We start from the raw sequence: 115343 nt of genomic DNA on the forward strand, positions 1-115343 counted from the left end.
TGCATCGGTGGTACCTGACAGGGTCGGCGTAGTGTCATTGTCGGTAGCTATGGTGTCGATAGTGATCGACGGCGCAGTGGTATCAATTTCACCTGTGGTATCAGCGGTGGCGGTATTGCCTGCTTCATCCGTAACGCTGGTGTTAACCGCAAACTCACCTTCAGATAATTCGGCAGGTACATTAACGCTATATGTGCCGTCTGCTTGCACGATAGCGGTCACGGTTTGCGTGTTGCCCGCGCTGTCAGTAATGATTAGCGTAACTGTGCTGCCGGGGGCGGCATCGGTGGTACCTGAAAGGGTCGGCGTGGTGTCGTTGTCAGTAGCTATCGCGTCAATAGTAATTGACGGTGCTGTGGTATCAATCTCGCCAGTGGTATCGGCGGTGGCGGTATTGCCTGCTTCATCCGTAACGCTTGCGTTAACAGTGAATTCGCCTTCTGCTAATTCAGCCGGTACGTCTGCGCTGTAGGTACCGTCTGCCTGCACAATAGCCGTAACAGTTTGTGTGTTGCCCGCGCTGTCAGTAATGGTTAGCGTAACCGTGCTGCCAGGGGCGGCATCGGTGGTACCTGAAAGGGTCGGCGTAGTGTCATTGTCGGTAGCTATTGCGTTGATGGTGATTGTGGGCGCGGTGGTATCAATTTCGCCTGTGGTATCGGCGGTGGCGGTATTCCCGGCGTCGTCAGTCACACTAGCATTAACCGTAAATTCGCCCTCGGCTAATTCAGCCGGCACGTCTGCGCTGTAGGTACCGTCCGCTTGCACAATGACCGTAACCGTTTGCGTAATGCCCGCGCTGTCAGTAATGGTTAGCGTAACTGTGCTGCCAGGGGCGGCATCGGTGGTACCTGACAGGGTCGGCGTGGTGTCATTGTCGGTAGCTATTGCGTTGATGGTGATTGTGGGCGCGGTGGTATCAATTTCGCCTGTGGTATCGGCGGTTGCCGTATTACCAGTTGGCTCGAGTACCGTTGCATCAACGATGAAGTCGCCGTCCGCTAAAGCGTCGGTCACTTCAACGCTAAAAGTACCGTCACGTTGCACAACTGCGGTAACTGTTTGAACGTTTCCAGCGCTATCAGTAACAATCATTGTCACCGTGCTGCCAGGAATGGCAGAAGTAATTCCGGAAATAGTGGGTGTGGTGTCGCTGGTTAATCCAATTGGATTTAATGAAACGGATATATCCTGAGCCTGTTCGCCTACTCCTGAGAACTCAGTTGGAATGGCTTCATCATTAGGGTTCGTATTCTGATCAAATTGAAAGCTTACAGGATCGACGTCTTCATTAATGCGCTCTACGCGCACAAAGTTGCTACCTCCACCAGTCCCGCCTTCAAGCCCTGCGGCTGTAGCTTCTAACGACTCTAAAATGTCGCCTTCACCGGCAAGTAATTCCAAAAAGTCGGTGTCACCTTGCGAGCTATTATCAACGCCTGTGACACCGTCAAGCAACGCAGACAGCGTATCTATATTCTCTTCATAGACCGCAAATTCGTCGTCTGAGTTGGCGTCGCTGAAGTCGAGTTGCAAAGGGAAGGTAATACTTTGGCCCGCAGGAAGCGGATGTAGCTCATTATCAATACTTACAGTCACTAGCGTATCAGGCGATATGGTTAACATATCGCCTTCAGCTATTGTTAACCCCGATGTTGCTGTTATTTTTTCACCAGTTTCACTGCGAACTAACGTCGCTTTTCCGTCTACCTTTGCAATGCTCACTTCTGCCATACATCTCTCCAGACACTAGTTTTTTGCTTTGTCATAAAGGTAGCAGGGCTTTTTCATTTCGTTACTGGACTGTAGTACGGGTAACGTCTATACATTGGTATAAGGAATTGTTGCGAACCGCTTAAAACAGCTTTGATTTATTAGCAATTAGGCTAATTTGCACCAAACTGACTTGCTTCAACGTCATTTCGCGCTATCTTTTGACCAATCAACTGGCACTAAAGTCGCTAATGTCGTAAAAGGTGAGCTATCGTGAAATTACAAAACTACATTTTATTCGCAACGATATTCGGGACTCTAAGCGCTTGCTTACCTCACGTGGCCATTGCTCAAAATAGCAGCGCTAAAAACGTAGACGCTAGTTTAGAGCATTACGTACACAAAGTAGTTAATGAAAACCCCGAGGTGCAAGCGACTTGGCGACAACTTCAAGTTGCAATGTCAGACGTAGACATTGCTCGTGGAGGGTTTCGACCTAGAGTCGACGTTTTAGCAACAAGTGCCTATAACGACAGAAACTACGGCTTAGACCGTGAGTTTATGGGGCATTCTGCTGAAATAGCACTTACTCAAATGCTCTATGACGGATTCCTAACGAGCAGTGAAGTAAAACGCTTCAAACAAGCACAAGTCGTTCGCTTTTTTGAATTATTAAGCGAAATTGAGCAAAAATCTTTAGATACTTCGCTTGCTTACATGGACGTACAGTTGTTCAGGAAGCTTCTTTCATTATCTGAAGAAAATCTAATTACTCACGTAACGGTATTTAAACAAATTGAAGAAAGCGTAGAGGCTGGCGTAGGACGTCGCGCTGATTTAGAACAGATAAGCGGTCGACTTTCACTCGCTGAGTCCAACGTTTTGACAGAGCTATCTAATTTACATGATGTCACCGCTCGTTTTCTCAGACTTGTTGGAGAAAAACCAGCAGATAACTTAAAAGTTGTCACTTTAAATTCTGCTTATGTCGATGCAAAAACAACCAACATAGATACACTTCTCACCAGCGCGTATGACACCAACCCTCAGTTTAATGCTGCAATTTACAATATAGACGCTCAGCGCTACGCGGTAGACAGTGCAAAAAGCCTTTATCATCCGCAGATTGATTTATCCGCGAGTTATGGCGCGCAAACTCGCGACTTAGCGGCATTGAACAATACAATCACTGAAGCAAGAGTGGGCATAAACTTTTCTTATAATTTGTACAACGGTGGTTCCGATAGAGCCGCTATCCGTCAAGCACTATCTCAAGTCGACTTAGCTAAGGATTTGCGCGACAAAGCCTGCATCGACATGAGACAAACTGTACAAATAGCCTACAATGATATAATCAATATCACTGAGCAACTACCGTCGCTAAATGCGCATCGTATTTCCTCAGACAGAGTAAGGACGGCTTATATGGACCAATTCACTATAGGCGAGCGCTCTCTGCTAGACCTCCTTGACTCTGAAAACGAATATTACGAATCTAGCAGAGCATATATTGAGGCGCGATACTCTCTCGATAAAGCACGGGTAAGATTGCTTGCGGCTTCAGGTAGTTTGGCAAAAACGCTTGGTATAACGAAAGAACAGGTTCCTGATATGTTAAGTAAAGCCGAAGAGAAAATTAGCTACGACCCTAAATTTGCCTGCCCTGTGGTACGTACTGACTTTACGGACGAGCTAAATATTCTAAAACGCGACGCCGACGGTGATGGCATTGTTGATTTATGGGATGACTGTGTTGACTCTTCGCACACTGGGAAAGTTAATGCGGTTGGCTGTAAAGAAATAGAACCTAAGCCTAGCGCCGCAGACTTTACACTGGACAATGCTAAGGTCATCGACTCCTTTAAAATAAATATAGAGTTTTCATCTAACTCCACAGACGTATTACCAGAATATAAAAACGCACTTAAAGAGGTCATTAACGCACTAAATGCGAACCCAGATTCAGGGGTAATCATTCATGGTCATGCCTCTTTAGATGGCGATTCAACATATAACCAGCGTTTATCCGAACGAAGAGCCAAGGCTGTTGCATCGCTTTTGATGTCAAACGGTCACATTCCCCCCCGCAGAATTACCGCAGTTGGCTATGGTGAAGAGCGCCCGCTTATAGATGAAGAATCGGTAACAGCCAATGCGCGTAATCGCAGAATCGAGGCGGCGATCATCCAGCTTCCTCCTATCGAATAGTTAGGCGACAGACCTGTATGGCAGATAAAAAGGACGTAGATGATGTAACTTATTTAGAGCACCAAGGCGGTGCCTTGATGAATTGTTTAATGACAATCTGCCGTGCCCACCATTTGGATGTATCCCGTGTCAGCCTGCTTAGTGGACTTCCGCTAGACCATGGAGAACTCTCTCCTACCGGCTTTGAACGTGCCGCAAAACGAGCAGGGCTTGCTAGTAGAACAGTTAAACGAAACCTAAACCAAATTAATACAGCGATTCTTCCTGCCGTCTTAGTGCTCGATGAAAAACAAGCCTGCGTTTTACATGGGTTAAGCCAAACTCATGCAAAGGTCTCTTATCCTGAACTCGATAGCGCTGTTGTTGAAGTGCCTAGAGAAGAATTGAACGAAAGGTACACTGGCTACATTATCTTCGCTCGGCCCGAGATGCAGTCGCGAGACACAAATGCCCAAATAGACAAGTCATCGGTAGGGCACTGGTTATGGTCTTCTATAAAAACAGCAAAAGGCCTATATCGAGATGTGCTTCTAGCCTCTGTTTTTATCAGCCTGCTTTCTATTGCTTTACCTTTATTCGTTATGAATGTGTACGACAGAGTTGTCCCAAACGCTGCCCTTGAAACACTGTGGGCTCTGGCAGTTGGCGTGTTAATTGTTTTAGCTGCCGATTTCCTATTGCGCGTACTTCGTCAGTATTTTGTAGAGCTAGCAGCAAGTCGATTAGATGTGACGCTCTCGGCAAAAATCATGGAAAAAGTCCTGTCGATAAACCTCGCTAACAAACCCGCTAAAAGCGGCTCTTTCATTAACAGCCTTCAGTCTTTTGAGAGTATTAGGCAGTTCTTTGGTTCTGTCACTTTAGTGGCACTGGTTGATTTACCTTTCGGATTACTGTTTGTGGTCATTATCGCCATGATCGATTTCTATCTGATTATTCCAATACTTATTGGCGCCACCGTGCTTTTTCTTTATGCGATGAAGGCGCAGAAGGTAATGCGTTCTCTTTCCGAAGAATCGATGGAAATTAGCTCTCGTAAAAGCTCGCTTGTGACTGAAAGCGTAACCTCGTTAGAGGACGTTAAAGCGTTTGGGTACCAGAGTCGCTACCAAAGTGCCTGGGAGAAGCAAACCATCTTTCTTGCCAAAGTGAACGCAAAACTTCGCCTAGTTTCTATGTCGGTAAATAACGCAGCGCTTTGGATCCAGCAATCGGTGGGTGTAACCATTATTTTAACTGGCGTTTATCTCATTATTGAAGGAGTTATCACCCAAGGTGGATTAATTGCAGCTTATCTTCTATCAAGTCGCGCCATGGGCCCAGTGTCGCAAGCTGCTGCTCTATTAGCTCAGTTTTACCACGCTGAAACTGCCAAAAATGCGTTAGACGAAATAATGGCAATGCCTAGCGAACTCGGTAGCAATAATCAAATAAATAGCAATGTGATTCTGAAAGGAAATATAGAAGCAAACCAACTATGTTTTAAATACCCAGACGAAAGTGTACTTGCACTCAAAGATATCAACTTTTCGCTTAAGCAAGGAGAGCACGTTGCTATTTTGGGAAAAAATGGCTGCGGAAAATCCACGCTTAATAAGCTTATTATGGGATTTTATCGACCCGAATCTGGTCAGCTTTTAATGGATGGTATTGATTTACAACAGTACCATCCAACGCTGCTTCGCAAACAAATTGGTTATGTTCCTCAAGAGGTGAGTCTTTTTTATGGAACATTAAAAGACAACATAATGCCAGACAATTTACACATAGAAGATTGTGACTTTTGGGACATATTAACCCGGTGTGGCTTAACAAGTTTAGTCAACAGCAGTGCTAGTGGGGTTGAGCAAATCGTTGGCGAACGTGGCTGCTTACTTTCAGGCGGCCAACGCCAAGCCGTTGCGTTGGCTAGAGCCCTTGTGCGTAATCCATCTATATACATTATGGATGAACCTACATCGGCCATGGATTCTACCAACGAAGCGCAAATGAAGGAAACCATCAAAGCTGCGACCGCAGGTAAAACACTGATCATCAATACTCATCGTACAACCTTACTCGATTTGGTAGAGCGTGTAATTGTTGTTGAGAATGGAAGAATCATTGCCGATGGCAAAAAAGAAGACGTACTTGTGCAGTTTAAAAAGCCATCCCAACCGCTTAAAAGGGGGCAATGATCTTGAAAAGTGTTGGTGAGAAAAAAGATTGGCTTCAAAGGCTAATGCGCGGCTGGCTCGCGCCACCTCCCGGACAAGACTGGGTATTGGAAGCAGAGTGGTCTCGCATCATGCAAACGCCAGTAAAGGCGCGAGGGCTTCTTTACCTTGTTTCTATCGTTCTCTTTTTGCTTATTGTTTGGGCTTACTTTGCTGAAATTGATGAAGTCGCTAAAGGGGATGGCAAAGTGATACCGTCTCAACAACTGCAAGTATTACAGTCGTACGATGGCGGAATTGTCCAAAACATATTAGTAACTGAAGGGGAAACTGTAGAAGCAGGGCAAGTTCTGTTGAGAGTTGACCCTACGCGATTTCTATCAAGTCTTGAAGAGAATACCACGCAATTTGCAGCGCTAGCTGCAAAAGTACAGCGATTATCGGCTCTCACGCAAGGGAGCACTCTGCGCTTCAATAGTGAGCTGCTTGGAAAAGCCCCTGAAATTGCGAAAAACGAGCGAAGACTATATAACTCAAACCTCGCTGAGCTTGATGAAGTCGCTGCAGGTTCAGATTCGCGAATAACACAGCGGCGACAAGACGTTGAGGAAGAACGTGCCAGTCTATCTCAGTATAAAAGCATGCTGTTATTATCTAAAAAAGAGCTTACCGTTACAAAACCATTGCTTGCATCAGGCGCGGTGTCAGAAATTGAAATCCTTCGTTTAGAGCGTCAGATTGTAGAGCTAGAAGGTAATATCACCAAATCTAAAGTAGCCATTGAACGCGGCCTCAACGCTATAGAGGAGGTCATAATTGCTAAAGAAGAAAGCCGCTTAAAACTTATTAACCGCTGGAATCAAGAATTAACCGATGCAACGGCTGAAATGGCTACGTTGCAACAGTCTCAAACCGGGTTGGAAGACGTAGTATCCCAGGCTGATATTAAATCACCAATAAACGGAACGGTGCAACGACTGCTTATTAATACTGTGGGTGGTGTTATCACCCCGGGTAGTGAGGTCGTTGAGCTTATACCGCAAGATGATAAGTTAATTGTTGAGGCAAAAGTATCACCCAAAGACATTGCATTTATTAGAGAGGGCCTACCGGCAATCTTGAAGTTCAGCGCATACGACTTTTCTATTTATGGTGGGATGTCAGCTGAAGTTCAGCACATTAGCGCAGATGCAATTACTAATGACAAAGACGAAACCTACTACCTTATCAGACTAGAAACAAAAAAGAGCGTCGCTGATGAATCATGGACAATCCTACCAGGAATGGTCGTTCAGGTAGACATACTGACCGGAAAGAAAACCGTTCTAAATTTTATTTTGTCACCGCTGTTCAATGTTACCTCATCGGCACTGCGAGAACGTTAGATGAGACACTATATAGCTGAAGAAAATATGCAAAGTGCGGCCACTCAATTTTCGTGGCAGAGTTATCGCGACATTTCGCAGCTTGAATGTACTGAAAGCGACTTTATTTGGCTTTTAACGACAGATGAAAACTGGTCTAAAAAGCTGGCGGAAGCAAAGCAAAAAGTAGGTTCAGTAGTACTGCTCACTTATAAGTACGATCGTATAGAAATGCAAACTGCGTTGCGTTTAGGGGCCAAAGCCTATTGCCATGCTCTTGCAACGCAATCGCTTCTTTCATCAGTGGCGCGTGTAGTCAACGCTGGTGGGATTTGGCTGCCGAACGAATTGTTAGCAGCGCTTACGTCTGACGTTGCCGTTAGAATGAACCCAAAGCCCGCTTTAAACGGAATTACCAACAGAGAAAAAGATGTTTTGAGCGGTATTTTAAATGGGCTTAGTAATAAAGAAATAGCTAGAGAATTTGGAATTACCGAAAGAACTGTGAAAGAGCACGTAGGCTCAATCCTCAACAAATTCGATTCTAAAGACAGGATTAATTTATTGCTTCATTTAGGGGAGTTTAGTCATCTAAAAGGTGCTCTATAACTTCTATATGAGACACTATTCCATCGATCCCGAGTTCTGTAAACAGCTGTTGCTGATCCGAGCGTTTCACGCCATCTGCATAAACCTTGATACCAAATGTATGAGCCAGTGAACAGAAGCCGCGTAAGAAAGCATGATTGGCTAGGTTGTTCTCTATATCAGCCATGAAACCAGAATCAATTTTTACGTAGTCTAAACCCAACTCTTGAACGTTAATGAGCTGAGAAAAAGACTCGCCGACGCGCTTCAACCCTACGCCACATTCCTTCACTTTTAGCGTATTGCAAAAAAGTTTGAACGCGTCGGGGAAGCGCGTAGCAGTAGACTCCCTAACCTCGAAACACAGTTGCTTAGCTGCGTTTGGATTAGCATTTAATTGATAGTACAGCTGCGCTAAAATTTCGTTATCTAATAAAAACTGTTCTGAACACAAAAAGGCGTATTTTGATTGGGAGTTAGTAGAATTTATATACTTAATCAAAAAAGTAATCGTTGTCAGCTCGAGCTGTGGGAGTAATCCAAGGTAGCGCGCCCAATGAGTGTAGTATCCACTTTGGCGAAGCTCTCCATCTATATTGACCCCGGCCCAACTTTGAAAATGAATTACTTTCCTGTCCATATTTAAAACTGGGTAGTTAAACGTCTCAACCTTTGAGTGAGTTATTGCCGAGGTCAGCACCTCTACCCATGCTTTTTCTTCTTCCGACGACTCGTTACGCATTACAGCGCTATCGATGTAAGGAAATGCCAATTCTGTGGATTGCGCTTCGTTCAACATAGTGTCGGCCCGCATAAGCACGCTTGAAAAAGTATCGTCAGCGCGCAGCTTTACCACAGACTGAAATATTTCAGGGTCATTTTGATTACAAAATATTTCTGTGCAGACATTATAAAGGGCATAAGCAATAATACTCGCATCATGAGTTTCAGTGAGTAAAACTACGAACTCATTTTTTTGCAGCCTTGCAACGCGGCTGTCGGAAAAGCTATGGTGATTAACTTGAAGGGTTTTATCAATAGCACTCGCCAGTTGCCTCAGTCGCCTTTTCCTCTCTGTAGCCGGTATACGCAAAAAGCCCTGCTCTTCTGTAAACCGGATTAGAAAAATACAATTTGTGCCTTGAATGTCTCTAAATGCCAATTGTCCTTTAAGAGTTGAGATAAAATAGTCTCTATTCGCAAGACCACTTTCATCGTCAAACTGAGTTTTATAACGCATTAGGTCTAGTCGATTATTTTCCTCTTCCATTACCTTTTTTGACTTTTCTGCTAAAAAGTTCATAGCGTTCACAACCCGTTTAAGCTCAAGGGTTCTCGGCACCTTTAGTTTAATGAATCGCAAATCTTGAAATGCTTCTGCTTGATACACAACATTATCAAGGGGTCGCAATATCATGCGTAAAAGCCAGCCTCCTGTAGAGCCTGCCAGCAGTGCTATAAGTAAAATACCAATGGCCAATCGGTATGTCGCTCTCCACATTGACGCAAGGGTGAAGCTAATATCAGATTCAACAAAAACAGTGCCATATTGCCCCCAACCTTCACTTATTTGCGCGACACCAGGGCTAACATTGGGTGAGAAAAATGTCGCAAACCAGCGCGGTGTATCTGTAGTATTCTGAATAGGTTGGCGGTAGTCGGATATTGTGTCGCCATTGGCATCTTTAAGTGTAATTCTTGCGTAATGCCCAAGGTCGAACTGCGACATGACAAATAAATCGAGAGATGTGGGATCCTTATCTAATCGACTCAATGTAAGCGCAAGCATAGTCGCGTTATCGATGTTTTTCGCGTAAAGCTGCTCTTCAACATACTGCTTTGTTGTTGCACCGTAAATACTTACGCTGGCGACAATTGTTATGAAAAAAATTGCGACGATTGCGAGCCATAACTCTTTAATAATCGACATAGGCTTTATGACCTTCTGCTAATACCTTCTTGCTTCATTCGCTCAATAACATCGCGCCATTTTGATAGACGACTGGTTGAACTTGACACCTGACTTACCTGACCCGGTTGCCATATGCCTGAGTCATTAAAACTAAAAACAGGGACAAGATCTGTTCGTTGAGATCCAGGTAATACACTTGAGATAAGGCTATCTAAAACCAATGGGTCTGAAGATGGCATATCGTAATAGCCCAGTACCATGTGCGCCTGAGTAATCCGACTCCTGCCAATTTTGGCTTTGACGTATATGAGCCTAAGCTTGTCTCTATCTATGCCCAAGTGTAGCAGAGCAACGTACTTTGCAATTGCGAAATCTTCACAGTCACCCTTTGAATGACCGATAAGCTCGGCAGGGGTAGCCCAGTAGTCTTGTTCGTTGAATATGTCAGCATCGAGCGCATATTCAATATGTTTATCAAAAAATGTATTTACGCCGATTAGTTTTTCTTCGTCGCTTTTATTTTTTAGCAATAAAAGTGTTTCTGCTAACGCATCGACAACAAACGCTCTTTCATCACCAAACTTATTTTTGACTTCCTGCTCGAACGTCGAAAATTCTATATGCAAAGGATTTGATAGGTGCTGAGCAACGACTAGCAACGCGACAATGAGCGAGCAAAATAGCGTAAATCTAGTGATTGTCATATGCAGTGTGCTTTTCAAAATGCAGCATTTATAGACAGTAAGCGGAGTCGCCTAGTACTACTTATAGGAATATCATAGGTATAGCACGAGTACACTGAGAAACCAATGCATATACTGAGAAGTGCTTAACCCATAAAAAAGGCAGAGTTTTACACTCTGCCTTCAACTATATTCACTGCGTTAAGCGCCGGTGAAGTGGATTCTACATATTCAACGAGGCCTAGTTACTCGCTACCATAATCGTTTTGATATTCACAAATTCACGAATACCATAACCGCCGTGCTCTCGACCATAACCACTGTCTTTTACACCACCGAAGGGTAAGTTAGGCTGGGCGAGTGAATAGCCGTTGATATTTACCATACCGGTATCAAACTCATTTTTAGCAAGTGCAATGGCGTTATCTGTATCGGTACTAAAAATACCGCCGCCAAGTCCATAGCGCGAATCGTTCGCAATTTCCATGGCTTGCTTATCGTCACGGGCACGAATTAGTGAGGCTACTGGGCCAAACAATTCGTCATCATAGGCTGGCATACCAGGCGATACGTTTTCTAATACCGTCACTGGGTAAAAGTAGCCAGCTGCATCAGGCACTTCGCCACCTAAAGATAGGGTTGCACCCGCATCTAAAGACTCTTTAACTTGGTCATGCAATTCGTCACGTAAATCTTCACGAGCCATGGGCCCTAAGTCTGTCCCTTCTTTTGAAGGGTCACCTACCGTTAGCTTTTTACACTGCGCAACAAATTTATCTCTAAATTCATCGTATACACTATCTGAAATGACAAAACGTTTTGCTGCCACACAGGTTTCACCGTTATTAATCACTCGGCCTTTAATGCACATTTCCACTGCATTATCGATATCGGCATCAGCCAATACGATGAAGGCGTCATTACTGCCTAATTCCATTACCGTCTTTTTCGATTCGCCTGCAGCTTCTTTCGCCACCTGCTTACCAACGCTGTCACTTCCGGTAAAGGTCACACCACGAACATGCTTATGTTTTATCAGTCCACTTGCTGTGCTGCCGTCGATCATCAGCGATTGGTACACATTTTTTGGAAAGCCTGCATCTTCGTAAAGTTGCTGAATAGCTTGTGCCATACCAAACACGTTTTGCGCATGTTTAAGCACGGTTGTGTTACCGGCCATAATGTTCGATGCGCTATAACGTATCACTTGATATAGCGGGAAGTTCCAAGGCTGAATACCTAAGATAACGCCCGTGGGCTGATACGTAATAATAGCTTTACCGCCTTCATATACACGCGCTTCATCTTCTAAAAATGATGCGCCATGTTCGGCGGTATATCGACAAATCTCGGCACAAAGCTGTACTTCTTGCTTGCCCTGTTCCGCTACTTTACCCATTTCAAGCGTCATTAACATAGCAAGGTCGTCGATGCGTTCTTCCATCAAATCCGCTAAGTTATTAAAAATTTCGGCTCGCGCACCAAAGGAAGTTTTCTTCCAATTTAGATAAGCTTCATGAGAGCGTGTTACCGCTTGTTCGGCATCTTCCACTGATATCAATTGATAATGATCAAGTTGCTCACCAGTAGTCGGGTTATACGTCTTAATTGTCTCGCTCATTGTCAAACTCCTTGTTCTGTTGATGAACTAGGTAGTGCAACTACAACGCCAACAAGTATAAAATAAAAATAAACTTTTAAATTCAATAACTTAAATTCATAAATTACGCTCCAGCCTATAAAGCAATAAGAATAAATATTGGGAAAAGATTACGAGTAAAGGTAAAGATTTCAGAAAATTGATGTAAATACGCTTACGATTAAGCATACATAGAAGGGGAAACTGCCTTTTAGTTATCTTAGCGTTCAGACCTTTGCGCTGTATTTTCGCAAAGGCCTTTTACAGCAAAGTGAAAATTAGGGGTGCACACGTTTTTTTGTACGTAGAGGAAAAAGAAACGACTAAGGCTAATCGGTGTAGAGGTCGGGAAAGTGAAATTTTGCCATTGCCAGGGTAAGCGCCACTTCATAAACACTTTGGCGGGTAGCGTGATTCAGCGTAAGCAGACCAATGGCACCGCCTTTTTGCTTTACATTTACAGTATCAAACAAGGCATCCATTACCGGGCCGAGCTCTTCCCCGCGCTGTAGTGCTTGAAACACCGCTACAGGAAGGGGCAAACTTGCACTTCGCGTAACCGACCAATGCCCCTCGTGGTAAATAGCCACATACGCAAAGGTTGCGGGGCCATCTTCAAACACATCCACACCGCCCTCTATGGCGACATACCATGAATCTGGAAAGCCACCTTCATGCAGGCTCAGCATGGCTTTCACTCTGTTGATAGCACCCTCACGGGTTTCTGCTTCAGACATGGGCTGCTCAGCCACGCCACTTTCTACCGATATACCCTCAGCATCAAAATCATGCTCTAACGTGTCAGATAAGGTATTAAGCGCAGCGTTGATCTTTACCGGGTTTTTAGACCCTACGTAAATGGTGTCAGGAATCATGCCTAGCTCCTTGTAACCGGGTTATTAACAATGTCATCAACCATCAAACGATAGTCACGCACCGCGGGAAACTCGGTTATATTTCTGTCTGGCAAGGTGCGGTCAGGATTGTCCACCGCCAGTAAATGTTTAATACCAAACGTTTTAGCCGCGTTCAGTATAGGCAAAGAATCATCGACAAACAGCGTTCGCTCATTAGTAAACTGAACCCGCTCCTGTAAACGTTGCCATAGCAATTGAGATTCTTTCGTTACCCCAAATTCATGAGTGGAGATAAGATTATCTATATGCTCGTCTAACTGGGTATGCTCTAACTTTAAGGCCAAGCTATTCGGGTGGGCATTAGTTACAAGTACCACTTGGCGACCAGAAGTGTGCAGTGCGTTTAAAAATGGGACCGTATCTTCGCGAATAGAGAGCAAGTGAGACAACTCGCGTTTTAGCGGCATAAACTCAGAGTCTAAATCTAGGGATAGAGACTCAGCCCAGTAATCAAGACAATACCATTGAATTTGACCAAAAACGCTGTCGTAGCGCTTTTTCATTTCGGCTTGGCTTTGCGCTTCTGAAATACCGCGAATTTCAGCTAATCGTTTGGGAAGGTGATACAACCAGAACTGATTATCGTAATGTAAATCCAGTAGTGTACCGTCCATATCAAGCAGTACGGTGTCTATTTCATTCCAGGGCAGAAAGGGCAAGCGATTTTCCTTATAATGAAGTAAGCTAGAATATGAGCAATTCAATGAACATGATAACAAAGATGTAGCGAGAGACATGCGAAAAATTGACCCAAATAAAGCATTACCACAAATTCATTCTCGTAAGATTGTGGCACAAAGCAATCTCTTCAGGGTAGAAAGTTTAGATTTAGAATTTTCTAACGGTGAAACCCGTCAATTTGAGCGTATGGCTGGCGGAAATCGCGGTGCCGTAATGATTGTCCCGATGCTAGATGCCGATACCATGGTACTTATCAGAGAGTATGCAGCCGGCACACATTCCTACCAACTCGGTTTTCCAAAAGGCCTTATTGACCCTGGTGAAACTGCGCTTGAAGCCGCGAACAGAGAGCTTCAAGAGGAAGCAGGTTTTGCCGCCAAGGAGCTTACCGAGCTACATCAAGTAAGTATGGCGCCTACCTTCTTTAATGCCAGCATGACAATTGTGATGGCACGAGATCTTTATCCGAAAACACTTGAAGGCGACGAGCCTGAACCTTTAGAGGTAATAAACTGGCCGATTGCTGAGTCAGATGCTTTACTTGCACGAGAAGATTTTGTTGAAGCCCGTTGTATTGCTGCTCTATTTTTAGCTCAGAAGTGGTTAAAGGAACAATAAACTATGCCCGACGATGCCCACCCCGACCTACTAGAATTGGCAAAAGAAGTTGCAATAGAAGCCGGCAAAGCAGTCTTAGAAGTATATGAAAATCGCGACTTTGACGCGTATCAGAAAGACGATGACTCACCGGTTACCAGTGCCGACTACCTTGCGAACGACATCATTAATAAACGATTGTCAGAAGCGACCCCAGACATTCCTATTCTTTCTGAAGAAAATAAGCACGCGAGTTTAGACGAGCGAAAACACTGGACTCGCTACTGGCTTATTGACCCCATAGACGGGACGCAAGAATTTATTGCTCGCAGCGGTGACTTTGCCGTGAACATTGCATTAATTGAAAACAACGAACCTACTATTGGCGTTATTTTTTGGCCCCCAGGGCAATCAATTTATTACGCGCAAAAGGGTAAAGGGGCATTTAAGTCTACGCCAGAAGGCGATAAGCCTATTTCGGTACGCAAGTTGAGCGACCCTAAAAGTAGCGTTGTTATGATTGCAATTAGCCGACGTCAGTCCCGTGAGAAAGTGCTCAACCGAATGTGTGCTAAACGTATCTACAACATGCTGCCTCTTGGAAGCTGCTCGCTGAAAGCGTGTTTTATCGCTGAAGGTAAAGCAGATGTATTTATGCGTATTGGCATTACAGGCGAATGGGATACCGGCGCTTCTCAGTGCATTGTATCTGAAGCTGGAGGCAGTATTACTACGGCAAACTTTGAACCGCTGACGTATAACAAGCGACATTCGCTAGAGAACCCAGATTTTGTGGTAATGGGCGATCAACGCGTGCCATGGCAGGACATTGTGAAGTATGATGACTATGAAAACCCATACACAAAATAAGACGTATGAGTTTTTGAATATCGCATAAATATCCTCACGGTTTACCCACAGTAGACCGTGCAATTTAGCCGTATTGCTACCCAATAGATTTCGTTGGCTTTTTCATATAGTCAATGCCAAACGAAATTAATGCATCAACAGGAGTAATCAAACGATGGCAAAGTACGTTCGCACATTATCAACCGCTTTACTGGCATGTGGACTCTCGTTTAACGCGTCTGCAGATTGGACAATTAACAAAGATACTAGCGCATTACATTTCATATCCACTAAAAACGCGCAAGTCACTGAAGTGCATCAATTCGATAGCTTTAAAGGCACTTTATCAGACAAGGGTAAGCTTAACGTTGAGGTAGACCTTTCATCGGTTAATACGGCAATAGACATTCGCAACAAACGCATGCAAGAAATGCTGTTTAACGTGAGTGAGTTCGCAACAGCAAACTTTGAAGCAACCTTAACCAAACCCATGATGCAGCTAAAAGCGGGTGAAGTGATGAACGGCAAAGTAGACGGCATACTAACGCTGCACGGTAAGGCAGTACCTACTGCATTTGCAGTAACTGTTAGCCAAGTTGATACTGATACGCTGACTGTTTCAACCAGCGCACCTACGCTCATTAAAGCTGAGTCGTTTGGACTAGCTCAGGGCGTTGCTGCTCTGCAGAAAATTGCTGGTTTGAAGAGCATAACAACCACAGTGCCGGTTACGTTTTCAGTGACGCTTAACCGCTAGCTCTTACACGCTAGCTCCCATATACTGGAAGCTCACAGCACAAATAAAAAAAAGCCGCTTAGAAAAGCGGCTTTTTTGTTTGTGGCTGTCCTTCTAGGGTTCTTTGTAGATATTCTGTTAAGGGCTAGGGCTCTTTAGAACCCCTTAAAGGAATCAACGTTTAAAACCCTAACCTTGCGCAACAAGCACAGGCTTTCTAGGAGCAGGTTGTTGGTTTAACGCCTGCTCAGGCATGGTTAGCCATAAGCTTTCAGGTAAAGCAGGTGCAGAAACATTATGCTTAGGGGTAGCGAAGTGAGAAATAGTAAAATGCTTCATTGCTACATCAAGACGTTTAAGCGCTTTACACTCGTTCACCTCTTCACCAATAACAAACACACCCCACTTACGCATTGTTTTACCCAGCACGTCACTACTTGTAAGGCGAATAACAGGGGCCGCTAGCACCATGCCTGTTAGTACAGGAAGTAACCACATAAACAGCGATGGTGTGAAATAAAACGTCGTTACACCCCAAGCTATGGCTAGTGAACTCATAATTTGCGTGTGCTTAATGGCGTTAGACCAAGGTACTTTGCGCCCTTCACGCTCCTGAGCTTCCCATTTTACTGAAAACCCGACGAACACACTGATAACAAAGTAACTATGATAGAACATCATAAGTGGTGCAATAAGCACAGCCATAACAAGTTCAAGAGATGCACCTTTAAGCAACGACCACGCGCCGCCAAACTCACTTCTGCGCTTAATTAAGGCAAGTGTAATACCAAGTAACTTAGGTAAAAACAACAGTGCTGCTGTGCCCCACATGGTCACCATCATCATATCTTGTCTAGCCACCTGCCAACTTGGAAATAACTGATATTCAGACATGAAGAAGTCAGGCACTGTTGTTGCGCGAATTAGCGCATCGGCTGTACCTAGTGCCAGCATGCAAAACAGAATAAGCGATGAAATATAGGCAAACGCGCCAAATAGGAAATGCAAACGGTTAGCCGTTTTAAGGCCTTTCACGTTAAGCAAGCCAAGATGCTGAATGTTGCCTTGAACCCAACGACGATCGCGAATGGCATAATCGACGATATTGCTAGGTACTTCTTCATAGCTTCCCGTTGTGTCGGTTAGCAAATACGCCTGCCATCCTGCACGTGACAGTAACGCCGCTTCAACGAAGTCATGACTCAATACTTCACCGCCAAACGGTGCACGTCCTTCAAGGGTAGGAAGACCACAGTGCTGCATAAACGGCGCTATACGGATAATAGCGTTGTGGCCCCAATAGTTGGCGCTGTCGGTTTGCCAAAAAGAGAGACCTGTAGCCAACATAGGGCTATATAAGTGTGCTGCAAATTGCACGAAACGCCCGAAAAACGTATCTTGGCGCACCGGCATAGGAATGGTTTGAATTAACGCGGTATCAGGTGCTTGTTCAATACGCTTTGCTAAATCTTCCATGCGTTCGCCAGTCATTACACTATCGGCATCTAGCACAATCATAGATTCGTAGTTACCGCCCCAGCGCTCACAGAACTCTTTAAGATTACCCACTTTTCTATGGGTGTTATTTTCACGGCGGCGATAGAAAACCTGCCCAGCGTAATCACCTAAACGTTTTTGCAAACGTGCAAATGCATGCAGCTCTGCTTCGGCTTTATCACTATCTCGCGTGTCGCTTAGCATGTAAAAGTCAAAGTTTTCTTTGCTGTCACCGTCCATAAGCTCGCGGATACACGTCTCGAAACCAACCATAATGCGCTTGGTATCTTCGTTATAAACTGGCATAACTACGGCGTGGCGCTGCGTTAAAGCAACGCTTGCTTCGGGTGCCGCCAATTTCTTTTTCAAACTCAGCGGGTCGATATTGAACAGCTGTAAAACGAATCCAATGATTCCTGTCCAAAATGCCATACACAGCCAAGCGAAAAGGGTTAAGCCAAGTCCTAGTTGTGCAATTTCTAAGTTTGTTAATCCATTAGGTAAAAATATCTCATACAAACTCCAACCGGCCAGCGCCGTGCTCGGAATAACGAGCATTGCCATTATAAATAAACGCATATGTGCTCCTTTGATGATCTGGTTACGTGACGATCTGATTTCTGATGACGGCCCTGACTGCTGATTAGCTTCCATCGATTTATTTAGGTTGGTAGACATAATTCCATACCTCGCTCACTCGCTTGCCGTCCTGCTCAATATAAGCACGCATATCAGTGGTTTGATTTTCCGTTGGCTGCATAAAGAAGGTAGCCCGCCACTCTGCGCCATCTGCTACGGGGTATAAACGCTGTTGAGATACCGTGCCGTTTGCGCTTTGCACTACGAGTTTTGTGGTTTTATCATCAAACGCTTTTGCCTTTGGCGCTAAGAAATCAACGGTAAACTGACGTGTGGTTGCCAAAGACTCATCTTTAAACTCATCACCAGGCAATACTGCGCTACCTTGTCTAGTGCGCTCTACAGTGGCTAAGGCACTTACAAAGGGGTGTTGCTCTACCGTTTTAAGTTCGTAAGAGAAATACATTGAATCGCCTTCGTTAAACGGCTCTTCTGGTGTCCAAAACGCAACAATATTGTCGTGAATTTCAGAGGTAGTCGGAATTTCAACAACCTCTAAACGGCCTTTATCAAAACCTTCTCTAGGCGTAACCCAAAGTCCAGGGCGAATATGATAATTTGCTTCTGCGTCTAGGTAGTTATCCCATTGCCCATCGCGCTGTAACATACCGAAACCCTTAGGCTTACTGTCGCTTAGTGAGGTAATTTGCAGGCGAGACGGATTTGTTAACGGTCTGAAAATTTCTTCATCGGCATGAGTTACCATTAATACACCATCGCTATCGTGCACTTCAGGACGGTAGTCGTCGTGACGCTGTTGTGTATTTTCGCCGTACAAAAACATACTAGTAAACGGAGCAACGCCAAGCTTTTCTACGTCTTCGCGGGCAAACAACCAGCTCTCAACCTCAACGGAAGTGTCTTCACCTGGCTCGATAACAAATTTATAAGCGCCAGCGACAGATGGACTTTCCAAACGGGCATAAATGGTAATTGGCTGGTTCGTCTCTGTTCCTTTTTTGCTAGGCTCCACTATCCAAAATTCGGTAAAGTGAGGAAACTCCTCACCCTTGGTTAATGCCGTATCAATGGCGAGGCCTCGTGCAGAAATTCCGTATACTTGGTTTTTCCCCACTAAGCGAAAATAAGAAGCGCCCAGAAAAACGGCAAATTCATCTTTATACTCGTCACTTTTAATAGGGTAATGAACACGGAAGCCCGCAAACCCTGAGTTCTCATCAGTTAACCCTTTAAGTGCTGATGATTGTCCATCGTAGCTGAACATCTCGCTGTCAAAGGCTAAACGCTCGGGGGTATTACTGCTCCCGATGGTATGAATAGTAACGGGATATTCGTAAAGAAAGCCTGGGTGAAAAAATTGAAGCTCGTAGTCGTTTTCTTCATGCCAAAGACTTTGCTCAGGTTGAAAACGAATAGAACGGTATGTTTGGTAGTCAATTTCCTTGAGCTTACTGTCCAAGTTATGATCGTCTTGTTCATAACTTTCACTTGCAGAAACTTTGGCTGCATCAATAACAGATTGTAGAACCGGTGACGCTTTCTGCGGCAGATTATTATCGTTAACAGTTGTCGCCATTGCACTTGGTAAAACAATAAACGCTAAAATGCTTGAAACGTAAACCAATGCACGGGGCATTGCACAGCTTATAGATACGTGTTGCTTAACTATATTTCGCATGATAATTGATAAACGTGGCTCGGCCATTTTCCTCTCCTTTGGGTAATGGGCTATCGCAGCTGCTTAATTATCTAAGCAGTAGAAAGGTGCTCTATTCCTTTCCTTTGGATTAACGCAGTAAAGGGAAAACTAAAACTCTGCGTCTACTCTCAAATGCAATAACTCTCACAGGGGATGAGCAAGACACGTTCCAACGCGTTCAAAAAGACAACTAAATATAATAATACTCAATATTTTCAATTATTTAAAAGGGTAAAAAAGATATCAACACACTCGCCGCGCTAATATTTTCTAATTGAAAGGCCTTAGCCATCTACTATTTCACATGAAAACTGTTGTTTTTTAGAGACAGTTTTTGCATCTACCATTCACAGCATATCGCTGTTCTTTTATCTAAATATCGACTAGCCACATTAAATACTTATATATTTCCTTTGTTTTTCATCACGTTAAATATAAAAAGTATATTAACTTGGATTTAAGAAGCGAGTTGGCAAAGGCCTTGCAATTTCACTAGTAGGACGAGGATGACACGGTAAAACGTAAAATTTTCATATTTTGCATGTCATCGTCATTTTTTATTCAGTTCACTATTAGGCATTCTGTTTAAGCGTCGTATATCGGCGGTTCCCCCCTTATAGCTGATGCAGCCTAAGGATAAACCGAGCTTAAGCACACCTTCATAATCACGCTTGTTTTATGAAATAGGTACTGAACATACTAAGGAGTTATTACATGAACAAAGCAATCTCACTTCTCGCTTCAACGTCTGCGCTTGTCGCATTTACCGCCGCTTTTGCCCCTGCTACTGCTTTAGCCGATAAGCCAGATTGGCGCTATGTAGAAGGAGGCTATACAAAGCTAGATTTTGATAACAACGAATCCTTTGAGCCTGATGGGTTTACCGCTAGTGGCAAATACCTTCTTAATAGCAATTGGTACTTAAACGGTGAATACAGCTTTTTTGAAGAAGGCAATTTCGATTTTGATATGATAACCGTTGGTGCTGGCTATCGACTTCCAGTAAATGCCACTACAGATGCTTACTTCGGCGCGAACCTTGAGCGAGTAGACGGCGACATAGACGATGATAATGGCTACAGCGTGAACGCTGGGCTTCGCTCTATGGTCACAGAGCAAATAGAATTAGCCGGTGAAGTTGGCTATTACGATGTAGACGGTGGTGAAGCAACGATTAAGGTAGGAGCGAATTACTACATTACGCCTCAGTGGGCAGTTGGCGCCAGCTATGAATTAATTGATGAGCTAGATATTATGCAAGTAACGGCTCGTTACGCGTTTTAAGCCTCCCTCTCCTCAGGAAGGTTAGCCGGGTTGCTCGACCCGGCTTTTTTATTCAGCGCTTTCTATTCACCCGCTTTGTCTTCGGGCAATAAATCCTCTTTACGCTTTATATCCACACTTTCGTGTAATTCTGAATACACCAGTACCGCTTCTCCCGACTTTAAGCCATCGAGTACCTGCTGTACCTTAGTTTTAAATTCAGTTTCTTGCTCGCCGTAATCTGTACCTTCCCGCAGCACAAACGATTCGGCCAAGCTATAAACCGTATCAGCCTCTAGTGCTTCGATAGGAATTATCATATTTGCTCCAATTTATAAATTTCACAGCACTCACCCACAAAGACCTCAGTAGCTACGGCTTGAATAGCTGCATGTACTGTCTATTGGCAGCACTTCGCTGACAAACTGCTTCACTCTTTCATGTAGCCATACTCGGGGATTGAATACAGAGCCTTGCATAAAACCTACATGCCCACCCCGTTCGCTTAATTCAACGGTTACGTTTCTAGCTAGCTCTTCTTCTTTCGGCACAATGAGGTGATTCATGAAAGGATCGTCAATGCTATGCAGTACTAGCGTGCGACAGTGTATAGCGCTCAAAAAGTGATACGCACTGCACTTCTCATAATAATCTTGCGCATCTTCAAAACCATGAAGTGGCGCCGTTATTTTTTCGTCAAACTGCGTAAAACTGGTCATATCGTCAACGTCTTCTTTTGTAAGCTGAATAAGCTTTCGATAGTCGATATATTCCATTTTCTGGCGCAGCGTGCTTTTCATACTGTTTAGTAAGTACTTTTGATACACCCGAGAAAAACCGTGGTTAATCGACTTTGCACACTCCGCCAGTTTCAGTGGCGATGAAATGGCAACAGCGGCTTGAAGCCACTTCTGTGCTGGATTTTCGCCTAACAACTTAAGCAGCATATTACCGCCTAAAGAAAAGCCAATAGCCACTTTGGGAATACGCGGAAACTTATCGCTAAGCCACTCTAAGAAAAAGCTAGGATCGCCGGTTTCACCGCTGTGATAGGCTCGGGCATTTAAGTTAGGTACACCACTGCAACCGCGATAGTGCATCATCACCACCTGCCAGCCGTTTACCGACAGCTGTGCCATCATATCGTTGGCATAGTGAGACTTAATGCTTCCCTCTAACCCGTGAAAAAGAACAACGATGCCTGCTGTTTCCTGTGGTTTCGGGCCCCACGCTACATCAACAAAGTCATCATCAGGAAGGGTTAATCGCTCCATTTGATAGGCTAATGGCAACCGTTTTTGAATATACCGTGGCCATATTGTCTGCACGTGACGATTTTTAGCCCACCCAGGAACGGTGAAGCTACTTTTAATTATTTTTCCGTGTGCTCTCGCTAACTTACTCATTATGGCTTCTTATTTTAATGCTTCTTATTTTAGGCTTCTTATTTCAATTTTCGTCTTAATCATTTCTTCACAACAAAAACAGCTTAAGAGAGCTGGCTAACAAGCTGACTCACAAGGCTTCGGGCCTCGCTGTTTTCCCTGAGCGAATAAACATTGATAAACGCTGCAATAGACGCATTTAAAATGCGTGTTCCATCACCTGAAGGCTGCGCAGACATGCGGTGTACGTCTAACTGATTAAAAGCTTCGATAATGACTTCTTGCTGCTGCCTCTCAAGCGCTAGCTCTTGGGTTTTTAGCAGCTCATAAGTCTCAGCTTTTTTTTCACAGCTTGCACTACTTTCATCATTAGCGTTAGTCGAACTTTGCACCGTTGACCGGTGCTTCGGGTTGGCCAGCTTGCGTTTATCTCTGTGTATTTTTAACTCACTTTCACTTTTCGCCGCCGCCTCAATAACCTCTTTTAACTGGGGCAAATTAATAATGATATTGTTTTCTAAACACCAGCACACCAGTAAAAGCACATTCACGTTTACCCCATGCTGATCTTGAAGCAGCAACGCTAAAGGTGCTACATCACCTGTGGCATAGCGGCTAAGGCTATATTGCCAAAACATCTCACCATCAATACTAACCATTTGCGATGTCATAAGCTTCCCGGTGTTGTTCTATTTGCTCTTGGGCATCCAGCCATGCCATTTCCTCTTCTTCAATACGCTGCTTCAGTGAAGTCTGCTTATCGAGTAACGCCATAAGCTCAGATTTTTTGTCCTCACCGTAAAGGCTGGTATCTGCCAATGACTCCTCTACATTGGCGAGGGAGGCTGAATGGGCCTCCATATTCTTTTCATGCTTTTCTACGGCGCGCTTTAAAGGAGCGATCTGTTTTCTAAACTCAGCTTCTTTGCGCTTTTCTTCTTTGCGATCGAGTTTCCGCTCAGGCTTACTGGTTTGCTCCCCTTGCGCTTCGTCTTTTGCATCTTGATTCGCTTTTGCCTTTTCAGCAGCCTGCTGTTTTAAGATCCAATCTCGATAATCATCTAAGTCGCCGGTGAAAGAGGCCACATGACCACTGTCCACAAGATAGAAGTCTTCGCACACCGAGCTCAGTAGAAACCTATCGTGCGATACCAGCACCATAGCGCCTTCAAAGCCTTGCAAGGCAATATTAAGGGCATGACGCATTTCTAAATCAAGGTGGTTCGTCGGTTCATCTAAAAGCAGTAAATTTGGCTTTTGATACACAATTAACGCGAGCACCAAGCGAGCTTTTTCACCACCAGACATGGGGGCAACAGGCGCGAGTGCTTCGTCGCCATTAAATCCAAATCCGCCCAAATAATCTCGCAACTGCTGTTCGGTGGCTTTTGCATCTAGTCGCTGTAAGTGAAGTATAGGGGTGGCATTGGGGTCTAAGGTTTCTAGCTGATGCTGAGCGAAATACCCAATTTTAAGCCCTTTCGCTGTATTGAATATGCCTTGCTTGGGCGAATGCACGCCTGCCAGCAGCTTTATCAGCGTTGACTTACCTTGGCCATTTCGACCAAGAAGGCCAATACGGCTGCCCGGAACCAAATTGAGTTTCACCTGCTCTAGCACGGTATGTTCGCCATAGCCTAGCTGCACTTTTTCCATTTGCACTAGCGGGTTCGGCAACGCTGATGGAGGCGCAAATGAAAAGCTAAAAGGGCTAGCCATGTGCGCAGGAAGCAGAGTCTCCATCTTCTCAAGCTGTTTAATACGGCTTTGTGCTTGCTTTGCTTTACTCGCTTTGGCTTTAAAACGGGTAATAAATGAGTTCAGATGAGCAACTTTTTGCTGCTGCTTATCATACTCAAGATTTTGCAAGCGAATACGTTCGGCACGCTGCGTTTCAAAGGCAGAATAGTTCCCCGTATAAGTCACTAGTTTTTGTTGCTCTACACTGATGATTTGAGCAACCGTATTATCGATAAATGCCTTATCGTGAGAAATAAGTAGCAATGTTCCAGCGAATCGCTGTAGCCATTTTTCAAGCCAAATAACCGCATCTAAATCTAAGTGGTTGGTTGGCTCATCAAGTAATAGTAAGTCTGAGGGACATAACAAGGCCTGCGCCAGGTTTAAACGCATACGCCACCCGCCAGAGAAGTCGGTAACGGGGGCGGTAAGCTGTGAGTTGGTAAAGCCTAAACCTGAGAGAATAGTGGCCGCACGAGACTCAACATCATAAGCACCTGCCTGTTCTAACTGACCGTGAATTTGGCCAATCTGTACGCCGTCTTCTTTCTGTTCGGCTAACGCAAGCTGCGCCTGAAGCGTGCGTAAGTGTTTATCGCCGTCTACCACATAATCAATGGCTCGCCTGTCTGTTGCCGGCGTTTCCTGAGCCACGCTGACTATTCGCCAGTCGCCAGGTACGCTGCAATCACCAGCATCAACCGTTAGCTCGCTGCGCAACAGGGCAAATAAAGTCGATTTTCCACACCCGTTGCTGCCTATCAACGCCACTTTATGACCAGGAAATACCTGGGCAGATGCGTCTTCTAGCAGCATTTTTCTGCCGCGCAATAGCGATACATTTGAGAGCTTTATCATGACTTACCTACGCTGGGACAACTTCGGGCGCGTATAATAGCAAAAACTTAAGGTAAAAGCTGATCAACGCAACGTGTTTGGCGGTATAATAAGGGCATCGCATCAAAAGGTATAGATATGTCAAAATCAGTGAGACGCCGCTTTGTCGCTGGCGCAACGTGCCCTGAGTGCAAAGAGTTAGATACGATTTCTTTATATTATGAAAATAATGTGGAGAAGTTAGAGTGTGTGGCGTGTGGTTACAATGAAGCACAAACCGATGAAAAGGTGAGCGCGGTAACAAGAGAAAGCGAAAACGTTATCGGCATATTCAAGCCTCACTAGGTAAACCTAGCCTATTGCCCTGGCACTAAGAGATCGTTTTCATGCGCCGGCTATATGCCATGCGCCAGTTATATGAATAATGCACGTGTATTGCTAGGGCTCATCTTAGAGCTCGCGCAACGCGCTTATATCGAACATCTAAATCAAGCTCTTCAGTCAAAAACCCACAAATCGTGAATCTAAACTAGCGCTTAATAAAAGCGCTAGTTTAAGAGTTAATTAAAGGGCTAACTTAAGAGCTCATTTAAGGGCTCATTCAAACGCTAGGCCCGTCGGTGTTCACGCAATTCAAAGTAATTATACAATTTTACAAAAGTAAGGCCTGAGCCAATACCTATAAAAAAGTGAATAAATAGCCCAGCAATTGCGCTTATCGACGTAGTTGCGATATCGGTTACCAACAAGATAGCGACACCCACAACTACAGCACCTAAAAATGAATAAAATGTCGTTAGCATTTTAATCAGTCCAAGCAACGCCGAAAAGGTAAGCTACAGCAGCCCCCGCGGCTCCGCCCATGGCACCCAGTGGACCACCAGCAAGCCCAGCAACACCGCCGCCTATAGTCTGCGCTGCAAAGTCGCCCATTTCGAAGTCTCCCCAGCAGTATTCCTCACAACCGCCACTCACTGCCATTAGATCTGTTTTACTTAAAGTTTGCATTTTTCTCTCCATAGAAAATTGAGGTAGCTTTATTGCTACCTCAAAGAGAGTGACATAAAAACGCCATCGTTAAACCTGAACACTAGAACTAAAATAATACAAAACAGATAAAAAACCTGCAGCTTTACAGGCATCGAATTTCAAAAAAATACGTGGTCACTAAGGTGGGGATTTTAAGTCGTGGATGTGAGGTTATAACTAATAAAAACATTCACAGCTACTTAGAACGCCTAGACAATGTGCTTTCTAAGTGGCTGAGTAAATGAACCAGTGAACTGCGTATTTCTTATTACGCAGTTCTTATTACGGTCTTCTCAGATCGTGCAGCTGTCACCGCAATCGTTGGCACCATCTCGCATGCCCTCAATAGCTTGATTGTCTTTTTCATCTTTTTTGGCCTGATTTTCAGCCATCGACTTTTCCACTGAATCAAAGTCAATATTATCAAGTGCATCTATGTCAAATGCATCCATATCAAAATCGCTCATTTTTTAAACCTTCTATTGCTGCACAAGCGCATCACTGCTTGCTACTTATAAATTAAAAGTGAGGAGGCGGTGTTTCCTCAGACTCTTTCGCCATATTTGATGGCTCGATAGACTTTACTCTGTCCACAACATGACGAACCTTAAACAACAAGTCATCCAACTGTTTTTGCTGAGAGGACAGTGCGTCGTTTAATGAATCAATGGTGTACTCTTGAAAAGCTACTTTGGTTTGCAGTTCTTCAATACTTTCATGGGCACTTTCTAACTGCGCCTGTAGCGTTGCCATTCGCTTTTCTTCGTCATTGTGTTTGTGAGTCATCGCGCTCTCTATGGTTTTTTGCTGCTTAGCACACGTTTTATTACGCGTCGCTGCAAATGGTGTTGCTACTACTGGCTATCGCTCTCGCTGCCACACTTCGGCTAAGCCACTGCTGCTTTCTGTGACTATGTTACCATTTGGCAAGAACCCAACGCCATACACAACTGACGTAGGTGGCGATATTGTGTCACGCACCGCTACTTGAATAGACTGAATTTGATCGCCCGTTTCAATATCCCACAGATACGCTTTTCGTGATGGCGAACCAGTAAGTAAATACTTACCGTCTTTTGAAAACTCCACATCGGTGAATATCTTTTGCCGCGCAATGTAATTTAGGCTGCTCACAGGTTGCCCGGTTTGCACATTCCAAATTTGCGACTTGCTTTGACTATCGGCGGTAAAGGCAAATCGCCCTTCATCGTCCAACGCTACCTTGGTGACCCGGGTGGGATGGGTAAAGGTGTGCAAAATTTGTCCAGTTTCTGTGCTCCACAAATACGCAAGGTAGTCATTACCACCGGTGAGCGCATACTTGCCATTTGGCGAAATATCAATAGAGTTCACTTTTTCCTGATGTCCCAAAAACTCAAGACGCCGCTGGGTACTGGGTTCGAAAAACATGACTTTGCCGCTTGAGCGAGCCACGAGTATTCCTCTGCCATTATTAGTAACGGCTACATCTCTTATGTTTGATTCATCTATTCGCCAGAACCCTACAGGCTCGCCAGTTTCCATATCCCACAAAGCAAACGCAACTCTGTCTGCGGTAACAACAAATCGCTTGTCTGCGCTGATATGCACCGACACTACAAGATTATTACCTTCGCTTTGATGCCCCCAACGGTACAGAGGTTCGCTATCACCAATACGCCACACGTTGATGCCGTTATCAACGCCAGAGACAACGGCAATGGTCCCGTCTGCGGAAATGTCTGCCGCATATGCACCTTCTTCAACATGACGCCACTGCTTTAATGGCGTAGTATCAGGAACCGTACACCCTACGGATCCGCAAATAGCTGTGATGAGTAATAATAATCTCAGGAACATTTTGGACCTAAACATAATCAAATGGGTTTCGCTTTGTAAACGCTACGTTTAACATAGCACGGATATCGCATCTTTAACTATCGTGCGCACTGCCTTAGATGCAGCAGTATAGACATTGAAGCATGATGATAAAAATTAATGGAGACGTTTTTATGCAGAAGTCGCTCGTTGCCTTATCAACACTAGCTGCGCTTGGACTATTCGCTTGCCAGCCTAATACTTCAGATGAGGCTACAACTACCAGCGCAGACAATGCCAACGCATCTTCTGTTGCAGCAGAAGAAATGACAGATACGCAAAAGCAGGCATACGCAATGGGTGCAAGCATGGGCTTATTTGTGACTAATCGAGCTGAGCAGCAAGAACAACTTGGTTTAGCACTTGATCAAGACGCACTTAAGCAAGGCTTTACTGACGGTTTAAACGACACGCTTAAATTTACGCCAGAGCAGATCCAACAAATTGCTCAACAAGGCGAAGAAATGTTGCGTACTAAGCAACAAGAAATGGCGGCACAAGCGGCAGAAAAGAATATTGAAGCCGGTGTTGCGTACCTTGCAGAAAATGCAGAGCGCGATGGCGTAACCACTACCGAATCAGGCCTACAATACGAAGTGCTTGAAGAAGGTGAAGGCAACAGCCCTGCTGCTACTGACATGGTTAAAGTACATTACCGTGGCACCTTGCTAGATGGCACTGTTTTCGACTCATCATATGACAGAGGCGAGCCAGCTGAATTTCCACTAAATCGCGTTATTCCTGGCTGGACTGAGGGTGTTCAATTAATGAAGGAAGGCGCTAAATACCGCTTCCATATCCCATCAGAACTTGCCTACGGTGAGCGTGCTACTGGAGCGATTACGCCAAACTCAACACTTATTTTTGATGTTGAGCTACTTGAAGTAAAAGCACCAGCAACAGAAGCACCAACTGAGTAACATCTGCTATTTATGGTGGCGGTTTCTTCGCCTCACAAAATAGCACGAGTGCAGAAAAGAGAAAGCCGACGCTAATTACGTCGGCTTTGTTGTTTTAGTGAGTCAGCTAATTCCATGCCTACCTTTCCCTATGAGCGAGTGGTGTTCAACCACGTCCGTATCCAATTAGTAAAGTGGATATTTCAATGTGCTAGGTGCCTCGAATCACTCTATAACTATAGTACAGTGCGTTGATTTTTCACCTTTGTAACCGACTTTTCTTGTAACATTTTCGACTTAAATTGCCGTGGTTAGACTGTTTTGATTTAAGGCTCAGGGATGTTTTACCGCTCAGGGCTGTTTTACCGCTCAAGGCTGTTTTTATCGCTCAAGGCTGTTTTACCGCTCAGGGCTGCGGCGGCGTTCGGTGTGCAGCTTAAAGCTAGCAAAGTGCTTAAGCAGAGACTGGCCTATTTTATACATTGCAATGCCTGCAAATATAAAGAAAACGGTTTGAATACTCTCTAAACGAACAACCACATCTAAAAAAGCGTAAAATAGCAGTAACCCGCCGGTTAGCAGCACCATAAAGCCAAAAATGGTACCGCTCACATTGAGCGAGTCATTGTGGGTCTTTTGACGATAAAATACGGATAATTTGCTTTGCATAACACCATCCTTAAATTGTTCACTATTTATACTGTGACAAGCGGGTAAAAGTTTATGTTCATTATTTCACCGTAAATCATCCTCTCTATATCCGTTACTCCTTTTTCTAAGCGCTGTTGAAGGCGTGTTGATCTAGAGCGTGCCCGAGTATCCATTGCTGTATTTTTACTGCCAATCTTTGCAATGTCTCTTTTGCTATGACTTTTTGGCTACGGCTTATTTGTTATGGCTCTTTCATAAAAATAAGGGATTGCGTTTTTTGTTATTACCCACATACAGTAGAGAAACACTGACCATTCATTTATAGGGTATTGTGAAGACTCCACTTATCACTCGAAAAGGCTACACAAAACTCAGGAACGAGCTTGAAGTTTTATGGCGTGAGGAAAGGCCTGAAATAACCCGCAAAGTCACGTGGGCGGCTAGCCTTGGCGATCGCAGTGAAAATGCTGATTATCAGTACAACAAGAAGAAGCTGCGCGAGATAGATCGCCGTGTTCGTTACTTACGAAAATGCTTAGAAAACCTAAAAGTGGTGGATTATGACCCACAGCAAGAGGGTAAAGTGTTCTTTGGGGCCTGGGTAGAGATAGAGAACGAAGCCGGCGAAGTACTAGAGCTAAGACTCGCTGGTTACGACGAAATTTTCGGTCGTAAAGACTACATTTCTATTGATTCCCCTATGGCAAGAGCACTTGTAGGAAAAGAAGAGGACGATGAGTTCGTAGTAAAAACCGAAACCGATATAAAGGAATGGTGGATAAACAGAATTTGGTACGACCCCACAGATAAAATATAGTGTTACGTCAAGCACACACCGTTAACTAGCGGATGATCAGACGACTTTTGCCAAATGGCGATGCTATACTCGCCGTTATTATTTCCAGTACAAACACTGCACCACGAACATCAGGTTCGTGCAGGTTTCTCGCTTTTGTCAAAAGCGCATCAATAGTATTTTGGGCCATATATGATTATCAATAAAATTGCTGAAGAACTTTCAGTACAAGCGTCGCAAGTCAACGCAGCAGTAAAACTTCTCGATGGGGGGGCGACTGTTCCTTTTATTTCTCGTTACAGAAAAGAGGCCACAGAAGGGCTCGACGATACGCAATTGAGAAATTTAGAACAGCGACTCACCTATTTGCGCGAACTTGAAGAGCGCCGCGACGTGATCCTTCGCTCGATAGATGAGCAAGGTAAACTTACCGACGAGTTAAAAGCCAATATTGGCAATGCCGATAGCAAAACCACCCTTGAAGACTTATACCTGCCGTTTAAACCTCGCCGTCGCACCAAAGGGCAGATTGCGATTGAAGCAGGCTTATCGCCATTAGCTGATTTGTTATTTAACAAGCCCGACACCAACATCGAAGAAGCAGCAAACCAGTATGTGGATGCAGAAAAAGGCGTTGCCGACACCAAAGCGGCTTTAGAAGGCGCTCGCTTTATCCTGATGGAGCGCTTTGCTGAAGACGCCGCGCTACTTGGCAAAATCCGTCTTTACCTAACCGAAAACGCGCACCTTAAAAGCACTCTTGCGCCGGGTAAAGAAAAAGATGCCGCAAAATATAAAGATTATTTTTCTCATAGCGAAAAATACAAAGGGGTGCCCTCACACCGTGCGCTTGCTATGTTCAGGGGCCGTAACGAAGGCTTACTGCACATTCAGATAGATGCAGACCCACAGCAAGATGAAAAAGGGCCGTCTCATTGCGAGCATATTATTGCTTCACACTACGCCATTACCCATCGCGGACGTTCCGCCGACGATTTTCTTGCGCAAGTGGTGCAGTGGACGTGGAAGATAAAAATTGGTCTTCATATGGAAACCGAACTTTTCAGTGCCCTTAGAGAGCGCGCTGAAAAAGAGGCGATTGATGTATTTGCCAAAAACCTCAACGACCTGTTAATGGCCGCACCAGCGGGTGCTAAAACCACAATGGGGCTGGATCCAGGCTTACGCACTGGGGTAAAGGTAGCTATTGTAGATAGCACTGGAAAAGTATTAGCGTCGAATACGATATTCCCTCATGCGCCGCAAAATCAGTGGGATAAATCAAGCCGCACGCTAACCACCTTGTGCAAACAGTACAAAGTGGACTTGATCAGTATTGGCAACGGAACCGGTTCGCGAGAGACAGACAAGCTGGTTGGTGAGGTGTTGAAAAACAACCCAGACCTTAGCGCACAAAAAATCATGGTTAGCGAAGCCGGTGCATCTGTGTACTCAGCATCAGAACTGGCTTCAAAAGAACTGCCCACCCTCGATGTTTCTATACGCGGTGCGGTCTCTATTGCTCGCCGGTTACAAGACCCGTTAGCCGAGCTGGTAAAAATTGAGCCTAAAGCGATTGGTGTAGGCCAATACCAGCATGATGTCAGTCAAAGTCAGCTTGGAAAGTCACTAGACCGTGTTATAGAAGATTGTGTGAATGCAGTTGGTGTTGATTTAAATACAGCATCACCCGCCTTGCTTAGTTATGTGTCGGGGTTAAATAAGACACTGGCTCACAATATTGTGAAGCTTAGGGACAGCAAGGGCGCATTTTCAAACCGTAAAGCCTTGTTAGACGTTGAACGCCTAGGCCCTAAAGCCTATGAACAAGCCGCTGGTTTTTTGCGCATTGTCAACGGAAGTAACCCGCTAGATGCTTCTTCAGTGCACCCTGAAGCGTATCCTGTGGTAGACAAAATTGTGGATACGGCAGCAGTGGCGGTAAACGATATTATTGGCAATACTGAATTGCTGAAAAGCTTATCGCCCGAGACGTTCACTAATGACGATTTTGGTATTCCTACCGTTAAAGACATATTTAAAGAGCTTGAAAAACCAGGCCGCGACCCTCGTCCAGAATTTAAAACGGCTTCATTTAAAGAAGGCGTAGAAAAAATTACCGACTTAGAGCCGGGAATGATCCTTGAAGGCGTGGTGAGTAATGTAGCCAATTTTGGCGCTTTTGTGGATGTGGGTGTTCACCAAGATGGTCTAGTGCATATTTCGGCGCTGACCAACAAGTTTATCTCAGACCCTCGCGAGGTGGTTAAAGCAGGTGACATTGTAAAAGTGAAGGTGATGGAAGTGGACGTAGCGCGCAAACGCATTTCCTTTACCATGCGTCTTGAAGATACACCCAACCAGTCTCGCGACAATGCTAACGGCGGCGATGCTAATAACGCCAGAGACAGCCGCTCAAAGCAGGATAAAGGGCCACGTTCAAATCAAAATGCGCATAAGGGCAATCAGCGAGGCGGACAAAACCGCAATGCTAAGCCTCAGCAAAATAGTGCAATGGGCAACGCCTTTGCTGATGCACTTGCGAAAGCGAAAAAGTAAGTAAGCACATTCTGTAACGTAAAAAAGGGGCTTAGCGAAAACGCTAAGCCCCTTTTTTTTATGATAACTATTAAGCTTGCAGTGAAAGACCTTCACGGGATGGTGTGTAAGCTTGAGTGTAGAGATTTTGAATGCGACCTATGCGTGCCTGCATGGCGCTGCTCTCTTCTGACTCTAACGACTTAACGTCTGACGCCTGTGCTTGAGACGCCTGTGCTTGAGACGCAAAATTAGCTTCATCTAAACGTCTGGTAGGGGTATCCACCCCTGCGCTATCTGTAATTTCGTCAATACTCGGTGGAGCCACATCTATAGCGGGAATAGTGATTTCGCTAGGGTTTAACGCGCCAATACCTTGAGCGCTAATACCTTGAGAGCTAGGCTCTGATTCACTCACACCGCCATTGGCACTAAAACCTGTGACAGAATTAACACCCTCTGCAGCGCTAACGTCGCCACTAGACTGTAACGTGTCTCGGTTTTCTTTTGCTATGTCGTTGCGGGCATCAAACGCTTTTTGCGCAGCTTCCGCCGCGACTTTCAAGTCTTGAGAAGAAGGCTGTGCTGGCGCTAATGCTGCTGCTCGTACTTGCTGCATTTTACGCAACGTTTGTTCGGCAGATGGCTCTTCTGAGATATCTATTGATACCTCTCCGCCGGTAACATAACGCTTATTGTCTGGGCCGGTCGTATATTCGTACTGAGGTGAACCCGCATATTGTCCGCCAGTAGCAGCGTGCGCTTGCTCGTGGGTACGCACTTCTTGGTCTCTGGCTTTGAGATCCTCAATTTCCTGCTTGTCTTCTTCCGTTAGTACAGGCTGTGCAGATTGTTGCTGGTTTCTTTGTTCTTGCTCAGCGCCTTCTTTGCCCGCACTTTCATCTTGCGCGTTGTCTTTTTCTTGACCAAACACATTTTGAAACGCAGCTTGAAGGTCTGTCTGAATTTGTGGACGGTCGTAGGTGACAGGAGGTTGAGGTAAACCTGGGCTACGTGCCTTATCAGCCTCTGAACCCAAGCCTTTTTGCGACGCACCTTGCTCTGCATCGCCGGTTTTTGGAATGGTTTCGCGCTGAACGTTATCTCGACGGGCAGACTCAGTGTTCGTATTCGCAGTGGGATACGCTATAGCGGTAAGAATAGGCGCTACAAAATTCACTGGTGTGTCCCTACGCTAATGTATCGATAATGGTGCCAAGCGTATCATTTGCCACATCAAGTACTTTTGCCGATGCTTGTGCATTGAGACTGTTGACGTTGAGCGAGATAAGGTCGGAGGTAATATTAGCGGGCGCTTTTTGTGATGAATTCGCTAAAGAGCCGCTCTGTGATGTACCGCCTACTTCTTGCTGGCGACCTGCAGTCTGTTGGGCGATATTGGACGCAGCCTGAGTCATACCATCGCTGGCACGCTGCAAACCGGATTGTCCTGCAAAAAACGCAGAATTGAGTGTGACGCCACTTACATCAGACATATACTTCTCCTAACCTCTCATGCGCAATTATTAACCAATAAGAGGAAAAGATAAAGTACTCACGGGGGCTTTCGCACTAAGTCTCTGTACCTGTAGTAAATTTTTGTACGGCCGCTTTTACCTAAAGCGGCTCAAGCGCGAATTTGATAACGACTACGACGCCCTCTGCTGCTGTAAATTGGCCGCGAAGCTCGTTAATATGTCAGCAGTTTGCTGTGGATGTGAGATAAACGGCGCATGGGAGGCATGGGGCAACACCACAGTATCGGCCTGAGGGTGCAGCTCACAAATCCGGTCTATTCCCGCAGTGGGAACAAGGCTATCTAACCGGCCATATAATCGCAGTGTTGGAACCGATATACGACCAACAATCTGTCGCAAATCCTCTTTTGCAAGAATGCCAAGCCCGCGCTTCAATGCTTCTTCTGCTGGCTCAGGATACTCGGTAACATGCTCTCTTATTGTCTTAATATCGTTTTTAGCCGTCGCACTTCCCATCGCCTGAATAGCAAGAAAACGCTCTAACGTTTTCCTGTAGTTCTTTTCCAATTGGGCTTCAAACATGGTGAGTAAGTCTTCTGCAATGCCTGGCCAACAAGGTCCGGCACTGAAGCGGGGCGTTGACGCTATTGTAATAAGACCAGATAATTTTTGCGGTGCATCAATGGCTATTTTTTGCGCGACCAAGCCACCTAGAGACCAGCCTGCGAGTACGCAATGCTTAGGCAGTTGTGCGCTAATCATATTCGCCAAGGCCTCTACGGTGTAAGGCTCAGGAAGATGATGTGCATTTTCACCAAAGCCAGGTAAGTCGATGGTGGTAACACGAAAGTGATCTTGCAAATAAGGAATAAAGGAAGAAAAAGCACCGCTGTTCATTCCCCAGCCGTGAAGAAGTACTAGGTCCACTCTCGAATCGTTGAGATCAGTACCATGAGTACGGGTGACAAGCGCGTCGTTTGTCTGCAAACTTTCCATTTTACACCTCTTGTTCGTGAGTCGTGTCGTGAGCGAAAAAAGACAATATAGAAAAAGGCCAACCTTTTACGGTGAATAGCACTTTAATAAATAGCGCTTTAGTAAAAAGCACATTGAACAAAATACGTTTAAAAACTGGCGGAGTCTTCGATGAACCTTTCATGCCTACTATGTTATCAGGCAAGTCCTACGCCAGTGTGTCAATGGTGTGAATCTGACCTCTTTTTTTTCAACGAGGAAATACACGGAAACAACCTTTTAGAATTTGGCCCAGTGGGACGCCACGTAACCCATAGACACTACCATTCATTGTCCATTCTCGGTCTTTACACGTGGCCTATGTCATCCTTAATTCACCAGTTTAAGTTTATGCATTCTCTCGTCGCAGGCAAGATGTTAAGTCAGTGGTTTGTCGATAAAAAGCAACACTGCACACTTTCAGTGCCTGATTTGCTCCTTCCAGTACCTATCAGTGCTTGGCGACTGGCTAAGCGTCATTACAATCAAGCCGGCGTTATGGCCGATTTTATAGGTAAGGGCTTAGGTATTCCGTGCCTGCATCAGTGGGCCATAAGAACAGGTTCAAGCACTCAGCACCAGCTATCAAAATTACAAAGGAAAAAGAATGCTGAACACGCTTTTGCATTAACGCAACGTGCTATTAATACGTTTGTACCAAGCAAAAGTAGTGAGTTTGTTGTTGCGATAGTAGATGATGTGGTAACAACCGGCGTAACGGTAGACGTACTTAGCAAATTATTGCTACAGCGCTTCCCTGACGTAAAGATTCAGGTGTGGGCGATGACATTTACCCCTCCGCCCAAAAGCACCTTATACCAGTTCGCATAGGACTGGTATTTGTAAAGACATGACGGCGTTAACAAAAGCTAACCCCGCCACGTCTTAAATTGCTCTTTTAACCGCTTATTTTAACGGCTTATTTAACTGCTCACTTAAGCGCTATTGGCGGATGAAGTGAGACTGATAAATGGCATTTGCTAACATCTTGTTAGTGCCATACCAATAGCCTCTAAACTGAGTGTTATCGGTAAACCCTATGACAACACCGCGTCCTAGCTTCTCTGCAATAACCGCTGGCGTTTCGGCTAATAGCGCAACCATGGCTGTATCACTGAACCCTGCCATTAGCGGGCCTTTGGTGTAACGCGCCGGAGTGGTAAACGGTGAATACTCATTTTTCACTATCATGTTGCTCGTTTTAAATAGCGGCAGCGTGTCGTTGCTGTATCCGTAAAACAGTGGATGAGTGGTATCAATATCGGCCTCGTAAATTGCGCCGGCAATCAGCTTTTTAGCATAAAGCGCCGAACCATCACCGTATGCAAGGCTGCTTTCATCATATGCATTATCCACAACATCGCGGTTTACAACGTCAATATCTAACCAGTTGTTATCAGCAAAGTAACGTAACGCAGACTTTTGACCTATGGCAACACCACCGGCCTCTACCCAACGCTTCAATTCTAGACCTTGTGTTTCAGAAAAGTCGTAGCGACCGTTAGGGAAGATAATGTGCGTATAGGTAACGCTGTTATCGCGCAATGCGTTTAGCAAGTTTTGTTGCTCTACAATACTCGCTGACAGTCCAATTTTGGTGTCGAAATAATGCCAAATTTCACCCACATCGTATTCACGAGTGCCTTCACCGCCCACAATAATAACCCGCGGCTCTTTAATGGGCGCCATACTGCGGCTGCCTAAGTCACTACCTGTAGGTGTTAAACCGCTTTTTAAGCTATGCACCGGCACCTGCATTTGCTGCGATACTCTCTCGATAATCGCTGCGATATTGGCAGGCTGCTCAAGGCCTGTAGGTACAACAATACTGCCCGCCGGAAACTCTACCACGCTGTTGTCAAACTTCACGGCTGCAAAACTCTTCTCCGAGCTTCTCACCTGAACGCCTGCTTCTAGAAGAGATTGTAGTAACGCTGGGGAAAAATACGGCTGCCATGAAAATGCGTAAGCATAGGCGTCGCCGTTTATCTCAGGAAGCGCTAATGCCGCTAAGCTTCCGTCGTATTGTGCAGCAGTTGTGCGCTTTGTCCCGCGCATATCACTCTTTCCTACTGGGGAATAATCAAGGTTAAACGCAAGCGCTAAGTTCCATGTAGACACATCGTAAAACGTATTGTTCTCAAAGGATGTTTGTGTTGAAAAAATCGATTTTACTAAGCGGTATTGAGACTGCGCCGTCGGTACGAAAATAGCGTTGTTGGCTTTATAACTCACATCGTTAATAGTGGCGTTTTTGGTCATCACATCATAGGTGATACCGTGTTGGTCTAATAGGTTAGTAAACGCTAAAAAGCGCGCACTATCGTTTGATGCACTTACAACAAAACCGAAAGTGTCATCATCTTTTGCCAACGCCTTTGTGCTATTTACAAAGCCCGCTTGGTAATCAAGTATGGCCGCTTTATTGGCGATTGCGCCTCTAAACGTACTTAGCGACGTAGTAATTTGATTTTCGATAGTATCGCTGAAGGCCAGATCGCCGTTAATAGAAGACTGCAGGTGACCGCGCGAACTCGCTTGCTCAAAAAGGATCCCAATGCTGCCATGTAAGTCTGGGTACGTAGAGCCTTTCCCCGCATAAAAATCATCGAATGCTTCTTCGGTAAAATAAAGCTGTCCTTTGGCATCAAATGCCGCCGCATGATGTTCTGCAATGGCTTCAGTAAGCGTCACGTTTTCGTCAGGAGTAAGCGGATTTTTGCGCGAGCGTACACCGGGTTGGAAGAAATAGGTACTGTCGGTTCCCATTTCATGGAAGTCGGTTAATACGTGGGGACGCCACTTGTGAAATTGCTTAATTCGCGCTTGAGATTCCGGATGCGCCAAAAGTAGCCAATCGCGGTTTAAGTCGAACCAATAGTGATTTGTCCTGCCTGAAGGCCAGCCCTCGTCGTGCTCTCTATGATTACTGTCGGCAACTAGCTGTTTGCCCTTATGCATATTTGCCCACTGAGCAAAACGAGACAGTCCGTCGGGGTTGAAAGACGGGTCGAGCAGCACAATATTGTTATTTAACAACTCGTCGATTTCTTCACCTTGACCCGCTGCAAGATAATAAGCGAGGGCAAGAGATGCATTCGCACCTGATGGCTCGTTTCCATGAATGCTGTAGCCCATGTAGAAAACAAGGGGGGCATCGCTTGAGGGAGAATTTCCTTTATCTAACACTTTGATGTGTGCATCTCGCATGGCATCAAGGTTGTCGCGATTTGACGGCGCAGTAATGGTGAGAAGCAAAAGAGGGCGGTTTTCGTGGGTACGTCCGGTTTCCTCAATGGTTATACGGTCAGATTTTTGTGCCAGCATGTACATGTAATTGACCAACTGATCATGACGTACATGCCACTCGCCAAGATGAGCCCCTAAAACCGACTCAGGTGTAGGAATGGCGGGGTCGTAAGTTACCGTTTTAGGTAAATAGGCCTGTACAGGCATTCCGCCTTTATCAGGCTCGATGGTAATTGTTGATGCGCTTGCAGACATGCACACAAGCGAGCCTATCAATAGCGCGGTTATCCGTCGAAGGTGTGTTTTTTTGGCGGTGTTATACAGATTCGCTAGCATAGCGCTTCCCCGTCTTGTTGTTTCATAATGGCATGTTGAAAGTAAGGTTTTAAATATCAACATGTTCTAAATTTTTAATTAATACTTGACTGTTTTAGTCAGGTAAATTTGGTACAATGCACCAAATTTTGAACACTTTTTGAATACTATAGGACTTGCCGATGATAACTATATCAGAAGAAGCCCAGTCTCACTTCGCAAAACTGCTGAGTAAACAAGAGTCTGGCACGAATATTCGTGTATTCGTCGTAAACCCAGGCACCTCGTCGGCTGAATGTGGCGTGTCTTATTGCCCGCCAGATGCCGTAGAGGACACTGACACTAAGCTAGAGTTTAATGGTTTTGACGCCGTTGTTGACGAAGACAGTGCGCCGTATCTTGAAGAAGCTGAAATTGATTATGTAACCGATCAAATGGGCTCACAGCTTACGTTGAAGGCACCTAACGCCAAGGCGAGAAAAGTGGCCGATGACGCGCCTCTTGTTGAGCGTATTAATTACATGATTGAGTCAGAAATCAATCCTCAGTTAGCCAATCACGGCGGACAGGTTGTACTGACAGAAATTACTGATGATGGCTTCGCTATTCTTCAATTTGGCGGTGGATGCAACGGTTGCTCAATGGTAGATGTTACGTTGAAAGACGGCATTGAAAAGCAAATGCTTGAACAATTCGCTGGTGAGTTAAATGGCGTACGCGATGCCACAGAGCACGAAGCTGGCGAGCACTCTTACTACTAAATCTGGCGCAGGTGTAACACTTGATACCCACACCAGATATTCACACAAGCTGGCAGCGATTTAAAATAGGTCTCGCTATTTTCGTTGCTGGCGTTGTGCTTCTTTTTTCCATCAGTGATATCCATATTGTCCTTCACTATGTTTCTCTAGTGGTATTGCTATGTGGCTTTGCTTATTCTATGTGGGGTTATATGGGCATTTTTTTGCAGCGCTTTGCTTCTTTAAAAAATGCAAAACGGCCACCTGAGGGTTAGGGCTTTGCAGACTTAAGTATCGAACTTCCCCTCATCTTTCTCATTTCCCTTGTCTACCTCTTCTCTCTTACTTTCCTTATCATAGGGGCTTCGCGCTTGCATTCTTGGCACTTGCATTGCTTTGCAGTACGTTGCAATGTACTTAATAACTACCCGTTCACATTTAAATATTAAACAATGAAAAAGTTAGGCCTTATTGGCGGCATGAGCTGGGAATCGACAGTGAGCTATTATCAGATGATAAACCGCGCTGTAAACGAAAAACTAGGCGGCTTTCACAGTGCTAAAATTCTGCTTAGCAGTGTAGACTTTGCTGAGATAGAGCGTTTGCAACGCGCTCAGGCATGGCCTGAAATGGCGACATTGCTGCACGCTGAAGCTAAGGCGCTAACTACTGCTGGCGCAGACGCCATTGTCATTTGTACCAATACAATGCACAAAGTCGCTGATGAAGTGGCAAGCAACCTATCCATTCCTTTATTACATATTGTAGACGCAACTGGCGAAGTGCTCGTTAACGATAGCGTGAAAAAGGTAGGTTTGCTTGGCACAAAATTCACCATGGAACAGACTTTTTATACCGAACGCTTAAGAACGAATTTTGGTATTGATGTGGTTGTTCCACCGCCACATGAGCGAGACATTATTCACAACGTCATTTATGCACAATTATGCAAGGGCGTGATTTGCACTGAATCTCGTAAAGCGTATATTAACATTATCGACGGACTTGCGTCTGAAGGCGCAGAGGGCGTAATTCTTGGCTGTACTGAAATTGCATTGCTAGTACAACAAAATCACACCGCAATTCGCCTTTACGATACAACTGCAATACACGCTGAGGCAGCCGTCGACTTTGCCGTTGATGTATAGACGTGCTCTAGAATAATACTGTAATAACCCTGTTATTGGGGGCTTTTAGTTTTAACAGCCTTAGCTTTGATAGATTAGTTTCTGATAGCTTAGTTTCGATAAATTTATTTCGATAAACGGCTTTCAGATAGCTTAGCTGCTCATCGCTTAATTTTTGATAATAAAAAAGGATACACCATGTTTAGCCATTTAATGATAGGTGCAAACGACCTAGACGCATCTAAAAAGTTTTACGATGCCACGTTAGCCGTTTTTGGTTATGACGCCGGCGTTTATGATGAGCACGGTCGCTTATTTTATTTCACGCCAAAAGGGATATTAGCACTGACAAAGCCCATTAATGGCGAAGAAGCGACTCACGGCAACGGCTCAACAATAGGCTTAGCAGCGAACTCGCCAGAATTAGTTGATGAATGGTTTAAGGTAGGTAGCGAAAACGGTGGCGTGGTGTGTGAAGACCCACCGGGCATACGTGGTAATGACGACCGCCAGCTATACCTTGCTTACTTGCGTGATCCGACGGGTAACAAACTTTGCGCCACCCATATCATTAAAAAGTAGCGCGCTAATGACTTAGGCGCAGTGAGCATGCGCTTACTGCGCTTATCCTTACGCCGCAAATCCTATTCAATGCTAGACTATGAATCACTTTTACACAGTGCGTCGTTAGCTGCTAATCGATAAAAGCTTGCCCCTAACGTTATGCCTCTTGCAAACAGAAAGGCAATAAGTGCGTACCACAAACTTGTATTGCCCGCTTGCTGAGTAAAAAACCATATTGGAAAATACACGCCAAGTGCACTAATGACCATAGCATTGCGCATGGACGATGCTCTTGTTAGCCCCACAAATACGCCGTCAAATAAAAAGCACCAGTGAGCCAATATGGGCAGTAGCACCATTAGAGGGAGGTAGGGTAGCGCAGCGTCAACGATGTCGCCATGTTCAGTAAGCAAACGGATAATCCCGTCGCCAAAAGCATAGAAAACCACGCTATAGGCAATGGCAAACAATGAAGACCAAAATAGCCCTTGATAGGTTCTTCGCTTAATTTCATCAGCGTCTTTCGCCCCTTTTGCCTCGCCGATAAGAGCTTCAACACCGTAGGCGATGCCATCTAGCCCTAACGCAATCAGTACGAAGAACTGCATTAAAATAGCGTTAACGGCGGCTGATGTTTCGCCATACCGCGCCCCTTGAATAGTTAAAAATGCTAAGCAGCCTTGTAATGCCAAATTGCGAATTAACATATCCCCATTGAGCTTCATTAACACTCTGCGCGCCGCGCGGTTGAACCACGCTCGCGCGATATGCACGCCCTTCACTTGATTAAGGGCAAGATAAAGTGCCATCGCCATCATGCTGTACTCAGCAATGACACTTGCAAGGGCGACACCGTCCACAGAAAAGCCAAGCCCGTAAACAAAAGCGATATCTAATCCAGCATTAAGCAAATTACCGATTATTTGAATAATCATTACCTGCTTGGTTTTTTGCTGCCCCACCAGCCAGCCTATTAACACTAAATTAAGCATGGCTGCAGGAGCGCCCCAAACCCGAGTACTAAAATACGCATTTAGGTAGCTAGCCACGCTGTCATTTGGCTGAGTTAACGCTAAGCCAGCATGCAGTATGGGCTGCTGTAGTAGCAAAATAATAAGACCGAGGATGCAAGAAAAAGCAATGGTCTGCCACAGTACTTTGGCAGACTCCACTTTAGGGGCTTCGCTTCCTTTCGCTTGTGCACTTAAGCCTGTGGAAGACATACGTAAAAAGCCACAAACCCAGTAAATTTGAGTAAGAATAAGCGCACCGATAGATGCCCCTGCTAGCATTGCAGGTATTTGCATATGACCGAGTACCGCGGTATCGACTAAACCAAGAAGCGGTGTGGTAATATTGGCCAAGATCATGGGCAGCGCAAGCGCAAGCAAACGTGTATGATCAAACCATAACGGTTTTGGCTGTTTGGTGGCAATTGACATCAAGGCTCTCAAACATAGACTGAAATTAGGTTCAATAAGGAGAAGTGTACCATGCTAATAACGCTGAACAGAGAGCGTAAATCCTCATTCACAGCACTCGGTGGTCTGCGTGCCTGCATTGCACTTTTCACGCTGCTGTCATTTCACTGCGTCTTTGCATCTGCCCATTTACCCACTGACTCTACAGCATCTGAAACTAAGACAGAGCAAAGCACTAGCGCTATAAAAGACAGTTTCTCAAAGGGCAGCTTCACAAAAGACAAAACGCCTGAGAAAGCAGCCTCGTCAACTCAAATGACCAATGCGGCCATATTGCTCTATCATCATGTTTCCACACAAACGCCCTCGAGCACCAGTGTGACACCGGATACTTTCACGTCGCACATGGAGTACATAGCCAACAATCACACGGTGTTGCCCCTTACCGACATTGTTAATGCCATTGTAGAAGGTAAGCCACTGCCAAAAGATGCTGTGGCTATTACCTTTGACGATGGTTATGCCAATATTTTAGAAAATGCTCACCCAATTCTGAAGAAATTAGGCTTCTCCTACACGGTATTTATTAATCCAAATGAAATTGGCGTAGCACCGCAACAGCTTACTTGGGAAGAAGTTAAGAGGATGCAGGATGAAGGCGTTATTTTTGCAAATCACACCCTAGATCACCTGCACATGCTTAATTATGAGTTTACCGATGAGAACTGGCTTGAGCGTGTGTTTGAGAATGTTGAAGCTGCAGAAAAGAAAATAGACAGTGAGCTGGGGGTCAGCCTTAAATACCTTGCCTATCCATTTGGAGAATATAATTTAGCGCTGGCAGCAAAGCTTGAAGAAAACGGCTATGTGGGCTTTGGCCAACACTCTGGTGCCGTAGGTGAAACCAGTAATCTTCTTGCCTTACCTCGCTTCCCAGCGGCGGGCCCTTACGCAAACCTCAAAACCTTAAAAACCAAGTTAAACAGTCTTGCTATGCCGGTGGTACACACTACCCATGCTGAGCCACGAGTGCGCAGTAATACCCTATCTGACACGATAACACTCACCGTAGATAAAGAAGATGTTAGCCTAAACCAAGTGAACTGCTTCTACTCTGGTAAGAATATAAAAACGCATGTGGATGGAGAAAAGGTAAGCTTTGCCATAGAGAGCACGCTGCCCGTTGGCCGCTCAAGAGTAAACTGTACCGCACCGTCGAAGAGCATGGCAGGTCGTTTCTATTGGTATTCTATGCCGTTTTTCTTGGCAAATGATAATGGCCGCTACCCTGATTAATAAGCACACTGATAAAAAGCGCACTGACTTGCAATTGCTTAAAACAGTGAGAGCCTTTAAAAAGGCTCTCTTTGCATCAACTAGTGTGATTAATATCTCGCTTATAAAAGCGCGTGTTATACGCTTCGATAAAACCGAATGAACCCTTTGTTAATAGCTTCTTCACTAAAGCCTAAAGATTGATAAAACCGGATAGCAGCGATATTCGATACTTCTACGTCTAACACAATGTGACGTTTTTGTAGTTCAGTTGCTTTTGCTTGCATAGCGTTAACTAATGAACGGCCAATACCTTGGCGCTTGCCGCCATCTGACACAGCCAAGTGACCAATCATTAATTCGGTATTGCTAGGAGGGGTTAGATTCACTGCCACTGTTTGATTTCGCATTACAGCGGTAATCGCTTCATCTAGGGTAAAGTACGACGTTATACTGTCTAGGGTAGCTCTATCAAATGCAGTGCCAAGCTTACTATGCCACGCCGTGACTAAGCCTAAAATTTGATTGCCTTTTTCTGCCACCCAATGGTTTTCAAATCCGTACTGCCCGCCACCGAGCTGCCATGCATGGGCTAAATAACCCAACGCCGTTTTGTCTTTAGCATGTCCAAAAATAGCGTTTAACAGTGACTCCGCGGCACTTAAAATTAACGGTGTCGCAAATGGAGCGTCAGATGCAACGCCCGGTCTTATATTGATTTCCATATGACTACTTCGCAATAATAATTGGCATATCAGCCAGAATTTGCTGAGGATCGCTTATCGATAGTTTGCCCGGCTCTCTTGTGGGTTTAAACCGTCCTACAGCACGCCCTTTAGGATCGATAAGTACAATTGAAGCGCTGTGGTCTACGAGGTAATTGGGGTTATCTGTACTTTCAGAAATGGCGTACATCATGCCAAGGTTTCTGACTAACGGAAATAACGACTTATGCTCACCTGTAACCGCAATGAACTCTTTATTAAAATAGCCTACATACTCAGAAAGTCTATCTAAAGAGTCTCTTTTAGGGTCAATTGAGACAAACACCACACGCACAGGATGGGTGCTTTCTATCTGCTGCAGCTGCGGGTAAATTCCGTTTAACTCAGCCATGGTCGTAGGGCAAATATCGGGGCAAAAGGTATAGCCCACAAAAACTAAGCTCCACTGCTCTTTTAATGATTGCTCAGTGAACGCCTCGCCGGTGTGATGTAAAAGCGTAAAGGGTGCAACCGCTCGTGGTTGCGGATATGCCTGGAAATAAGACGGTGTTTCACCATTGTCAGTACTAGGCGGTGCTATATAAAGCGCACCAATAACACCACCTATAAGAGCAACAAATGCAACAACACCAACAATAAACTTTTGATTCATAAACTCACTGGTATGTAATGGTCAAGTAGCAATACCACAAACAATACCATGAGATGAATGATTGAGAACCTAAAAGTTTTCATCGCCGTTTGATCATCAGCGGCAAACTTTAACTTAATCGCGTAAAGCAAAAAGCCTAGATTTAATGCACTAGAACCAACAAGATAAATCATATCGCTCATGCCAGTTAAGTAGGGCAGTAGGCACACCAATCCTAGTAAAACGGTATACAGCAACACTGACGTTTTAGTGAAATCTACACCGTGGGTTACGGGTAGCATAGGCACTTTTGCTTTGGCATAGTCCTTTTCTCGATGAATAGCCAGCGCCCAAAAGTGCGGCGGTGTCCATGTGAATATAATAAGCACTAAGAGCAGTGCGTGTGCATGAATTTCACCCGTTACTGCGGTCCAGCCAAGAAGTGGTGGTGCAGCTCCAGCCAGCCCACCAATAACAATATTTTGCGGCGTTGCCCGCTTTAAGTACATGGTATACACGAAGGCATAACCCACTAAACTGGCGAGGGTTAGCCACGCCGTCAACATGTTGACAAAAACCGCCAATACCACAAAGCCTACCGCCCCTAACGTACCGGCAAACCACAGGGCATTGTTGATACTTACCTTTCCTTTTGCCACCGGCCGATTAAAGGTGCGCGCCATTACGCTATCTATTTTATGGTCGACAACATGGTTAATTACCGCTGCCGAAGCAGACAGCATTCCAATGCCGGCTAAACCACTGACTAGGGTAAGCGCATCTACCCACGTAGGCGTTGCTAAGCACATCCCCACTAGCGCAGTAAGTAGCAGTAACATCACCACATTCGGTTTTGTCATTTCATAATAATCTTTCCACGATACAGCATTGTGTGGGCGGGTGACTCGAGATTGAAGAGAGGCTGATTTAGCCATGAAGACCTCCTGTGGCCTTAGATAGGGCTTGTGGTAAAGCGTGAGACGATAACGTTGTATGACGAGCTGCATTCACTGACGAATCATAAGTAGGTGCAGCTGACGTGTGTTTAATCAGTGAAAAAACTATCCACAGTAGGGACAAAAGCAATATAGCGGCAAACGCGTTGTGTAATACCGCCACGGCTAATGGCAAAGCGAACACCACATTGCTAACCCCTAAAGCAACTTGCGCAAACAGGCAGCCAATCATTATCACGCTAACGCGCTTTAGCTGCAGAGAAGCACCCTGTTTGAAAAAGAGTGTGAGCCCTAGGGCTAGTAGATACGAAAAGGTAATCAGTGCTCCGGCCCGATGAACTATGTGCATCGTTGCTCGCTCACCGTAATCATGTGCGCCAAACTCATAGTTCTCTGCTTCTGGAACACTGAATGCGCCTGCAAAATCAAGTCGACTTTGCCAGCCTTCTTCACAAACAGGCATATCAGTGCACGCCAATGCGGCGTAGTTCGCTGATGTCCAACCTCCAAGTGCAATTTGAATCACAAGCACACCCACACCAAACAATGCGAAAGTTTTCATCCGTGAAAGGCCGGCCACTGAAGGCGATGCGACTGGCTCAGCTGAGTCCTTAGAAACTGGCTCTTGTGAAACTGAGCTTTGTGACACTGAGTTGCTGCTAGTGTCGGCTTCTCGCAGTCGTAAATACAAAAGAAACAAACAGGAAAGAACGCTGAAACCGCCTAATAAGTGGCCCATAACAACCACTGGCAACAAATTAAGAGTGACTGTCCACATACCGAGTGCAGCTTGAAAGGTAACAAGCCCCAACAGCAGTAAAGGCAGTTTAAAAGGGGTGCCTTGCTTGCGCTGCCTAAAAGCGATAAACGCAATGGCGGCAATGCACAAACCTAAGGTGCCGGCAAAATAACGGTGTATCATTTCGTTCCATGCCTTGAAGGCTTCTACCGGCCTTTCTGGGTAAGCGGCATTCGCCGCATTCACTTTATCATCACTCAGGGGCACCGTCAGATTGCCGTAACAGCCGGGCCAATCTGGACAGCCCAAACCAGCGTCGGTAAGGCGAGTGTATGCCCCAAAAATAATGACGACTGCGGCTAAAAAGAGACTGAATAACGTGAGCTTTTTCATAACTATCACCCTATGCGAGACAATTTAAGCAGTTTTTTGATATCGGCTAACATATTGCGACTTTCCATCACCGCTTCTTCTTTGTCGTCGCTAATTTGATAAAAAAGCATGGCGTTATTAAGCGTATCTACCACGTACACACTTTGAGACGCGAGTTGCGCGATATCATCTACCGACAGCGTGGCAACGTTGGGATAATCCACAAGAGAAGCCAGTGCGTTAGCGTCACTCGTTGGTGTAGCCAACACTAATGCTTGGGCGCGGTCAGACTCTTTGCCGAGCGCTAGCCACACTTGATTAATACTGAAAAGTGCATTTTCACAGCGCGAATCGCACTGCGCGGGCATGACGTACAAAAGCCGCCACGTGGGTAAACTGCCTTCTAGCAAGGTCGTTAAATTGATAGTGGGTTCAAGCAGTGCGCCCTTATTCGTTGAGGCTTTGTTAAACCAATCGTTTTCTAGGGCGAGTTTTGCTAACACCACGGGGAGCACAAATACAGCGACCATAATTATTAGTGTTTTTTTGGATGTTGTATTACTCATGAATACGTCCTTTTTTACTGATTGCAAACCCACCTATTGCAGCTGCTGCAATGGCTAAACCGAACCATTGCACCGCATACCCTAAGTGTTTTTCTGGAGGCATAACTACCGGCTTATAATCGCGAACAAAAGCCGAGTCTTGTGAAGTAAGCTCTACAACGTAAGGAAGAAGTTTGATGTTTAAACTCTGACTTAACGACGCAAATGCTACCTGTTGAATAAGTGCGGGAAACTGAGAAAAATTAACATTCGTTTCTGTGATAAGGGGGTTACTGCCGGGTACGGTGATGACCCCCTCAAATTCCTTGTTACCGTTAGGCAAGTTTACTTCAGGAATAGTGCGCTGAAGGTCAGGGGCTGCTACCCAACCATAATTCACCAAAATCCAACCCGCATTCGTTGACACAGGGGCGAATACATCGAAGCCAACCTGCTGTTCGTGAATTTGATTATCAAGCAATAGGGGGCGCGTACTGTCTGGCGTTCCCACAAAGTTAATGGAGATATCTCTAGGGTCTTCTTGTGATAGGGCATCAATTAACGAGAGGCTTTCATTGCTTTGCTTTTGCGCTATGCTAGCTAAACGTTGCTGTTTTTCCACCATGCGTTCCAGTTGCCAAAATCCAAGGCCGCACATCGCCGCAACACTAAGTGCGGTGAGTAACCAGGGAATTAAAAACTGTGAACGTTGTGACATGTTTAACAGCTCCAACCAAAACAAATAATAAAAGAAGAGATGGTTATGTTAATAAAAATAATTCTTGTCGCTCTGGTACTGTTTATGATTGTTAATCTTTTCATGGCCATGCGCGTGATGATGAAAAACGATCCGAAAGACGGGCCAATGAGCAAATATATAGGTCGACGGGTTTTCACCTCTGTCATCATTGTTGTGCTAATACTAATTGCCATTAGTACCGGAGTCATTTCGCCAAACCCCCGGCCTTACTGAGGTTTGGCGCTTTCTTTCGTTTTCATTATCGTTGCCATTTCCATAGGCATACACGTTAAGGCGCTGCAGCGCTCAATCCCTCCTACAGCACGTAAACGAAAATGAACAACATTACCCACACCACATCAACGAAGTGCCAATACCAACTTCCCGCTTGGAAGGCAAAGTGCTCTTTAGGCGTAAAATGACCTTTCAATACTCTAAAAAACATCACAATAAGAATAATGGTGCCAAGGGTAACGTGCATGCCGTGAAACCCGGTGAGCATAAAGAAGGTGTTGCCGTAAATGCCCGATTGCAGGGTTAACCCTAGGTCGCGGTAGGCATGGATATATTCTTCAACCTGTAGAAACAAGAACCCGCAGCCAAGCAAAATGGTAATACCCAGCATAACGGTAAGTTGCTTGCGCTTGTTCTGCTCTAGCCCCACGTGTGCAAAGTGCAGCGTTACCGATGAGATAAGCAGAATAATGGTATTAATGGTAGGCAGGCCACCTGGGCTCATTTCTTGGGTAGATATGCCGCCAGGTGTGCTTACCAATGGCCACATAGCTTCAAACCCAGGCCACAGTACTTCATTGGTCATGGCGTTGTTAGAATCACCGCCAAGCCAAGGTACTGCAATAAATCGGGCGTAATACAACGCACCAAAAAATGCGCCAAAAAACATCACTTCAGAGAAGATGAACCAACTCATTCCCTGTCGATATGAACGACCTAACTGGTCGCTGTACAAGCCCGCCATCGATTCGTCAATTTGGTTCTTAAACCATCCCACCAGCATGACAAGTAAAACGACAATACCGGCAAGCAGTATATAGCTGCCGTAACCGCTTTCGCCCTTCGTTGCTTCAACCACAAAGTTACCGGCCCCGACTGCAATTAAAAACAGTGCAATCGCTCCTACAATGGGCCACGGACTTTGCGCGGGTACATAATATTTTTGATATTCTTGCTGCATCATTATCTCCTTATCCTTAACGGGCTATTCGCCGCTTTGTGCGGACGGTTCCATAAAAGGATTCGGTTTAGTTGTTAGGTCACTTGCTCTCGCGGTGACGTCATAGAGTGTGTACTGCAATGTAAAAAACGTTATTTCTTCTGGAAGCTGTGGATCTACGTAAAACTGCATAGGCATATAGGCTTCTGCTCCAGCCTGCAAAGGCTGTTGGTTAAAGCAAAAGCATTCTGTTTTGTTAAGATAAATAGCGGCAGTGCCAGGCGATACCGACGGTATTGCCTGAGCAATGATATTGCTTGACGCTGGATTGCGAACGTAAAAAGACACTGTGTTCAATTCGCCTGGGTGTACTTTGATTCGCTTAGTTTCTGCTCGAAACTCCCACGGCATTCCGGTGTTCGTGCGAGTGATAAACTCAACGGTAATTTCTCTGCTTTCATCAATCTCTACCGATTGATAAACCGCCGCGGTTCCCTCTGTTTTCCCGTTGATGCCTGCAATATCACAAAACACATCGTAAAGTGGTACTAAAGCAAAGCCGAATCCAAACATACCAATAACAATGGCGATTAATTTCACGACCATTTTATTGTTTGCACTTGCTTGCGTCATACACTTTGCCTCCGTTTGAGACCTGAATCACTTGGTGGGCAAGGGGAGTAAAACATGTCGCCCCCTTGCACCACTAAGCCCAATACTCACTTACTTCACTAGTGGGGGTGTTTCAAATGTGTGGTAAGGGGCTGGAGAAGGTATTTCCCACTCGAGTCCTTCTGCACCGTCCCACACCTGGGCCGATACTGGCTCACCTTGCTTCTTACACGCTTTAATCAATAGTGCTAAGAAAATAAGTTGTGATAAACCGAAGGCAAAACCGCCTAGGCTGATCCACTTATTAAAGTCGGCAAACTGAAGTGCATAGTCTGGGATTCGGCGTGGCATACCTGCCAATCCAACAAAGTGCATGGGGAAAAACAGCACATTTACCGATACTAACGAGCACCAGAAATGCCATTTCGCCAACGTGGTGTTGTACATCTTGCCCGTCCACTTCGGCAGCCAGTAGTACACCGCCGCCATAATGGAAAAGACCGCGCCAGTAACCAAGACATAATGGAAATGCGCAACCACGAAGTAAGTGTCATGGTATTGGAAATCAACAGGTGTTATCGCCAGCATGAGGCCCGATAAGCCGCCAATAGTGAATAGCACAATAAACGCAATGGCGAACATCATTGGCATTTCAAATGTCAGCGAGCCTCGCCACATCGTGGCTACCCAGTTGAATACTTTCACCCCCGTCGGCACAGAGATAAGCATGGTGGCGAACATAAAGAACATTTCCATGTACACCGGCATACCCGTTGTAAACATATGGTGAGCCCACACTACGAAAGACAGCAGTGCAATCGAAGCCGTTGCGTATACCATAGAGGCGTAACCAAACAGCGGTTTTCGAGAAAACGTTGGCACAATTTGAGAAATAATACCAAATGCGGGCAATATCATTATGTACACTTCCGGATGACCGAAGAACCAGAAAATATGCTGGAACATAACCGGGTCTCCGCCACCGGCGGCATCGAAGAAGCTCGTACCAAAAAACTTGTCCGTCAGAACCATTGTCACCGCACCGGCTAGTACAGGCATAACGGCGATAAGCAAGAACGCAGTAATCAACCATGTCCATACGAACAAAGGCATTTTCATCCACGTCATACCTGGGGCACGCATATTAAATATGGTGACGATAACGTTTATCGCTCCCATTATTGAAGAGATACCCATGATATGAACAGAGAACACAAACAGCGCGGTAGAATCACCACTGTACGTTGTTGATAGCGGAGCATAGAAAGTCCAACCAAATGCCGGACCGCCACCTTCCATGAATAACGAGCTAAGTAGAATTAAGAACGCCCCAGGCAGGATCCAAAAACTCCAGTTGTTCATTCTGGGGAGCGCCATGTCTGGCGCGCCTATCATCATTGGTATTAGCCAGTTAGCCAAACCTGTGAACGCCGGCATTACGGCACCAAATACCATGATTAGTCCGTGAACCGTGGTCATCTGGTTAAAGAAGTTTGGTTCGACAATTTGCAGTCCGGGTTGGAAAAGCTCCGCACGGATAACCATTGCCATGGCGCCGCCCACCAAAAACATGATGAAGGCAAACCATAGGTACAATGTACCTATATCTTTGTGATTCGTTGTAAACAGCCACCGCGTAATGCCCTTAGGTATATGGTCGTGGTGCTCATGCTCATCGTGATGCACAGAGGTATCTGGCGAAATTACTTCAGTTGCTTTACTCATAACTCGCTCCTAGTTTCCTGATGCTGCGGCGTTGACATCTTTAGCCTGAACCATGTCGCCGGTGTTATTACCCCATGCATTTCGCTCATAAGTAACAACCGCTGCAATTTCTTTTAGGCTTAGCATTTTGCTGAACGACTGCATCGCCGTTCCGGCCTTACCATGAAGCACTATTTCAATGTGCCCTTGCTGATCTTCCAATGCCATCTTACTGCCTTTAAGCGCAGGGAAAACGCCCGGTAAACCTTCGCCATTTGGCATATGACACGCCGCGCATGTTGCGTTGTATACACGCTCGCCCTCTGTCATCAGTTCATCCATCGACATATTCATTGATAATAGACGTTGTTCTTCTTCTTTTGCTTGGCGGACGCGCTCTTCTTGCCCGCCCATCCATGCGTCAAATTCCGCTGGCTCTTTTGCAATAACCACTATTGGCATATACCCATGATCTTTACCGCACAGCTCTGCACACTGGCCTCGATATACGCCAGGCTCATTCACCTTTGCCCATGCTTCGTTGATGAAGCCAGGGTTAGCATCTTTTTTAACGGCAAAATCAGGTACCCACCACGAGTGAATAACATCATCTGACGTGATCAAAAACCGCACCTTCTGCCCTGTGGGTATAACCAGAGGACGATCGACTTCTAATAAATAATTGTCGGTTTTTGTGAATTTGTTTTGAATTTGTTCGCGCTGAGTAGCAAGTAAGGAGTAATACTCAACGTCGCTGTCCATATACTTGTAGTGCCATTTCCACTGCGACCCTGTGACTAGCACGGTCATGTCAGCTTCAGATGTATCTTCCATGGCAATAAGCGTATTAGCTGCAGGCACGGCCATAAAGATTAGGATGAGGAATGGAACCACTGTCCATGCAATTTCCACTTTCACATTTTCGTGGAAATTCGCAGGCTTTGCGCCACGGGATTTTCTGTGCAGGTACATGGAGGCAAACATAACGCCAAACACAACTACAGCGATGGCTACACAAATAAAGAACATAAGCATGTGCAGGTCGTACACCTGGCCACTTATATCGGTAGCGCCCCGTCTAAGGTTAAGCGAAGACAATTCTTCAGCCGCCTCTTGCGCAAAAAGGAATTGAGAAAAAAACAAAAATGGTACACTTGCACACCATTTTGCAGTTGCGGTCTTTAGTGATTTCACTCAGCACCTCCGTAATGGTAGAACCATTAACGCCAAATGTTGTTATGCGCAGTCTCTACCAAGTGGTTTGTGAACGATTAACTCAATACATCGATTTGTAAATTGAATTCAAAGTCATTGTTATTATTTTGTTAAAGCTTGTATAAGAATTGCGCAATAATGGCGTTCCGTCTAGTCTTTTCTGTTAAAAATTTAATGAGACAGTTAAAATTTAATCTAACGCAGTTTGAGCAGTGGGTTTTGTGATGCAGTGTAAAGCGAGGTAAATCAGGGGATAGTCAGGTTATTTGCAGTGAAAACTACACTAATTCTCTAGTAACGGAAAACAACATTTAGTTTCTAAAAATCAATCATTAACCGTGAAAAATTGAACAAATTTCACACAAAGTCAAGGCAATATAATATGTAATATCTTACTAATATTAGATAGAAAGCGTGCGTGGATTTTTATCAGATATAGAAGTGTATTAATGATATTTATAAGCACTGAAAGTCTTAGCTAATAGTGGTTTTATTAAGCATATCAACAAACTTAAGTGCAAAAAAAAGCGGCTATTGAGCCGCTTTCATAATAACGTCATAAAAGGCTACATCCAGTCGGCGTTTCGAATAACGCCAACGGCAATACCTTCAATGGCAAACGGCTCGTTTGCCAAGTCGACTTTAATAGGCGAAAACTCATCGTTTTCAGCATGAAGTAATACTTCTCTACCGCGTCTTTCTAAGCGCTTCACCGTCACGTCTTCGTCAACCCTTGCTACTACAACTTGGCCGTTATGTACATCGGTAGTGCGATGTACTGCTAGTAAGTCGCCATCGAGTATACCAATGTCTTTCATACTCATACCGTTTACGCGAAGCAAAAAGTCTGCGTGAGGCTGGAATAGAGCAGGATCCACTTTATAGTGCGACTCTACGTGTTCTTGAGCAAGAATAGGTTCACCAGCGGCGACTCTACCAATTAACGGTAATCCTTCCTCTTCAACCACTTCTTCTTCAATAGGAACAGTCAGTTTGATACCGCGAGACGTTCCTGGCAAAATTTCAATAACGCCTTTACGCGCAAGTGCCTTAAGATGTTCTTCAGCAGCATTAGCAGACCTAAAACCTAGGTGACGGGCTATTTCTGCACGCGTAGGCGGCATTCCCGTTTCTTGCATGTTTGATTTTATAAGTTCTAAAACTTCAGTTTGTCGAGCTGTGAGTGGGCGCATAAAAGACCTGTCTGTCTATACAGTTCCTGTAAGTATATACACCTAAACATAAATGACAAGCGCAGACACGCTGTCACAAACAAAAAAAGCGACTATCGCTATCAAATATGAAGTTAAAGTATACCAGGCTGCCAGCAGGTGCGGTTTCTACCACTTGACTTAGCCTCGTACAGAGCCTGATCGGCCACCGACAAGTAGGTACTAAAATCGATATCGAAGCAGTCTGACGTATAGCTAACCCCCGTGCTGATAGTAATATTGATTCGATCGTCTTTGTAAACAAGTTGCGCAGCGTTTATAGCCTCCCGAAGACTCTCAAAGGTGCTGTTTACTTCATTAGGGGATTTGTTCACTAACACAATGGCGAATTCTTCACCGCCTAACCTAGCCACAACACCGTGCTCGCTGCAAAAAGAGCGAGTGAGTGATGCAACCTCCTTTAATGCATAGTCGCCAGCATCGTGCCCGTAGGTATCGTTGACACTCTTGAAGTAATCTATGTCGATAATGGCTATGGCAACTTGCTGGTGAGTTCGGGAGATGAGATTACATTCATCTAAGAAAGCTCGTCTGTTTAACAAGCCGGTAAGGGGGTCGGTCATCGCAAGCATACGCAGTTTTTCTTCAGCTTCTGCCCGTGCGGTTTCCAAATCAACCGCATAAAATAAACCTGCTAATGCATCTAAAAACGGCTGGAAAAACGCTGCATCTGACGCTTTGTAAAATTCAAACTTGTTAGCTAAGCCAATCATACCCACAACTTCATCTTTTATCTTAATAGGAAGCCCAAGGAAGCGGTTAATACGAGGGTGGCCTTTAGGGGTGCCTCTTGAGGCGGGATGAGTTTTGGGGGTGTTGCTAATAATCACATCACCGGTTGTAATAACTTTGCCAAACAAATTATCAAAACTTGTGAAGTACAGGTTTCGCTTTTTATACTCTGCGTATTGCGTAAAGCTAGAACTGTCCCACACAATGTCTGAAATGGCATGAATAAAGAGTTTTGGCTCACTGTCTTTATCCTGCATTTGTGCAATAAAAGCAAACTGACTGTCTGATAGCTCAATTAACTCGGGGAGTACGGTTTGACAGGCCAGTGTAAGATCATTGCTTTCTAGATAAGATGCCCGCGTTTTATTGATAAACTGCAGCAGCTGCGTTTTTTTCTTTTCATGGATTTCGCTCTCCATTCTTCCCGTAATATCACGGTGAATACCGGCGACTCTTAGCGGTTTTCCCATGACGTCATTTTCAACAATTTTACCGTAAGACTCAACCCACACCCAGTTACCATTAGCGTGCTTCATTCTAAACGTAGTGTTAAATACGCTTGTTTCACCTCGCAAATGTTCATCGAGGTGTTGTTCAAATTGCACGAGGTCAGCTGGATGAATAAGCTGTCTGGAATATCGATAGCTTGTATCGTAGTACTCATAATCAATACCTACAATTTCACACCATCGCCTGTTTACCTGGTTCACATCGGCTTTTAAATTCCAATCCCATGTTCCTAGCTCTGAAGCCTCTAAGAGCAGACGCATTCGCTGATTGGTTTCGTTGAGTTTGTCCTCCACATATTTTTGATCGCTGGTATCAAATAAGAACGCCTGCACCGAAAAAAGGCTTCCACTGTCGTTGAAACTAGCAGTAGAAATCATGCTCACCCAAATAGTGCGAGTAGGCACAGACATTTTTAGCCTACAAACATGGATTTCGACCCCTTCCATGTGTGCCTGCATGGCAAAGGTAAAGTCAGCGTCTGACTCATCGCACATCAAATCGGTGAACTCAATTTTGCCATCTAATAAATCTGCCGCATCAGCACCAATGACTGTGTGTGCGTTTTTGGAGATGTACGCTAATTTAAGGGAGGTATCGAAATTCCATGTCGCAAGTACGATAGGCGACTTCTCGATTAGGCCGTGCTCTCGTTTGAGCATTTCATGCTCTCGTGAAAGACCAATATGCTTACTCACTAGTAAGCCTATTCGCTTTAATAATGTGAGGTGCTTTTCGCCAATATTCCTTGGCTGTGAGTCAATAAGGCATACTGCGCCAACAGATTCGCCTTCAATATGAATAGGTGTCCCGGCGTAAAATACGACATGGTTGTCGTCGATTACATTTTGTGAATGTTGAAAGCGCTCATCTTTCGTAGCATCGGGAATAAGTAGGGGCTCGCCGGACTCCACAACATAACTACAAAACGCATTCTCACGAGGAATATACTCGATATCAGTGCCATGACTCGCTTTTATCACTTCGTCTTGCCTACCAACAATACCAATTAACGCAATGGGCACATCATAAGCTTCTGCCAATAATGTCATTAAATCGTCTAAATCGAGCGGAAGTTCGCTATTGAGCATCGATGCGTCGATGGTTGTTGAGAGCCTATTGTCCAAGGTGTTTTGCTCGTAGGTAAAATCTAATATAAAAATAGTAAGTTATGCATGAAACGCCAACTTAAAAATGATTACAAAACAATTTTTTAGCCAAAAGTCTTATTTTTCAAACCTATCTCTTTGACGGTACTGTAAAGGTCCCCGTTTCCTGATGACAAGGCTCTAATCATAAAATGACCTAATGAAAAATTGCCCTAGTGATAAAGATGCTAACAATGCTATTCATTATGGCGTTTTTTATCTAGCATAGCGTTATTCATAATTAAGTTAATTTTTACCGATGGAACAATCTTTACCTCTGGAATTTATACCTTTTAGCGATGAGTTATCGCCTTATTTTGATTCGATAAATAGAGAATGGATAGAGTCTATGTTTGTTCTTGAACCCGTTGATGAAGATGTTATTTCTCGCCCAAGAGAGTTTATTATTAATAAAGGCGGCCACATCTGGTTTGCCAAACACCCAACCCTAGGTGTGGTGGGAGCCTGCGCATTAGCAAAAAAATCGGAAGGCGTTTTTGAGCTCACTAAAATGGGAGTGGTTTCTACTGTTCGAGGCCTTAAAGTAGGCGAGCAGCTATTACAATATGTATTAACCTTAGCGCCCTCTATCGCTCACAACACCCTATTTTTACTCACCAATAAGCGCTGCGAGGCGGCCATTCACCTTTATTTAAAAAATGGATTTGAGCACTGCAAAGAAACAATGGATAAGTACGGAAGTGCCTACGAGCGCTGCAATGTGGCCATGCGTTATACCCGTTAAAACATAACGCGACGTTTAGCGTTATTAACCAGGACGTTTTTTCTGCGTGCAGTGTATAGTTTTGATAGTGAGCAATACCGCACATTATGAAAGTTTAAGCCTTTATATAGGATTGGCTACCATCGCTTATGCTACTAATCAGTCACTTACGTTAATGCGCAGTGTCGCTCTGATTCGCCTGCATAAATTCAGCATAAAAGAAGACATTACCGGTTTTGTGATACACTAACTGCGTTTTTATTTCATAGGATGACAGAATTCATGTCGTGGATGCGAAAAGCCTTTTTATCGGTATTTCATTATCCTGTTAAGTTGCTTGTTAAAGCACACAGTATTCCAGTGAACGTCGACTCCGAGCTAGGGATCGATAAAGAAAAGCCCATTGTTTATTTATTACCGACTAACTCGGTCACCGACCAATTAGCGCTAAGAATGTCAACGCAAGCATTAGGGCTGCCTAGCCCTACAGACACGCTGACTCTTGCGGGCAGAGAATACCCTTCCACCTTATTCTTGAGAAAAACTCAGCCGCTTTTTCGCTCAGGTGGCGACAGTACTGGCATTGAAGATGTCTTTACTGATTTATTTCATTTACATCGCGACCACGAAAATCTAGACCTTCAGGTAGTGCCCGTATTTATCACCTGGGGAAGAACACCGGGTAAAGGCAAGCCAGGCTTAGGAGACTTAATCACTTACAAAGCGGCACCAAGCTGGCTCCAAAAGTTATTCATTGTCTTGTTTTTAGGGCGCGATAACTTTGTCAATTATTCAAAAGCCGTCTCGGCTCGCACAATGGCCAATCAGCACGGTAGTGATCAAAGCATTGCGCAAAAACTTGTAAGAGTAGCGAGCACTCACTTTCACCGCAAACGCCAAAGTATGACTGGCCCCACATTGCTAGAGCGACAAGAGCTCAACAACAGCGTATTGGGCTCTGATGCCGTGCGTCGTGCAATGGCTGAAGAATCTCGAGCGAAAAAGGTCTCACACGAGAAAGCCAAAGAGCGGGCGCAGTCTTACATCACCGAAGTGGCTGCGGATTATCGTGAAGGCTTAATTCGCTTTGGTGACAGAATCCTTACCCGAATTTGGAACAAGATTTATAACGGTATCAGCGTGGGTCACGCAGAGCGCATCCGCGAGCTTGCGGCTAATGGACACGAAATTATCTATGTGCCCTGCCATCGAAGCCATATGGACTACCTTTTGCTTACCTACGTTATTTATCACGAAGGCATGGTGACACCGCATATCGCCGCCGGCATTAACTTAAACTTCTGGCCAGTAGGTAAAATATTTCGCCGCTGCGGTGCGTTTTTCTTAAGACGTAGTTTTGCTGGAAATAAACTTTACACTGCCGTATTCAGAGAATACTTAGAGCTATTGTTTAATAAAGGCTATTCGGTGAAATACTATCCCGAGGGCGGCCGAAGCCGCACGGGAAGGCTTATTCCACCTAAAACGGGCATGCTGGCAATGACCATTCAAGCGATGCTGAAAGGTGTAAATCGCCCGGTTAGCCTTGTCCCCGTTTACATTGGCTACGAAAACGTGATGGAAGTGAAAAGCTATTTGAATGAGCTGAAAGGCTCTAAAAAGAAAAAGGAATCGAACCTTCAAGTTTTCACCGCCATCAAAAAGCTTAAAAATTATGGCCATGGCTACGTAAACTTTGGCGAGCCAATTCAACTTAATCAGTTTTTAGAATCTCACGTTCCAAATTGGCGAGAGTGCCGAGACGCCGAGCCAGAGAAAAAGCCAGCATGGTTAACGCCGGCAGTTAACGAACTGGCTAACGATGTGATGACCCGCATTAACAGAGCAGCGGCGCTTAACGGTATGGCGCTTATCTCGCTGTGCCTGTTGTCTTCAAAAACGCAAACCATGAGCGAAGCAGAACTTAAGCAAGCGATGGGCGACTTTATCGACTTGTTCAAACAGGCCCCGTTTAGTAATGATGCAACAATTCCCGAGGCGTCTGCCGACGAATTGCTGAAAGACACGCTGAAACTTGGCCGGTTTGACATACAAGATGACGATTACGGCAGACTAATAAGCCCGCAACCTAAATCGGCTGTTTACTTAACTTACTACCGCAATAACATTTTGCACTTGTTCGCCATTCCTGGGCTAATAATGGCATCGGTTTTTGCTAAAAAAGGGATCAGCAAGAATAAGGTGTTTGAGCTTATTGCGTCACTTTATCCACTGCTGCAAAAAGAGCTTTTCCTTCACCTTTCTCAAGATGAAGCCCTCGCTCATACCGACGCGCTTATCACAACATTGATTGGCAGCGGGCTGTTGCGCGAGGTTGATAACGAATTACTTCCTCCTGACGCACACTGTAAGCAATTCCATTCTGCATGGCTGTTAAGCCGGTGTATGCAAGAAACTCTGCAGCGCTACGCTGTTGTGCTGACCATTTTGGATAAAGAAAAGTCTATCAGCAGAGGCGCACTCGAGAGAGAAAGTAAAAAAGTAGCAGAACGTCTTTCTGTTCTTTATGGCCTAAGCTCGCCAGAGTTTTATGATAAGAACGTATTATCAAGCTTTATTAGTGCCTTAAAAGAAAACCACTGGTTAGACTCAGAAAAAGACGGCAGCTTGAAGTACTCTGAAGAATGCGAAGCCCTTCGTGAAGACGTAATGGCGCTCATTTGGCCTGAGATGATGCAGCACCTTGAAAATGTTGCGCTTAACTCAGACAAAGACTAGGGCGAGTTGATTTTGCTACACATTCTTGCAGCAATCTGTTTTATAAAAAACAAAAGAGGGCCCTTATACTGCTCCAAGGTAAGCTAAAGCTTACGTAGAAGCAGTATAAGGAAAAACTGGCTGGTATCGCTAATAAATGCTAGCGAGCAGGTTGAGATAAAAAGAACCGGTATGCAGGGTTGTCCGTGACCTCTTCAAATTTATAACCAAGCTCTACCACGTGTTGATTAAAGGCTTCACGGCTTTCTGGCAATATGTCAAAGCCAACTAACACAAGCCCTTCAGCAGCCCCGTGGTTACGATAGTGGAACAAGGTAATGTTCCACTGCTCACCTAGTGTGTTTAGGAAGTTTAACAAGGCCCCGGGACGCTCTGGAAATTCAAAACTAAATACCTGTTCGTTAAGTATGCTAGGCGGTCTTCCCCCTACCATATGACGAACATGCAGCTTCGCTAACTCGTTATCCGTTAGGTTAAAGCAATCGTAACCTCTATTTTCTAAGTCCGATTGAAGCGCAGCAAATTCTTGCTGTCCTCCCTTGAGCTTTACGCCTACAAAAATATGCGCTTCATTTTCACTGGCATAGCGATAGTTGAATTCGGTTATCGCTTTAGCGCCAACGCACTCACAGAACTGCTTAAACGCACCTTTTGTCTCTGGAATTTTTACCGCAAACACGGCTTCTTTCTGCTCGCCTAATTCACAGCGTTCAGACACATAGCGCAACGTGTGGAAATTGATGTTAGCGCCACACAAAATGCCGCCTAAGGATTTTCCTTGTAGCTTGTGCTCTTTGGCATATTTTCGAATAGCAGCAACCGATAACGCTCCAGCTGGTTCAGCAATAACGCGGGTATCGTCAAAAATATCCTTAATAGCGCCGCATATTTCGTCGTTTGATACCGTAATAGTTTCATCGATTAGGCGATTACACAGTCTGAAGGTCTCCTGACCCATGACTTTTACCGCCACACCATCAGCAAAAATGCCTACGCTATCCAGTTCAGTTGGCTCACCCGCCGCTTTAGCTTTAATAAAGCAGGCTGACTCTTCCGATTCTACGGCAACAATTTTAATGCTGGGTTTAAGCTGCTTCAGATACACAGAAATACCCGCGGCCAACCCTCCGCCACCAACGGCTACAAATAGGATATCGAGGTTCGGGTTTTGCTCTAGTAATTCACGAGCTACCGTGCCTTGACCTGCAATTACATCAGGATCGTCAAAAGGAGGAACAAATGTATAGCCAAAGTCCTGGCATAGGGATTTTGCATGACCACTGGCTTGGTCAAAACTCGTGCCGTGCAGCACGACCTCTACATTCTCACCACCAAAGCGACGTACCGCGTCTATTTTAATGTCAGGCGTGGTTTCAGGCATGACGATAGTGGCCTTAATACCTTTCATTTTGGCGCTATACGCAAGGCCTTGCGCATGATTACCCGCCGATGCACCTATTACGCCCGCCTCAAGCTGCGCTTGAGAAAGAGAGTGAATTCGGTTGTACGCCCCGCGAAGCTTGAAGCTTTTTACTGGCTGCTGATCTTCGCGCTTTAAAAAGATGTTGTTGCCCAACTCGGCCGATAGCAAAGACATATAAGACAACTCGCTGGCCACGGCAACATCATATACCGGCGCCAACAAAATTTTCTTTAGATACTCGTGATCGCTTACACTCATAACCCTTCCAATTTCGTCACGTCTCGAACAGCACCTTTATCTGCACTTGTGGCAAGAGCCGCAAATGTTTTAAGCGATGTGGACACTTCGCGAACGCGATCTTTTGGACGCCACGGTTTATCGCTTGCTTCCATTTTCGCGCGACGCTCAGCTAGGGCTTCATCGCTTATCTCAATATTGATGGTGCGATTAGGAATATCAATTTTGATTTTGTCGCCATGCTCAACCAAAGCAATACCACCACCGCTAGCGGCTTCAGGCGAACAGTGACCGATAGACAAGCCGCTAGTACCGCCACTGAATCGACCGTCGGTAACCAGTGCGCACTGCTTGCCAAGCCCTTTAGATTTGAGGTAAGACGTTGGATACAACATTTCTTGCATACCCGGTCCGCCACGAGGACCTTCGTAACGTATGAATACCACGTCGCCCGCTTTGACTTCATCGCCTAAAATGCCCGCAACCGCGTCATCTTGGCTTTCGTAAATACGTGCAGTGCCGTCAAACGTCAGTATAGATTCATCCACGCCAGCGGTTTTTACAATACAGCCGTTTTCAGCCACATTACCGTAAAGCACCGCAAGGCCACCCTCTTGGCTAAACGCATTTTCGATTGAACGAATGCAGCCATTTTCCCTGTCTGCATCAGCTTCGTCCCAGCGGCAGCTTTGACTGAATGCTTTAGTGGTACGAATACCTGCCGGCCCGGCACGGAAAAACTCGATGGCTTTTTTATTCTCAGGGTTAGTAATATCCCAGTCGCTAATAACATCGGTAAGCGGCTTACCCAGAACGTGGTTAGTATCTTTGTTCAGTAAGCCGGCTTTATTTAATTCGTTGAGAATGCCGATAACACCACCAGCGCGGTGCACGTCTTCCATATGATATTGCGGGGTAGCAGGCGCTACCTTGCATAAATGAGGTACTTTGCGAGACAGCCTGTCTATATCATCCATCGTAAATGGCACTTCGCCTTCCATTGCAGCCGCAAGAAGGTGCAATATTGTGTTCGTCGAACCGCCCATGGCGATATCGAGACTCATGGCATTTTCGAAGGCGCTGAAATTAGCAATATTACGCGGCAATACGCTCTCATCGTTATCGCCGTAGTAACGCTTACACAACTCGACTATTTGCTCACCCGCTTTTTTAAACAACCCTTCACGATCGGCATGGGTTGCCAGCATAGAGCCATTACCCGGCAACGACAGCCCTAGCGCTTCCGTTAGGCAGTTCATTGAGTTTGCCGTAAACATACCCGAGCAAGAACCACAGGTAGGGCATGCTGAACGCTCTATTTCATCTGAGTCCGCATCGCTTATTTTGTCGTCAGCGGCGGCCACCATGGCATCGACCAAATCAAGTTTAATAAGTTGATCAGACAGTTTGGTTTTGCCGGCTTCCATAGGCCCGCCCGATACAAACACAACAGGTACATTTAGGCGCATTGACGCCATTAGCATTCCCGGCGTAATTTTGTCGCAGTTTGAGATACAAACAATAGCGTCTGCACAGTGTGCGTTAACCATGTATTCCACACCGTCGGCGATAATTTCTCGCGATGGAAGGCTGTAAAGCATTCCGCTGTGGCCCATGGCAATACCGTCATCTACTGCGATGGTGTTAAATTCTTTGGCTACACCACCTGCGGCCTCAACACTGCGAGCAACCAACTGCCCCATATCTTTAAGGTGTACATGCCCTGGAACAAATTGGGTAAATGAGTTGGCGATAGCAACAATAGGCTTTCCAAAGTCAGAGTCTTTCATACCTGTGGCACGCCAGAGCGCGCGAGCTCCAGCCATATTTCTGCCTTGCGTGGTGGTTGCAGAACGTAACTTGGGCATAAATCCCTCCCGTTGATATAGTCAAACGAATAAATAAAAGTTAGCAGATACCGTTACCTGCTAAATGTGTTTTATTGCTGTTGCTGGTCTCGCATCTAGGCTAAGGCACCCATTTTGAGGGACACCTAGTCGACCATAGTCAACCCATGCGTAAATACCAGCAACATCAGAAATTAGTTAGCGAAAGAATCCAGTGGCGCTAAAACATCATGTGCTGAATCAGCATGAATGTAGCGCAATACTCTTCGCCGTTGCGACAGAAAAGGCTGTTCAAAACTTACCATTGTGGTGTTGTTTTTAATGGTATAATTGACATGCTGTGTGTCTAGCTGCAGGTACTCTTTCTAAGTAAATGCGTCTGCATGACACGCGCACTAAATGAAAAGTTGTTCGGTTAGGGTTATGGCGACCCTTGTCCTACACTATAACGTGCTTTATACATACACTTGCAGTGGCCGCTGCAGGTCGAGATTTTGTCTCGCTGAATTTATGTACGTACAGTGTGCGCAAAGAAATATCATAAAACCCAATATTGAATCAAGTATTTTGCGGTTTAAACGGCTATTAATAGTCATTTTCACAAATAGTAACTTTCAGATACAGGGCGGGTATAGATGTTTGATTGGTTTCATTGGCTAAACCTTGCTGGTGTAGCGGTATGTGCGATTTCTGGTACCTTAATGGCCTATCAAAAGCGCATGGACGGATTTGGCGTCATCGTGTTGGCTAGCGCAACAGCCATTGGTGGCGGCACACTGCGCGATGTGATGCTAGACGTGCCCGTGTTTTGGATTGCTGATACCGATTACCTATATACCACCCTTGTTGCCGCTTTTATTCCCATTTTGTGGCTGCGCATAAGCCCCCGATTTCCTTTTCATTACCTATTAATTGCCGATGCCTTCGGCTTGGCGCTATTTAACGTAGTGGGTATTGAGAAAGCCTTGGCAAATGATACTGGCATTGCGGTTGCCGTTGCCATGGGAACAATAACCGGAGTGTTCGGTGGCCTTCTGCGAGATGTAATCTGCCGAGAAGTACCGCTAGTGTTAAACGGTGAACTGTACGCGATGACATGTATTGCTGGTGGTTTTGCCTATGGCGTTGGCCTGTATTTCGACCTTGCAACACAGTGGTGCGGTATTGCTGCACTGATAACCACAGTGCTATTGCGCCTAGGCAGCTTGCGGTGGCATTGGCAGTTGCCGGTATTTTACAGCGAACAGAGCTAGATCAACACGCCCCTTGTACAGTTACGTAAGGCTGCTCCCTCATTTACATTGTTTACCCACCAAGAGGCAGTAAGACAGTACTGGGGTAAATATATGAGTATGGCCGTTGTTAAAACCTTCGCAGGACAGGGGCTTTCTGCACCCGAGATTTCCGTTGAAGTTCACTTGGCAAACGGCCTTCCTGCCTTTCAGCTGGTAGGCATGGCAGAAACAAGCGTAAAAGAGGCACGGGAGCGAGTAAGAAGCGCGCTCATCAATAGTGGCTTCGATTTTCCTGCTAAACGGATCACCGTTAATTTAGCCCCCGCCGATATTCCCAAGTTTGGAGGGCGGTTCGACCTGCCCATTGCAATGGGTATATTGGTTGCAGCCGGTTACTTACCTGACACGAGCTTACTTAATATTGCCTTTGTAGGCGAACTTGCGCTTAATGGCGACATAAAGCCTGTTGGCGGCCTGATACCCGTGGTTATAGCCGCCGCAAACGAAGATATACCGCTTATTTACCCGGGCGATAATGATATTGAAGCGGCGCTGGTCTCCCACGCTGCTCGACTGCCGGCTTTTGACTTACTCTCTGTTTTTGAGCACCTAAGTGGCCATAAAAAGCTCTCCTCTGGCCAACCATTCACGCCTACTTCTGCGTGTAACAGTGACGTAGGGTGGGACGATATCATTGGGCAAGAACAGGCAAAACGCGCACTGATTATTGCGGCAAGTGGCGCACATAATTTACTGATGGTTGGGCCTCCGGGTACAGGAAAAAGCTTGCTGGCCAGCCGTATGCTTGCCCTGCTGCCTCCGCTCACTGAAGAAGAGGCCTTAGAGGTTGCCTCTGTCTATTCGGTAAAAGGCGAAACGCTTAATGCTGAAAAATTTATGCATCGCCATTTACGCTCACCCCATCACACAAGCTCTGCCATTGCCCTTACTGGGGGCGGTTCAAACCCGGTACCCGGGGAAATATCCTTAGCCCATAACGGCATATTGTTTTTGGATGAATTACCTGAATTTGGCAGAAAAGCATTAGACGTATTGCGAGAACCATTAGAAACAGGCGACGTGCATATTTCTAGGGCGTCTGGCAGTGCTACGTACCCAGCAAACTTTCAGCTGATTGCCGCAATGAATCCCAGTCCCACAGGTGATATCGACGACAATCGCCTTTCTCCTCAACAACAGCTTAATTACTTAAACAGGTTGTCTGGCCCCTTACTCGATAGAATAGATATTCAAGTTGAGGTACCCAGACTGCCCGATTACGATTTGCCTATCGCAAAGCCCAGCGCTGACGATTCAATGCACAGGATTAGACAAGAAGTCGCCGACACGCGCCATATTCAGCTAATGAGGCAGGGAAAGCCAAACGCAGCCTTAAGCGCAGGTGAGTTAGCGGCTATATGTAAGGTAAGCGAGGGCGATCTCCGCTTTTTAAAGGCGGCAGCAAAACAGCTCAACTTATCGATGCGGGTGTTTCATCGCACGTTAAAAGTAGCGAGAACCATTGCTGATTTGCACCGCGAAGAGGCCGTAAGCCGGGCGCATATTAGTGAAGCTTTAGGGTATCGCGCCCTCGATAACTTAATTAAACAACTAAGTAGCTGTTAAAAAGCTAGAAAGTTAGCTTCTGTTTTTGTCACATCAATAGGTAGTAAATAGGTACTAACTAAAGCATTAGTTGCGCACATCTAATTTTAAGAAAGCGTCGACTAATGGCTCATGCTGCTTATTTTGAAGACAGCATAATCCAAGAGCGTAAGGCTCTATATCATCTACCTGAATTTGCGTTACTGCGCTGGCCATACTGGAATGATCTAGCACAACTTTAGGCACAAAGCCTACTCCGCATTCCAATGCCACCATACTCACAATGGCTTCATTACCGCCTACATAGGCGTAAACGTTAGGGCGAATGCCATGCTCTGCAAACCAGTGATACGCGGTTCGTCGGGTAGGCCCGGTTTCGGGCATGATCACCTTATGCTTTGTCCAATCTAACTGGCTCAATTGGGTTAATCGCCATTCACGAGGTGCAATGAGCACCAGGGGAACATCGTCAAGGGCTGAAAAGTGAAGGTCGGTAGGCATGTCAGGCGTATAAATAGCGATAGACAGGTCACACTGCTTGCTTTTTACCTTCTCAATTGCCAATGCAGGGTCGCCCGTAATCAGTCGAATATCAACGCCTGGGTGCTGCTCTCTAAACTGTCGTAACATGCTTGGCAAGTGGCTTTGACTGGCGGTTACCGAGCAAAAAACACTTATCTCACCCTGCAGTGCGTCGCTGTCTGCCTTTAAATCAATCTTCAGCTGCTGCCATTCTTTTAAGGCTTGTTTTGAAAATGACAGCAACTTGTGGCCACTGTGAGTTAGGGCTACTTTTCTGTTATCGCGCTTAAACAAGGTGCAGCCTAAGTCGTCTTCCAGCCTTTGAATAACGCGACTTAGCGTGGAAGGAGAGACATACATGGCCTCGGCTGTATCACCAAAATGTAAGCTGGTGGCCAAATGATTGAAGAGTTGTAAACTGCGAAAATCCATAACGTTTCATTATTTGCAATATTATCTTGCAAATATATCATTTTCCAAAACAAAAGAAATCTTTTAGTCTTCACAGCAAGTCGTCATAGACGAGGTCTGTCAGCACCAAGGTGGTGTTTGATATTGACAAAAATGAATGTTGTTCGGAAATTTTTATGGCTAATTATTTCAATACCCTATCACTTCGCCAGCAGTTAGATCAGCTTGGCCGCTGTCGCTTCATGGCACGCGATGAATTCGCTGACGGTTGTCAGTTCCTTAAAGGCAAGAAAATTGTGATCGTGGGTTGCGGTGCGCAAGGTCTTAACCAAGGCTTAAACATGCGTGATTCAGGCTTAGACGTGTCTTATGCACTGCGTCAAGCAGCCATCGATGAGCAGCGTGACTCTTACAAACGCGCATCGGGTAACGATTTCACTGTTGGTACTTACCAAGACTTAATTCCTGATGCCGACTTAGTTTATAACCTAACACCTGATAAGCAGCATGCTAGCGTTGTAGAAGCGGTCATGCCGTTAATGAAAGAAGGCGCCACACTAAGCTATTCTCACGGTTTTAATATCGTTGAAGAAGGCCAGCAAATTCGTGACGATATTACTGTTGTCATGTGCGCTCCGAAAAGCCCTGGCTCTGAAGTACGCGAAGAATATAAGCGTGGCTTTGGTGTTCCAACACTCATTGCGGTTCACCCTGAAAACGATCCGCAAGGTAAAGGTTGGGATACCGCAAAGGCACTGGCTAGTGCCACCGGCGGCGACAGAGCAGGTGTATTAGAGTCATCGTTTGTTGCTGAAGTTAAGTCTGACCTGATGGGTGAGCAAACTATTTTGTGCGGTATGCAGCAAGTTGCAGCAGTACTCGCTTTTGAGAAAATGGTTGATGACGGTATTGATGCAGGCTACGCCGGTGCACTTATTCAGTATGGGCTAGAAGCCATTACTGAAGCACTGAAGATTGGCGGCGTTACTAACATGATGGACCGTCTGTCGAACCCAGCGAAGTTGAAAGCCGCAGAGCTTTCAGACCAGCTAACCGAATTACTGCGTCCTTTGTTTGAAAAACACCAAGACGATATCATTAGCGGCGAATTCTCTCGCACGATGATGGAAGATTGGGCAAACGGTGATGCAAACCTACTTAAGTGGCGCGAAGAAACCGGTGAAACGGCTTTTGAGAACGCGCCAACTTACGAAGGTAAAATTAGTGAACAAGAGTTTTTCGACCACGGCATTCTACTTGTTGCGATGATCAAATGCGGTGTTGAAGTTGCCTTCGACGTCATGGTTGAAGCAGGCATTTTACCTGAGTCGGCTTATTACGAATCACTGCATGAAACCCCACTTATTTCAAATACCATCGCACGTAAGCGTTTGTACGAAATGAACGTGGTTATCTCAGATACTGCAGAATATGGAAACTACTTGTTTGCAAACGCAGCCATTCCAATTTTGCGTGAAAGCTTTATGCCTACTATCGATACTTCAGTGATAGGTAAAGGTTTGCCTGCTACTTCTAATCAAGTAGAGAACAAACGCCTTGTTGAAGTTAACGATGCCATCCGCTCACACGGTGTGGAATCAGTAGGAACAACCCTGCGTGGCTACATGACTGACATGAAAGCCATAGTGTAAGGCAGTGGTTAGGACAGTTTCTGTCGTTAGGTGCTTTTAATAAGCCCTTTTGCCCGACCATTTTGGTCGGGCTTTTTTATGCCTACGCGCCGCACTCTCTAACGCGTTCAGCAAACCGCACTGCCACATAAGACAACGCAAAAAACACGAAAAAGCCGATGCCAATTGGCATAAGGTTACCGTTTAGAAAGCTATCAACAAACAGGGCGACTGGCACCGAGAAAAGGCTGGAGAACGAGCCAATAATAGCTGCCCCTAACCCTGCCACATCGCCTAATGGCTGCATGGCCATAGCATTTAGATTGCCAAACAAAATACCCACAAAGAAAAAGCCAATAAACATAACCGATACAGTGAGTGCTAAGGGTGGCAGACCATCGTAGGCTATCAACAAAGCTAGATACACGATGGCAAAACCATTCGCACCTTTTAGCGCAAACCGGCACAGCTTTCTCATGCCAAACCGCATCACCATTTTGCCGTTAAAATAGCTTGCTAAACCAATAGAAAAAGCAAGGGTAGCGAAGATATAGGGGAACATATCACCCACGTTGTAATACACTTGAAAAATAGTTTGCGAAGCACTTAAATAGGCGAGAAATGAGCCAAAGATGCAGCCCATCGCAAATGTGTATCCCATTACCGATGGATTAGTGAGAATCAATTTTGAAGATAAAAAGAGCTGCTTCCAAGAAAACGCTTTCCGGCGATGTCTCGGCAAGGTTTCCCCTTGTCGGGAGAAAAACCAAATACCGGCCATCGTAGCGACAACAAGAAATAGCGTAAAAATATGGAACCAAGAAAATAAATCCATCACTGTTTGGCCAATAATAGGCGCTAACATGGGCACAAGAATAAACACCATCATGATGAAAGACATCACCCGCGCCATCGAGTCTCCCACGTATAGGTCGCGGATAATTGCCATTGAAGCAATGCGTGGCCCTGATACCCCAAACGCTTGAATAACTCTTCCCACCAGCATAGTTTCAAGTGTGGTGGCCGACATACACACAAACGTACCAAGCGCGAATATACAAAGGCCCACAAGAATAGTCAGTCTGCGTCCTCGGCTATCCGAAAAAGGGCCAAAAAACATCTGTCCAAAAGCCATGCCCACAAAGAAAACCGTAACAATCAGGTGAGTATGATGGGCTTGCTCTACATTTAAGGACTCTCCAATTTGCAATAAGGCTGGCAGCATTGCGTCGATACTAAGGGCAACTAAGGACGTCATTGTGGCCATTAATGCGACAAACTCAACAATGCCTAGAACAGGCTTTCGAACAACGGCTGCATCGTGCGATGCGCCATGAGCATTTTGGGGCATAATTTCTCTTATATGAAAGTAGTGGGGAGTGAAAAAAGCGCACCGATGCGCGCGTGGGGCAATTATACCGTAAAGCTGATTAAAAAGCCGCCAGCATTGATAGCACCTATCGCAATTACTGGCGGCTTAGTCGGTTAATGCTGTGAACGTGAAGGCGCTGCTAAATAAAAACCGCAACGTGAATCGTTCTATTTGTTTGCCCTGCTCGTATTGAATAGCAAAATAAGAAGGAAATAAATGCACAGCCTACTGCTTCAGTGTAGTTAACGCAGAATTCTTCTCTCTCATCGCGCTTTTCAGTGTGAAAATGTGAATGTGGTATGCTGCTCACTTCTTCCGGTGCGGCAATATATTCCGGTACAGCAACAGAAATACAAGGAAATCACAAGCGCCAAACGTTATAATATTACGACGAGTGTTCGTGACTCGTGCACCGAATCAATGCTTAAAGGATCCTGCATTTACATGCCCTCAATACCCGTAGAAAATAAACTTCTACTGCTTCTTACACACACCTGTACAACGTGGTGCCGCATGAATTTATGCCGCAGCCAGGCTATATTGCGTGGATTTTTTGTGGCTGTCCCATTTTTAGCTCTGATTTTGGTTATCTCACCTTTTTCAGTGAGCGCCGAAAGCGACATATCCTATTCAATATCCGGAGTCGAAAACAGTAAGCTAAAAGAAAATATCCGAATTCACCTGAACAATTTGGATGTTGAAAAGTCTTTATTGAGCGATCCTTATTGGCAAGACGAAGTTTCAGAAACGGTAGCAACAGCTGTCCAACCTTTTGGTTATTACAACAGCGAAACGTCTATAACGGTTAATGGTGAGAGTGCCGTTAAGGTGTCGGTATCGTTGAACGCACCGTTAACTGTAAATAAGGTGACTCGTGAAATTATTGGAGCGGGCCGAATTGACGAAGAATTCCGTAAACGCTTTAACGCCTTCAAGTTAAAGCAGGGCGACGTGTTAAACCAACCGATTTACGAAAGCTTTAAATCTTCAATGTTCAATTATGCGCTCTCTCATGGATACTTTGATTTCTTTTGGCAGGCAACACGTTTAGATTTAGTGAGAGAAGAGAAGCAGGCCAACATACTATTGATAGCGCAAAGCGGTCCTCAGTATCATTTTGGTGAACTAAAAATTATTGGTGACGATAAGGCAGAAGCGATTATTTCTCGCCTCAGACCGTTTAAACCAGGCGACCCGTACTCTTCTTCCGTCCTCAACGATTTTAATCGCAGTTTAAATCAGGCTGGCTATTTTAGCCGCGTTATCGCGCGCCCGGTAGTGAGCGATGCCGAAGGACTGCAAGTTCCCATTGAAGTATCGCTGCTGCATCGCCCCTCAGACTCGTTCAATGTAGCGCTTGGTGCCGCGACCGATACTGGCCCTCGTATAAGCCTGGGCTGGGAACGCCCCTGGGTGAATAGTCGCGGGCATTCAATAAACGCGGATATTTTTGTGTCCAAGCCAGAACAATCTGTTTCTGCTGATTACCGCATCCCCATGAAAAACATTACTCGTGACTACATTAGTTTTGAGACGGGTTATCAATTTATTGAATACAGCAATACTTCCTTTGAAAGTGAGACGCTATCGCTGTCTGCACATCGCTATTGGCAAGAGGACAATTCTCCTTGGCAACAAGACGGCTCTATTACCTACTTGCGGGAAACCTTCGACCAAGGTGCGTTGGATACCAATACCACCTCGCTAGTTCTGCCGGGATACTCTATTACCTATCGCAACAAAGATGGAGAGTTAGACTTTAACAACGGACTGTATTTTCAAGTTCTTGGTCAAGTAGGCCGAGAAGATGCGGGGTCAGATATCGACTTTGCCAAAGCGGTGGTTGAGGGAATGTTTATTACCACTTTTAACGATGTACACAGATTGACCATTCGCGGTGAGTTAGGCGCCATTAAGGCAAGTAGTTTTTCCGACGTTCCTACCTCGCTGCGTTTTTATGCCGGCGGCGATCAAAGCATTAGAGGTTTCGACTTTAGAGACATTTCACCAAAGGCTGAACTCTTTAATCCTAGTAAAGGCGACTTTGACATAGAGTCCATTGGTGGTAAGTACCTACTAACAAGCAGCGTGGAATATGCCTATCGTTTTGCCGATAATTGGCGGGTGGCCGCTTTCGTTGATGTAGGAACCGCGTCAAATTCCACCGATGCCGAGCTAACCTATAGTGTAGGTCCAGGGCTACATTGGCTTTCTCCTATAGGCCCTGTGAGAATTTATATTGCGCGAGGTTTTGCTCCAGATGAAGCCAAATGGAATTTTCACTTATTGATAGGGCCTGAAATATGAAAAAGCGTACTATTTCCGCTCTATTACTATCACCAGTATTCTTTGTTGTTGCAGTATATGCTTTGCTTATCAGCCCTCTTGGCGGACCTACGGTAAAGATACTGGCCAATACCTTTGTTGATAAACTAGAGATTGAGAATATTGAAGGTGGATTTGCTGGCCCCCTAACAATACATAAATTGACATACACCAATCCACAGTGGCGGGTTGACGTAGGCCGAGTTTATGCAGATATAACCTGGCGCTGCGCCTTTGAGCCTCGCGTTTGTATAAACAATCTTGAGGTGGAAAACGCCACGGTTGAACAAGTTTCCGCTGCAGCAGAAAACGATACAGCAAGTGAACAGAGCGACACCTTTGCCCTCCCTCTTCCAGTTGATGTGGCGCAGCTTACGTTGAAGAATGTGACGGTGGCCTTACTCAATGCAAATATCGCAATTGAATCTTTATTGCTAGAGGATTTCTCTGGGTCCAATCGTATTGAGTTTGAAAATTTAGAGGCAAGCGGCTTAGCTATTGCTCTTAATAGTAATAGCACAGACCAAAATAGCAGTAAGAGTACAAACAGCGCAGTTACACCGGCAAGCAAGCCATCAGGCCAAGGCTCTGGCTCCAGCCCAGGCTCTGGCCAAGATACAAAATCCGGTTCATCGCTACCCACTTCATACTCGCTCAATTACGACGTGCCATCATTGCCGGTAATAGCCACTCCCATTCCCATTAAATTTAGCGCGCTTAATATAGAAAATATTAGCTTCACTCAAGGTGAAATTGCTTCTCTGGGTACTGGCTCTTCTCAAAATGAAGGCACCCAGCGATTATCGCTGCTATCAGTAACCGATATGTCATTTCAACGCTCTGCAGTTCGCATAGAGAATGTGAACGTTAAGCATGAACAAGGTCAGGTAGCGGGGTTTATAGAAGCTAACCTTAGAGATACTTATCCCCTTGATATTGAGTTAGATGGCTTTGCAACAATAGACGGACAGCGACAAAACATAACTTTGAATGCATCTGGAGCACTTGACGATATTAATGTGACGATTGCAGCCACTGGAATGATTACTGCCAACACCACTTTGTCTGCCAATTTTCTATCTGAGTCGCTGCCAATAAATTTCGACGCTAGTTGGCAGGCTCAGCCTATTCCTACCGTTGAAAACGCAAGCTTAGATGCGGGCCAGCTAACCATTAGCGGTACCATGGGCGACTACAAACTTAAAGGCAATGGCTCGGCGAATGTACCTGATATGGGTGACGTTCCAGTTGCATTAGATGTAGTACTTAAAAAGAACAATATTTACGTGAATGAGGCTGATATATCGGCTTTAGAAGGCAGTATTAAGAATACGGGTACCTTATACCTCAATGACACCATTGCATGGCAAGGCAAAACAACGCTGACGAATGTGTCGGCTCAACAGTTTAGTGAATTTGCCCCAGCGAAGCTGCAAGGAAATATCGACAGCATATTGCAATACTCCGAGACTGGAGGTTTGCATGTGAGCTTACGTGATATGGATATTACTGGCGATCTACGAGGCTCACCTATACGAGTAGTAGGCGAAGCTGTATACGCCGGCCCTAGCGATTTATTAGTGGCAAACCTCAACGTTGAGCAAAACGAAAACCGCATAAAAGCGGTGGCTCAAGTGCTCAATAAACGCTACATAAACGCCGATATTGATGTGGATATTGCAGAGATTAGCATGCTGTATGGCGATGTGTCGGGCTCATTAAAAGGTGCGATTAAAGCTAATGGTCCTTGGCAGAACCCATCAACAACCAGCAAAATTAACCTATCTAATATTAACGTTTCGCCAAGTTTGAACGCTCAGGCTGCGCAGCAAGGAGCTTTGAATGGTGACGTGTCTATCTCCGGTACCTATGAAAATCATAATGCCGAAATAGCGTTAAGCTTGCCTAACAATGCCGTTGATCTTGCTATGTCTGGCTCGTGGAAAGCGCAGCACTGGAAGGGCACCATATCTGACTCTAAGCTAGAAATTGCTAATATGCGTTGGCTATTATCATCCCCGTTTAACCTCGATATTGGCATGCCCACTCAAACATCACCCATTACTGCAAAAATAAGTAGCCACTGTTGGTCCTCAAGAGGTGAAGGAGAACTGTGCATTGAAAATGTTAACTATCTAGAAAACAAGGCCAGTTGGGATGTAACAGCCTCATCGTTGCCTGTTGGCTTATGGGCTCACGAGCTCGCACCGCTCACTGTTTCAAAGGCGTCAGACGCAGCACTAACAGTGAAATCTCAGGGCAGTTACTCTGCGGCAGACCCCATTGACGCAACCTTTACAGCCTCGTTAAGTCCTGCCAAATGGCAGCTAGGCGAATCTAGGCCCATTGAGCTGACCATAAACTCAATGGAGACCTCAGGTAAAATTAAGCAAGGAAAATTAACGTCTACCTCTTTAATTTCAAGTGAAGATATTGGTAATGCAACACTTACCCTTAATACTCGCCCCTTAGATGATAAAAAGCCTCTTGAAGGCACGCTTTTGATGGAGGGGCTAGATGTGTCGCCACTTAAACCCTTGTCACCGGCAATTCGCACGCTGACAGGTTTACTGAACGGCAAAATCACTTTAGGCGGCTATATTGACGACCCCGCTTTAAACGGCGAACTCACCATTGAAAATGGTGCAATTGATATACAAGACACCCCCGTATCACTGTCTGATTGGAATCAGTCAATTGTACTTGATGGTCAACAGGCTAATCTTGATGGCTCGTTTATACTGGGCGGTGGCAAAGGCTCGCTAAAAGGCGATATAAACTGGTCGTCTACCCCCAGTGCTAATTTTACACTGCAGGGAGATTCTTTTGAAATTAGACAGCCCAATACACGACTTAAGGTATCACCAAACATTGATATTGCTGCTACAAAAGAAAAAATTGATGTCACTGGTGATGTGAATATCCCTTGGGCCAGAATCGAAATTGCATCATTACCTGACAACGCCGTATCACCGTCAAAAGATGTGCATTTGCGCGGAGAGCCTCGCAGCGAAGATCCGCTGGATATTGTGCATGCTAATGTCATGGTGCATATCGACCAAGCTAAAAAAGAAGAAGTGAAAATTGAAGCTTTTGGCCTAACGGCAAGTCTTTATGGCGGAATACGCATCAGTACTCAGCCAGCACTGGTGGGCTTTGGCGACTTGCAAATACTTAACGGGCGCTACAATGCGTACGGTCAAAATCTTATTATCAAAACGGGCGAAATACAGTTTAATGGCCCGATAGGCCAACCGTCATTATTAGTGGAGGCAATTCGAAACCCAGCGAAAACCGATGACGATGTGATTGCTGGCATTAGAATAGATGGGTCTGCAGACTCGCCAAGTATTAATCTATTTTCACAGCCAGCAATGGATCAGCAGGGCGTGTTATCCTATTTACTGACCGGTTCTGGGCCCAATTCAGGTTCATCTGACCCGAACTATGCGGCGCTATTGCTCGGCTTCGGCCTATCTAATACAGAAACGCTGACCGGACAGGTGGGAAGTGCCCTTGGCATAGATGACTTTAGCTTGAGCACCAATGAGGACAAGCTTTCCCTCACAGGGCAGATAAACGATAGGCTATCGGTTGAGTATAATGTCGATGTTGGTCTTGGAAATAACGACGTAAACAGTACGCTTCGACGCAGACAGCTTCCCCCAGATCTTGCGTTAAAATACCAGCTTCTACCCAATCTCTATTTAGAAGCGATTCAAACCACGTTAGAGGATCAGTCTGAATTTGCTCTCGACCTCTACTATGAGTTTTTCTTAGGTGAAAATCGCCAGAAAGATAACAGTTCAGACTCTGATGACTCTGACGGCTCTGAAGAGAAGGCGCCTGTTAGCGATGCCGCTAGCGACGAAAGCACTAGTGACGAAAGCACTAGCGACGAAAGCGCTAGTGATAACTCAGACAATGAATAAACTGACTTTGATGAGCACGGGGGACGCGCAAAATTACGCGTCCCCCGCCATTTTAGTAAGGGCAGTAAACTGCTTTTCAAATCGCTTTTGACGCTTGTTAGCCCAGATATACCATAAGGTCATAACAATACTGGTTGGCCCCAAAATAACGTAAAGCCGAGTTACTTTTTCCGGTGAAAGCTCACCAAATAGTAGCCGCTCAGCGATAAACGCCAGCAGAATAGCGAGAGCCATCCACGCAGAATGCTTGGTTATAAACGCTATACGTATATTGTTTTTCACCTGCTTAGTGAATTTTTTTAGATGATCAGCGGTGTCACTGTCGCGATAAAATGCTGCAATACGCCTTAGCCAAAGTTGATAAAGCAGTAGCGGCACTGCAGTCACAACCATCACCACGTGTATTATCTTTGCCGCCGTCGTCAACTCACCCCAAAAATAATAAAGCATGAAAAGAGCGGGAAAGAGGGCAAGAGAATCGATAATGATAAATAGACGCTGCTTTTTGCGTTCACTTGATAGGTTTTTTTTCATTGCCGACATATCAATTTCGTTTACCGGCTGCGCTTGCCACATAGTCGATAGGTCGCTGATTTCGGTATTTTCATTGCTTTCTTTATCTTGATAGCTATGCACGAGATTCCTCCTGCTTAATACTTTGTTTGGCCCGCTTTAATACAACGCCCACATGGTTTTTAGTCATACCGCACACTTCTGCTATTTCGTCATAGCTCAACCCCTCAAGTGACAATGTAAGCACTTGTCGAGACTGTACCGGCAAAGCTCTTACTGCTTTTAATAGTCGGGTTAGCGATTGGTGCTGGCTGGTTTCTACTTCAGGTGAGCGTGCGTGACTAACATAGCCATCTGAGCCAATATCGTCTTGGTCGTAATGGTGAGTATCAATGCGCTTTACTTGGCTTGCCACGTGGGTTACTGCGCGATTATGGGCAATTTTAAGAATGTACGTTTTCACGCTGCTATCGCCTTTAAAGCGAGCAAGCCCTTGCCACACTGCAATAGCAATGTCTTGCAACAGCTCTTGCTGCAACGCATCATTTGCCTCGTAGCTATTCGCTACACGGCCAAGCAATGCGCCGTATTGCGAAAAGACGTCTTCAAATCCTTGTCCCAACGTGTCTATTCCTCAACCATCAAAAACGTCCAGCCGTTTTATTTGCGCATGCCGCTTTGTCAACAAATACGGTTTTGTTAGCCCATGCTGTTATTCGTATAGTCCACATCACTATTTTTTTATTACACCGCTTTTAAAAATAATGTGTAATTTATTTGTCAACTCGCAGACTACATGGGTAAGTCGCTGGCAAAAGCGTGCGATGCGCTACCTAATTTGCCTCGTAAACTATGACTAATTACTGTGAGGACAACACTATGTCGACATTAAGCCTTTTATTACTACTTAGCGGTATAACTACGATTGCTTTGGGCGCTTGCTATTTAGACGCAAGGTTTCAGTGGCGTTTAAACGATTGGATGAACGGTAAATGCAGTAATCCATTTGTCGCCAACAACGCAGAGCATCACAAAAGAGCTATACAGAAAAAAGATAAGCACATTGAAATGCTCGAGCAGCGTATTGAAACTCTGGAAGCCATTGTTACAGAGCCCGCCTACGAGCTAAATAAAAAAATTAATGCGCTATAGCTGCAGATGCTGTAGCGAAAGGGTGTAAATTATACCAAGAGCTGCGGCAGCTTAGACCAAGAACTGCGGCAGCCAAATTTTTTAAAAAGCGATTACGTTGGCGTGGAAGGCCTGCGCATAAATTGCGGGACCTTTCCCATGGCTATAGCGTTGCCCGTTAACACTATAAACACGCCAAGAACGGATAGGGCACTCCACGTATATCCCTCAAAAAAGGTGGATATAACGAGTGCTACCATAGGGTAAACCAGCACCACGTAAGCGGCTTTATCAGCGCCCATCTGCTGCAGTAATTTCATGTAGGCACCAAATGCGAAAACCGAACCAAAAATTGCCAGATATAACAGCGAGAAATAGAACTCGCTACTCGTGGGGATAACAAGTTTTTCAGGCAATAGTAATGAAGTAGTAAACAGCAATACCATGGCATAACTCATGGCGTAGAAGTTCATTTGAATGACGGGAGTGCCAGAGGTGAGTATACGCTCTGAAATAACATTGCCGATAGACGCGCAAAGAAAGCTAACAAACGCGATACCAAGGCCTGTAGCCAACGCAAGATCCAGTGATACTTTTGAAAATTCGGGCACAAATAAGCACACAATGCCTGTAAGCCCGAACGTAGCACCAATCACAACCTCTTTTCTAATGGGCTCTTTTAACCACCAGCGACGCAGCACCACGTTAATGTAGATAATACACGAGCTCATTAGCGCCAGAAGTGCGCTAATAATATGCGCCTGGGCCATGTAGAGCAGCGTGTAGTTAAGGCTGTACAGGAAGAATCCCACAGCGGCCATTTTCACATGAATATGTAGGGGAAGCTTAAACGGCAAACCTCGATACAAACAATATAAGCCCAAGCATGCAGAGGCGAGTAGATAGCGTAACGCTACGGCGAAGGTTTCTGAGGTGTGCCCCACCTGATAGGTTATAGCAATCCACGTAGAACCCCATATTAAGCAGCAAAGTGAAAATAGGGTGGCGTTATTCATTGTTAATGGTCATAAGGTATTAGTCATTGGATATTGTTCATTTGGTATTCTTAACTGGACGTTCTTCATTAGGCGTTTCATTAGGCATTGAACATTAAAAGCAAGCCGCTAGGTGTTTACGCCGCTATGCGCATGCAGAAAATGAGATAAATGATTAACGGTTAAATCAAGCAGCCGCTGCCGTGAAGCAGTGGCAATCCATGCATTATGTGGCGTTATTAATAAATTGGGATGATTGGCATTAAGCAGTGGATGATCCTCAGGCGGAGGTTCTTTACTTAAAACATCCAGCCCGGCACCACCAATTTGGTTGTTATTGAGCGCTATTAACAAAGCCTCTTCGTCAATTAAACCACCACGGGCGGTATTAATTAACAAGCAGCTGGGTTTCATTAGCGACAGCGTGTGCCGGTTAATTAGTTTCTCATTTTCAGCTGTAAGCGGGCAATGCAAGGTCACCACATCCGCGCTTGGCAAAAGCGATACCAGCGATGGGCGGCTATCATCCTTTTTACCAGGTCTAGCCGCTATAGACACCTTCATTCCTAAGGCCGTAAGCAAAGCCTCCACCCGCTGTCCTAACGCTCCGTGACCGACAATCACCGCATGCTTTCCAGCCAATTCAGTTACCTGATAAGTGGAGAGGCAAAAATGAGGTGACGCCGACCATTCTCCGTTTGCCACATCTCGCTGGTAGCGAGCAAAATTTGTCGCTAAGTTGAGCAATAAGGTTAGGGTGTGTTGCGCCACGCTATCTGTGCCATACCCTTCTACATTTTGAACACGGATGTTGTGAGACTGACAGTAATCCAAGTCGATATTGTTCATACCCGTGGCGGTTACGCCAATGTAGAGTAAATTTTCAGCCTGCTGTAATACTGATGCATCCAGTACCACTTTGTTCACAAGCACCACGTGGGCCGATTTTATTCGCGTGACGATTTCTTCGCCTGTGGAATTGTCATATTGAGTGAGCCTGCACGGTAAGGCATCAAGCGTTGAGGTATCTAAATGGCCTGTGCCCAGCGTTTCAGCATCCAGAAAAACGCCTTGCAAAGATTTTTTTAAACTACCGCTATCAACACTACTCATGACGGGTCGCAAATATCTTCAAGCGCTGCTTTAATATTTACCGGAATGGGAATAGATTTATCCGAGGCTCTATCAACAAAAACGTGAACAAACTGACCGTGAGCAACCCGGCGTTTACTTTCCCCAGCAAACACAGACAAACCATAGGTAACTGAACTTCTGCCCACTTTATTCACGCACACACCCACATAGATATCCTCTGGATAAGCCGCAGGTGCGACATACTGACATTGACTGCTTACCACGTATGCTACGGTTTTACCGTTGTGAATATCTAACCCACCACGTTCAATCAAATAACGATTAACCGCTGTATCAAAAAAGCTGTAGTACATTACATTATTGATGTGCCCATACGCATCATTGTCTTGCCACCGAGTAGCAATGGTGACTGAAAAGGGGTAGTCCGAGAGCGTTGGTGTTATTTCTGTCATGGGCATCCTCTTTGTTGCTGTTTAGTCAGTTATTCTCATTGAGCATTAGCACTGCTGGCTGCGCCGAACAATGCCATTAGCCTTGTAAGCACTTATTGAACAGGGCTAATATAACGGGGCTTTTTAAATGATATTAGTATTACGAAGCTAATATAACGGCATTAGTAAAACGGTGCCGCTACAGCAGCACCATATCGTCTCTGTGTACGGCAACATCTGTTGTTTCATAACCTAGCACACTGGCAATATCTTTCGACTTTTTCCCTTTTATGAGCAATAAGTCTTTTGCGTTATACACACTTAAGCCTTTCGCTATGGCGCGACCATCACAGATAACCTCAACCGCTTCTCCCTGAGCAAATTCTCCGTCAACATCAACAATACCCGACGGTAACAGTGAAGCGCCATTTTCAACGAGCGCTAACTTTGCGCCACTATCAACAACAATGCGTCCAGCGGTTTTAAGTGTATGAGTAAGCCAAAGTCTTCGGGCGTTTGAAGGTGTGCGAGTTGGTTTAAAAAGGGTACCTGGTACCTTACCGGCGAGCAGGGCGTCAAATGTCTCACCCTTACGGCCATTTACAATCAATGTTTGAATACCGCTATTAATACACTTATCTGCCGCTTCTATTTTCGTGCGCATACCTCCGGTTCCTACAGCGGTGCCGGCTCCGCCAGCTAATTCGTAAATACTATTATCAATATTCTCGAGAAAAGGAATTAGCGTGGCAGACTTGTTTTTGCGCGGATCGCCGGTATAAAGCCCATCAATATCAGAACAAATAATAAGGGTGTCTGCTTGCGCAACCAGTGCGGTGTAAGCGCCGAGATTGTCGTTATCACCCACCTTAAGTTCATTTACTGCCACCGTGTCATTTTCATTGATAATGGGCAAAGCATGGTGATTGAGAATTTCTCGCAGCGTATTTTTTATATTTACATAGCGAGTGCGATCGCGAAGGTCGTCAGCGGTAAGCAGCACTTGCGCGCAGGGGAAATCGAAAAAACGTTGCCAGTTTGCCATCATTAAATTCTGCCCAATGGCAGCCAAAGCCTGCTTTTCAGCAATTGATGGTGTGTTGCGTAATACAACTCCATTAGCACCAGAAGAGACCTTATTGCGACCCGCAGCGACGCTGCCTGAAGACACTAAAATGACTTCTTTACCCTGTTCACGGCTAACGGTAATAAATCGAGCTAATGCTAATAAGTATCGGCCGCTGCATTCTCTGCCATCAGGTGCAATTAAGGCACTACCCACTTTAACGACAGCTCGCTGCCAAGAAAAACTATTCATAGAGGAAGGAAATGAAAAAAGGACAAGGAGATAAGAATACGACAGTTAAAGTCGTATCACAAAACGTTCTGTTACATAAACTTTGCGTTAAACCGAGGGTAGTTTACGGTCGGGAACTAGGATTCGCAGAGCCAGACTTATATACTAAAGGCGATAACATATAATAATTCCAACTTAACACGTTGCAAGGAAACACCATGAGCACCGCAAAACGACATTTTTTCTGGCTAGCGCCAGTATTGTCAATGCTGATTTCTCTTCCCAGTGCACACGCCTCAATAAAGCAAACAAAGGGCGACTTTGAAGATAAATTCCGTCAGCTAGACGAAGTTTTACCTACTCCAAATGTATATCGAAATGCTGCTGGCGAACCTGGCCATCAGTATTGGCAGCAACAAGTTGACTACGATATCGACGTGAAATTGCTTGAAGGCGAGCGTCGTATTGAAGCAAAAGAAACCATTACTTATCACAACAATTCACCAGATACGCTGAAGTATCTGTGGATTCAATTAGACCAAAACAAATTCCGCGATGACTCTATGTCAGCGCTTACTACCACATTTGGTGGTATTGGAAACCGTGGTCCGGCTACAGAAGCAGCCAGCGGTAGCAAGCCAGCAAAACTGAGCATGGGCGCACTTCGTCGCCAGCAATTTGTTGAAGACAATGAGCTAGGCTACACCATTTCTCGCGTTGAAGATAAATCAGGTAATGACCTTCGCCATACTACGGTTGGTACATTAATGCGTGTGGATTTGGCAACGCCATTGAAGCCGGGTAAGAAAGTCACTTTCGATATCGACTTTGCATTTAACATTGTAGAAGAAGATGCGGTATCTGCTCGCGCAGGTTACGAGCACTTCCCTGATGATGAACGTGAAGGCGGCAATGACATCTTCTTGCTTGCCCAGTGGTTCCCTCGTTTGGCCGCGTACACAGATTACGAAGCGTGGACTAACAAAGAGTTTATCGGCCGCGGCGAATTCACACTAGAGTTTGGTAACTACGAAGTAGACATTACCGTTCCTGCCGACCACATTGTGTCATCGACAGGTGAGCTTCAAAACCCAAAAGATGTGCTGACCAAAACTCAGCGCGATCGTTTGAAAAAGGCAGAGAAGGCAGATCGTATTGTTTTTGTTGTAACGCCTGAAGAAGCTATCGAGAATGAGAAAGAAGGTACATCAAAGCTAAAAACGTGGACGTTTAAAGCAGAGAATGTACGTGACTTTGCATGGGCTTCATCACGGAAATTTGCCTGGGATGCGCGCGGTTACCAACAAGGCGGCGACACACAGCCTCTTGTAATGGCGATGTCGTTTTATCCTAAAGAAGGTGGTGAGCTATGGCAGAAGTATTCAACTGAATCCATTATCCACACTATGGACGTGTACAGCCGCTTTAGTTTCGACTATCCATACCCAGTAGCCCAGTCGGTTAATGGCCCTGTGGGTGGTATGGAATACCCTATGATTACGTTTAACGGCCCGCGTACCGAGTTACAAGACGACGGTTCTCGCACGTATTCACTTGCTGAAAAACGCTTTCTTATCGGCGTTGTTATTCACGAAGTGGGGCACATTTATTTCCCGATGACGGTAAACTCTGACGAGCGCCAATGGACGTGGATGGATGAAGGGTTAAACAGCTTTCTTGATGGTGTAGCAGGTCGTGAATGGGATCCAACGATTCCATGGGGTGTTGAGCCACGTGATATTACAGGCTACATGAAGTCTCAAACTCAGGTGCCTATTATGACTCAGTCAGACTCGGTACTTCGTTTAGGTCCTAATGCGTATACTAAGCCTGCAGCAGCACTTAACATTTTGCGTGAAACTATTCTTGGTCGCGAGCTTTTCGATTTTGCGTTTAAAGAATATGCACAGCGTTGGATGTTTAAACGCCCGACTCCGTCTGATTTTTTCCGTACAATGGAAGAAGCATCAGGTGTTGACTTAGATTGGTTCTGGCGTGGCTGGTTCTACTCAACAGATCACGTAGACATTAGCTTAGACAGCGTTTATAAGCTTCGCTTGAACACCGAAGATCCAGATATCGATTTTGGCCGCGAACGCCAGACAGAAATGGAAAAACCACAGTCGCTTACCGTTATTCGCAACAAAGAAGAAGGTAAAGAGTTGTGGGTTGATCGCTTCGATGACATCAGCGATTTTTACGACGAAAACGATCGCTATACCGTGACTAACAAAGAGCGTAATAGCTATCAAAAATTCTTGAAAGGTTTAGAGCCTTGGGAACGCACTGCATTTGAACGTGCAGTAAGAGAAGATAAAAACTATTACGTACTTAACTTCAGTAACCATGGTGGCTTGGTTATGCCTATCATTCTAGAACTTGCTTATGAAGATGGTTCGACAGAAGAGATGCGTATACCTGCTGAAATTTGGCGCAGAACGCCAAAAGCGGTTAGCAAGCTAATCGTAACGGAAAAAGACAAAGAGTTAGTGAGTGTTACCGTTGACCCACATTGGGAAACAGCCGATGTGAATGTTGAAAACAACCACTATCCACGTCGCATCATTCCGTCGCGTATCGAAGCGTATAAAGGTAAGTCTCGCAACTCATACGAGTACCGCGACCTTATGCAAGACTCAAAAACTGAGTTAAAAACTGATGACGAAGACGATGAGAATGATGAAGGCAACGATGACGAGTAAATTGTCTTCTATCAAGCAGGGCACGGTTGCCCTGCTTGCACTGTTATTGGTAGCAGGTAGCTTTGCATACAGCACTGCGGTGAAGGCCCATCAAATTAAGGCGGCTATTACCACGGTATTGTTCAATCCAAGAACCGAAAATATCGAAGTAATGCATCGTTTTAATTTGCACGATGCTGAGCATGCGGTAAAGGTTCTGTTTGATAAGAACGCCGACATTATGGATGACGAAAAGACGCAGCAAGCATTTGCTGATTATGTTGGTCACCACTTTGCGTTGTTAAACAGTGAAGATACTTCGCTAGCGCTTGGCCAAGTAGGTTTTGAAGTGGATGGTAAGCACTTTTGGGTTTACCAAGAAACGGCTCAACCACCGGCACTTGAGGGCTTGAAAATACGTCACGATGCACTTCGAGATTTATGGCCTAGCCAAGTGAACACCATTAACGTTGAAGGTAACGGGCCACTAAAAACCCTTACTTTCACCGACAATGTAACGCTGCTTGAGGTGGGCTTTAACAGCGACCATCACTAAACCCAGTGTTTGCAATACTAAGCCCGCGGATGCTTCATTTAGCATTAAATCCGCGGGCTTTTTTTATGTCTTTAAAAAAACTGACCAGAGCACATCTACCACCGAAGTCTTATAGCGTTTCTTTTAACAATACATTAACGTTTGCGTGAGAACGTCATTCTATGAAGGTATTATCATGAGTAACAGCGCTTCTAGTGCATTTGCGCACAACGCTCGAAAAGACAGAAAGAAAAAAGAAGTAGCCGACACTGGCAATCTCGAAGAGCGCGCGGCGCTGGGGCACTCTGAAGACTCGACAGGCCCAAAAGGCTCGGCTGCTAACAGTGCCTTTGCTGATAAAAAGAACATCATGTGGGTGCTCTTAAGTGGGGGAATGGCCATGACGTTTATCATCATGCTGTTTTTGCCCAATACCGGTATGGGTGATGGAATGATTGCCACCTATTCATCCATGTTGTGGTGTGGTTTCTTTGGTGCGGCCCTTTGGCGTTATCGCGGCGCAAACGGCTGGACAGGTTTTGCCTTTGGCAGTGTCGTTGGTTTTGTTTTGCAGGTGGTGTCGCAAATTATCTAATACCATTGGCCCGCATAGATAATTACCCACTCAGCGAGACTTTAAATGTTCGTAATCGCGGCGTGTTACCGCAGGTGCAGTGGTTCTACATCAAGGTGACACAACAAAGAGTACGGACATTTAAAGCGTATTCGTTAATCAAAACCGACCTCTATCTCGTACATACCTATATTATTTAATAGCCTCTTTTTGAGGCGACCCTGCTACGTTTCCAACGTAGCGAAATAGAGTAGGTGACATGTCCGAAGACTCCCCTAAAAGAAAGTCAAAAGCTATTCCCTCTTCTCGATTATCCCGGGTAAGTCGCCTGGGCGCACTGGCGGGTAAAATTGCCGGAAATGTCGTTACTCAGGGCGCAGGACAACTGTTGAAGGGCGAGAGACCTGCCCTTGCCTCATTGCTATTAACACCAAAGAATATGACGAATGTGGCCAATCAGCTAGCTAGCATGCGCGGCGCGGCCATGAAACTCGGTCAGCTTATCTCTATGGATGCAGGAGACTTTTTGCCCCCTGAGCTTGCTACTATCTTATCTCGTTTAAGAGAAGACGCAGATCCAATGCCTAAATCGCAGCTTATCGAAACCTTGAATAAGGCGTGGGGTGAGAATTGGCAGGACAGCCTACTGTATTTTTCTTTTGCGCCAGTGGCAGCGGCATCTATTGGTCAGGTGCATAAGGCCATCACCATGGATGGAAAAATGCTCGCGATAAAGGTGCAATACCCTGGGGTGAGAAAAAGTATCGATAGCGATGTGGATAATGTCGCGACCTTAATAAAGCTCACGGGGCTGATACCGAAATCTTTAGATATTAATCCTCTTCTTAGTGAAGCAAAAACACAGCTTCATCAAGAGGCTGACTACAACCGCGAAGCGGCTATGCTAACTCGTTATGGCCAGCAGCTTACAGAGATAGAACGCTTTATCATTCCTCAAACTTACAAGCCCCTTACCAGTGAAACGGTACTCGCGATGGACTTTATTGAGGCTTCGAACCTAGATACGCTGCTTGATGAATCACAGGAAGTACGCAATGCTGTTATGACTGACTTGATGGGACTATTTTTCAATGAGGTATTTAACTTTAAGCTGCTACAAAGCGATCCGAACCTTGCCAATTACAAGTTTAATAAAGAGACAAAGCAGATAGTACTTCTTGATTTTGGCGCAACCCGTGAGATCCCAGAAAGTATTTCAATAGGCTACAAAGCACTGCTTAATAGTGCCGCTTTGCAAGATGAGCAGTTAATGGCAGAGGCAGCCCTTGATATCGGACTAATAGATAAATCGCACACTCCCGAACAGGTTGATGCTGTCATTGGTATTGGCATGGAAGCGTGCGAGTCGCTTATACATAACGAGCCCTATGATTTTGGCACTAGCGACCTTATTCAGCGCCTGCACGATAAGGGCATGACGCTCACGACGGAACATGACTTCTGGCATACGCCACCGGCTGATGCGTTATTTATTCACAGAAAGCTAGGGGGACTGTTTTTATTGGCCAGGCGATTAGGTGCGCAAGTTAATATGCGAGCGTTGGCGGCTCCCTGGCTAGAAAACACCTAGTTTGCGTGCTCCGCAAACAGAACACACAACTATAAAGCTGAAATGTGTTTAGTAAGGCAAATCCATACTGAAAGGCAGCGCCATTTGCTCTGCACTTTTAGGCGGATTACCTATCATTTCGTCATAAGGCGTGTCGTGCTTCATCACCGACTTTTCGACGCTGCAGTGAGCAAATGATTCGCGAATATGACCCGTGCTAAAAAATCGCATTGGCTTACCCTTTTTGTCGTAAACCATCCCGCTTTTATCACCAACCATTAAATAAACGAGATACACATTCATCTCATATGACTGCACTTCTAAGTAGTCTATTACTGTTGGTGTATCTTCTAAATCGCTAAAAAGAAACTTATGCATACCTACCTCAAAAAACGCCCTAATACGGGTAGCAGCTGACGCTATACACAACGCCGGCGCTAACAAAACGTTTTTATTACGTTACGCTAAGTTTTCAGGTTCAGTTGATAGCCTGACTTCTTCGATAGGGCGGCGATAATTACTGTAGCGCACTGCAAATAACAGCATAACGAGGCCAACGACAGAAGACAGTGCGAAACACCACGCCGCAATGCCAATCCCCGAAGCAATCCACAGTAGTGGAAACATGAGTAACCGCGGCCCCTCTAACGCAAGCGCCAACTTAGATTGAGACAGAATAAAGCCATTTTGAATACTCATAACCACAACGGTGAGAACAATAGCCATTTGCTGCATACCTGAGAGCGTGTCTAAATTGAGCAAAAAATAAAGCGCAGCGCCAAGCATAATTACGTGCTGTAAAAGACTATAGCGCGTCACTGACTTATGGATATGTGGATGGTATTTTCTAAAATTACTCAAAGGTAGTTTTTCCTTGGGAAAGCGCTCTGATACGTCGGCCGGTCGCCAACCCGTACGGCCAAACCAGACGCGAAATTTGTCAGTCCATGAACGGGTATAATAGCTATCCTTAGCGAGTTGACTGTAAATTTGTAAGTTAGCCCAAAGCGGATTAAAGCTTTTGAGCGCACCGCGAATACCGAAAACTACGGGCTCTTCTTTTTTCTCGGGCATGTAGGTTGAAAACAACCGATCCCAAAGAATAAAAACACCTCCGTAATTTTTATCGATATAGATGCGATTTTGGGCGTGGTGAACCCGGTGGTTTGAAGGGGTGACAAACACCTTTTCCATCCACCCCAACGTGGTGATGTGTTGAGTGTGAACCCAAAACTGATACACCAAATTAAGTGCTCCCACCGTTATTATCATCTGTGGCGTAAAGCCAACCAACGCCAGCGGCAGATAAAAAATCCAGCTAAACACAGCACCACTTGTTTGCCTCAATGCCGTAGTCAGATTGTAATCTTCACTTGAATGATGCACTACATGGGCGGCCCAGAGTATGCTCATTTCATGTCCAAGCCGATGATTCCAGTAGTAAAAGAAGTCATAAGCTACAAATGCAATGACCCACACCCACCACGCTTGCGGTAGCTCAAACATAGCGACCGCATCAAAGAAAAGCACATAAATAGTAAAGGGGATAAGTTGATGACCAATTGCCACAATGCGAGAAAGGACACCCGCACTTAAGCTTGTGATAGCGTCATTAGTTCGATAGTACCCCGTTTTCCTTTTGCGATCGGCATAAAGCTCAATACCAATAAGTAGGAAAAACAAAGGAATAGCAAATAATATAACGGTCATAGTGAGCAACCAAGATAACAGTCTCTACATGTTAAACAAATGTTTAAAATAACCCAAGTTATTTACAATGATTGACGCAAATAATGACACGTGTATTTGTAACGACGTGTGTTTGTAACAATGTGTACTTGTAATAATGGGTATTTGAGCGGTGTATATTTCTAGCAAGGGGTGGTTTTACTCCGTGTTATAGCCTATTCGTTACGAGCACGCGCTATTCATGTAATCGAATCGCGGTATTGACACTTATTTACAACGACACAGACTGATTAACCCATGCACCATTAGGAGAGAGCATTTATTTTGTTGTAGGTAAGACCAATCGAAATCGGTGTTTTCAACGTTAAAAGGCTATCACGATTGAAAATTTAAGCAGAAAAGGAACATTTCTCTTGTTTGATTTTCTAACATTGAGTGTTATGTCTGGTAGTATTACCTAAAGGAAATCTCAGCAGCGGAGTCATTATGAGCGAAACAACAGAGAAACAGTCGTTAGGCCCACACTTTCTGATAGCGGGAATAATCCTTGTCGTCATCCTTGCGATAGTTTTTTGGCCAAGCGATGAAACGCCTGAGCCAGTAGAGGCACCTAAGCCCGAAATTAATGAACCCTTACTTACCGAGTCTGATGAACCGGAAGTATTTGAAACAAAACCTGCACCACCACCTGTTGAACTTGAAGAGAAAGACGAAGTGGAACCACTCCCTGAAGTTGAGGAAAGTGAGCCCGAACCACTTGATGTTAGCGATCCAGCAGTGAAAGAAGCGCTAGTAGATAGCGCAGCCGCCGATCAAGACACGGTGAATAGACTACTGGTTAACGAAGGCCTACTTCAACGCTTTGTGGTTTCTGTGACAAATTTGGCGGGCAACAAAATGGCGCCCAATCATCAATTGCTTACTCCACCAGAACAGAATTTCAGAGTGTATTCTCAAGCTGATAAGCAGTGGATTGATGCAGCTAGCTATAAGCGCTACACGCCATATGTGAATGTTTTAGAGTCATTTGATAATGAGGCGCTGTTAACGGTTTATCAGTCTTACAAAGACGATATTCAAGCTAAATACGCTGAAATTGGTGACCCTGACAAAGATTTTAATAGTGTGTTGCTCAGCGCAATAGACGAATTGCTTGATACGCCAGAGGTGCCGGTGCCGGTAGAAGTCTATTCAGATTCTGTGATGTACAAATACACAGACGAACGCTTAGAAAACCTTGATGGGCCGCAAAAGCAACTGTTAAGAACGGGGCCTGACAACATGCGCCGTATTAAAGCGAAGCTTCGCGAAATCAAAGCGTTGATTGAGCAAAATGGACTTAACTAAGTTCCAAAAGCAAATAGAGGGCTCGTCTGATAAGACGCGCCCCCTTCCGCCTGTCGAAAAATGGAACCCCGATTTTTGCGGCGATATTAATATGACAGTGACGCTAGACGGTCGCTGGTTTTATGAAGGCACCCCAGTAGGTCGCGCTAGCTTGGTAAAACTGTTTTCTTCGGTACTTAAACGAGAAGACGATAAGTACTTTCTTGTTACGCCGGTAGAAAAAGTGGGGATTACCGTTGAAGACACGCCTTTTTTAATCACTCAATGGAAAGAGATTGAGGCAGACGCTAACGGCGACAAGAACACTGCGCTTGTGCTGATTACACAGACTGGCGATGAAGTTGTTTTAGATAGCGTTAATCAAATGGAACTACGCGTTCCACCAAAAGCAATTCGAGATAAAGAGGCTACCGCAATACCCTATGTATGTGTTCGCAGAAACCTTTGGGCTCGCCTACATCAAAATGTGTATTACCAGCTACTTGAAAAATCGAAAGAAATAAAAGGCGGTGATGAAACTCACTTCGTTGTTCACTCAGCTAACATCGACTTTGTTATTGGAAAGGTAGGTTAATCTCCGCTTACCTTTTGATTCATCGCTTTCCACTATCTGCGTCCGCTCCTTGCTTTTCTACTCTTTCGCTTTCTTTCAATACATCCCGTTTAATTAGCCCAAAATTCGTACACCATAAAATAACGCTTCGTAAATACCTCATATAAACCCGTAAAACCCGCCACTAATAGCGTAATACTTTGCGTTACTTTAATGAGTGCTTTACATTAAATTACTGTGTAATTATCCATCAAAAGAAGAACTATATTATGAAAAAAACACTGACCGCATTAGCTGTATCTTGCACACTTTTACCGCTTACGTTTAGCGCCCAAGCAGCCACGCTCATTCATGCTGGCAAAGCCTTTACCGGAACCTCTAGCGAATTACGCAACAAGGTGACTATCGTTATTGAAGATAACAAAATTGAAAGTGTGAAATCAGGATTTGTAAGCGCTGAGAAGGGCGATACTGTTATTGATTTAAAAGATAGCACGGTGATGCCTGGCTTGATGGATATGCATGTACACCTATCGTCTCAACAAGGCGGGCCAAAGAGCTACCTAGAGCGATTCACGCTTAATGAAGCAGACTATGCATTGCGTGCAGCAAATTACGCAAAGATCACCCTAGACGCAGGCTTTACAACAGTGCGAAACCTCGGTGACTCGCACAATGAAACCATTGCCCTTAGAACCGCTATCGATAAGGGCTATGCTGTTGGCCCGCGTATTTACACCGTAGGAAAATCTATTGCCACCACGGGCGGCCATGCCGACCCATCTAATGGTATGTCTCATTTGCTTCGCCCGGATGTAGGTCCTGAGCAAGGCGTAGTCAATGGAGAAGCGCAAGCTCGAGAAGCAGTAAGAACGCGCTATCAAGACGGCGCTAACCTGATAAAGATTACCGCCACTGGCGGTGTACTCAGTGTGGCTAAAAGTGGTCAAAACCCACAGTTTATGACCGATGAATTAGAAGCAATTGTCGATACGGCGAAAGATTACGAAATGACCGTAGCCGTTCATGCACACGGAAAAGAAGGTATGAAGCGAGCCATAGCAGCAGGTGTGGACTCAATAGAACACGGCACCTACATGGATGACGAAATTCACGAGTTGATGAAAGCAAACGGCACGTATTATGTGCCCACCATTCTTGCCGGCAAGTTTGTTGCGGAAAAAGCAAAAATTGATGGTTTCTTTCCCGAATTAGTTCGCCCAAAAGCAGCGGCAATTGGCCCCCTAATTCAGCAAACATTTGCTACCGCTCATAAAGCGGGCGTGAAAATTGCTTTTGGAACTGACAGTGGCGTATCAGCCCATGGCGATAATGCACAAGAGTTTGCCCTAATGGTTGAAGCGGGAATGACTCCTGCTGACGCGTTAACAAGCGCCACGGTGAATGCCGCAGATTTACTCGGTGTAAGCGACATACTAGGTACGTTAGAGCCGAGTAAATTAGCAGATATTGTTGCGGTAAAAGGTAACCCGTTTGACGATATAACCATAATGGAAAATGTGTCGTTTGTAATGAAAGACGGCGTTGTTCACAAACAGTAAAAAAGAAGCAGTACGAGAAAGGATTTCATGGCACCTGGTAAAAAGCTCAGTAAAAAGATGGCGCAAAAGACCAAGCAATTGGTCGATTCGAAACATATGTTGAAAGGTATTACGCTTTCTTCGTTTTTAGAATCGACCATAGTGCCGATTCCTTTGGAAGCCGTGATGTTGCCATTGATGCAGGCAAGAAGAGAATCGCTGTGGCACATCGCTGCAATGGCAACCCTTGGCTGTGTGATAGGGGCTATTTTCGGCTATGCCTTAGGGTATTATCTTTTTGATTTGATTGGGGAGTGGGTAATTTCCACTTTCTTCAGTCAGGACCAATTTGAAAATGTAAAAGACCAAATGCAGCAGCAGGGCTTTTGGTTTGTTATGACCTTGGGCATTGCCCCTATTCCTTTTCAGGTAGCTATGCTTGCAGCAGGTGCCACAAAATATTCGCTCCCCTTGTTTTTACTGGCCACGATTATAGCGCGCTCACTTCGCTATTTCGGCCTTGCGGCAGCCGTGTATTATGCTGGCGACAAGGCAGAGCAAATAATTAGGCGCTATAAAATGAAGGCGATTATTGGAGCAACACTTATCGTGCTTCTACTTTGGTGGGGCGCTAACACACTCTTATAATAAGGCTCTTTGGTATTTTACCGCTGCGCAAAAAACATTTGTAAAAGCTTTTACCAATCTTGTTGAACTTCTTTATTGATAATGATTCCTATTTACATTAGTGTAATAACGAGTCCTATCTAGGAGGTGCAACAGTGAATACACAACATTTATGCCCCGTTTATACAAAGTGGCTTCAATTAAACCCAATTGACGCGCGTAAACATCGGCATTTCTTGCAAGATAGCATGCAAAAGGCCCGCCTTCAGGGGCAACTTGATAAAGCGTGCACGCTGGCATATCAGACGCTAGAAACTGCAAAGCTTGTCCTCACGGCATTACAAAATGTGTCTAATCAAAACGTTTCAAATCACAAAGACAATGGCGTAAGGGAGGATATAATTTCCTACTCGGCCGCAGGTATGTATCTGTCTTCTCTTTTGCACTGTAGTGACAATACGCAAGAAGCTCATAATGTATTGCAGCAGTGCCAACAGCAGCTAATTGCAGTTCTGCCTCTTCATGCTACCAACCATACTATCTTAGCGTTAATCAAAACTGCGATGCATGCTTTTGAACAAAGCAGTCTGCTGTTAGTTAACAACACGTTAGCTAATAACGATGCAGCTAATAGCAATGCCGATGGCGGTCATTCTGTTGGCAGCCATTTTGTTAACAATCACTCCGTAAGTAAAAGTATCCATCGCGCCAATAACCGCCTTTCTCTCGTCCACTGATTTATTTAATGAGGAAAACACGATGAACGCCAAACAGCGTACAGCCAATGAGGGCTATATCTCGTTAAGTGTCAGAGCGTCTGTACTGAAAAGAATGTTGAGCGGAGAAAACCTGCATTTGAGCGATATTCACTGCTCAAACAAAAAAAGCAAATTAGCTGTTCAAAAGCTGCTTTTGCAAGCGCTTAGCGAAGGTGAATAAAAAGGGCGCTTACAAGCACCCTTTCTGTATGACAAATTGATATGGCATCGTATCAGTTTGAGACGCTACCAGCGTGTGTCCCATAAACCGACAAAAGCTTGGGATATCCCTCGCTGTTGACGGATCGTCTGCCGACACTGACAAGGTTTCCCCATCCGCTAATTTACGAATGTTTAAACGCACCATCATAACCGGCTCAGGGCAGCGAAGCCCCAACGCGTCTAAATGGGTGTTTGCCTCATTAAAAGCAGTATCAAAATCAGATGCCATAATTCTCACGGTAGGTGTTTATGGCATTAATTTCGGCGCTATGACCGCCTTTTTCTTGCAAATAGGCAACCACATCAGCAAGAGCAACGATGGAAATCACTGTGGTATTAAAATCGCGCTCAACTTCCTGAATCGCTGACAATTCACCTTTGCCTCGCTCTTGTCTGTCTAGGGCAATGAGAACACCAGACAAACTAGCCTGCTGTTGCTCAATAAGCGCCATAGACTCACGAATAGCCGTTCCAGCGGTGATCACATCGTCCACCAGCATCACCCGTCCTTCTAGAGGACTCCCTACCAAGTTTCCACCTTCACCGTGAGTTTTGGCCTCTTTGCGATTAAAACAGTAAGGCACGTCACGTTGATGGCTATCGGCTAACGCTACCGCAGTGGTGGTAGCAATAGGAATACCTTTGTAGGCTGGCCCGAATAATACGTCAAACTCCACGCCTGCATCGACTAATGCATCAGCATAAAAGCGACCTAGTTTTGCAAGGTCACCGCCGCGATTAAACAAACCAGCATTAAAAAAGTAAGGACTAATGCGGCCCGACTTTAACGTAAATTCACCAAACTTTAGTACACCACGCGCAATGGCGAACTCAATAAAATCACGCTGAAACGCTTTCATGTAGACCTCTTACGCTAGTGCCGCTTTTTGGATATCAAACAATTCGCGAAGACCGTGTTTCGCTATCTTCAGCATTTCTTCTAACTCTTCAAACGAGAAAGGTTCGCCTTCTGCCGTGCCCTGTACTTCAATTAGCTTACCGGTTTCTGTCATAACAACGTTCATGTCAGTCTCAGCTTCTGAATCTTCTGTGTATTCAAGGTCAGCAATCGGTGTGCCTTCAAAAATACCAACCGACAGCGCAGCTATCATGTGCTTGAGCGGGTTTGCCTTTAAAATACCTTTAGCACGCATATAGGTTAATGCGTCGACAAGTGCTACACAGGCGCCAGTTATCGATGCTGTGCGCGTTCCGCCATCGGCTTGAATAACATCGCAATCTAAAGTAATGGTGTTTTCACCAAGTAGTTTTAAATCTACTGCGGCGCGAAGCGAGCGAGCAATTAAGCGTTGAATTTCTAGCGTGCGGCCACCTTGCTTTCCGCGAGCCGCTTCTCGGCCACTTCGGGTATGCGTTGCGCGCGGTAACATGCTGTATTCAGCAGTTATCCATCCTTTTCCTTGCCCTTTCATAAAGCGAGGCACGCCTTCCTCTACCGTTGCGTTACACAGCACCTTTGTATTGCCGAACTCAACTAATACCGAGCCCTCAGCATGGCAGGTGTATTGACGAGTAATAGTAACTGGACGAATTTGACTGGCGGTTCTGCCGCTTGGACGCATAGAGTTCTCCACAACGTAAGTGCTTAAATGTCATTTCCAGCTTATGTTTTTAAGGCCAAAAGTGGTTGAACGCTAAAACCACATTCACTGGAAATATGAATGAGCCTAAGTATAGCGCAATGGGCCCATCCTATGAAAACGAACTTTGCTCGTATTCCTGTATTCCTTATAGAAATGGTTAAATGTGCGTACTCTTTGCTGTGTCACATTGATGTAGAGCCACTGCACATGCGGTAACTCGCCGCGATTACGAACATTTTAAGTCTCGCTGAGTGGGTAATTATCTATGCGGACTGATATAATATATAGCTAACGAGAAAGACTGCCCGTTTATTTATCGATACAACACGTTGGTCGCGTTGTTTTTGCAGGCTTTCAGTAAAATTCCAAGGAAAATTATGATTTATAGCATGACAGCATTCGCCCGCGTAGAGACGAAAAAAGAGTGGGGCTCTGCAGTATGGGAAATACGTTCTGTTAATCAGCGTTTTTTAGAAACCTACTTTCGCTTGCCGGAACAATTTCGCTCACTTGAGCCCATGCTGCGCGAACGTTTTCGTAAAAAGCTGGCTCGAGGCAAAGTAGAATGCGCATTGCGCTTTACGGCAAACGATGCAGCTACAACAACGTTAAGCTTAAACGAAGACTTAGCGAAACAGGTTATGCAAGCCGCTGATTGGGTGCAGTCTCACGGACAGTCATCAGGTGTGAACCCCTTAGACGTATTGCGCTGGCCTGGAGTGATTGCGGCAGAAGAAGCCGATATGGACAGCATTCACGCAGACGTTATGGCAGCTTTCGATCAAGGCCTAAAAGATTTTATTGATGCACGTGCCTCAGAGGGCGATGCACTTAAAGCCATGATAGCGCAGCGCTTAGACGCTATTGAGGCCGAAGTAGAAAAAGTGGCCGCTCGCATGCCTGAAATTATGGTGTGGCAACGAGAAAAAGTGCAGGCACGCTTTGAAGAAGCAAAAGTAGAGCTAGACGCCGGACGCTTCGAACAAGAAATGATCATGCTGGCCCAAAAAGTAGATGTAGCTGAAGAGCTTGACCGTTTGAATACGCATGTAAACGAAACGCGAAATATCATGAAAAAGGGGGGCGCCATAGGTCGCCGTTTGGATTTTATGATGCAAGAGTTTAATCGTGAATCAAACACCTTGGGCTCAAAATCAATAAGCACCGACATTACGCAGTCGGCCGTAGAGCTAAAAGTGCTGATTGAACAAATGCGCGAGCAAATTCAAAACATCGAATAGTGGTTGTCTCAAGCAATAAAAGCCCAGAACTGCATACCCGCGCTGGGCTTAAGTGAACGCTTACTTACAGTAAAACGATCGATATCTTAGTGAAAAGAAAGAGCTAAATGACAACCATCTATGAGGTAGCAGCGCGGGCTGGAGTATCCTTATCAACGGTATCTCGCGTATTAAATGGTAAGGCGTCGGTGAATGCCGCGATGGCTGATAAGGTAAAACAGGCGGCAAGCGAATTACACTATACACCGAGTCAGAAAGCCCGTTCACTGGCATCTAAACATAGCCATGCGGTAGGTGTTGTATTGCCAAACAAGCATATGTTGTTTTCTTCCCACTTACTTTTTTCTTTTGAACATATTTTGCGACAATACCAAAAACATTGTGTGGTCGCGTTCTCTCACGATACCCTTGAATCGGAAAATGAGGCAATTGAGTTTTTGTTATCCCAAGGGTGCGATGGAGTATTTGTTAATACCATTGCCTCGCCTCCCATTGCGTCTACTACAAAACACCTGCAGGATAAAAAGCACAGTGTTGTCACTCTGAGTCAGAGCGAACTCAAAGGTGGTGTAACGGGGTTTTCTGCGTCTATTTTTGAGGTGGCAGCATACGCGTTTAAACAACTCAGAGACTTGGGTCATAACGATATTGCGCTAATCAGCGATAATTCTGAATTAGTAAGTCACACTAATGAAATATCGGTAGCACTCAACGCCGCTGTTTCTCGCCTATCTGTATCCGGTTCCACATCGGTTCGGCCCGAGCTTTCCATTTATGTGGGCAGTGAAGATACAGACGATCCTTTGCTAGAACTACTTGCTAAAGAAACCGCTTTTTCAGCAGTTATTTGTACTAGCGACGCGCTGGTAAAGCTCATTGTAACCAGTGCAAAAGAGCTAGGTATGGAATTGCCAAATGATTTGTCAATTATTGCAGCACAAGCACCAGATTCGCCTTTGAAACCCGCGGAAAGCCCATTGGCATACCGTGTATCAACAGTGGCTTATTCAACACTAGATATTGCTAAGGTTGCTGCAAGCTACTGCTTATCAAGCTTTTACGAACAAGCCACAGATGAAAGCACATCACACTCAGCGCTACCTACTTCCACAACACCTATCTTTCTTGACTATGGAAGCACGGCTTCTTTCACTTAAAGCGTGCTCTAAGGACTTTTTGAATGCCCCCTATATCGTTTCGCAACAAAGCGATAAAGATTTACGTAAAGTAACGCGTTATGCTGTGTATAGCACTCTCGAACAAGGGCATTAATATGAATAGAGTTTTAGCTGTACTTCTTTTGTTAGTAAGCACCGCGGTATTTGGCGCAAAATGGATTGGAAATGATAAAAGTAGTAAATCTGATGAAACCGAGGTTTCACGGGTACTTGATGCCCTGCATGAAAAAGCCTCTGTGGCTGACTATGAAGGTTACTTTGCGTTATATGCTACCAATGCTGTATTTATTGGTACCGATGCCCATGAGGTATGGAATATTGATGATTTTAAAGCCTACGCAAAGCCCCACTTTGATAAGGGAACAGGCTGGACCTATTTGCCTCGCGATAGGCATATTTACTTTTCGTCCGATGCTCAGGTAGCGTGGTTTGATGAATTACTGGATAACAACAAATTAGGCGAAACACGAGGCACTGGCGTGTTGATAAAGACCGACGGTACCTGGAAGGTAAGCCAATATCACCTCGCTATACCAATCCCCAATAGCCTGGCTTCTTCTGTTGCACTACAGATTAAAAAGCAGAAAAATTAACCCGCTGGATAAAACAACAGACAAAAAAATAGAGTCATCTATGTGACTCTATTTTTCGCCAATTATACCCTGTAATTAGGTATTAGATTGTGTCAGTGGTTGAATTTCCATTTCAACGCGACGGTTCATCGAACGGTTGGCCGCACTGTTGTTTGGCACTTTCGGTGAATACTCACCCATACCGACTGTCGTAATACGCGTTGAATTCACTGAAAAGTTGATAAGCTGATTTTTCACCGCACCGGCTCTTCGTTCAGATAAAGACTGATTGTATTGTTCAGCACCAACGTCGTCTGTATGGCCTTTAATCATTAACACGGTTTTTTCGTAGTTGTTCACTACCTTTGCGACGTCTTGTAAAACCGGATTAAAGCTTGTACTAATACTAGAGCTGTCAGTAGCGAAGGTAATGTCGCCAGGCAGTATAAGGCGAAGATTGTCACCTTCTCGGACAACTTGAACGCCTGTGTCAGATAGCTCGCTACGCAGCTCTTCTTCCTGCTTATCCATGTAGTTACCAATTGCACCACCTGCAATGGCGCCTACCGCAGCGCCCCACGCATATCGACTTTTATCGTTATCGCCCGTTGCCTTACCTAGCACAGCGCCTAACACAGCGCCAATTGCGGCACCTTTTTGTGTATTATTCGGATCGGTTGCACAGCCTGCAACGGTGAGTGAAGCAGCAATCAAACTTACAGCTAATGTTTTTTTCATAACGTCCTCTTTTTCGCTTGGCGCTGTAATCGTTTATTTAAATAACGATAAATTTACCTGCCCAGCGTTATGTTGATTCATCACTATTAGTCGTTGTATGAAACTTTTTGTTCACGTCCGACGGTAATAAATTGACTTGTTTATAAACTTACTTATTTACAGTTAGCAGCAATAACTGATCCACTTTCAATTACTGCGGGCGTATACCTGGCGCTTATCGGTTTCCCTAAGTTTGCGCCGTCCCTCTATAGTTAAGGGCTTGACGGCTTATAGGGTTAGATTAAATGAATGAAACTGAACACACGATTAACACTGCATTGTCATATGGAGGTGTTGCTGGATTTCTGTAAGAAGTAAATATATCTGCATTTTCAACGCACAATCAGCTAAACCGTTTGTAATCTCTACATACTCACTAATAACTGTTGCTCATTAACAACACCTTACTAAGGCGTGTTAAGTAAAAAGAGTGGGGGAAGTGGATTAGAGCGTGCTTAGCCGATAGACACTGAGCGCTCAAAGAAGCTATTTACATCTATCTTGTAGTCTGACGCAATAACCGCTTTTTGAATCTTTAATGAGTTATCGCTTGAGAGGTCAATATCCTTGGGCGTTAAATAATGACTGCTTTTCACTGAATAAAATACTTTAACAATAGGGGAAAGCGGAGAGTCGTTTTGTTTTAGCACCATAGCCAATCGGTCGTTTGACAACAACACCAGACTTCCCACGGGATAAACACCTAAGCATTTTATAAATTGCTGTACTAGCGCAACATCTAGCCTTGTTGGGGCATCGTTCATCAATATAGAAAACGCTTTCTGACTGGACATTCCACTCTTATAGACCCGATCAGCAGTTAAGGCATCATACATATCAGCAATCGCCAACATCCGACCCGCTTTACTTATTTCGTCACCTTTCTTACCTGCAGGGTATCCGAGTCCGTCTAAACGCTCGTGGTGTTCGCTTATTGCTTGAATTAAGGGCTTTGCCACATCAGTATTCTGCAAGTAATCAACGCCGTGATTCACATGACTTTTCATCACGTCCATTTCTGCATCGGTAAGCCTTCCCGGCTTGTGTAGAATTTCGTCGGGAATGTTTATTTTTCCTAAGTCATGAAGAAAGCCTGCGTAAGATAGGTCCTGTACTTCTTCTTCAGACATCCCCATAAATGTTGCGAAATTAGCGAGCAGAATAGCAACGTTTAATGAATGCTCGAGAAGGTAGTCGTCTTTTTCGCGAATTTTTGTCAAACACAGCAGTGCATCGGGGTTTCTATCTACCGACTCTACGAGTTTATTGGAAAACGCCTTAGGGATACTGGCATCGAAAGGAGTTTCTTTTTTAACATTATTGAGTAAAAGCTTTTGTATTGCTTTACCTTGAGCATGTAGCTTTTCTGCCCTAGTAAGCTCACTCTCTAATGAAACACTCGATTTCTTTGCCGCGCTTTTTTCTGTCGAACTAGGTGCGACAGAGGAAGCCTCCTGTTCGCCTTTTTCTGAAATTGGTGTGAATGCTTTGTCGGTATCAATAGCCAGTATTTTAACGCCTTGCTTTTTAAGCAGCTTTATTACGTCTTGCGAAGTCACCTTGCCCTGGTTTTTTACCGCTAACGAACCTTTCTGCTCAAGAATCTTATGAACAAACATGCCCGGCTTTAATTCATCAATACTGATTTTTTTTAGCATTCGTTGTACTGCGCTCTCGATAACTACAAAGGTGTGGCTAAGCTAACTAATACTCTAATTTAGAAAGTACGGTATACAAGTCTGGTTGCCAGCCGTAATCTTTCATACTGACTCGACTATTTTTTACCAACACTCCCTCATCTAAAAGACGTGTACTTTGCTCTTGCGCTAACTCTGAACCTTGAGGAAACGCGATTTTACCATCGGCTCTTAGCACTCGATGCCAATTGTGTTGACCATCTAATGACCTCAAGCACTTTCCCATGAGTCTCGCTCTTCCTGGTAAACCGCACAAATCAGCGAGTTGACCGTAGCTAACGACGTTTCCAGTAGGGACCAGTGACAGCGTCTTTTCAACTCGTAATTTTACCGCGTTTATCTCTGTCATGTATATTAAACAATCTTCCTAACTGCTGTATTTGCCGATAAACTATACAAGCTTATATTTCTATCTTTTAGTTGCCTATCAATATCATGTCAAAAAACTCGCTTCGACTCTACTGCTCCTCATGCAACTATCCGCAAACCACCTGTGTATGTAGCGATATAGATAACATTAGCGTACCTGTGAATGTGGTCATTTTACAGCATGCAAAAGAGCGAGAGCACGCAAAGAATACAGCACGTCTAGTGTCATTATGTATACCAACAGCAAAAGTTATCAGTACAGAGGACTCTGAGGCCGTTAATATGCTGCATGAACAATGCAATGCAACGAATTCGGCGGTTATTTACCCTAGTGAAGAAAGTATAGCGATAGAAGGTGATTTAGTAACACCACTTAAGGATACAGATACCTTTATTTTTATAGATGGAAGCTGGAAACAGGCTTTTGGTATGATGCAAAATCATAGTTGGCTTCAAACATTACCCGCCTATCATTTCAGTGAAGCACCTAACACTAACTACGCCATTCGACATACCCGCGTGAGTAACGCGTTATCAACCCTAGAGGCCGTGGCATACACCTTATCATATGCGTTTAACACCGATGTTGAACCACTACATAACGCACAGCAAGCGATGCAGCAGCATTGGCAAGGTCCGAAGTCTCATCGTCGTGGTAATGAATAAATCGATAATGATCAAAAAGATTTAGTATGTAAAACTAAATTCTACAACAGATAAAAGAAGCCATGAAAAAGGGAGAGGTAGAAAGCAAAAAATCAAATGCAAAGCATGACCTCGTGTTAAAGGTGCTTTATATTTTTCCATTTCATTCAATAATTCTTCTATTTTTCTACTCACTTTATAAGAATCTGCGCTTTGTATAAGCGTTGTTATTTCCTGTTCGTTAGCAGCTATTAATTGCTGCGACAAAGATTTCAAGCGCCTAATTAGCTGCAGCATGGGCCACAGAACAATCAAGGAAAAGCTCGCACCAAAGATAAAGATTACCGTTATGTCAGATACATGTACGGGTTGATTAATCCAAAATACAGGCATTATCGCCATCGCAAATAATGAAGTAAAAGCTGTGGTTAATCCGAACGTAAGCAAGTTTTGTAATACTGAAATTTGTTTTGATAGGCTTTCGCTCTCTACTACCTTCGACAGACTTCTTAAGTATTGGCTATTGGTTAAAATTTGAAGGCAGAATAGAGAGGTAAGCACCCAGAAAGGAATAGCGGTAACAGCGATAAAAAACACCTCGGGTTCATTGATACGCGTGATTACACCTTCTGCAATCATATAAACAATAGGCATAATAAACCCAATTGATGTTGACCAGATTAGATGCTGTTTAAACTTTCGAGATATTTCGCTGCGATGATAATAAAAACTTTGGTACTGCCGGTTCATCTCTAACATTTTATCTAAGTTCTGCGCCACTTTTCTATGAATATAGCGAATAGCAAATAAGAAATAACAGGTCAATAAACTAATACCTAGTGCAGTATTGAAGTCTCGCTGAGCATTTACCGATGGAATGGGAATACTGATAGTACCCACGAGTATGTGTACTGTTACTAGCACACAAAGCAGTGCAATAGGGTAAAGAATTAATGTGATATTTTGTGATTTCATTATTGGAAAAGCAGCACTACTACAGATTAATGCTACGTTGTTGCCTTTTAACTATTGAAAATATGTACTGCAAGCCAGAAAAGTAATATGAGGCTAAGACTGGCAACACACTTTTTAATTTCAAGTAAACCTTTCGCACTTGAGCTTTCACTACTAGATTCAATGGTACCAGCGCTTACTGAACCAGAAAAAATCCGACCACTATAGCCTGTTTTATCAAGTTTGTCTGAATTACGTAGTTTTTGTGCACGCCTGGTACTGTATAACTTCCAAGTTTTTCTTACGGCTCCGCAAATGATCATGATAAAGAACATAAAGAAAATGAGTAACTCACTTACCATCATTTCTCTATGAATAGAAAGCAACGGTATTAATAGCGCTAAGTAAACCAGCTTTAATATATAAGATACACCGAGCTTTACGATTACAAACGATCCATTTATATGGTCAGTCTCATTTAAGACAGTTACAAGTACATCCTTATCAAGATAATTGAGGTTCGAGTTTATCTGTACAATCGCGAAACCTAAAAAAAAGAAAAAGACGACAGAATTCATAAGATAAGCATATTGATAGAGGGTAGGCGGTGCTGACAATGGGCTTTCTACAAAAAACAACAATGTAACTAAGATACATGCGACGATTAATGCATTGAAGGCATCTAGTTTGTATCTGCTTCTTAGTTGTTTTCTCTTGAAACTAAATTCGCTCAATCGGTTGGTCTTTATCAATAGTGATATTAAAGCGCTGATTACATTCAAATTGTTAAACTTTAAACACAGCCATAAATATCCGCTACCTAAACTCATCAACAAGCCAGATGGAAAATTCGTACGCACAAATGCATCAGTTGCAGCGGCGTTAAAACCGTAAGCCGTAAGAAACTGGAAGAGAATTAACAATGAAACAACCAAGCATGGAACCAAGGCAATTAGGAATATATTTCTCGTACTGCTATCAGTGATTAAATTCATTGTTTATTCAAACGTCTTTTCACTTTTTAATACAACCATACTTTGGAGTCGTCTAAGAGCAGACTTAAACGATACGCTTAATACATAGCACGTGGCAATAACAAAATTTGTAATAAAAAATAAATACTTACTCTTTTTTCAAGAAACAAAAAACCCGCCTATCGGCGGGTTTTTTCATATAACTGCTCGCTTATTTGCGTAACTTCTGAATAAGACGAAGTTGCGCGATTGCTTCAGCTAGCTGGTGAGCTGCCTCTGCATAATCGAAGTCAGCGCCTGGGTTGGCGATGTGCTCTTCAGCACGTCGTTTGGCTTCTTCTGCTGCCTGCTCGTCAAGATCTTCAGCTCGAACCGCGGTATCAGCCAGTACGGTAACGTTACCAGGCTGTACTTCAAGTACACCACCAGCAACATAAATTACTTCTTCTTCACCGAACTGTTTAACCAAACGCACCATACCAGGTTTTATAGCAGAGATAAGTGGCGCGTGACCTGGGTGTATACCCAATTCACCTTCGCTACCTGTCACTTGAATCGTTTCTACAAGACCAGAAAAAATTTGTTTTTCTGCGCTTACTACGTCCAAATGTACTGTCATTGCCATGTGAACCTCCTGATTAGGTACGTAAGCATTATAAGGGCTAGCGTTAGCTAGCCGCCTAATTATGCTTTATTGGCTTTCTCTCGCGCTTCTTCGATAGAGCCAACCATGTAGAATGCTTGCTCTGGAAGATCGTCGTATTCACCTTCCAGGATACCTTTAAAGCCACTGATTGTGTCTTTAAGAGATACATACTTACCTGGAGAACCTGTAAATACTTCTGCTACGAAGAAAGGCTGAGATAGGAAACGCTGAATTTTACGAGCACGTGATACCACTTGCTTGTCTTCTTCAGACAGTTCGTCCATACCTAGAATCGCGATGATGTCTTTCAGCTCTTTATAACGCTGAAGAACCGTCTGTACGCCACGTGCGATATCGTAATGCTCTTGACCGATTACTAGTGGGTCAAGCTGACGAGATGTTGAATCTAGAGGGTCTACCGCTGGGTAAATACCTAAAGATGCAATGTCACGTGAAAGTACTACCGTTGCGTCTAAGTGAGCAAAGGTTGTCGCAGGTGACGGATCCGTCAAGTCATCCGCAGGTACGTATACCGCTTGGATTGAAGTGATTGAACCAGTCTTCGTTGACGTAATACGTTCTTGAAGTACACCCATCTCTTCCGCTAGCGTAGGCTGATAACCTACCGCAGAAGGCATACGACCTAGAAGTGCTGATACTTCAGTACCTGCTAGTGTGTAACGATAGATGTTATCTACGAAGAATAGTACATCACGACCTTCGTCACGGAACTTCTCGGCCATTGTAAGACCAGTAAGTGCTACGCGAAGACGGTTACCTGGAGGCTCGTTCATCTGACCGTACACCAACGATACTTTATCAAGTACGTTAGAGTCGTTCATTTCATGATAGAAATCGTTACCTTCACGAGTACGCTCACCAACACCGGCGAATACAGAGAAACCACTGTGCTCGATTGCGATGTTACGGATAAGCTCCATCATGTTGACGGTTTTACCAACACCGGCACCACCGAACAAACCAACTTTACCACCCTTAGCGAATGGACAAACCAAGTCGATTACTTTAATCCCTGTCTCTAGTATTTCTACTGAGCTAGACTGATCTTCGTAGCTAGGCGCTTCACGGTGAATAGACATACGCTCTTCTTCACCAATTGGGCCTGCTTCGTCGATTGGGTTACCCAATACGTCCATGATACGACCGAGTGTGGACGTACCAACTGGAACCATAATTGGGCCACCAGAGTTTTCTACTGAAAGACCACGACGTAGTCCATCTGTTGTACCTAGTGCGATGGTACGAACAACACCACCACCTAACTGCTGTTGCACTTCCAGGGTTAAACCTGATAAGTCACCTTCGGTAACTCGTAGTGCGTCATAAACTCTTGGAACCGCATCTTGTGGAAACTCAATGTCCACAACGGCGCCAATGATTTGGACGACCTTACCTTGACTCATAATTTGTCCTCGTTATCTCTTTTAAACCTTTGCCTACACCGCTGCGGCACCGCTAACAATCTCACTAATTTCTTGTGTGATTGCTGCTTGACGCGCTTTGTTATATACCAATTGCAGATCATCAATAAGATCGCCGGCATTGTCGGTTGCTGCCTTCATGGCAACCATTCGCGCAGCTTGTTCTGACGCTGCGTTTTCTACAACACCCTGGTACACCTGAGATTCAATGTACCGAACCATTAGTGATTCCAAAATTTCTTTTGGATCCGGCTCGTATATGTAATCCCAACGATGTTGATATTCTTCGTCTTGTGACTTTGGCAAAGGCAATAACTGATTGCTCACAGGTTTCTGTGTCATGGTGTTAACGAAGTCATTGAATACCAAGAATACTCGGTCTATTTTGCCTTCGTCGTACGCCTTAAGCATAACGCGCACAACACCCACTACATCACTCACTGATGGCTTGTCACCCAATCCTGACTCGGCTGCTAGCAAGCTACCGCCAAATCGATTGAAGAAGCCACAAGCCTTCGCGCCTAATGCAGCGAAATCCACTTCAACACCCTGATCACGCCATTGTTTAACGTTCTGAGCGACAAGCTTAAATTCGTTGGTGTTTAAACCACCACATAAGCCTCGGTCAGTGGAAACCACAATATAACCAACACGCTTGACTTCACGCTCTTCCAAGTAAGGATGGCGATACTCAAGGTTACCGTTAGCAATGTGACCAATCACTTTTAGCATGTTTTGTGCGTACGGACGGCCGGTGGCCATACGTTCCTGCGCCTTTTTCATTTTAGACGCAGCAACCATTTCCATTGCACTGGTAATTTTTTGAGTATTTTTGATACTCCCAATCTTACCTTTTATCTCTTTACCGCTGGCCATGACTATCTCTCCGATTACTCAACGTGTTGCCGGCGATGCTATTACACATTACCGGCTGCATTGATTACCAAGTTTGTGTCGCTTTAAAACTAGTTAATGCGTCATTCAACTTAGAGGCAATCTCGTCGTTGTAGTTACCTGTTTCGTTGATAGTCTTCATAAGGTCAGCGTGCTCGCTGTTCAAATACGAGTGAAGAGAGGCTTCAAAATCTAGGATTTTGTCCAGCTCAACGCTCTTTAGAAACCCTTTTTCTACCGCGAACAGGGATGCACCCATATCAGCAATTGAAAGTGGAGCATATTGCTTTTGCTTCATCAGTTCTGTAACGCGCTCACCGTGCTCAAGTTGCTCACGAGTCGCATCATCAAGGTCTGAAGCAAACTGCGAGAACGCAGCAAGTTCACGATACTGTGCAAGTGCTAAACGAATACCACCACCTAGTTTCTTGATGATTTTAGTCTGTGCAGCACCACCAACACGAGATACCGATACACCCGCGTTCACGGCTGGACGGATACCTGAGTTGAACAAGTCAGTTTCTAAGAAGATCTGACCATCAGTAATCGAGATTACGTTAGTAGGTACGAATGCAGATACGTCACCAGCTTGCGTTTCGATAATTGGAAGCGCAGTTAATGAACCTGTTTTACCTTTCACTTCGCCTTTGGTGAAACGTTCAACGTATTGATCGTTTACACGTGCAGCGCGCTCTAGTAGACGCGAGTGAAGATAGAAAACATCACCTGGATAGGCTTCACGACCTGGTGGACGCTTAAGTAGCAATGAAATTTGACGATAAGCAACAGCTTGCTTAGACAAATCATCATATACGATTAATGCATCTTCACCGTGGTCACGGAAAAACTCACCCATTGTACAACCAGAATACGGCGCTAAGTATTGAAGCGCAGCAGATTCAGAAGCAGAAGCAGCAACAATAATTGTGTGCTCTAACGCTCCGTGTTCTTCTAGTTTACGTACAACGTTTGCAATAGTTGATGCTTTTTGACCAATCGCCACGTACACGCACTTAACGCCTGTACCTTTTTGATTGATGATAGCGTCAATCGCCATTGCAGTTTTACCGCACTGACGGTCACCGATGATCAGCTCACGCTGTCCGCGGCCTACTGGCACCATCGCATCAACAGATTTATAACCGGTTTGGATTGGTTGGTCGACTGGCTGACGTTCAATTACGCCTGGTGCAATTTTTTCAACAGGTTCAAAACCTGCAGCTTCAATTGCGCCTTTTCCATCGATTGGCTCACCTAGTGTGTTAACAACACGACCAAGTAGAGCGTAGCCTACCGGAACTTCAAGAATACGACCTGAAGATTGTACTTTATCGCCTTCTTTCAGGTCCGCATATGGACCCATAACAACAGCACCTACTGAGTCACGCTCAAGGTTTAGTGCCATTGCGTAGCGGCTTCCTGGAAGCTCGATCATTTCACCTTGCATTACATCGGCAAGGCCATGAATACGGATAATACCGTCGGTTACTGCGACGATAGTACCTTCATTGCGTGCTTCACTGCTTACATTGAACTGTTCAATTCTTTTCTTGATCAGTTCAGCAATTTCAGTGGAATTAAGTTGCATGCTCTTATCCCCGTTATGCTTGCAACGCGTCTGCTAGACGGTTCAATTTCGACTTTACGGAACCATCAATTACTGTATCACCGGCATTTATTACCATTCCAGCGATCAGGGCAGGGTCCACGTTACAATTAAGCTTCACTTTACGTGCCAAACGTTTTTCCAACGACGCAATCAGTTCAGATTGTTGTGCGTCAGTCAGCGCTGAGGCTGACGTTACGTCAACTTCTATTTCTTTGTCATAATCTGCTTTAAAAGCATCAAATAACGCAGATATTTCAGGCAACGCGGCTAAACGTTTATTTTCGGCCAGCACCTTCATCAGGTTTTGACCGTATTCATCGAGTTGCTCACCACAAACATTCACAAAAATGTCCGACAGCGTGTCAGCGGCAACGGCACCAGTTAATAACTCGTGCATTTCATCGTTAGCAGCAACTGCACCGGCGAAGGTGAGCATTTCTTGCCATTTTGCAACAGCACTTTTCTCGACGGCAAAATCGAAAGCGGCTTTAGCGTAAGGACGAGCAACGGTTGTCAATTCAGACATGGCTCATCTCCTTCTCAAAGCTCAGCGACAAGTTTTTCAACAATGTCGTTTTGTGCGTTAGCATCGATTTCACGTTGTAAAATTTGCTGCGCGCCAGCAACTGCTAATGCAGATACCTGCTTGCGCAAATCTTCTTTGGCACGATTGCGTTCAGCTTCAACTTCGGCATAACCAGACGCGATAATTTTTTCGCGTTCTGCATGACCTTTCTGCGTTTCTTCGTCAACCAATTGGTTGGCGCGCTTTTTGGCCTGCTCGATAATTTCAGCTGCTTGCGCTTTCGCGTCTTTCATTTGCTCAGTGGCTTTCGCTTGAGCAAGTTCTAAGTCTTTCTCTGCGCGTTCAGAAGCTTCAAGCCCATCGGCTATCTTCTTTTGACGCTCTTCAATCGCTGCAATCAGCGGTGGCCACACATATTTCATGCAGAACACCACGAACACAGCGAAGGCGATTAATTGACCTATAAAAGTGGCGTTAAAATTCAAAATCGCCCCTCCTCTTAAAGTTCGCTAAAAAAGTGGTTAGTAGAATTAGGCACCAACAGCGAACAATAGGTATAGAGCGATACCAACACCGATCATTGCGATGGCATCGATAAGACCCGCTACGATGAACATCTTAACTTGTAGTTGAGGTGCTAGTTCAGGTTGACGAGCAGCAGATTCTAGGAATTTGCCACCAAGTAGACCGAAACCAATAGCGGTACCTAGGGCACCAAGACCAATCAGTAGTGCAGCAGCGATGTATAACATTTACGTCTCCGATTTTAAGTTAAATTTAAAGTTAAAAGTAAAACTCTGTAAAAACGGCGCCAATTTTCCAGGTTTAATCAGCGCTCGTTAATGCTTAATGTTCTTCACACGCCAAGCTTAAGTACACGATGGTCAACATCATGAAAATAAACGCTTGAAGTGGAAGTACCAAAATATGGAACACAGCCCACATGAAATGTAGTGGAAGCTGGAAGTAACCGATAGTGGCTATCAGAATAAAGATAAGCTCACTGGCATAAAGGTTACCAAACAAACGTAGCGCAAGTGATAACGGACGCGCTAACAGTGTTACTGTCTCAAGAATAAAGTTTATCGGGATAAACGCAGGGTGTCCGAAAGGCTGCATTGTCAGCTCTTTCATGAAACCGCCAATCCCTTTCATCTTGATTGAATAGAACAAGATTAAAATGAATACACCTGTTGCCAAGGCAAAGGTTAGGTTCAAGTCAGTGGTTGGTACTGCTTTGTTGTAAACGTCGTGCGGATCCATACCAAATGCGGCTTGGCCAATTAACCCAGACACCCAAGGGATAAGGTCAACAGGGACTAAGTCCATTAGATTCATCAATAAAACCCAGACGAAAATAGTCAGCGCAAGGGGTGCAATAAGTGCACTGCGTCCATGGAAGGTGCTTTTCACGTTGTCATCAACAAACTCGACAACCAACTCAACGAAAGCCTGCATTTTGCCAGGTACGCCAGTGGTTGCTTTTGACGCAACACTTCTAAAGATAATTAGAAAAAGTAAACCAAGTCCAATTGACCATGCCAGTGTATCGACATGCCATGCCCAAAAACCAGCATCAGAACACGCTTTGTTAAAAGCGATTCCATTGTCAGTTGAGCACATGGTGGCATTGGTCAAGTGGTGCTTGATGTATTCTGAGGTAGTGTATTCAGATGCCATTGTTTAACCCAAGTTGTAAAGTGTAAAAATTTAGTAACTGGTTATCGTGTTTCTAACGGTTTCGCTAATGTCGTTGTTATTCTTTCGAACCGTAATGAAACATTGCTAGCGCGTGGCTAACGGTTGTAATCACAAATGCCATAAACAAAACAAGTGGCACAACGTGTAAAAATCTAAATGCAATTACAAATAAAATAATTGTCAGCGCCAATTTCATTTTTGAACCTTGGCTAAAACTGCGTGCAACAAGTTCATTTTTACTCGCGCCAGCGTAACGAAACGCAAATGCAGTAAAAACTATTTTCGGCAAGATACTGATTAAGGCACCTGTCGCGGCTGAACTAGCCGTAATTAATCCGCCAACAAGCGCTGCTAATGCAACCATTACGGCGGCCGTGACAATTTGAAAAAGTAGCCCTTTTTTGGCGAGGGTCAACCCGCGTTTCGCTAACTTGTTTGTCACACTATCTCGCTGCTTGTTCACGTCTTACAAAAAGCGTCAGAAGTATACTGTTTTACCGACAATTTTCAACAGTACAACGCTTTTTGAAAGTTATTCTGAAAATTTCCTATTGCTATAACCGGAAAGGAGAGTGTCCGTTGTTGTTAACAAACCTTATCTCTAGGGCAAAAATGCCACGGTAAACAATAATACAAAGACCCAACAACCTATTGAATTTTAGAAATAATTCCATCTAATTGCTCTAAATCACTAAAGCTAATTGTCAGTTTTCCTTTGCCCTTCGCATTGTGGTCTATATTCACCTGTGCGCCTAAATTTTCTGAAAGTCGCGTCATAAGGTTTTGAACATCGGGATCAATTTTCTTTTCCGGCTTGGGTTTTGCGGGCTCTAAAAGCTTTTTCACTAGCTTTTCAGTGTCTCTTACTGTTAGTCCTTTGCCCGATACAATTTGTGCGGTGTCAGATTGAGTGTCGCCATCTAAGGCAAGTAATGCCCGTGCATGGCCCATTTCAATATCGCCGTGCTCAACCAATGTTTTTACATCGTCGTTAAGATTATTCAAACGCAATAAGTTAGATACCGTTGTACGAGATTTTCCAACCGCTTCAGCCACTTCTTGGTGAGTCAGTGAAAACTCACTCATTAAACGGTCTAACGCCTGCGCTTCTTCCATTGCGTTTAAATCTTCACGCTGAATATTTTCAATCAGCGCAATGGCAACAGCTGCCTCATCAGGCACATTTTTAATTAGGCATGGTACTTCATCAAGCTGCGCTAGTTGGGATGCACGCCAACGACGTTCGCCGGCTATAATTTCAAAGCGATTTTCATCTACTTTACGCACAACGATAGGTTGAATAATACCCTGGGCACGAATCGATGATGCTAATTCTTCTAGCGCATCTGGCGACATGTCTTTACGAGGCTGATATTTTCCAGGTACCAAAAATTCGATGGGAATTTTACTTAACTCACCGTTCGTTGATACAACCTCTGCGGCATCCTGTTCTCTTTGAGACGATGATTGGCTAGTAGCAAGAAGCGCATCTAACCCTCGGCCAAGGCCTCTTTTACGTGCTGACATAGTGTCCTCTATGGCATGTGCTGATAGGTAGCAGCTTATTTTTGTTTAACTCGCTTTTGCCTGAGAAGGCGAAGTTTTGTCCCTGCGTCGAAGAATTTCACCAGCAAGTGCTAAATAGGCTTTAGCACCGGTCGACGACTTATCGTAGTACATTGCTGGCGTTCCAAAACTTGGGGCTTCAGCAAGACGAACGTTTCTTGGTATCACCGTGCGATATACCTGCTCACCAAAATGACGCTTTAATTGCTCTGAAACATCGTTAGCAAGGCGATTTCGAGGGTCGTACATAGTACGCAAAACGCCTTCGATCTTCAATTCAGGATTCACAACAGATGCCAATTTTTGGATGGTATCCATCAATGCAGTTAATCCCTCAAGGGCATAATATTCGCACTGCATAGGAACCATCACAGAATCTGATGCCGCTAATGCGTTAACAGTGAGTTGGTTAAGCGACGGCGGGCAATCGATAAAGATAAAGTCGTAATAATCGATAACGGGTTTTAGCGAGTTGCGCAGGCGAACTTCTCTGGCAAACATTTCCATGAGTTTAATTTCAGCAGCAGTCACGTCGCCGTTTGCTGCAATGAGATCATATTTACCAGACGTATTCTTAACGATGACCTCATCAATGGGCTTCTCTTCGATAAGTAGCTCGAATGCCGTTGCATCGACTTCATATTTGTCAACGCCGCTTCCCATTGTCGCATTTCCTTGAGGATCAAGGTCGATAAGCAAGACTTTTCGCTTAGTCGCCGCCATGGAAGCTGCAACATTTACCGCTGTGGTTGTTTTACCCACACCGCCTTTTTGATTCGCGATTGCGATTACCTTTGCCACACTAAATCCTGTTTTAACGTTGCTGTGTCTTTCTCAGCCAAACTAAATGTCTTTCTCCATCCAAATTCGGTACTGTGATGTTTTCAGTGTTCACAACTTGAAAGTGATCACTTACTTCATCTATCTCGCTTTTTGGAAATTGACCTTTTAGTGCTAAAAACTGCCCATCTGAATCTACCAGATGTTCGCACCAGTGCAACATATCTTTTAGCGATGCGAAAGCGCGACTAAGTACAATATCATATGGCTTGTCACCGACATGATTTTCTACACGGCTGTTGACGGGCGTTACATTGGTGAGTTTGAGCGTATGCACGCATTGTGTCATAAAGCGAACCCGTTTACCCAAACTATCTAACAGCGTAAAGGTTTTATCTGGAAACGCTATGGCCAAGGGCATTCCCGGTAATCCGGGCCCGGTTCCCACATCAATAATATTCTCACCGGTCAAGTGCGGCACAATGGCGAGTGAATCTAGAATGTGTTTCACCATCATTTGCTTTGGGCACCTCACGGAAGTGAGGTTATAGGCTTTGTTCCATTTATCGATAAGTAAAACAAATTCAACAAGTTGGTGTTGCTGATTATCGGTTAAATTGAGTGAAAGGGCCTCGAGTCCAGAGGCCAATATACAATGCAAATCTTGCTGTGTAGTCATCAAAAGGATTCTGTCTTGATATTGAGCGCGGTTAGGCGCTGATTTTTTCGTGTTTTCTTAGCATGCCATGTTTTTTTAGGTAAACCAGAAGCAGCGATATCGCCGCTGGTGTAATACCTGATATTCGCGACGCTTTGCCTATTGTTTCAGGTCGAGCCTCGGTAAGTTTAGTAACAACTTCATTGCTAAGACCCGAAATTTTACTGAAATCCATATCACGTGGAAGCAACGTATTCTCGTGGCGCTGTGCTTTGGCTATTTCATCCATCTGACGCGCAATATAACCTGCGTATTTAATTTGGATTTCTACCTGCTCAGCGGCTATCGGATCGGTAAGTCCAGGTCCAACGCTTTCAATTTCCATTAACTGAGAATAGGTCATCTCTGGACGACGAATTATTTCCTCTAGAGAATGTTCACGACTCACCGGTGTTTTTAGCATGGTGTTAAGTTGAGGTGTTGCAACGTGGTCTTTGTGTATCCACTGGCTGCGCATACGCTGAGTCTCAGTTTCAACGGCTTCCATCTTTTCGTTAAACTTAGCCCAACGCGCATCATCAACTAAACCAATTTCTCTTCCACGGGCCGTCAGGCGACTATCTGCATTGTCTTCTCGCAGTAATAGTCTGTATTCAGCACGGCTGGTAAACATGCGATAAGGTTCTTTGGTCCCCATCGTAGCCAGATCATCGATAAGCACACCCATATAAGCCTGATCCCGGCGCAAAATGAGCGGGTCTTTTTGCTGAACTTGAAGCGCAGCGTTAGCGCCAGCCACTAGACCTTGAGCCCCAGCTTCTTCGTAGCCAGTAGTGCCATTGATTTGGCCGGCAAAAAATAGTCCATCGATAAATTTGGTTTCTAGCGTTTGCTTGAGAT

110 protein-coding genes (1 of these 110 running past the window's edge) are annotated in these 115343 nt (G+C 44.9%); 41 read left to right on the top strand and 69 right to left on the bottom strand.

From position 1 onward, the window contains the following. Window positions 1-1734, bottom strand: a 1734-nt coding sequence (locus tag AC27HD_RS15825; protein ID WP_487107044.1) for an Ig-like domain-containing protein, incomplete at its 3' end; no start/stop codon positions are given. Between the two features lie 252 nt (window positions 1735-1986). Here AC27HD_RS15825 and AC27HD_RS15830 point away from each other — a divergent pair. The 4 genes from AC27HD_RS15830 to AC27HD_RS15845 all read left to right on the top strand — a co-directional run bounded on the left by AC27HD_RS15830 (window position 1987) and on the right by AC27HD_RS15845 (window position 8050). Further along, entirely contained in the window at window positions 1987-3921 is a 1935-nt protein-coding gene (locus AC27HD_RS15830; protein ID WP_487107046.1) for a TolC family outer membrane protein, read from the top strand. A 77-nt stretch (window positions 3922-3998) separates the two neighbouring features. Beyond that, window positions 3999-6098, top strand: a complete 2100-nt coding sequence (locus tag AC27HD_RS15835; RefSeq protein WP_487107206.1) for a type I secretion system permease/ATPase — start codon at window positions 3999-4001, stop codon at window positions 6096-6098. Beyond that, the gene (locus AC27HD_RS15840) at window positions 6095-7462 is read left to right on the top strand and encodes an HlyD family type I secretion periplasmic adaptor subunit (protein WP_487107048.1); all 1368 of its coding nucleotides are present in this window, start codon (window positions 6095-6097) and stop codon (window positions 7460-7462) included. The genes AC27HD_RS15835 and AC27HD_RS15840 overlap by 4 nt, the downstream gene beginning before the upstream one ends. Then, the gene (locus tag AC27HD_RS15845; protein WP_032095327.1) at window positions 7463-8050 is read left to right on the top strand and encodes a response regulator transcription factor; all 588 of its coding nucleotides are present in this window, start codon (window positions 7463-7465) and stop codon (window positions 8048-8050) included. Here the strand turns inward: AC27HD_RS15845 and AC27HD_RS15850 are convergent. The 5 genes from AC27HD_RS15850 to yrfG all read right to left on the bottom strand — a co-directional run bounded on the left by AC27HD_RS15850 (window position 8025) and on the right by yrfG (window position 13839). Next, window positions 8025-9959, bottom strand: coding sequence for a bifunctional diguanylate cyclase/phosphodiesterase (locus AC27HD_RS15850; protein ID WP_032095326.1), 1935 nt, complete (start codon window positions 9957-9959; stop codon window positions 8025-8027). The genes AC27HD_RS15845 and AC27HD_RS15850 overlap by 26 nt on opposite strands. Window positions 9960-9964: 5 nt before the next feature. Continuing rightward, window positions 9965-10645 (bottom strand): transglutaminase-like cysteine peptidase, encoded by a 681-nt coding sequence (locus tag AC27HD_RS15855; RefSeq protein ID WP_487107051.1) that lies wholly within the window; start codon window positions 10643-10645, stop codon window positions 9965-9967. Between the two features lie 220 nt (window positions 10646-10865). Beyond that, a complete protein-coding gene (locus AC27HD_RS15860) occupies window positions 10866-12245 on the bottom strand; it encodes an NAD-dependent succinate-semialdehyde dehydrogenase (RefSeq protein WP_487107053.1) in 1380 nt (459 codons plus the stop codon). A 347-nt stretch (window positions 12246-12592) separates the two neighbouring features. Beyond that, window positions 12593-13138: an inosine/xanthosine triphosphatase gene (yjjX, locus tag AC27HD_RS15865; protein ID WP_032095323.1), complete on the bottom strand. Its 546-nt coding sequence runs from the start codon at window positions 13136-13138 to the stop codon at window positions 12593-12595. 2 nt (window positions 13139-13140) lie between these two features. Beyond that, window positions 13141-13839, bottom strand: a complete 699-nt coding sequence (gene yrfG / locus AC27HD_RS15870) for a GMP/IMP nucleotidase (RefSeq protein ID WP_032095322.1) — start codon at window positions 13837-13839, stop codon at window positions 13141-13143. 76 nt (window positions 13840-13915) lie between these two features. Between yrfG and nudE the strand changes: the two genes are divergently transcribed. From nudE to AC27HD_RS15885, 3 genes are all read left to right on the top strand, one after another. Then, complete coding sequence (nudE, locus tag AC27HD_RS15875) at window positions 13916-14479, top strand: ADP compounds hydrolase NudE (RefSeq protein ID WP_032095321.1); 564 nt, start codon at window positions 13916-13918, stop codon at window positions 14477-14479. A 3-nt stretch (window positions 14480-14482) separates the two neighbouring features. Further along, on the top strand, window positions 14483-15328 hold the full coding sequence (gene cysQ, locus AC27HD_RS15880; RefSeq protein ID WP_487107056.1) for a 3'(2'),5'-bisphosphate nucleotidase CysQ: 846 nt from the start codon (window positions 14483-14485) through the stop codon (window positions 15326-15328). Window positions 15329-15482: 154 nt separating this feature from the next. After that, complete coding sequence (locus AC27HD_RS15885) at window positions 15483-16064, top strand: YceI family protein (protein ID WP_487107058.1); 582 nt, start codon at window positions 15483-15485, stop codon at window positions 16062-16064. A gap of 168 nt (window positions 16065-16232) precedes the next feature. Here the strand turns inward: AC27HD_RS15885 and mdoH are convergent, their stop codons facing one another. After that, window positions 16233-18194, bottom strand: a complete 1962-nt coding sequence (mdoH, locus tag AC27HD_RS15890; RefSeq protein WP_487107208.1) for a glucans biosynthesis glucosyltransferase MdoH — start codon at window positions 18192-18194, stop codon at window positions 16233-16235. A gap of 4 nt (window positions 18195-18198) precedes the next feature. After that, window positions 18199-19845: a glucan biosynthesis protein G gene (locus AC27HD_RS15895; protein ID WP_487107060.1), complete on the bottom strand. Its 1647-nt coding sequence runs from the start codon at window positions 19843-19845 to the stop codon at window positions 18199-18201. A gap of 708 nt (window positions 19846-20553) precedes the next feature. On the opposite strand from AC27HD_RS15895, the gene AC27HD_RS15900 reads away from it, so the two are divergent. Next, entirely contained in the window at window positions 20554-21123 is a 570-nt protein-coding gene (locus AC27HD_RS15900) for an outer membrane beta-barrel protein (protein WP_032095317.1), read from the top strand. A gap of 62 nt (window positions 21124-21185) precedes the next feature. Here AC27HD_RS15900 and AC27HD_RS15905 read toward each other — a convergent pair whose 3' ends face one another. The 4 genes from AC27HD_RS15905 to AC27HD_RS15920 all read right to left on the bottom strand — a co-directional run bounded on the left by AC27HD_RS15905 (window position 21186) and on the right by AC27HD_RS15920 (window position 25085). Beyond that, window positions 21186-21422, bottom strand: a complete 237-nt coding sequence (locus AC27HD_RS15905; RefSeq protein ID WP_269518125.1) for a YheU family protein — start codon at window positions 21420-21422, stop codon at window positions 21186-21188. A gap of 45 nt (window positions 21423-21467) precedes the next feature. Continuing rightward, window positions 21468-22508, bottom strand: coding sequence for a hydrolase (locus tag AC27HD_RS15910; protein ID WP_487107062.1), 1041 nt, complete (start codon window positions 22506-22508; stop codon window positions 21468-21470). Between the two features lie 83 nt (window positions 22509-22591). Then, entirely contained in the window at window positions 22592-23158 is a 567-nt protein-coding gene (locus AC27HD_RS15915) for a TIGR02444 family protein (protein ID WP_487107064.1), read from the bottom strand. Then, the gene (locus AC27HD_RS15920; RefSeq protein ID WP_487107066.1) at window positions 23139-25085 is read right to left on the bottom strand and encodes an ATP-binding cassette domain-containing protein; all 1947 of its coding nucleotides are present in this window, start codon (window positions 25083-25085) and stop codon (window positions 23139-23141) included. Before AC27HD_RS15920 ends, AC27HD_RS15915 begins: the two co-directional genes overlap by 20 nt. A 117-nt stretch (window positions 25086-25202) precedes the next feature. On the opposite strand from AC27HD_RS15920, the gene AC27HD_RS15925 reads away from it, so the two are divergent. Beyond that, window positions 25203-25409 carry a YheV family putative zinc ribbon protein gene (locus AC27HD_RS15925; RefSeq protein WP_032095312.1) on the top strand — a complete coding sequence of 69 codons (207 nt, stop codon included), beginning with the start codon at window positions 25203-25205 and terminating at the stop codon, window positions 25407-25409. 263 nt (window positions 25410-25672) lie between these two features. Here AC27HD_RS15925 and AC27HD_RS15930 read toward each other — a convergent pair whose 3' ends face one another. The 5 genes from AC27HD_RS15930 to AC27HD_RS15950 all read right to left on the bottom strand — a co-directional run bounded on the left by AC27HD_RS15930 (window position 25673) and on the right by AC27HD_RS15950 (window position 27932). Then, window positions 25673-25867, bottom strand: a complete 195-nt coding sequence (locus tag AC27HD_RS15930) for a hypothetical protein (RefSeq protein WP_349377230.1) — start codon at window positions 25865-25867, stop codon at window positions 25673-25675. A gap of 1 nt (window position 25868) precedes the next feature. Further along, a complete protein-coding gene (locus tag AC27HD_RS15935; RefSeq protein WP_052010091.1) occupies window positions 25869-26072 on the bottom strand; it encodes a hypothetical protein in 204 nt (67 codons plus the stop codon). 314 nt (window positions 26073-26386) lie between these two features. After that, entirely contained in the window at window positions 26387-26560 is a 174-nt protein-coding gene (locus AC27HD_RS15940) for a hypothetical protein (protein ID WP_200883155.1), read from the bottom strand. Window positions 26561-26612: 52 nt separating this feature from the next. Next, the gene (locus AC27HD_RS15945; RefSeq protein ID WP_487107069.1) at window positions 26613-26879 is read right to left on the bottom strand and encodes a SlyX family protein; all 267 of its coding nucleotides are present in this window, start codon (window positions 26877-26879) and stop codon (window positions 26613-26615) included. Between the two features lie 75 nt (window positions 26880-26954). Next, complete coding sequence (locus AC27HD_RS15950; protein WP_487107071.1) at window positions 26955-27932, bottom strand: WD40 repeat domain-containing protein; 978 nt, start codon at window positions 27930-27932, stop codon at window positions 26955-26957. Between the two features lie 152 nt (window positions 27933-28084). Here AC27HD_RS15950 and fkpA point away from each other — a divergent pair, with 152 nt between their 5' ends. Beyond that, entirely contained in the window at window positions 28085-28870 is a 786-nt protein-coding gene (fkpA, locus tag AC27HD_RS15955) for an FKBP-type peptidyl-prolyl cis-trans isomerase (protein WP_163106063.1), read from the top strand. 378 nt (window positions 28871-29248) lie between these two features. Here fkpA and AC27HD_RS15960 read toward each other — a convergent pair whose 3' ends face one another. Further along, window positions 29249-29518, bottom strand: a complete 270-nt coding sequence (locus AC27HD_RS15960; protein ID WP_487107073.1) for a hypothetical protein — start codon at window positions 29516-29518, stop codon at window positions 29249-29251. A gap of 313 nt (window positions 29519-29831) precedes the next feature. On the opposite strand from AC27HD_RS15960, the gene greB reads away from it, so the two are divergent. Continuing rightward, a complete protein-coding gene (gene greB, locus AC27HD_RS15965; protein ID WP_032095307.1) occupies window positions 29832-30317 on the top strand; it encodes a transcription elongation factor GreB in 486 nt (161 codons plus the stop codon). Between the two features lie 25 nt (window positions 30318-30342). Here greB and AC27HD_RS15970 read toward each other — a convergent pair whose 3' ends face one another. Further along, complete coding sequence (locus AC27HD_RS15970) at window positions 30343-30486, bottom strand: hypothetical protein (RefSeq protein ID WP_160173348.1); 144 nt, start codon at window positions 30484-30486, stop codon at window positions 30343-30345. Between the two features lie 2 nt (window positions 30487-30488). Here AC27HD_RS15970 and AC27HD_RS15975 point away from each other — a divergent pair, with 2 nt between their 5' ends. Beyond that, the gene (locus tag AC27HD_RS15975; protein WP_487107076.1) at window positions 30489-32855 is read left to right on the top strand and encodes a Tex family protein; all 2367 of its coding nucleotides are present in this window, start codon (window positions 30489-30491) and stop codon (window positions 32853-32855) included. Between the two features lie 70 nt (window positions 32856-32925). Here the strand turns inward: AC27HD_RS15975 and AC27HD_RS15980 are convergent, their stop codons facing one another. The 3 genes from AC27HD_RS15980 to bioH form a co-directional block, all read right to left on the bottom strand. Continuing rightward, window positions 32926-34014: a putative metalloprotease CJM1_0395 family protein gene (locus tag AC27HD_RS15980; RefSeq protein ID WP_487107078.1), complete on the bottom strand. Its 1089-nt coding sequence runs from the start codon at window positions 34012-34014 to the stop codon at window positions 32926-32928. A 10-nt stretch (window positions 34015-34024) separates the two neighbouring features. Continuing rightward, on the bottom strand, window positions 34025-34330 hold the full coding sequence (locus AC27HD_RS15985; RefSeq protein WP_032095304.1) for a hypothetical protein: 306 nt from the start codon (window positions 34328-34330) through the stop codon (window positions 34025-34027). 153 nt (window positions 34331-34483) lie between these two features. Further along, complete coding sequence (bioH, locus tag AC27HD_RS15990; RefSeq protein ID WP_032095303.1) at window positions 34484-35308, bottom strand: pimeloyl-ACP methyl ester esterase BioH; 825 nt, start codon at window positions 35306-35308, stop codon at window positions 34484-34486. A gap of 150 nt (window positions 35309-35458) precedes the next feature. Between bioH and AC27HD_RS15995 the strand changes: the two genes are divergently transcribed. Next, entirely contained in the window at window positions 35459-36157 is a 699-nt protein-coding gene (locus AC27HD_RS15995; RefSeq protein ID WP_032095302.1) for a ComF family protein, read from the top strand. 111 nt (window positions 36158-36268) lie between these two features. On the opposite strand, the gene AC27HD_RS16000 is transcribed toward AC27HD_RS15995, so the two are convergent. After that, on the bottom strand, window positions 36269-38911 hold the full coding sequence (locus AC27HD_RS16000) for a M14 family metallopeptidase (RefSeq protein WP_487107081.1): 2643 nt from the start codon (window positions 38909-38911) through the stop codon (window positions 36269-36271). Between the two features lie 161 nt (window positions 38912-39072). Here AC27HD_RS16000 and nfuA point away from each other — a divergent pair, with 161 nt between their 5' ends. The 3 genes from nfuA to AC27HD_RS16015 all read left to right on the top strand — a co-directional run bounded on the left by nfuA (window position 39073) and on the right by AC27HD_RS16015 (window position 41339). Then, window positions 39073-39651, top strand: coding sequence for a Fe-S biogenesis protein NfuA (nfuA, locus tag AC27HD_RS16005; protein WP_032095300.1), 579 nt, complete (start codon window positions 39073-39075; stop codon window positions 39649-39651). A 431-nt stretch (window positions 39652-40082) separates the two neighbouring features. Continuing rightward, on the top strand, window positions 40083-40778 hold the full coding sequence (locus AC27HD_RS16010) for an aspartate/glutamate racemase family protein (RefSeq protein WP_032095299.1): 696 nt from the start codon (window positions 40083-40085) through the stop codon (window positions 40776-40778). A 177-nt stretch (window positions 40779-40955) separates the two neighbouring features. Further along, the gene (locus AC27HD_RS16015) at window positions 40956-41339 is read left to right on the top strand and encodes a VOC family protein (protein ID WP_487107084.1); all 384 of its coding nucleotides are present in this window, start codon (window positions 40956-40958) and stop codon (window positions 41337-41339) included. Window positions 41340-41416: 77 nt separating this feature from the next. Here the strand turns inward: AC27HD_RS16015 and AC27HD_RS16020 are convergent, their stop codons facing one another. Then, entirely contained in the window at window positions 41417-42763 is a 1347-nt protein-coding gene (locus AC27HD_RS16020; protein ID WP_487107086.1) for an MATE family efflux transporter, read from the bottom strand. A gap of 51 nt (window positions 42764-42814) precedes the next feature. Between AC27HD_RS16020 and AC27HD_RS16025 the strand changes: the two genes are divergently transcribed. After that, complete coding sequence (locus AC27HD_RS16025; RefSeq protein WP_487107088.1) at window positions 42815-44038, top strand: polysaccharide deacetylase family protein; 1224 nt, start codon at window positions 42815-42817, stop codon at window positions 44036-44038. A gap of 116 nt (window positions 44039-44154) precedes the next feature. Here AC27HD_RS16025 and AC27HD_RS16030 read toward each other — a convergent pair whose 3' ends face one another. From AC27HD_RS16030 to AC27HD_RS16055, 6 genes are read right to left on the bottom strand one after another with little or no spacing between them, the layout of a single operon-like run. Next, window positions 44155-44742: a GNAT family N-acetyltransferase gene (locus AC27HD_RS16030; protein WP_487107090.1), complete on the bottom strand. Its 588-nt coding sequence runs from the start codon at window positions 44740-44742 to the stop codon at window positions 44155-44157. A gap of 4 nt (window positions 44743-44746) precedes the next feature. After that, complete coding sequence (locus AC27HD_RS16035; RefSeq protein WP_487107092.1) at window positions 44747-45394, bottom strand: SCO family protein; 648 nt, start codon at window positions 45392-45394, stop codon at window positions 44747-44749. After that, complete coding sequence (gene cyoE / locus AC27HD_RS16040) at window positions 45391-46308, bottom strand: heme o synthase (RefSeq protein ID WP_032095294.1); 918 nt, start codon at window positions 46306-46308, stop codon at window positions 45391-45393. Before cyoE ends, AC27HD_RS16035 begins: the two co-directional genes overlap by 4 nt. Further along, window positions 46301-47461, bottom strand: a complete 1161-nt coding sequence (locus tag AC27HD_RS16045; RefSeq protein WP_487107094.1) for a COX15/CtaA family protein — start codon at window positions 47459-47461, stop codon at window positions 46301-46303. Before AC27HD_RS16045 ends, cyoE begins: the two co-directional genes overlap by 8 nt. Window positions 47462-47466: 5 nt before the next feature. Further along, window positions 47467-48006 carry a hypothetical protein gene (locus tag AC27HD_RS16050; protein ID WP_487107096.1) on the bottom strand — a complete coding sequence of 180 codons (540 nt, stop codon included), beginning with the start codon at window positions 48004-48006 and terminating at the stop codon, window positions 47467-47469. Next, on the bottom strand, window positions 47999-48703 hold the full coding sequence (locus AC27HD_RS16055; RefSeq protein ID WP_081926611.1) for an SURF1 family protein: 705 nt from the start codon (window positions 48701-48703) through the stop codon (window positions 47999-48001). Before AC27HD_RS16055 ends, AC27HD_RS16050 begins: the two co-directional genes overlap by 8 nt. Window positions 48704-48748: 45 nt before the next feature. On the opposite strand from AC27HD_RS16055, the gene AC27HD_RS16060 reads away from it, so the two are divergent. Next, entirely contained in the window at window positions 48749-48958 is a 210-nt protein-coding gene (locus AC27HD_RS16060; protein WP_032095373.1) for a DUF2909 domain-containing protein, read from the top strand. Window positions 48959-49040: 82 nt separating this feature from the next. Here AC27HD_RS16060 and AC27HD_RS16065 read toward each other — a convergent pair whose 3' ends face one another. From AC27HD_RS16065 to AC27HD_RS16090, 6 genes are all read right to left on the bottom strand, one after another. Next, window positions 49041-49922: a cytochrome c oxidase subunit 3 gene (locus AC27HD_RS16065; RefSeq protein WP_032095291.1), complete on the bottom strand. Its 882-nt coding sequence runs from the start codon at window positions 49920-49922 to the stop codon at window positions 49041-49043. 21 nt (window positions 49923-49943) lie between these two features. Beyond that, window positions 49944-50531: a cytochrome c oxidase assembly protein gene (locus tag AC27HD_RS16070; RefSeq protein ID WP_032095290.1), complete on the bottom strand. Its 588-nt coding sequence runs from the start codon at window positions 50529-50531 to the stop codon at window positions 49944-49946. 90 nt (window positions 50532-50621) lie between these two features. Beyond that, window positions 50622-52235, bottom strand: a complete 1614-nt coding sequence (gene ctaD, locus AC27HD_RS16075) for a cytochrome c oxidase subunit I (RefSeq protein WP_032095289.1) — start codon at window positions 52233-52235, stop codon at window positions 50622-50624. Window positions 52236-52244: 9 nt separating this feature from the next. Continuing rightward, window positions 52245-53408 (bottom strand): cytochrome c oxidase subunit II, encoded by a 1164-nt coding sequence (coxB, locus tag AC27HD_RS16080; RefSeq protein ID WP_032095288.1) that lies wholly within the window; start codon window positions 53406-53408, stop codon window positions 52245-52247. A gap of 587 nt (window positions 53409-53995) precedes the next feature. Beyond that, window positions 53996-54622 carry a transcriptional repressor LexA gene (lexA, locus tag AC27HD_RS16085; RefSeq protein ID WP_032095287.1) on the bottom strand — a complete coding sequence of 209 codons (627 nt, stop codon included), beginning with the start codon at window positions 54620-54622 and terminating at the stop codon, window positions 53996-53998. Between the two features lie 113 nt (window positions 54623-54735). Then, window positions 54736-57027: a sensor domain-containing diguanylate cyclase gene (locus AC27HD_RS16090; protein WP_487107100.1), complete on the bottom strand. Its 2292-nt coding sequence runs from the start codon at window positions 57025-57027 to the stop codon at window positions 54736-54738. Between the two features lie 280 nt (window positions 57028-57307). Here AC27HD_RS16090 and AC27HD_RS16095 point away from each other — a divergent pair, with 280 nt between their 5' ends. Together AC27HD_RS16095 and plsB are read left to right on the top strand one after the other, a co-directional pair. Continuing rightward, window positions 57308-57793 (top strand): GNAT family N-acetyltransferase, encoded by a 486-nt coding sequence (locus AC27HD_RS16095; RefSeq protein ID WP_487107102.1) that lies wholly within the window; start codon window positions 57308-57310, stop codon window positions 57791-57793. A gap of 261 nt (window positions 57794-58054) precedes the next feature. Beyond that, entirely contained in the window at window positions 58055-60511 is a 2457-nt protein-coding gene (plsB, locus tag AC27HD_RS16100) for a glycerol-3-phosphate 1-O-acyltransferase PlsB (protein WP_032095285.1), read from the top strand. Window positions 60512-60650: 139 nt separating this feature from the next. On the opposite strand, the gene ilvA is transcribed toward plsB, so the two are convergent. Together ilvA and ilvD are read right to left on the bottom strand one after the other, a co-directional pair. Continuing rightward, a complete protein-coding gene (ilvA, locus tag AC27HD_RS16105) occupies window positions 60651-62192 on the bottom strand; it encodes a threonine ammonia-lyase, biosynthetic (protein WP_487107105.1) in 1542 nt (513 codons plus the stop codon). After that, window positions 62189-64039: a dihydroxy-acid dehydratase gene (gene ilvD, locus AC27HD_RS16110; RefSeq protein ID WP_032095283.1), complete on the bottom strand. Its 1851-nt coding sequence runs from the start codon at window positions 64037-64039 to the stop codon at window positions 62189-62191. Before ilvD ends, ilvA begins: the two co-directional genes overlap by 4 nt. Before the next feature lie 614 nt (window positions 64040-64653). On the opposite strand from ilvD, the gene AC27HD_RS16115 reads away from it, so the two are divergent. Both AC27HD_RS16115 and AC27HD_RS16120 read left to right on the top strand, forming a co-directional pair. Next, the gene (locus AC27HD_RS16115) at window positions 64654-65271 is read left to right on the top strand and encodes a trimeric intracellular cation channel family protein (RefSeq protein ID WP_032095282.1); all 618 of its coding nucleotides are present in this window, start codon (window positions 64654-64656) and stop codon (window positions 65269-65271) included. Between the two features lie 93 nt (window positions 65272-65364). Beyond that, a complete protein-coding gene (locus tag AC27HD_RS16120) occupies window positions 65365-66879 on the top strand; it encodes a YifB family Mg chelatase-like AAA ATPase (RefSeq protein WP_487107108.1) in 1515 nt (504 codons plus the stop codon). A gap of 66 nt (window positions 66880-66945) precedes the next feature. Here AC27HD_RS16120 and ilvY read toward each other — a convergent pair whose 3' ends face one another. Continuing rightward, window positions 66946-67812 carry an HTH-type transcriptional activator IlvY gene (gene ilvY, locus AC27HD_RS16125; RefSeq protein ID WP_032095280.1) on the bottom strand — a complete coding sequence of 289 codons (867 nt, stop codon included), beginning with the start codon at window positions 67810-67812 and terminating at the stop codon, window positions 66946-66948. Window positions 67813-67967: 155 nt separating this feature from the next. Between ilvY and ilvC the strand changes: the two genes are divergently transcribed. Next, complete coding sequence (gene ilvC, locus AC27HD_RS16130; RefSeq protein WP_487107110.1) at window positions 67968-69443, top strand: ketol-acid reductoisomerase; 1476 nt, start codon at window positions 67968-67970, stop codon at window positions 69441-69443. 82 nt (window positions 69444-69525) lie between these two features. Here ilvC and AC27HD_RS16135 read toward each other — a convergent pair whose 3' ends face one another. Then, the gene (locus AC27HD_RS16135) at window positions 69526-70773 is read right to left on the bottom strand and encodes a multidrug effflux MFS transporter (protein ID WP_487107112.1); all 1248 of its coding nucleotides are present in this window, start codon (window positions 70771-70773) and stop codon (window positions 69526-69528) included. A 576-nt stretch (window positions 70774-71349) separates the two neighbouring features. Between AC27HD_RS16135 and AC27HD_RS16140 the strand changes: the two genes are divergently transcribed. Together AC27HD_RS16140 and AC27HD_RS16145 are read left to right on the top strand one after the other, a co-directional pair. Then, window positions 71350-73101 carry an autotransporter assembly complex protein TamA gene (locus AC27HD_RS16140; RefSeq protein ID WP_487107114.1) on the top strand — a complete coding sequence of 584 codons (1752 nt, stop codon included), beginning with the start codon at window positions 71350-71352 and terminating at the stop codon, window positions 73099-73101. After that, the gene (locus AC27HD_RS16145; protein ID WP_487107116.1) at window positions 73098-77051 is read left to right on the top strand and encodes a translocation/assembly module TamB domain-containing protein; all 3954 of its coding nucleotides are present in this window, start codon (window positions 73098-73100) and stop codon (window positions 77049-77051) included. Before AC27HD_RS16140 ends, AC27HD_RS16145 begins: the two co-directional genes overlap by 4 nt. A gap of 33 nt (window positions 77052-77084) precedes the next feature. Here AC27HD_RS16145 and AC27HD_RS16150 read toward each other — a convergent pair whose 3' ends face one another. Both AC27HD_RS16150 and AC27HD_RS16155 read right to left on the bottom strand, forming a co-directional pair. Further along, on the bottom strand, window positions 77085-77687 hold the full coding sequence (locus AC27HD_RS16150; protein ID WP_487107118.1) for a hypothetical protein: 603 nt from the start codon (window positions 77685-77687) through the stop codon (window positions 77085-77087). Then, a complete protein-coding gene (locus AC27HD_RS16155) occupies window positions 77680-78186 on the bottom strand; it encodes an RNA polymerase sigma factor (RefSeq protein ID WP_487107120.1) in 507 nt (168 codons plus the stop codon). Before AC27HD_RS16155 ends, AC27HD_RS16150 begins: the two co-directional genes overlap by 8 nt. 257 nt (window positions 78187-78443) lie before the next feature. On the opposite strand from AC27HD_RS16155, the gene AC27HD_RS16160 reads away from it, so the two are divergent. Further along, window positions 78444-78716 (top strand): hypothetical protein, encoded by a 273-nt coding sequence (locus AC27HD_RS16160; RefSeq protein WP_487107122.1) that lies wholly within the window; start codon window positions 78444-78446, stop codon window positions 78714-78716. A 92-nt stretch (window positions 78717-78808) separates the two neighbouring features. Here AC27HD_RS16160 and AC27HD_RS16165 read toward each other — a convergent pair whose 3' ends face one another. The 4 genes from AC27HD_RS16165 to proB all read right to left on the bottom strand — a co-directional run bounded on the left by AC27HD_RS16165 (window position 78809) and on the right by proB (window position 82534). After that, window positions 78809-79711, bottom strand: a complete 903-nt coding sequence (locus AC27HD_RS16165) for a DMT family transporter (protein WP_032095274.1) — start codon at window positions 79709-79711, stop codon at window positions 78809-78811. A gap of 108 nt (window positions 79712-79819) precedes the next feature. After that, window positions 79820-80803 carry a D-2-hydroxyacid dehydrogenase gene (locus AC27HD_RS16170; protein ID WP_487107124.1) on the bottom strand — a complete coding sequence of 328 codons (984 nt, stop codon included), beginning with the start codon at window positions 80801-80803 and terminating at the stop codon, window positions 79820-79822. Further along, window positions 80800-81237 (bottom strand): acyl-CoA thioesterase, encoded by a 438-nt coding sequence (locus AC27HD_RS16175; RefSeq protein ID WP_032095273.1) that lies wholly within the window; start codon window positions 81235-81237, stop codon window positions 80800-80802. Before AC27HD_RS16175 ends, AC27HD_RS16170 begins: the two co-directional genes overlap by 4 nt. Window positions 81238-81415: 178 nt before the next feature. Next, window positions 81416-82534, bottom strand: a complete 1119-nt coding sequence (proB, locus tag AC27HD_RS16180; RefSeq protein WP_032095272.1) for a glutamate 5-kinase — start codon at window positions 82532-82534, stop codon at window positions 81416-81418. A gap of 197 nt (window positions 82535-82731) precedes the next feature. Between proB and AC27HD_RS16185 the strand changes: the two genes are divergently transcribed. From AC27HD_RS16185 to AC27HD_RS16200, 4 genes are all read left to right on the top strand, one after another. Continuing rightward, the gene (locus AC27HD_RS16185; protein ID WP_081926609.1) at window positions 82732-85215 is read left to right on the top strand and encodes a M1 family metallopeptidase; all 2484 of its coding nucleotides are present in this window, start codon (window positions 82732-82734) and stop codon (window positions 85213-85215) included. Continuing rightward, window positions 85205-85750, top strand: coding sequence for a DUF6702 family protein (locus tag AC27HD_RS16190; RefSeq protein WP_052010085.1), 546 nt, complete (start codon window positions 85205-85207; stop codon window positions 85748-85750). Before AC27HD_RS16185 ends, AC27HD_RS16190 begins: the two co-directional genes overlap by 11 nt. A gap of 175 nt (window positions 85751-85925) precedes the next feature. Next, entirely contained in the window at window positions 85926-86324 is a 399-nt protein-coding gene (locus AC27HD_RS16195; RefSeq protein WP_487107127.1) for a hypothetical protein, read from the top strand. Window positions 86325-86562: 238 nt separating this feature from the next. Further along, the gene (locus AC27HD_RS16200; protein WP_032095270.1) at window positions 86563-87894 is read left to right on the top strand and encodes an ABC1 kinase family protein; all 1332 of its coding nucleotides are present in this window, start codon (window positions 86563-86565) and stop codon (window positions 87892-87894) included. A 48-nt stretch (window positions 87895-87942) separates the two neighbouring features. Here AC27HD_RS16200 and AC27HD_RS16205 read toward each other — a convergent pair whose 3' ends face one another. Next, entirely contained in the window at window positions 87943-88251 is a 309-nt protein-coding gene (locus tag AC27HD_RS16205; RefSeq protein ID WP_032095366.1) for a DUF6482 family protein, read from the bottom strand. Window positions 88252-88332: 81 nt separating this feature from the next. Beyond that, a complete protein-coding gene (locus AC27HD_RS16210) occupies window positions 88333-89583 on the bottom strand; it encodes a sterol desaturase family protein (protein ID WP_032095269.1) in 1251 nt (416 codons plus the stop codon). Between the two features lie 465 nt (window positions 89584-90048). Between AC27HD_RS16210 and AC27HD_RS16215 the strand changes: the two genes are divergently transcribed. The 6 genes from AC27HD_RS16215 (at window position 90049) to AC27HD_RS16240 (ending at window position 94569) form a co-directional block, all read left to right on the top strand. After that, window positions 90049-90909 (top strand): DUF3014 domain-containing protein, encoded by an 861-nt coding sequence (locus AC27HD_RS16215; protein ID WP_487107130.1) that lies wholly within the window; start codon window positions 90049-90051, stop codon window positions 90907-90909. Beyond that, window positions 90896-91483 (top strand): DUF1285 domain-containing protein, encoded by a 588-nt coding sequence (locus AC27HD_RS16220; RefSeq protein ID WP_487107132.1) that lies wholly within the window; start codon window positions 90896-90898, stop codon window positions 91481-91483. Before AC27HD_RS16215 ends, AC27HD_RS16220 begins: the two co-directional genes overlap by 14 nt. Before the next feature lie 248 nt (window positions 91484-91731). Then, on the top strand, window positions 91732-93024 hold the full coding sequence (locus tag AC27HD_RS16225) for a metal-dependent hydrolase family protein (RefSeq protein ID WP_487107134.1): 1293 nt from the start codon (window positions 91732-91734) through the stop codon (window positions 93022-93024). A gap of 27 nt (window positions 93025-93051) precedes the next feature. After that, a complete protein-coding gene (locus tag AC27HD_RS16230) occupies window positions 93052-93651 on the top strand; it encodes a YqaA family protein (protein ID WP_487107136.1) in 600 nt (199 codons plus the stop codon). A 134-nt stretch (window positions 93652-93785) separates the two neighbouring features. Continuing rightward, entirely contained in the window at window positions 93786-94367 is a 582-nt protein-coding gene (locus tag AC27HD_RS16235) for a hypothetical protein (RefSeq protein WP_152561511.1), read from the top strand. A gap of 22 nt (window positions 94368-94389) precedes the next feature. Then, the gene (locus tag AC27HD_RS16240; protein ID WP_032095264.1) at window positions 94390-94569 is read left to right on the top strand and encodes a hypothetical protein; all 180 of its coding nucleotides are present in this window, start codon (window positions 94390-94392) and stop codon (window positions 94567-94569) included. A gap of 9 nt (window positions 94570-94578) precedes the next feature. Here the strand turns inward: AC27HD_RS16240 and tusA are convergent, their stop codons facing one another. The 3 genes from tusA to rph are packed head-to-tail and all read right to left on the bottom strand — an operon-like array spanning window position 94579 to window position 96193. Beyond that, the gene (tusA, locus tag AC27HD_RS16245) at window positions 94579-94839 is read right to left on the bottom strand and encodes a sulfurtransferase TusA (protein ID WP_032095263.1); all 261 of its coding nucleotides are present in this window, start codon (window positions 94837-94839) and stop codon (window positions 94579-94581) included. Continuing rightward, window positions 94829-95470: an orotate phosphoribosyltransferase gene (gene pyrE / locus AC27HD_RS16250; protein ID WP_487107139.1), complete on the bottom strand. Its 642-nt coding sequence runs from the start codon at window positions 95468-95470 to the stop codon at window positions 94829-94831. The genes tusA and pyrE overlap by 11 nt, the downstream gene beginning before the upstream one ends. 9 nt (window positions 95471-95479) lie before the next feature. After that, a complete protein-coding gene (gene rph / locus AC27HD_RS16255) occupies window positions 95480-96193 on the bottom strand; it encodes a ribonuclease PH (protein ID WP_032095261.1) in 714 nt (237 codons plus the stop codon). A gap of 99 nt (window positions 96194-96292) precedes the next feature. Here rph and AC27HD_RS16260 point away from each other — a divergent pair, with 99 nt between their 5' ends. The 4 genes from AC27HD_RS16260 (at window position 96293) to AC27HD_RS16275 (ending at window position 99226) form a co-directional block, all read left to right on the top strand. Further along, window positions 96293-96430, top strand: coding sequence for a hypothetical protein (locus AC27HD_RS16260; protein WP_487107141.1), 138 nt, complete (start codon window positions 96293-96295; stop codon window positions 96428-96430). 161 nt (window positions 96431-96591) lie between these two features. Beyond that, on the top strand, window positions 96592-97455 hold the full coding sequence (locus AC27HD_RS16265; protein ID WP_032095260.1) for a YicC/YloC family endoribonuclease: 864 nt from the start codon (window positions 96592-96594) through the stop codon (window positions 97453-97455). Window positions 97456-97562: 107 nt separating this feature from the next. After that, window positions 97563-98612: a LacI family DNA-binding transcriptional regulator gene (locus AC27HD_RS16270; protein ID WP_487107143.1), complete on the top strand. Its 1050-nt coding sequence runs from the start codon at window positions 97563-97565 to the stop codon at window positions 98610-98612. Between the two features lie 116 nt (window positions 98613-98728). Beyond that, on the top strand, window positions 98729-99226 hold the full coding sequence (locus AC27HD_RS16275; protein ID WP_487107145.1) for a nuclear transport factor 2 family protein: 498 nt from the start codon (window positions 98729-98731) through the stop codon (window positions 99224-99226). A gap of 75 nt (window positions 99227-99301) precedes the next feature. Here the strand turns inward: AC27HD_RS16275 and AC27HD_RS16280 are convergent, their stop codons facing one another. The 3 genes from AC27HD_RS16280 to AC27HD_RS16290 all read right to left on the bottom strand — a co-directional run bounded on the left by AC27HD_RS16280 (window position 99302) and on the right by AC27HD_RS16290 (window position 102028). After that, a complete protein-coding gene (locus AC27HD_RS16280; RefSeq protein WP_032095257.1) occupies window positions 99302-99943 on the bottom strand; it encodes a YiaD family glycine zipper/OmpA-like lipoprotein in 642 nt (213 codons plus the stop codon). A 494-nt stretch (window positions 99944-100437) separates the two neighbouring features. Then, window positions 100438-101640 (bottom strand): cyclic di-GMP phosphodiesterase, encoded by a 1203-nt coding sequence (locus tag AC27HD_RS16285; RefSeq protein ID WP_487107147.1) that lies wholly within the window; start codon window positions 101638-101640, stop codon window positions 100438-100440. 46 nt (window positions 101641-101686) lie between these two features. After that, on the bottom strand, window positions 101687-102028 hold the full coding sequence (locus tag AC27HD_RS16290) for an MGMT family protein (RefSeq protein WP_487107149.1): 342 nt from the start codon (window positions 102026-102028) through the stop codon (window positions 101687-101689). Between the two features lie 86 nt (window positions 102029-102114). Between AC27HD_RS16290 and AC27HD_RS16295 the strand changes: the two genes are divergently transcribed. Beyond that, on the top strand, window positions 102115-102714 hold the full coding sequence (locus AC27HD_RS16295; RefSeq protein WP_487107151.1) for a tRNA-uridine aminocarboxypropyltransferase: 600 nt from the start codon (window positions 102115-102117) through the stop codon (window positions 102712-102714). Window positions 102715-102735: 21 nt separating this feature from the next. Here AC27HD_RS16295 and AC27HD_RS16300 read toward each other — a convergent pair whose 3' ends face one another. From AC27HD_RS16300 to mnmG, 15 genes are all read right to left on the bottom strand, one after another. Beyond that, window positions 102736-103668: a hypothetical protein gene (locus AC27HD_RS16300; protein ID WP_487107153.1), complete on the bottom strand. Its 933-nt coding sequence runs from the start codon at window positions 103666-103668 to the stop codon at window positions 102736-102738. Between the two features lie 47 nt (window positions 103669-103715). Then, the gene (locus AC27HD_RS16305) at window positions 103716-104642 is read right to left on the bottom strand and encodes a hypothetical protein (protein WP_487107155.1); all 927 of its coding nucleotides are present in this window, start codon (window positions 104640-104642) and stop codon (window positions 103716-103718) included. A gap of 190 nt (window positions 104643-104832) precedes the next feature. Then, a complete protein-coding gene (locus AC27HD_RS16310; RefSeq protein WP_032095253.1) occupies window positions 104833-105246 on the bottom strand; it encodes a F0F1 ATP synthase subunit epsilon in 414 nt (137 codons plus the stop codon). A gap of 59 nt (window positions 105247-105305) precedes the next feature. Beyond that, complete coding sequence (gene atpD / locus AC27HD_RS16315) at window positions 105306-106691, bottom strand: F0F1 ATP synthase subunit beta (RefSeq protein WP_032095252.1); 1386 nt, start codon at window positions 106689-106691, stop codon at window positions 105306-105308. Window positions 106692-106724: 33 nt separating this feature from the next. Next, the gene (atpG, locus tag AC27HD_RS16320) at window positions 106725-107585 is read right to left on the bottom strand and encodes a F0F1 ATP synthase subunit gamma (RefSeq protein WP_032095251.1); all 861 of its coding nucleotides are present in this window, start codon (window positions 107583-107585) and stop codon (window positions 106725-106727) included. Between the two features lie 64 nt (window positions 107586-107649). Further along, window positions 107650-109191, bottom strand: coding sequence for a F0F1 ATP synthase subunit alpha (gene atpA, locus AC27HD_RS16325; RefSeq protein ID WP_032095250.1), 1542 nt, complete (start codon window positions 109189-109191; stop codon window positions 107650-107652). 13 nt (window positions 109192-109204) lie between these two features. Further along, entirely contained in the window at window positions 109205-109738 is a 534-nt protein-coding gene (gene atpH, locus AC27HD_RS16330) for a F0F1 ATP synthase subunit delta (protein WP_032095249.1), read from the bottom strand. 14 nt (window positions 109739-109752) lie between these two features. After that, a complete protein-coding gene (gene atpF / locus AC27HD_RS16335) occupies window positions 109753-110223 on the bottom strand; it encodes a F0F1 ATP synthase subunit B (RefSeq protein ID WP_032095248.1) in 471 nt (156 codons plus the stop codon). A 45-nt stretch (window positions 110224-110268) separates the two neighbouring features. Then, on the bottom strand, window positions 110269-110490 hold the full coding sequence (atpE, locus tag AC27HD_RS16340; RefSeq protein WP_032095247.1) for a F0F1 ATP synthase subunit C: 222 nt from the start codon (window positions 110488-110490) through the stop codon (window positions 110269-110271). 94 nt (window positions 110491-110584) lie between these two features. Next, window positions 110585-111418, bottom strand: coding sequence for a F0F1 ATP synthase subunit A (atpB, locus tag AC27HD_RS16345; RefSeq protein ID WP_032095246.1), 834 nt, complete (start codon window positions 111416-111418; stop codon window positions 110585-110587). A 76-nt stretch (window positions 111419-111494) separates the two neighbouring features. Beyond that, window positions 111495-111881, bottom strand: coding sequence for an ATP synthase subunit I (locus tag AC27HD_RS16350; protein ID WP_032095245.1), 387 nt, complete (start codon window positions 111879-111881; stop codon window positions 111495-111497). Window positions 111882-112087: 206 nt separating this feature from the next. Next, the gene (locus tag AC27HD_RS16355; RefSeq protein WP_032095244.1) at window positions 112088-112966 is read right to left on the bottom strand and encodes a ParB/RepB/Spo0J family partition protein; all 879 of its coding nucleotides are present in this window, start codon (window positions 112964-112966) and stop codon (window positions 112088-112090) included. A 45-nt stretch (window positions 112967-113011) separates the two neighbouring features. Beyond that, window positions 113012-113806, bottom strand: coding sequence for a ParA family protein (locus tag AC27HD_RS16360; RefSeq protein WP_032095243.1), 795 nt, complete (start codon window positions 113804-113806; stop codon window positions 113012-113014). A 13-nt stretch (window positions 113807-113819) separates the two neighbouring features. Continuing rightward, on the bottom strand, window positions 113820-114464 hold the full coding sequence (gene rsmG, locus AC27HD_RS16365; protein WP_487107160.1) for a 16S rRNA (guanine(527)-N(7))-methyltransferase RsmG: 645 nt from the start codon (window positions 114462-114464) through the stop codon (window positions 113820-113822). A gap of 31 nt (window positions 114465-114495) precedes the next feature. Further along, a protein-coding gene (mnmG, locus tag AC27HD_RS16370) for a tRNA uridine-5-carboxymethylaminomethyl(34) synthesis enzyme MnmG (RefSeq protein ID WP_487107162.1) crosses the window boundary here: on the bottom strand, window positions 114496-115343 show its final stretch. It continues 1054 nt past the right edge of the window; only the last 848 of its 1902 coding nucleotides appear in the window; its start codon lies off the right edge, out of view — the gene reads right to left on this strand; it ends in the stop codon at window positions 114496-114498.

The organism is Alteromonas sp. 4NS20-0143 (genome assembly GCF_057542855.1).

Excerpts from the sequence above, each read along its gene's own strand:
- AC27HD_RS16120 (WP_487107108.1), top strand. The coding sequence starts at position 65,365 with ATGAGTATGGCCGTTGTTAAAACCTTCGCAGGACAGGGGCTTTCTGCA.
- AC27HD_RS16145 (WP_487107116.1), top strand. The coding sequence starts at position 73,098 with ATGAAAAAGCGTACTATTTCCGCTCTATTACTATCACCAGTATTCTTT.
- AC27HD_RS16305 (WP_487107155.1), bottom strand. The coding sequence starts at position 104,642 with ATGAATTTAATCACTGATAGCAGTACGAGAAATATATTCCTAATTGCC.
- AC27HD_RS16185 (WP_081926609.1), top strand. The coding sequence starts at position 82,732 with ATGAGCACCGCAAAACGACATTTTTTCTGGCTAGCGCCAGTATTGTCA.
- AC27HD_RS16265 (WP_032095260.1), top strand. The coding sequence starts at position 96,592 with ATGATTTATAGCATGACAGCATTCGCCCGCGTAGAGACGAAAAAAGAG.
- ilvD (WP_032095283.1), bottom strand. The coding sequence starts at position 64,039 with ATGCCCAAGTTACGTTCTGCAACCACCACGCAAGGCAGAAATATGGCT.
- atpE (WP_032095247.1), bottom strand. The coding sequence starts at position 110,490 with ATGTTATACATCGCTGCTGCACTACTGATTGGTCTTGGTGCCCTAGGT.
- AC27HD_RS15860 (WP_487107053.1), bottom strand. The coding sequence starts at position 12,245 with ATGAGCGAGACAATTAAGACGTATAACCCGACTACTGGTGAGCAACTT.
- AC27HD_RS15915 (WP_487107064.1), bottom strand. The coding sequence starts at position 23,158 with ATGACATCGCAAATGGTTAGTATTGATGGTGAGATGTTTTGGCAATAT.
- AC27HD_RS16060 (WP_032095373.1), top strand. The coding sequence starts at position 48,749 with ATGTTAATAAAAATAATTCTTGTCGCTCTGGTACTGTTTATGATTGTT.
- atpG (WP_032095251.1), bottom strand. The coding sequence starts at position 107,585 with ATGGCCAGCGGTAAAGAGATAAAAGGTAAGATTGGGAGTATCAAAAAT.
- yjjX (WP_032095323.1), bottom strand. The coding sequence starts at position 13,138 with ATGATTCCTGACACCATTTACGTAGGGTCTAAAAACCCGGTAAAGATC.
- AC27HD_RS15930 (WP_349377230.1), bottom strand. The coding sequence starts at position 25,867 with ATGCTAACGACATTTTATTCATTTTTAGGTGCTGTAGTTGTGGGTGTC.
- ilvC (WP_487107110.1), top strand. The coding sequence starts at position 67,968 with ATGGCTAATTATTTCAATACCCTATCACTTCGCCAGCAGTTAGATCAG.
- fkpA (WP_163106063.1), top strand. The coding sequence starts at position 28,085 with ATGCAGAAGTCGCTCGTTGCCTTATCAACACTAGCTGCGCTTGGACTA.
- bioH (WP_032095303.1), bottom strand. The coding sequence starts at position 35,308 with ATGGAAAGTTTGCAGACAAACGACGCGCTTGTCACCCGTACTCATGGT.
- plsB (WP_032095285.1), top strand. The coding sequence starts at position 58,055 with ATGTCGTGGATGCGAAAAGCCTTTTTATCGGTATTTCATTATCCTGTT.
- AC27HD_RS16225 (WP_487107134.1), top strand. The coding sequence starts at position 91,732 with ATGAAAAAAACACTGACCGCATTAGCTGTATCTTGCACACTTTTACCG.
- AC27HD_RS15950 (WP_487107071.1), bottom strand. The coding sequence starts at position 27,932 with ATGTTCCTGAGATTATTATTACTCATCACAGCTATTTGCGGATCCGTA.
- AC27HD_RS15855 (WP_487107051.1), bottom strand. The coding sequence starts at position 10,645 with ATGACAATCACTAGATTTACGCTATTTTGCTCGCTCATTGTCGCGTTG.
- AC27HD_RS15850 (WP_032095326.1), bottom strand. The coding sequence starts at position 9,959 with ATGTCGATTATTAAAGAGTTATGGCTCGCAATCGTCGCAATTTTTTTC.
- nfuA (WP_032095300.1), top strand. The coding sequence starts at position 39,073 with ATGATAACTATATCAGAAGAAGCCCAGTCTCACTTCGCAAAACTGCTG.
- AC27HD_RS16220 (WP_487107132.1), top strand. The coding sequence starts at position 90,896 with ATGGACTTAACTAAGTTCCAAAAGCAAATAGAGGGCTCGTCTGATAAG.
- AC27HD_RS16000 (WP_487107081.1), bottom strand. The coding sequence starts at position 38,911 with ATGCTAGCGAATCTGTATAACACCGCCAAAAAAACACACCTTCGACGG.
- rsmG (WP_487107160.1), bottom strand. The coding sequence starts at position 114,464 with ATGACTACACAGCAAGATTTGCATTGTATATTGGCCTCTGGACTCGAG.
- AC27HD_RS15925 (WP_032095312.1), top strand. The coding sequence starts at position 25,203 with ATGTCAAAATCAGTGAGACGCCGCTTTGTCGCTGGCGCAACGTGCCCT.
- AC27HD_RS15970 (WP_160173348.1), bottom strand. The coding sequence starts at position 30,486 with ATGGCCCAAAATACTATTGATGCGCTTTTGACAAAAGCGAGAAACCTG.
- AC27HD_RS16095 (WP_487107102.1), top strand. The coding sequence starts at position 57,308 with ATGGAACAATCTTTACCTCTGGAATTTATACCTTTTAGCGATGAGTTA.
- ilvA (WP_487107105.1), bottom strand. The coding sequence starts at position 62,192 with ATGAGTGTAAGCGATCACGAGTATCTAAAGAAAATTTTGTTGGCGCCG.
- AC27HD_RS16115 (WP_032095282.1), top strand. The coding sequence starts at position 64,654 with ATGTTTGATTGGTTTCATTGGCTAAACCTTGCTGGTGTAGCGGTATGT.
- AC27HD_RS16025 (WP_487107088.1), top strand. The coding sequence starts at position 42,815 with ATGCTAATAACGCTGAACAGAGAGCGTAAATCCTCATTCACAGCACTC.
- AC27HD_RS15945 (WP_487107069.1), bottom strand. The coding sequence starts at position 26,879 with ATGACTCACAAACACAATGACGAAGAAAAGCGAATGGCAACGCTACAG.
- AC27HD_RS16175 (WP_032095273.1), bottom strand. The coding sequence starts at position 81,237 with ATGACAGAAATAACACCAACGCTCTCGGACTACCCCTTTTCAGTCACC.
- AC27HD_RS16290 (WP_487107149.1), bottom strand. The coding sequence starts at position 102,028 with ATGACAGAGATAAACGCGGTAAAATTACGAGTTGAAAAGACGCTGTCA.
- rph (WP_032095261.1), bottom strand. The coding sequence starts at position 96,193 with ATGCGTCCAAGCGGCAGAACCGCCAGTCAAATTCGTCCAGTTACTATT.
- AC27HD_RS15845 (WP_032095327.1), top strand. The coding sequence starts at position 7,463 with ATGAGACACTATATAGCTGAAGAAAATATGCAAAGTGCGGCCACTCAA.
- atpH (WP_032095249.1), bottom strand. The coding sequence starts at position 109,738 with ATGTCTGAATTGACAACCGTTGCTCGTCCTTACGCTAAAGCCGCTTTC.
- AC27HD_RS15940 (WP_200883155.1), bottom strand. The coding sequence starts at position 26,560 with ATGAGCGATTTTGATATGGATGCATTTGACATAGATGCACTTGATAAT.
- AC27HD_RS16210 (WP_032095269.1), bottom strand. The coding sequence starts at position 89,583 with ATGACCGTTATATTATTTGCTATTCCTTTGTTTTTCCTACTTATTGGT.
- AC27HD_RS16230 (WP_487107136.1), top strand. The coding sequence starts at position 93,052 with ATGGCACCTGGTAAAAAGCTCAGTAAAAAGATGGCGCAAAAGACCAAG.
- AC27HD_RS15900 (WP_032095317.1), top strand. The coding sequence starts at position 20,554 with ATGAACAAAGCAATCTCACTTCTCGCTTCAACGTCTGCGCTTGTCGCA.
- atpB (WP_032095246.1), bottom strand. The coding sequence starts at position 111,418 with ATGGCATCTGAATACACTACCTCAGAATACATCAAGCACCACTTGACC.
- AC27HD_RS16310 (WP_032095253.1), bottom strand. The coding sequence starts at position 105,246 with ATGGCAATGACAGTACATTTGGACGTAGTAAGCGCAGAAAAACAAATT.
- AC27HD_RS15920 (WP_487107066.1), bottom strand. The coding sequence starts at position 25,085 with ATGATAAAGCTCTCAAATGTATCGCTATTGCGCGGCAGAAAAATGCTG.
- nudE (WP_032095321.1), top strand. The coding sequence starts at position 13,916 with ATGCGAAAAATTGACCCAAATAAAGCATTACCACAAATTCATTCTCGT.
- AC27HD_RS15985 (WP_032095304.1), bottom strand. The coding sequence starts at position 34,330 with ATGTCTGATGTAAGTGGCGTCACACTCAATTCTGCGTTTTTTGCAGGA.
- AC27HD_RS16300 (WP_487107153.1), bottom strand. The coding sequence starts at position 103,668 with ATGAAATCACAAAATATCACATTAATTCTTTACCCTATTGCACTGCTT.
- AC27HD_RS15975 (WP_487107076.1), top strand. The coding sequence starts at position 30,489 with ATGATTATCAATAAAATTGCTGAAGAACTTTCAGTACAAGCGTCGCAA.
- AC27HD_RS16165 (WP_032095274.1), bottom strand. The coding sequence starts at position 79,711 with ATGAATAACGCCACCCTATTTTCACTTTGCTGCTTAATATGGGGTTCT.
- AC27HD_RS15840 (WP_487107048.1), top strand. The coding sequence starts at position 6,095 with ATGATCTTGAAAAGTGTTGGTGAGAAAAAAGATTGGCTTCAAAGGCTA.
- AC27HD_RS16015 (WP_487107084.1), top strand. The coding sequence starts at position 40,956 with ATGTTTAGCCATTTAATGATAGGTGCAAACGACCTAGACGCATCTAAA.
- ctaD (WP_032095289.1), bottom strand. The coding sequence starts at position 52,235 with ATGAGTAAAGCAACTGAAGTAATTTCGCCAGATACCTCTGTGCATCAC.
- AC27HD_RS15835 (WP_487107206.1), top strand. The coding sequence starts at position 3,999 with ATGAATTGTTTAATGACAATCTGCCGTGCCCACCATTTGGATGTATCC.
- AC27HD_RS15995 (WP_032095302.1), top strand. The coding sequence starts at position 35,459 with ATGAACCTTTCATGCCTACTATGTTATCAGGCAAGTCCTACGCCAGTG.
- AC27HD_RS15905 (WP_269518125.1), bottom strand. The coding sequence starts at position 21,422 with ATGATAATTCCTATCGAAGCACTAGAGGCTGATACGGTTTATAGCTTG.
- AC27HD_RS15895 (WP_487107060.1), bottom strand. The coding sequence starts at position 19,845 with ATGGCCGAGCCACGTTTATCAATTATCATGCGAAATATAGTTAAGCAA.
- atpA (WP_032095250.1), bottom strand. The coding sequence starts at position 109,191 with ATGCAACTTAATTCCACTGAAATTGCTGAACTGATCAAGAAAAGAATT.
- mdoH (WP_487107208.1), bottom strand. The coding sequence starts at position 18,194 with ATGGAAGCTAATCAGCAGTCAGGGCCGTCATCAGAAATCAGATCGTCA.
- pyrE (WP_487107139.1), bottom strand. The coding sequence starts at position 95,470 with ATGAAAGCGTTTCAGCGTGATTTTATTGAGTTCGCCATTGCGCGTGGT.
- AC27HD_RS15910 (WP_487107062.1), bottom strand. The coding sequence starts at position 22,508 with ATGAGTAAGTTAGCGAGAGCACACGGAAAAATAATTAAAAGTAGCTTC.
- AC27HD_RS15935 (WP_052010091.1), bottom strand. The coding sequence starts at position 26,072 with ATGCAAACTTTAAGTAAAACAGATCTAATGGCAGTGAGTGGCGGTTGT.
- AC27HD_RS16355 (WP_032095244.1), bottom strand. The coding sequence starts at position 112,966 with ATGTCAGCACGTAAAAGAGGCCTTGGCCGAGGGTTAGATGCGCTTCTT.
- AC27HD_RS16045 (WP_487107094.1), bottom strand. The coding sequence starts at position 47,461 with ATGAAAAAGCTCACGTTATTCAGTCTCTTTTTAGCCGCAGTCGTCATT.
- AC27HD_RS16200 (WP_032095270.1), top strand. The coding sequence starts at position 86,563 with ATGTCCGAAGACTCCCCTAAAAGAAAGTCAAAAGCTATTCCCTCTTCT.
- cysQ (WP_487107056.1), top strand. The coding sequence starts at position 14,483 with ATGCCCGACGATGCCCACCCCGACCTACTAGAATTGGCAAAAGAAGTT.
- AC27HD_RS16070 (WP_032095290.1), bottom strand. The coding sequence starts at position 50,531 with ATGACGCAAGCAAGTGCAAACAATAAAATGGTCGTGAAATTAATCGCC.
- AC27HD_RS16205 (WP_032095366.1), bottom strand. The coding sequence starts at position 88,251 with ATGCATAAGTTTCTTTTTAGCGATTTAGAAGATACACCAACAGTAATA.
- AC27HD_RS16285 (WP_487107147.1), bottom strand. The coding sequence starts at position 101,640 with ATGCTAAAAAAAATCAGTATTGATGAATTAAAGCCGGGCATGTTTGTT.
- cyoE (WP_032095294.1), bottom strand. The coding sequence starts at position 46,308 with ATGGCTAAATCAGCCTCTCTTCAATCTCGAGTCACCCGCCCACACAAT.
- AC27HD_RS16260 (WP_487107141.1), top strand. The coding sequence starts at position 96,293 with ATGAGCCTAAGTATAGCGCAATGGGCCCATCCTATGAAAACGAACTTT.
- AC27HD_RS16240 (WP_032095264.1), top strand. The coding sequence starts at position 94,390 with ATGAACGCCAAACAGCGTACAGCCAATGAGGGCTATATCTCGTTAAGT.
- AC27HD_RS16295 (WP_487107151.1), top strand. The coding sequence starts at position 102,115 with ATGTCAAAAAACTCGCTTCGACTCTACTGCTCCTCATGCAACTATCCG.
- AC27HD_RS16010 (WP_032095299.1), top strand. The coding sequence starts at position 40,083 with ATGAAAAAGTTAGGCCTTATTGGCGGCATGAGCTGGGAATCGACAGTG.
- AC27HD_RS16215 (WP_487107130.1), top strand. The coding sequence starts at position 90,049 with ATGAGCGAAACAACAGAGAAACAGTCGTTAGGCCCACACTTTCTGATA.
- AC27HD_RS15960 (WP_487107073.1), bottom strand. The coding sequence starts at position 29,518 with ATGCAAAGCAAATTATCCGTATTTTATCGTCAAAAGACCCACAATGAC.
- AC27HD_RS16050 (WP_487107096.1), bottom strand. The coding sequence starts at position 48,006 with ATGAGTAATACAACATCCAAAAAAACACTAATAATTATGGTCGCTGTA.
- AC27HD_RS16065 (WP_032095291.1), bottom strand. The coding sequence starts at position 49,922 with ATGATGCAGCAAGAATATCAAAAATATTATGTACCCGCGCAAAGTCCG.
- atpD (WP_032095252.1), bottom strand. The coding sequence starts at position 106,691 with ATGAGTCAAGGTAAGGTCGTCCAAATCATTGGCGCCGTTGTGGACATT.
- AC27HD_RS16160 (WP_487107122.1), top strand. The coding sequence starts at position 78,444 with ATGTCGACATTAAGCCTTTTATTACTACTTAGCGGTATAACTACGATT.
- AC27HD_RS16035 (WP_487107092.1), bottom strand. The coding sequence starts at position 45,394 with ATGAATCAAAAGTTTATTGTTGGTGTTGTTGCATTTGTTGCTCTTATA.
- AC27HD_RS16030 (WP_487107090.1), bottom strand. The coding sequence starts at position 44,742 with ATGGAAATCAATATAAGACCGGGCGTTGCATCTGACGCTCCATTTGCG.
- ilvY (WP_032095280.1), bottom strand. The coding sequence starts at position 67,812 with ATGGATTTTCGCAGTTTACAACTCTTCAATCATTTGGCCACCAGCTTA.
- AC27HD_RS16135 (WP_487107112.1), bottom strand. The coding sequence starts at position 70,773 with ATGCCCCAAAATGCTCATGGCGCATCGCACGATGCAGCCGTTGTTCGA.
- AC27HD_RS16170 (WP_487107124.1), bottom strand. The coding sequence starts at position 80,803 with ATGAGTAGTGTTGATAGCGGTAGTTTAAAAAAATCTTTGCAAGGCGTT.
- AC27HD_RS16020 (WP_487107086.1), bottom strand. The coding sequence starts at position 42,763 with ATGTCAATTGCCACCAAACAGCCAAAACCGTTATGGTTTGATCATACA.
- proB (WP_032095272.1), bottom strand. The coding sequence starts at position 82,534 with ATGAATAGTTTTTCTTGGCAGCGAGCTGTCGTTAAAGTGGGTAGTGCC.
- tusA (WP_032095263.1), bottom strand. The coding sequence starts at position 94,839 with ATGGCATCTGATTTTGATACTGCTTTTAATGAGGCAAACACCCATTTA.
- lexA (WP_032095287.1), bottom strand. The coding sequence starts at position 54,622 with ATGCGCCCACTCACAGCTCGACAAACTGAAGTTTTAGAACTTATAAAA.
- AC27HD_RS15885 (WP_487107058.1), top strand. The coding sequence starts at position 15,483 with ATGGCAAAGTACGTTCGCACATTATCAACCGCTTTACTGGCATGTGGA.
- AC27HD_RS16055 (WP_081926611.1), bottom strand. The coding sequence starts at position 48,703 with ATGTCACAACGTTCACAGTTTTTAATTCCCTGGTTACTCACCGCACTT.
- AC27HD_RS16195 (WP_487107127.1), top strand. The coding sequence starts at position 85,926 with ATGAGTAACAGCGCTTCTAGTGCATTTGCGCACAACGCTCGAAAAGAC.
- AC27HD_RS16270 (WP_487107143.1), top strand. The coding sequence starts at position 97,563 with ATGACAACCATCTATGAGGTAGCAGCGCGGGCTGGAGTATCCTTATCA.
- AC27HD_RS16275 (WP_487107145.1), top strand. The coding sequence starts at position 98,729 with ATGAATAGAGTTTTAGCTGTACTTCTTTTGTTAGTAAGCACCGCGGTA.
- AC27HD_RS16190 (WP_052010085.1), top strand. The coding sequence starts at position 85,205 with ATGACGAGTAAATTGTCTTCTATCAAGCAGGGCACGGTTGCCCTGCTT.
- AC27HD_RS16280 (WP_032095257.1), bottom strand. The coding sequence starts at position 99,943 with ATGAAAAAAACATTAGCTGTAAGTTTGATTGCTGCTTCACTCACCGTT.